Source organism: Streptomyces sp. NPDC003691 (assembly GCF_053981115.1).
The window spans coordinates 1-84,910 of sequence record NZ_JBSFNQ010000028.1 but is presented as its reverse complement, the minus strand read 5'-3'; the positions used below and the strand labels follow the sequence as shown (position 1 = coordinate 84,910).

At 71.6% G+C, this 84,910-nt stretch carries 64 protein-coding genes and 1 tRNA gene; 27 read left to right on the top strand and 38 right to left on the bottom strand.

The window, feature by feature from the left end:
* The 7 genes from ACWDR0_RS16245 to ACWDR0_RS16215 all read right to left on the bottom strand — a co-directional run.
* On the bottom strand, positions 1-1,949 hold a 1,949-nt coding region (locus ACWDR0_RS16245), incomplete at its 3' end, for an FG-GAP repeat domain-containing protein (RefSeq protein ID WP_456352326.1).
* A gap of 429 nt (positions 1,950-2,378) precedes the next feature.
* Complete coding sequence (locus tag ACWDR0_RS16240) at positions 2,379-2,798, bottom strand: PIN domain-containing protein (RefSeq protein WP_456352325.1); 420 nt, start codon at positions 2,796-2,798, stop codon at positions 2,379-2,381.
* Positions 2,798-3,040 (bottom strand): type II toxin-antitoxin system VapB family antitoxin, encoded by a 243-nt coding sequence (locus tag ACWDR0_RS16235; protein WP_456352324.1) that lies wholly within the window; start codon positions 3,038-3,040, stop codon positions 2,798-2,800. The genes ACWDR0_RS16240 and ACWDR0_RS16235 overlap by 1 nt, the downstream gene beginning before the upstream one ends.
* Positions 3,041-3,360: 320 nt before the next feature.
* Positions 3,361-3,768 carry a type II toxin-antitoxin system VapC family toxin gene (locus ACWDR0_RS16230; RefSeq protein ID WP_456352323.1) on the bottom strand — a complete coding sequence of 136 codons (408 nt, stop codon included), beginning with the start codon at positions 3,766-3,768 and terminating at the stop codon, positions 3,361-3,363.
* A gap of 372 nt (positions 3,769-4,140) precedes the next feature.
* Positions 4,141-5,253: a DUF262 domain-containing protein gene (locus tag ACWDR0_RS16225; protein ID WP_456352322.1), complete on the bottom strand. Its 1,113-nt coding sequence runs from the start codon at positions 5,251-5,253 to the stop codon at positions 4,141-4,143.
* Positions 5,246-5,845, bottom strand: coding sequence for a hypothetical protein (locus ACWDR0_RS16220; protein ID WP_456352321.1), 600 nt, complete (start codon positions 5,843-5,845; stop codon positions 5,246-5,248). Before ACWDR0_RS16220 ends, ACWDR0_RS16225 begins: the two co-directional genes overlap by 8 nt.
* Positions 5,846-6,146: 301 nt before the next feature.
* A complete protein-coding gene (locus ACWDR0_RS16215; RefSeq protein ID WP_456352320.1) occupies positions 6,147-6,713 on the bottom strand; it encodes a Uma2 family endonuclease in 567 nt (188 codons plus the stop codon).
* Positions 6,714-6,909: 196 nt separating this feature from the next.
* Between ACWDR0_RS16215 and ACWDR0_RS16210 the strand changes: the two genes are divergently transcribed.
* From ACWDR0_RS16210 to ACWDR0_RS16180, 7 genes are all read left to right on the top strand, one after another.
* Positions 6,910-8,934: a thioredoxin domain-containing protein gene (locus ACWDR0_RS16210; protein ID WP_456352319.1), complete on the top strand. Its 2,025-nt coding sequence runs from the start codon at positions 6,910-6,912 to the stop codon at positions 8,932-8,934.
* Positions 8,935-9,577: 643 nt separating this feature from the next.
* A complete protein-coding gene (locus ACWDR0_RS16205; RefSeq protein ID WP_456352318.1) occupies positions 9,578-10,882 on the top strand; it encodes a glycosyltransferase in 1,305 nt (434 codons plus the stop codon).
* Positions 10,883-11,058: 176 nt separating this feature from the next.
* Positions 11,059-12,804 (top strand): ArnT family glycosyltransferase, encoded by a 1,746-nt coding sequence (locus ACWDR0_RS16200; protein ID WP_456352331.1) that lies wholly within the window; start codon positions 11,059-11,061, stop codon positions 12,802-12,804.
* Entirely contained in the window at positions 12,801-14,006 is a 1,206-nt protein-coding gene (locus tag ACWDR0_RS16195; protein WP_456352317.1) for a glycosyltransferase, read from the top strand. The genes ACWDR0_RS16200 and ACWDR0_RS16195 overlap by 4 nt, the downstream gene beginning before the upstream one ends.
* 182 nt (positions 14,007-14,188) lie before the next feature.
* The gene (locus tag ACWDR0_RS16190) at positions 14,189-16,657 is read left to right on the top strand and encodes a galactose oxidase-like domain-containing protein (RefSeq protein ID WP_456352316.1); all 2,469 of its coding nucleotides are present in this window, start codon (positions 14,189-14,191) and stop codon (positions 16,655-16,657) included.
* Positions 16,658-16,893: 236 nt separating this feature from the next.
* Positions 16,894-18,255: a vWA domain-containing protein gene (locus tag ACWDR0_RS16185; RefSeq protein WP_456352315.1), complete on the top strand. Its 1,362-nt coding sequence runs from the start codon at positions 16,894-16,896 to the stop codon at positions 18,253-18,255.
* A gap of 69 nt (positions 18,256-18,324) precedes the next feature.
* Positions 18,325-19,674, top strand: coding sequence for an FHA domain-containing protein (locus ACWDR0_RS16180; protein ID WP_456352314.1), 1,350 nt, complete (start codon positions 18,325-18,327; stop codon positions 19,672-19,674).
* Positions 19,675-19,760: 86 nt separating this feature from the next.
* Here ACWDR0_RS16180 and ACWDR0_RS16175 read toward each other — a convergent pair whose 3' ends face one another.
* The gene (locus ACWDR0_RS16175; protein WP_456352313.1) at positions 19,761-20,768 is read right to left on the bottom strand and encodes a methyltransferase domain-containing protein; all 1,008 of its coding nucleotides are present in this window, start codon (positions 20,766-20,768) and stop codon (positions 19,761-19,763) included.
* A gap of 177 nt (positions 20,769-20,945) precedes the next feature.
* Between ACWDR0_RS16175 and ACWDR0_RS16170 the strand changes: the two genes are divergently transcribed.
* The gene (locus ACWDR0_RS16170) at positions 20,946-21,350 is read left to right on the top strand and encodes a globin (RefSeq protein ID WP_456352312.1); all 405 of its coding nucleotides are present in this window, start codon (positions 20,946-20,948) and stop codon (positions 21,348-21,350) included.
* A 290-nt stretch (positions 21,351-21,640) separates the two neighbouring features.
* On the opposite strand, the gene ACWDR0_RS16165 is transcribed toward ACWDR0_RS16170, so the two are convergent.
* From ACWDR0_RS16165 to ACWDR0_RS16130, 8 genes are all read right to left on the bottom strand, one after another.
* Positions 21,641-22,414, bottom strand: a complete 774-nt coding sequence (locus ACWDR0_RS16165) for an IclR family transcriptional regulator (protein WP_456352311.1) — start codon at positions 22,412-22,414, stop codon at positions 21,641-21,643.
* Positions 22,415-22,615: 201 nt separating this feature from the next.
* Positions 22,616-23,308, bottom strand: a complete 693-nt coding sequence (locus ACWDR0_RS16160; protein WP_456352310.1) for a hypothetical protein — start codon at positions 23,306-23,308, stop codon at positions 22,616-22,618.
* Positions 23,305-23,745: an acyl-CoA thioesterase gene (locus tag ACWDR0_RS16155; protein ID WP_456352309.1), complete on the bottom strand. Its 441-nt coding sequence runs from the start codon at positions 23,743-23,745 to the stop codon at positions 23,305-23,307. The genes ACWDR0_RS16160 and ACWDR0_RS16155 overlap by 4 nt, the downstream gene beginning before the upstream one ends.
* 149 nt (positions 23,746-23,894) lie before the next feature.
* On the bottom strand, positions 23,895-25,559 hold the full coding sequence (gene ettA, locus ACWDR0_RS16150; protein ID WP_456352308.1) for an energy-dependent translational throttle protein EttA: 1,665 nt from the start codon (positions 25,557-25,559) through the stop codon (positions 23,895-23,897).
* A 287-nt stretch (positions 25,560-25,846) separates the two neighbouring features.
* Positions 25,847-27,343 carry a Cys-Gln thioester bond-forming surface protein gene (locus tag ACWDR0_RS16145; RefSeq protein WP_456352307.1) on the bottom strand — a complete coding sequence of 499 codons (1,497 nt, stop codon included), beginning with the start codon at positions 27,341-27,343 and terminating at the stop codon, positions 25,847-25,849.
* Between the two features lie 515 nt (positions 27,344-27,858).
* Positions 27,859-28,461 (bottom strand): single-stranded DNA-binding protein, encoded by a 603-nt coding sequence (locus ACWDR0_RS16140; protein WP_456352306.1) that lies wholly within the window; start codon positions 28,459-28,461, stop codon positions 27,859-27,861.
* A gap of 178 nt (positions 28,462-28,639) precedes the next feature.
* Positions 28,640-30,481 carry a GTP-binding protein gene (locus tag ACWDR0_RS16135; RefSeq protein WP_456352305.1) on the bottom strand — a complete coding sequence of 614 codons (1,842 nt, stop codon included), beginning with the start codon at positions 30,479-30,481 and terminating at the stop codon, positions 28,640-28,642.
* A 4-nt stretch (positions 30,482-30,485) separates the two neighbouring features.
* Entirely contained in the window at positions 30,486-32,069 is a 1,584-nt protein-coding gene (locus ACWDR0_RS16130) for a dynamin family protein (protein WP_456352330.1), read from the bottom strand.
* Positions 32,070-32,382: 313 nt separating this feature from the next.
* Between ACWDR0_RS16130 and ACWDR0_RS16125 the strand changes: the two genes are divergently transcribed.
* From ACWDR0_RS16125 to ACWDR0_RS16100, 6 genes are all read left to right on the top strand, one after another.
* Positions 32,383-32,455, top strand: a tRNA-Arg gene (locus tag ACWDR0_RS16125).
* 390 nt (positions 32,456-32,845) lie between these two features.
* Positions 32,846-34,087 (top strand): helix-turn-helix domain-containing protein, encoded by a 1,242-nt coding sequence (locus ACWDR0_RS16120; RefSeq protein ID WP_456352304.1) that lies wholly within the window; start codon positions 32,846-32,848, stop codon positions 34,085-34,087.
* 136 nt (positions 34,088-34,223) lie between these two features.
* A complete protein-coding gene (locus ACWDR0_RS16115) occupies positions 34,224-34,562 on the top strand; it encodes a hypothetical protein (RefSeq protein WP_456352303.1) in 339 nt (112 codons plus the stop codon).
* Between the two features lie 519 nt (positions 34,563-35,081).
* A complete protein-coding gene (locus ACWDR0_RS16110; RefSeq protein WP_456352302.1) occupies positions 35,082-35,297 on the top strand; it encodes a hypothetical protein in 216 nt (71 codons plus the stop codon).
* On the top strand, positions 35,290-35,955 hold the full coding sequence (locus tag ACWDR0_RS16105) for a hypothetical protein (RefSeq protein ID WP_456352301.1): 666 nt from the start codon (positions 35,290-35,292) through the stop codon (positions 35,953-35,955). Before ACWDR0_RS16110 ends, ACWDR0_RS16105 begins: the two co-directional genes overlap by 8 nt.
* Before the next feature lie 352 nt (positions 35,956-36,307).
* Positions 36,308-37,495 (top strand): right-handed parallel beta-helix repeat-containing protein, encoded by a 1,188-nt coding sequence (locus ACWDR0_RS16100; protein ID WP_456352300.1) that lies wholly within the window; start codon positions 36,308-36,310, stop codon positions 37,493-37,495.
* Positions 37,496-37,555: 60 nt separating this feature from the next.
* Here ACWDR0_RS16100 and ACWDR0_RS16095 read toward each other — a convergent pair whose 3' ends face one another.
* On the bottom strand, positions 37,556-39,085 hold the full coding sequence (locus tag ACWDR0_RS16095; protein ID WP_456352299.1) for a right-handed parallel beta-helix repeat-containing protein: 1,530 nt from the start codon (positions 39,083-39,085) through the stop codon (positions 37,556-37,558).
* A 256-nt stretch (positions 39,086-39,341) separates the two neighbouring features.
* Here ACWDR0_RS16095 and ACWDR0_RS16090 point away from each other — a divergent pair, with 256 nt between their 5' ends.
* Positions 39,342-41,129 (top strand): DHA2 family efflux MFS transporter permease subunit, encoded by a 1,788-nt coding sequence (locus tag ACWDR0_RS16090; protein ID WP_456352298.1) that lies wholly within the window; start codon positions 39,342-39,344, stop codon positions 41,127-41,129.
* 4 nt (positions 41,130-41,133) lie between these two features.
* Here the strand turns inward: ACWDR0_RS16090 and ACWDR0_RS16085 are convergent, their stop codons facing one another.
* Positions 41,134-41,616: an SRPBCC family protein gene (locus ACWDR0_RS16085; protein WP_456352297.1), complete on the bottom strand. Its 483-nt coding sequence runs from the start codon at positions 41,614-41,616 to the stop codon at positions 41,134-41,136.
* Between the two features lie 185 nt (positions 41,617-41,801).
* Here ACWDR0_RS16085 and ACWDR0_RS16080 point away from each other — a divergent pair, with 185 nt between their 5' ends.
* Positions 41,802-42,308 (top strand): SgcJ/EcaC family oxidoreductase, encoded by a 507-nt coding sequence (locus tag ACWDR0_RS16080; RefSeq protein ID WP_456352296.1) that lies wholly within the window; start codon positions 41,802-41,804, stop codon positions 42,306-42,308.
* Here the strand turns inward: ACWDR0_RS16080 and ACWDR0_RS16075 are convergent.
* The 3 genes from ACWDR0_RS16075 to ACWDR0_RS16065 all read right to left on the bottom strand — a co-directional run bounded on the left by ACWDR0_RS16075 (position 42,271) and on the right by ACWDR0_RS16065 (position 45,636).
* The gene (locus ACWDR0_RS16075) at positions 42,271-43,671 is read right to left on the bottom strand and encodes an ATP-binding protein (protein WP_456352329.1); all 1,401 of its coding nucleotides are present in this window, start codon (positions 43,669-43,671) and stop codon (positions 42,271-42,273) included. The genes ACWDR0_RS16080 and ACWDR0_RS16075 overlap by 38 nt on opposite strands.
* 46 nt (positions 43,672-43,717) lie before the next feature.
* Positions 43,718-44,584: a response regulator transcription factor gene (locus ACWDR0_RS16070; protein ID WP_456352328.1), complete on the bottom strand. Its 867-nt coding sequence runs from the start codon at positions 44,582-44,584 to the stop codon at positions 43,718-43,720.
* Positions 44,585-44,730: 146 nt separating this feature from the next.
* Positions 44,731-45,636, bottom strand: a complete 906-nt coding sequence (locus ACWDR0_RS16065; protein WP_456352295.1) for an NADP-dependent oxidoreductase — start codon at positions 45,634-45,636, stop codon at positions 44,731-44,733.
* Between the two features lie 454 nt (positions 45,637-46,090).
* Between ACWDR0_RS16065 and ACWDR0_RS16060 the strand changes: the two genes are divergently transcribed.
* Positions 46,091-47,263, top strand: coding sequence for a hypothetical protein (locus ACWDR0_RS16060; RefSeq protein ID WP_456352294.1), 1,173 nt, complete (start codon positions 46,091-46,093; stop codon positions 47,261-47,263).
* A 141-nt stretch (positions 47,264-47,404) separates the two neighbouring features.
* Entirely contained in the window at positions 47,405-49,177 is a 1,773-nt protein-coding gene (locus ACWDR0_RS16055) for a tetratricopeptide repeat protein (RefSeq protein ID WP_456352293.1), read from the top strand.
* 39 nt (positions 49,178-49,216) lie between these two features.
* Here ACWDR0_RS16055 and ACWDR0_RS16050 read toward each other — a convergent pair whose 3' ends face one another.
* Positions 49,217-49,717, bottom strand: a complete 501-nt coding sequence (locus ACWDR0_RS16050; protein WP_456352292.1) for an SgcJ/EcaC family oxidoreductase — start codon at positions 49,715-49,717, stop codon at positions 49,217-49,219.
* 274 nt (positions 49,718-49,991) lie between these two features.
* Between ACWDR0_RS16050 and ACWDR0_RS16045 the strand changes: the two genes are divergently transcribed.
* Together ACWDR0_RS16045 and ACWDR0_RS16040 are read left to right on the top strand one after the other, a co-directional pair.
* A complete protein-coding gene (locus tag ACWDR0_RS16045; RefSeq protein ID WP_456352291.1) occupies positions 49,992-50,930 on the top strand; it encodes an ABC transporter ATP-binding protein in 939 nt (312 codons plus the stop codon).
* 8 nt (positions 50,931-50,938) lie between these two features.
* On the top strand, positions 50,939-53,482 hold the full coding sequence (locus ACWDR0_RS16040) for an ABC transporter permease (protein ID WP_456352290.1): 2,544 nt from the start codon (positions 50,939-50,941) through the stop codon (positions 53,480-53,482).
* 327 nt (positions 53,483-53,809) lie between these two features.
* Here ACWDR0_RS16040 and ACWDR0_RS16035 read toward each other — a convergent pair whose 3' ends face one another.
* Together ACWDR0_RS16035 and ACWDR0_RS16030 are read right to left on the bottom strand one after the other, a co-directional pair.
* Positions 53,810-54,472, bottom strand: coding sequence for a LuxR C-terminal-related transcriptional regulator (locus ACWDR0_RS16035; protein WP_456352289.1), 663 nt, complete (start codon positions 54,470-54,472; stop codon positions 53,810-53,812).
* A complete protein-coding gene (locus ACWDR0_RS16030; protein WP_456352288.1) occupies positions 54,460-55,635 on the bottom strand; it encodes a histidine kinase in 1,176 nt (391 codons plus the stop codon). Before ACWDR0_RS16030 ends, ACWDR0_RS16035 begins: the two co-directional genes overlap by 13 nt.
* Positions 55,636-55,873: 238 nt before the next feature.
* Between ACWDR0_RS16030 and ACWDR0_RS16025 the strand changes: the two genes are divergently transcribed.
* Entirely contained in the window at positions 55,874-56,059 is a 186-nt protein-coding gene (locus ACWDR0_RS16025) for a hypothetical protein (RefSeq protein WP_456352287.1), read from the top strand.
* Between the two features lie 194 nt (positions 56,060-56,253).
* Here ACWDR0_RS16025 and ACWDR0_RS16020 read toward each other — a convergent pair whose 3' ends face one another.
* The 6 genes from ACWDR0_RS16020 to ACWDR0_RS15995 all read right to left on the bottom strand — a co-directional run bounded on the left by ACWDR0_RS16020 (position 56,254) and on the right by ACWDR0_RS15995 (position 62,964).
* On the bottom strand, positions 56,254-56,766 hold the full coding sequence (locus ACWDR0_RS16020; protein ID WP_456352286.1) for a hypothetical protein: 513 nt from the start codon (positions 56,764-56,766) through the stop codon (positions 56,254-56,256).
* Positions 56,763-58,907, bottom strand: a complete 2,145-nt coding sequence (locus tag ACWDR0_RS16015; protein ID WP_456352327.1) for a SulP family inorganic anion transporter — start codon at positions 58,905-58,907, stop codon at positions 56,763-56,765. Before ACWDR0_RS16015 ends, ACWDR0_RS16020 begins: the two co-directional genes overlap by 4 nt.
* A 243-nt stretch (positions 58,908-59,150) precedes the next feature.
* Complete coding sequence (locus tag ACWDR0_RS16010; protein ID WP_456352285.1) at positions 59,151-59,753, bottom strand: carbonic anhydrase; 603 nt, start codon at positions 59,751-59,753, stop codon at positions 59,151-59,153.
* Positions 59,754-60,213: 460 nt separating this feature from the next.
* Positions 60,214-60,873: a response regulator transcription factor gene (locus ACWDR0_RS16005; RefSeq protein WP_456352284.1), complete on the bottom strand. Its 660-nt coding sequence runs from the start codon at positions 60,871-60,873 to the stop codon at positions 60,214-60,216.
* A complete protein-coding gene (locus tag ACWDR0_RS16000) occupies positions 60,776-62,272 on the bottom strand; it encodes an ATP-binding protein (RefSeq protein ID WP_456352283.1) in 1,497 nt (498 codons plus the stop codon). The genes ACWDR0_RS16005 and ACWDR0_RS16000 overlap by 98 nt, the downstream gene beginning before the upstream one ends.
* Positions 62,273-62,319: 47 nt before the next feature.
* On the bottom strand, positions 62,320-62,964 hold the full coding sequence (locus tag ACWDR0_RS15995; protein WP_456352282.1) for a hypothetical protein: 645 nt from the start codon (positions 62,962-62,964) through the stop codon (positions 62,320-62,322).
* Positions 62,965-63,577: 613 nt separating this feature from the next.
* On the opposite strand from ACWDR0_RS15995, the gene ACWDR0_RS15990 reads away from it, so the two are divergent.
* The gene (locus ACWDR0_RS15990; RefSeq protein ID WP_456352281.1) at positions 63,578-64,375 is read left to right on the top strand and encodes a class I SAM-dependent methyltransferase family protein; all 798 of its coding nucleotides are present in this window, start codon (positions 63,578-63,580) and stop codon (positions 64,373-64,375) included.
* Here the strand turns inward: ACWDR0_RS15990 and ACWDR0_RS15985 are convergent.
* A complete protein-coding gene (locus ACWDR0_RS15985) occupies positions 64,356-64,877 on the bottom strand; it encodes an anthrone oxygenase family protein (protein ID WP_456352280.1) in 522 nt (173 codons plus the stop codon). The two genes, ACWDR0_RS15990 and ACWDR0_RS15985, sit on opposite strands and share 20 nt — an antisense overlap.
* 283 nt (positions 64,878-65,160) lie before the next feature.
* Here ACWDR0_RS15985 and ACWDR0_RS15980 point away from each other — a divergent pair, with 283 nt between their 5' ends.
* On the top strand, positions 65,161-65,913 hold the full coding sequence (locus tag ACWDR0_RS15980; RefSeq protein WP_456352279.1) for a DNA-binding response regulator: 753 nt from the start codon (positions 65,161-65,163) through the stop codon (positions 65,911-65,913).
* Positions 65,914-66,024: 111 nt separating this feature from the next.
* Here ACWDR0_RS15980 and ACWDR0_RS15975 read toward each other — a convergent pair whose 3' ends face one another.
* Both ACWDR0_RS15975 and ACWDR0_RS15970 read right to left on the bottom strand, forming a co-directional pair.
* On the bottom strand, positions 66,025-66,939 hold the full coding sequence (locus ACWDR0_RS15975) for an ABC transporter permease (protein ID WP_456352278.1): 915 nt from the start codon (positions 66,937-66,939) through the stop codon (positions 66,025-66,027).
* A complete protein-coding gene (locus tag ACWDR0_RS15970) occupies positions 66,936-69,791 on the bottom strand; it encodes an alpha/beta fold hydrolase (protein ID WP_456352277.1) in 2,856 nt (951 codons plus the stop codon). Before ACWDR0_RS15970 ends, ACWDR0_RS15975 begins: the two co-directional genes overlap by 4 nt.
* Positions 69,792-70,230: 439 nt before the next feature.
* Between ACWDR0_RS15970 and ACWDR0_RS15965 the strand changes: the two genes are divergently transcribed.
* Together ACWDR0_RS15965 and ACWDR0_RS15960 are read left to right on the top strand one after the other, a co-directional pair.
* Positions 70,231-74,718, top strand: a complete 4,488-nt coding sequence (locus tag ACWDR0_RS15965; protein ID WP_456352276.1) for a cold-shock protein — start codon at positions 70,231-70,233, stop codon at positions 74,716-74,718.
* Between the two features lie 5 nt (positions 74,719-74,723).
* The gene (locus ACWDR0_RS15960; RefSeq protein WP_456352275.1) at positions 74,724-76,286 is read left to right on the top strand and encodes an ATP-binding protein; all 1,563 of its coding nucleotides are present in this window, start codon (positions 74,724-74,726) and stop codon (positions 76,284-76,286) included.
* Between the two features lie 69 nt (positions 76,287-76,355).
* On the opposite strand, the gene mmsA is transcribed toward ACWDR0_RS15960, so the two are convergent.
* The 5 genes from mmsA to iolC all read right to left on the bottom strand — a co-directional run bounded on the left by mmsA (position 76,356) and on the right by iolC (position 83,041).
* Positions 76,356-77,858, bottom strand: a complete 1,503-nt coding sequence (gene mmsA, locus ACWDR0_RS15955) for a CoA-acylating methylmalonate-semialdehyde dehydrogenase (RefSeq protein ID WP_456352274.1) — start codon at positions 77,856-77,858, stop codon at positions 76,356-76,358.
* A gap of 87 nt (positions 77,859-77,945) precedes the next feature.
* A complete protein-coding gene (gene iolD, locus ACWDR0_RS15950) occupies positions 77,946-79,862 on the bottom strand; it encodes a 3D-(3,5/4)-trihydroxycyclohexane-1,2-dione acylhydrolase (decyclizing) (RefSeq protein ID WP_456352273.1) in 1,917 nt (638 codons plus the stop codon).
* Complete coding sequence (gene iolB / locus ACWDR0_RS15945; RefSeq protein WP_456352272.1) at positions 79,859-80,839, bottom strand: 5-deoxy-glucuronate isomerase; 981 nt, start codon at positions 80,837-80,839, stop codon at positions 79,859-79,861. Before iolB ends, iolD begins: the two co-directional genes overlap by 4 nt.
* Positions 80,840-81,002: 163 nt before the next feature.
* The gene (locus tag ACWDR0_RS15940; RefSeq protein WP_456352271.1) at positions 81,003-81,887 is read right to left on the bottom strand and encodes a Cgl0159 family (beta/alpha)8-fold protein; all 885 of its coding nucleotides are present in this window, start codon (positions 81,885-81,887) and stop codon (positions 81,003-81,005) included.
* Entirely contained in the window at positions 81,884-83,041 is a 1,158-nt protein-coding gene (gene iolC, locus ACWDR0_RS15935) for a 5-dehydro-2-deoxygluconokinase (protein ID WP_456352270.1), read from the bottom strand. Before iolC ends, ACWDR0_RS15940 begins: the two co-directional genes overlap by 4 nt.
* Before the next feature lie 291 nt (positions 83,042-83,332).
* Between iolC and ACWDR0_RS15930 the strand changes: the two genes are divergently transcribed.
* Together ACWDR0_RS15930 and ACWDR0_RS15925 are read left to right on the top strand one after the other, a co-directional pair.
* A complete protein-coding gene (locus ACWDR0_RS15930; RefSeq protein WP_456352269.1) occupies positions 83,333-84,244 on the top strand; it encodes a sugar phosphate isomerase/epimerase family protein in 912 nt (303 codons plus the stop codon).
* 362 nt (positions 84,245-84,606) lie between these two features.
* Positions 84,607-84,804 carry a helix-turn-helix transcriptional regulator gene (locus ACWDR0_RS15925; RefSeq protein ID WP_456352268.1) on the top strand — a complete coding sequence of 66 codons (198 nt, stop codon included), beginning with the start codon at positions 84,607-84,609 and terminating at the stop codon, positions 84,802-84,804.
* Positions 84,805-84,910 lie beyond the last annotated feature (106 nt).

Below are 84,910 nucleotides of genomic sequence, written 5' to 3'. Positions count from 1 at the left end.
CCGGAGCCGATCTTCGTGCCGGAGGAGATGGTGCCCTTGCCGGTGCCGTAGTAGCGGTAGAGGTCGCCGTTGGCGGTACGGGCGATGAGGTCGGCCCGCTTGTCACGGTTGAGGTCACCGGCGCCGACGATCTTCAAGCCCTTCCAGCTCGTGCCGATCCGGCCGGCCCGGATCAGCTGCCCCGCCTTCGTACCGGTGAACAGGTACAGGTCACCGGTGGCGGTCTGCCGGGCCACCAGATCCGGCAGACCGTCGGCGTTGAAGTCACCGGAGTACGTGAGGCCGTCGAACGCCTTCCAGCCGCTGCCGATCCGCCAGCGCGGCGACGCGGCGGTGACCGGGGTGCCGCGCCGGGGCTGGTAGCGCCACAGCTCACCGGCCGCGTCGACGGCCAGGGTGTCGTTGGCGCGGTCCCCGTTGAGGTCGCCGAACGGAACCAGCGTCGAAGTCCTCGGCCAGGCACCGCCGTCGACCGGGTCGCGGAGCGTGCCGGAGGCGCTGCCCTCGTACACGACGAGCGAACCGTCGGCCCGGCGCGCGTACAGGTCGGGCATCCCGTCGTCGCCGACCATGTCCCGGCGCTTGGCCGCCGTGGTGGGCTTGGGGTTGCCGGTGGCGGCGGTCCACACCTGGTCGACCCCGGTCTCGTACAGTGTCCCGCCGATCTCCTGGGTCCACAGGCCCACACCGCGGCCGTCCGTCAGCGCGCCGACGCTGCCCTCGTCGCGGCTCTGGCCCCTGCCGACGAGTACGGGTTTGCCCCAGACGCCGTGGGAGCGGGTCACGGCCCAGAGTTCGTCCGCCCCCGAGAGCTTCACCGCTGAGCCCATCGCCACAAAGGTGCCGTCGCTCCCGACGCTCGGCGTCCAGAAGTCCACCGACCCGATGTCCCCCAGGGGCCGGGGCTGCGACCAGGTGCCGTTCACCGCGCGGGTCGCGGTCAGGGCCCGGGGGTAGTCGGGCCATACGACGGTGACCCGCCCGTCGGCTTCGAGCAGCAGGGGTGTGGCGTGCCACCCGTCGGAGCCGGAGGGCGCCTGCTCGGTGGCGCCCCATGACGCGCTTCCGGCAGGACGGTACTTGTACTTCTGTACGAGGCTGTCGCGCCAGCTGAGGAGGGTGGCACCGGTCGGGGACGTCTGGACGGACAGATCGGACGGGTACGACTCGCCGGTGTCGACCTCCAGCGGTGCGCTCCAGGTGTCCGTACCCGCGGCGCGGGTCGACAAGCGCAACGACCCCGGGTCATCGAGCTGGGCCTGCCAGGCGAGGGTCACCGCACCGTCGGCGGCGATGGCCGCCCGGAGCTGGTAGGTGGTGCCGGTGGCGACCCGGGCCGGTTGCGACCAGGTGCCGCCGAGGGCAGGGAGTTCCGCGGTGAAGACGCCTTCTTCCCCGTCGCTGGGCAGGCCGTACCAGGCGGCGGTGAAACCTCCGCCCGGCCGGGCCAGCAGTACGAGGTCCTGTCCGATGGCGACACCGGGTACGGAAACCGGCTGAGACCACTCCGCCGCACCGGGCGGGAGAGCCGCCAGCAGATGGTAGTCCCAGCCGTCGGCCAGCCGCCGCCATGTGACGACGACGGCCCCGTCCCGGCCGGTGGTGACCGACAGATCGCTCACCATCTCCTGGTCGCCCGCGATCCGCAGCGGCTTGCCCCAGGCCCCGGCACTCCCGCTCCGGACGGCGCTCCAGATCTCCTGGCCCTTGCCGAACTTGCCCTTGGTCCACACCGCGACGGCGGTCCCGTTCGGGGTGACCACCACCTTGTCGGCCGCGGAGGCATCGACTCCGGTGAGCGGCTGCGGCGTCCCCCAGGTCCGGTCGACCGCGACGGCGGGCGATGCCGTCACCACCCCGGCCACCAGCCCCGCACCGGCGGCCCCCAGGGTCAGCGCGAGCGCGGGCAGCAGAGCCGCGCCGATGACGGCAGTTTTGGATGTACGCAAGGTGATTCCCCCGGTTCCGAAGAGCACGGCACGCGCGGGGCGCCGACGGGTGGGCGCCCCGCCGTACCGACGCTGCTGTCCCCCCGGCCGCACCCCGGCATGCCGATCCAAATTCGAACACCCTAGCAAGCGGTTCCGCAGGTCAGCCGGTGTCTTCGCTGTGCCGGTCTCCTCGTTGTCACCGAAACGGGAAACACCTTGTCCTCTGCAAGCGTCACCACAGCCCCCGCACCCGCCGGGCTCTGCCCGGATGGCCACCTGTTCGGACGGGAACAAGTCATGTGCGGCCGCAACAAGTTCACCCTGACCAATGCGGCAGTCGCCGTTCTGACCGGATGACTTCGACGAGGGGGCACCGGAAAAGCAAAGAGCGAGGCAGACTCAGTAGACGCCCGGGATCCCAAGGTTTTATAGCGCTCTCGGCACCGTTCAGCGGTCGGCGGTGCCTGGTGGCACGACCCACTCGGTGGGTTGGCCGGTGAGGGAGGCGATCATGTCGAAGTCGCCGTCGTAGTGGAGGACGGTCAGCCGGTTCAGTTCCGCTGTCGCGGCGATGAGAAGGTCCGGAAGTGACAGCGCCCGATGGAAGCCCGCATTGAGAGCGTGGCGCTGCACCTCCAGCGCGCGGGTGAAGATGTCGTCACTGCTGGACAGGTAGTCGAAGGCATGGAGCCAGGTGCTGATCCGGGTTGCCTCGGCGGTGTCCCGGGCCGAGTGGATCATCTCGTACTCGGTGGGCTGGCAGACTGCGAGCAGATAGCGGTCGTGGAGAGGCTTCAGGACCTCTCTCACGCCGGGCTTCGTCCAGCGCGCCAGAGCCGATTTGTCGATCAGGAACCGGTCCTGCATCAGGCGGCCCGGCCGCCGTCCCGCTTGAGGGTTCCGTCGGCGTTGCGAGGACCGGTGCTCTCGATGATCTCGCTGAAGTCGAAGTCGCCGGTGTCCATGGCGTCGAAGCCTTCCTGCCGCAGGTGCCGTTTGACGGCATCCTCCATGGCGAGCCGTACGGCCTGGGCTTTGGTCTTGGTGCCGAAGATCCGCATGGCCTCGGCGACCATGGTCTCGTCGAGGTCGATCACTGTCCTTGCCATGCTGGCCTCCTCGGGTATCCAGGTACAGCAAACGATATCATCTTACCTTGCGGGACGATATCGTTTGCCGTGCCAGTGCCATCGCCAGGTCCGTCTTTCTCTGCACCGGGCCATGGCCATGGATTCCCCAAATGACCGCACCCTGCAGGTTCCGGCTGCTCGCCCGGTCGCGGTGCGTTCTGCTGCTCAACCGATCTACCGACCAGGCGAACAGAGCTGTCGAGGGGGACGTCGCCGAAGCCGGGCCATGTCGGCAGAGCGTGGTTCGATAGTTCGACGGCTGGCGCCATTGACCTCGCAGACCCGGTAGTCGATGGTGCTCACACCTCTCTGATGATCACGCGCTTCCCGCAGAGCTTCGACCAGTCGTCACGGTCGGAGGTCAGGGCGACCACGGGGGGCGGGACGCGGAGCGCGAGCGCGGCGACGAGAGCGTCGATGGCGTACTTGTGCCCATGCAGCCCGCCTGCGTCCTGAAGCAGCTCCACTGCGGTCAGGGAGTCCTCTTGGCCGACCGGTTCCACCCGCAGCCGCGAAAGCACCCACTTCAGGCGCGCCGGATCGGTCTTCCCGTGCACGGCTTCGACGATGGTCAGCACAGACGCGAGGACGGGAACTCCGGCCTGCCGGGATGCCTCGATGCGAGCGGCCATCTTGCGGTCGTTGCGCAGCAGTAGGGACAGAGCCTCGGAGTCGAGCACCAGCGAGCGGGCCAGCTGCTCCTTCACACGGCGCCCCGCTCGACATCCTTGGTGTTCACGTCTCGGAACAGCTCGCGACGAGCGGCTTGTTCTCCCGATCCGTGAGCGCGCCGTGTTCCTCCTCGTGGGACGTCACGATCTCGGCGAGTGTTCTCGACCTTGACGAGTTGCCCCGGCCTGAGGCCGACCCCCGCTGACCGCACCACCTGCGCTCATTGTCGGAGGCGGCGTCATTCGCAGGATCGCGCTTCGGTGCCGTACGGCGCGCAACAGCCCCTGGTCTACGCGGCATATGGGCTTCTGAATGCCGGTGAGACGAGGAGCTGGAGGCACCCGGCGAGGTTTGGCACGGGGTGTCGGTCCACACCTCGATTGCTTAAATGGACAGGCTTGGGGAGGTCAGCTTTTGAGAAACTTTGAAAGAATCAACGTCAGCTGCTGAGAGCGAGCTCGACGCGCGCCCAGGTCGGACGAGTTCCGGATTCCGGACGTGTACTCATCGATGATCTCCTCGACTTCCTCCGCCGTCATGCCGGCCGTGGCTGCGAGAGATGACATGAGTCCAGCCGTTTCACCGTTCTCGCCATTGCGCTTCCTGGCCGAGACTGCACGCTGGAACATATCCAGAAGATCCCGAATCTGAGCAGTCCGGGCAGGGGTGGCGTCGTTGAGATCCTGGCGTAGTCCCCAGGAAACATGCAGAAGCGTGAACATGTCGACGATGTTCGACCACCTGGTTCGACCAACCCACTTGATGGTATTTTCGAGAAGTGTCAGCAGGTCGAGAAATTCCGTCGAACGGTCCTGGTACTCCTCGAAATCTGCAGAGATTTTATCGTAGCGCTCATTGAGCTCGTTCTTTTTGTTGGACAGTCCGAAGATGCAGCTTCCGAAGACCTCGGCATAGAATTCCAGATCGCCTCCTCGCTGGCGTCGTTCGCCACTGAAAACTCCGGAATCCGAGCTCATCTGGTGAGCTGCGCAGTCTTTGAGGAAATCATTGAACGGGCCAGGCAGCAAAGCATTTCGGAGCTCTTGCTCCGTCAGTACCATATTGACCCTGTTGACGCGGGCGAAAACTGCTCGCACGAACTCGTCGGCGAGATTGGACAGGCGTCGAATCGGGAAGCGGTATTGAAAGAACTCTTGGCGTACATCGTCAGGCAGCTCTTTGAAGAACTTCCCCTCGAACTTTTCGCTTAGCTTCTCGTCCTCCAAGCCGTCCAGAGGGAACTTGTTGTTAAGGAACTCGAGAAGGGAAGTGAGGCGCTGCTGGCCATCAACAACAGAAGCGGACTGTTCCCCTTCCGGCGATGTTTCGTACGCAAGGTAGATCTCGGGGATCGGATATCCGAGGAGAATGGTCTCCATGAGTGAAACCTTGGCGCGCTCGGGCCAGACGGCCTGTCGCTGGTACTCGGGCTGGAGGATCAGTTCACCGGATTTGTCCAGCGACCGGAACTCTGCCACCGTCTTTGATTCGATCTCGAACTTAAGTCCATGGTCAGCCATGGTGCACACCCTCCTCGATGGCGCGGTCCCGCGCGATATTCACACTCTTTAGCTGATAGTTTCTGAGTGACCTGTGGTTGCGGTATAGTCGATAATTGACTTCACAGTTTCTGAAGGTGCTGCCGAGATCCTGGATGAAGAGATCCCTGGACCGTGACCATTGTTCTCCGAAAGACAATCGAGGCAGTACGATATCGAGGGCGATGCATTCTTCGAAAACTAGCTTGCGCAGGTAGTTTTTATTGCCGGAGAAGAGGTCCTCCTCGATTATCCCTCTAAGTTCGGACCACGCCTTGTCGAACAATTCTGGTGAAATTATTGCAATGTCCAGGTCTGAACCTTCATGAAACCTCCTGAAATTTTTCTTTGGGTTCATGGAATAGCCCAGGCGAGCACTTCCGACTAGCTGGACGGCCATGGGATCCACGCCCAGCTCGGTTGCAACCAGATGTCTCCATTTGATGTAGCTGAGCTCTTGAGGCCATACCGCGGGTGTTCCGTCGAACAGTCGGGCGGTCACAAAATAGTCAACTTCCTGCCCCAGCGAACTGAACTCTTTCCAGAATTCAGGTAGTCCTGAAGCATTACCCATCGTGCCCCCCTCAACGAGTGCCGAGCCGACTGCGTCTGTTGCTGCTGTAGCATCTGCGCTGCACTGGACCGGAAGTGGTGAAACCGGAGCCATCGCCTTGGTTGCGCGGCCGTGGTGCGATCTTCCATGCAATCGTAACTGTCGGCCGACATCGCGAATTCAAGTTCAGTTGCGAGTCGGGACGGCATCGGCAGGCGATGCATCTGGCCCGAAAGTGAGAAATGTTCCGATCCGTCCGTGGTGGAGCGCTGTCCGTTCGCTACCAGTCGGATGGTGAAAGGTAACAGAGCCGCTCCGTTCCCTACAGGACCCCAAGGTCGAGCGTGATGGAGAAAGGCGCGGTGGCTTTCACCGTGCCGGTAAACATCTCGCCGTCCCTGTACGCCTTGGTGGCGGGGTCGAGGACGTAGGTGTAGATGATCGGGACGCCGGTGGCGGCCTGCTCGACCCGCCAGTAGAAGGGGATGCCGGCCTTGGCGTACTGGTCCACCTTCACGACCCGGTCGGTGGTCTCCGAGCCGGGCGACACGACCTCGACGACCAGGAGTACGTGCTGGGGGCGGGTAGGCGCGAGGTCGATGGTTTCCGACCGGTAGACGATGACGTCCGGGCGGCGGTTGGTGAGCGGAACGTCCTGCAGGCGGACGTCGAAGTCCGTGTCGGCGTTCCAGTCCGGGCCCGCGGCGGCGTCCAGGGCGTTGGCGAGGATGCGGGCCAGTCGGTTGTGGCGCTTGGAGGCGCTCGGGCTCACGACGACCATCCCGTCCACGATCTCGATGCCGGCGCACTGCTCCTCGGACCAGGAGTCGTACTGCTCCGCGCTGATCTGCGAATGCATCCACGCGGGTGCCACCATCTCGGCGGTCATGGTGTACCTCCTTCGAGGAGCCTCGGCAGGTCCGGCGCTGCTGCGCCCAGCCTACTGTTCCGCGGTGCCGGGGTACCCGACTCGCAAGAGAAGGAGTCGCCCGCCAGGCGATGGCTCGCATGTGTCATTCGGCCAAGCGGGGCGGGCTCATCGGTGAATCACCGGTCGCGGCAGGCGCTGTGAGAGGCTGGGCCGTATGAACCGGTTGGCTGGTGCGACCTCGCCTTATCTGCTTCAGCATGCCGACAATCCGGTCGACTGGTGGCCGTGGGGATCGGAGGCTTTCACGGAAGCGGAACGGCGCGATGTGCCCGTTCTGCTGTCGGTCGGTTACTCCGCGTGCCACTGGTGCCATGTGATGGCCCACGAGTCCTTCGAGGACGAGGTCACCGCCGCATACCTCAACGAGCACTTCGTTCCGGTGAAGGTCGACCGGGAGGAGCGGCCCGATGTGGACGCCGTCTATATGGAGGCGGTGCAGGCCGCGACCGGGCAGGGCGGCTGGCCGATGACGGTGTTTCTCACCGCCGGCGGGGAGCCCTTCTACTTCGGTACCTACTTCCCGCCCGAGCCGCGGCACGGCATGGCGTCGTTCCGGCAGGTGCTGGAGGGCGTCACGGCCGCGTGGCGGGACCGGCGGGACGAGGTCGGGGAGGTCGCCGGGAAGATCACCCGGGATCTCGCGGCGCGGGCGCCCGCGCACGGCGGGGAAGGGGTGCCCGGCGAGGACGAGCTGGCCCGGGCGCTGCTCGGGCTGACCCGGGAGTACGACGAGCGGTACGGCGGCTTCGCCGGGGCGCCCAAGTTCCCGCCGTCCATGGTGCTGGAGTTTCTGCTGCGGCACTACGCCCGTACGGGGGCCCGCGGCGCCCTCGACATGGCCGCCGGGACCTGCGAGGCGATGGCCAGGGGCGGGCTCTACGACCAGTTGGGCGGCGGCTTCGCGCGCTACTCGGTCGACCGCGAGTGGGTCGTGCCCCACTTCGAGAAGATGCTCTACGACAATGCGCTGCTGTGCCGTGTCTACGCCCATCTCTGGCGGGCCAACGGCTCCCCGCTCGCCCGCCGGATCGCCCTGGAGACGGCCGACTTCCTCGTCCGTGAACTGCGGACCGCCGAGGGCGGCTTCGCCTCGGCACTGGACGCCGACAGCCATGACCCGGCCGGAGAGCACGCCGAGGGAGCGTTCTACGTCTGGACGCCCGGCCAGCTGACCGAGGCGCTCGGCGAGGCGGACGGCCGCCGGGCCGCCGCGGTCTACGGGGTCACGGAGGAAGGCACCTTCGAGCGGGGCGCCTCGGTACTGCAGCTCCCCGGTGACGGTGACGGCGATCCGGACCTGCGCGCCAGGCTGTTCGAGGCGCGCGAGCGGCGGCCCCGGCCCGAGCGGGACGACAAGGTCGTCGCCGCCTGGAACGGGCTCGCGATCGCCGCCCTCGCCGAGACCGGCGCCTTCTTCGACCGGCCCGACCTGGTGGAGCGTGCCACCGAGGCCGCCGATCTGCTGGTACGGGTGCATCTGGACGACGGCGCCCGGCTCGCCCGTACCTCGAAGGACGGTGTCGCGAGTACCAACGCGGGCGTTCTGGAGGACTACGCGGATGTCGCCGAGGGGTTCATCACCCTCGCGGGCGTCACCGGCGAGGGCGTCTGGCTCGACTTCGCGGGCGTCCTGCTCGATCTCGTGATCACCCTGTTCACCGGCGAGAACGGCACGCTCTACGACACCGCGCACGACGCGGAGCAGCTCATCCGGCGGCCCCAGGACCCCACGGACAACGCGACTCCCGCCGGATGGACCGCCGCCGCCGGAGCACTGCTGTCGTACGCCGCGCACACCGGCTCCGAGCCCCATCGCACCGCCGCCGAACAGGCCCTCGGCGTGGTGAAGGTGCTCGGCCCCCGGGTGCCGCGGTTCGCCGGATGGGGGCTGGCGGTGGCCGAGGCACTGCTCGACGGCCCCCGCGAGGTCGCGGTCGTCGGCCCGGAGGGCGATCCGGCGGCCCGCGCCCTGCACCGTACGGCGCTGATCGCCCCGGCCCCCGGCGCGGTCGTCGCCTCCGGGGCCCCGGACGGCGACGAGTTCCCGCTGCTGCGGGGGCGCCCGCTGGTGGACGGCGAGGCCGCGGCGTACGTCTGCCGGGGCTTCACCTGCCGTACCCCGACCACGGATCCGGCGGAGCTGGCCGCGGAGCTGGCGGGAGCGCCGGAGGGCGGCTGACCCGGGGGCGTCCGCCCCGCCCGTGCCCTGCCCGGAGTGTGCCTTCCGGCGTACCGGAGGGGGCTGAGGGTTCTCCTTCGGCCGGGACGGCGCGGTCCGGCTGGTGCACGCCGGCCTGTGCCCGTGGGCGTGAGGGACCCGTGCGTGAGGGATTCGTGGTGGTCGTGAAGGCGCCGCCGTGTCGTGGCCCTGTGACACGGCCGGGGCGGGCTTGTTGTGTCCCTGTCCACTTTTATTCGTACCGCCGGTAACGGCGGGGTGACGACTGATCCCATCCGTCACAACAGGCCCAGGAGACAACCCATTTCACCTGGGACGTCAAGACTCCCGACTCCTCCTGAATGGAAACGAGACAGAGTTTTGCTAAACCATGACAGATGGCCGTCTCTGGACCACCCTTGACCAGGGGTGGTTTCAACGTGGTCGAGAATGCGCCAAGTTCCGGCAGTTCGCCAGTGTGATCAAATCGGCACCGGACTTTCACATTCCACCACTAAGGTCCACCTCAGCTACAACTACGAGTAGCCGGGAGAGCACGCAGGGGAGCGCGTGACTCTGCCCGGGACCATTGGCGCGTTCGCCGGCAGGGGGGTCCTGTACGCCGCGCGCGCAGGGGGAATTCCAAGTTCCGAGGGGGGACTTCGTGCTGTTATCGGTATTCGTCGTGGCCATATCCCTGGCCCTGTTCGGCATGGCGGTCTTCACGCTCTGGTGGCAGATGCACGCCTGGCGTACCCCCGAGACCCTGGCCGGGACGCGCTTCGACCGCCCCGACGGGGACGTCGGACTCTCGTTCTCGCTGCTGCTCCCCGCCCGCCACGAACAGGCGGTGCTGGAGCACACCATCGACCGGCTCCTGGAGTCCAGCCACACCAACTACGAGATCATCGTGATCGTCGGACACGACGATCCGGAGACCGCGGCGGTCGCCGAACGCGCCGCGGAACGCGATCCGCTCCGGGTCCGGGTGGTCACCGACACCCATGAGAAGAAGAACAAGCCGAAGGCGCTGAACACCGCGCTGCCGCACTGCCGCGGCGATGTCGTCGGTGTCTTCGACGCGGAGGACCAGGTCCACCCCGAGCTGCTCGCCCATGTCGACCACGCCTTCCGGACCACCGGCGCCGATGTCGTCCAGGGCGGGGTGCAGCTGATCAACTTCCACTCCAGCTGGTACAGCCTCCGCAACTGCCTGGAGTACTTCTTCTGGTTCCGCAGCCGGCTCCACCTCCATGCGGAGAAGGGCTTCATACCGCTCGGCGGCAACACCGTCTTCGTCCGGACCGATGTACTGCGCGAAGCCGACGGCTGGGACCCGGAGTGCCTCGCCGAGGACTGCGACCTCGGGGTACGGCTCTCCTCCGTCGGCAAGAAGGTCGTCGTCGCGTACGACAGCGATATGGTCACCCGCGAGGAGACCCCCGACACCCTGCTGAGCCTGCTCAAGCAGCGCACCCGCTGGAACCAGGGCTTCCTCCAGGTCTACCGGAAGAAGGACTGGAAGCAGCTCCCGGGCCGGGGCCGCCGGATGCTCGCCCGCTACACCCTGATGACGCCGTTCCTCCAGGCGTTCTCCGGAGTGATCATTCCGCTGAACGTCGGGATCGCACTCTTCTTCGACGTTCCCGTCGGCGCGGCCATGGTGACCTTCCTCCCGGCGATCGCGGCCGTGGTGACGTTCATCTTCGAGGTCGTCGGACTGCACGACTTCGGCAAGCAGTACGGGCTGAAGGTGCGCTTCGTCCACTATCTGAAGCTCGTCGTCGGCGGCCCCTTCTACCAGGTCCTGCTCGCCGGCGCGGCGCTGCGCGCGGTCTGGCGGGAGCAGCGCGGACGCAACGAGTGGGAGCTGACCAGCCATATCGGCGCCCACCTCCAGAGCGACCGGACCACCGAACCGGCCACCGTCGCCGCCCGCGCAGAAGCCCGAGAGGACGCCCACCGGTGACCACGACCCTGCCCTCCCCGGACGAGACGGCCCCGGACGAGACGGCGCCCAAGTCCAAGGCCCCGCAGCCCAAGGCCCCGCAGTCCCCGGCCTCGCGGAAGCCCGCGCCGGACGGCTCGGCCCAGGAGGAGCCCGGTGCCGGTGCCGGGGACTCCGCGGTGCCCGCCCGCTCCTCCGTGACCACCGCCCGTACCGCGTTCGCGAGGGTCACCGCCAAGTCCGTGGCCACCCGGCGGCGGACCGAGCCCAGACCCGTCGTACGGTTCCGCTCGTCCCGCCCCGATCTGCTTCTCTGCTTCGGTCTGCTGGTGGTCATCGTCCTGGTCCAGGGCTGGAACATCACCGGCTTCCCCGCCCTCAGCGACGACGAGGGCACTTATCTCTCCCAGGCCTGGGCGGTCCAGCAGGGCGAGGGCCTCGCCCACTACACCTACTGGTACGACCATCCCCCGCTCGGCTGGCTCCAGATAGCGGGGCTCACCTATCTGCCCGCGCAGATCTGGCCCGAGTCGATGAACGTCGCGACCATGCGGCCCGTGATGCTGCTGATCAGCGCGATCAGCTCGGTCCTCGTCTATGTGCTGGCCCGCAGGCTCTTCCTGCCCCGCTGGGCGGCCGCCGTGGCGATGGCCGCCTTCGGCCTCTCGCCGCTCTCGGTCTACTTCCAGCGCGAGCTGTTCCTCGACAACATCGCCGTGATGTGGATGCTGCTGGCGTTCTGCCTGGCCGCCTCCCCGAGCCGCCATCTCTGGCACCAGTTCGCGGCCGGACTCGCGGGCGCGGTCGCCGTCCTCTCGAAAGAAACGATGCTGCTGGTCCTGCCCGCGCTGCTGATCACCCTCTGGACCCACAGCCACCGCGAGACCCGCAAGTTCGTGGTCACCGGCGCCATCACCTCCTGCGCGCTGATCGGCTTCTCCTATCCGCTCTACGCGCTGCTGAACAACGAGCTGTTCGCCAGCCCGCACCACGTCTCCCTCTTCGCCGGTATCGAGTACCAGCTCAGCCGGCCCGGCTCCGGTTTCATCCTGGACACCGGCTCCGGGTCCCACAAGACGTTCCAGGCATGGCTCTACTACGACCCGATCCTGCCGCTCGCCGGCGTCGCCGCGGCCGTCCTTTTACTCATGGTGTTCCGCTGGTCGGTCACCGCGCGGGCGCTCGCCGGGCCCGCCCTGGCCGTGGCGATCCTGACGCTGGTCGCGTTCCGGCCCGACGGCTATCTGCCCGCCATGTACGTGATCCAGGCGCTGCCGTTCCTGGCGCTGGTGCTCGCGGGCGCCGCGGCCAGCATCGTCCATATGGTGCTGCACCGCCGTACCACCGCACCCGGCGATGAGACCGCCGCGTCCGGCGATGGGACCGCCGCGGAGCAGGACGGACCGGCCGCCGGGCAGGACGCGTCGGCGGGCCGGTTCCGCAGGCGCTTCGGCCCGCGCCAGCTGCTGGTCGCGGTGCTCACCGGGCTGGCGGTCGGCACCGTCGTACCCTCCTGGGCCGAAGGCAACGAGCACGCCCTCACCCGGGACGACAACCGCCCCTACCGGGCCGCCGCCGACTGGTTCGAGAACGAGATCGACGACCGGGCGAACACCCGGGTCCTGGTCGACGACGCGCTCTGGCTGGACCTGGTCCACGACGGCTACACCCCCGGCACGGGCGCCATCTGGTTCTACAAGGCCGACCTCGACCCGGCCGTCACCAAGACGATGCCGCGCGGCTGGCGGGACGCCGACTACATCGTCTCGTCCCTGACGGTCCGCCGGGACGCGCCCACCCTGCCCACCACCGCCGCCGCCCTCGCCAACTCCACCCCGGTCGTGGTCTTCGGCACCGGCGACGACCGGATCGAGATCCGCCGCATCAACGGCGGCCGGGCGGCGTCCGGCGCGAGTCCGACCACAGCCGGAGGGGACCGATGAGCACCGCCGGAACCGGCGCCGGTGAACACACCGAACCGGAACTCCACGCCACCGGGGTCGCCGAACCCGGCGTCGTCACCGTGGTCGTCCCCACCTTCAACGAGTCGGCCAACGTCGGTGAACTGCTGCACCGGCTCACCGAGTCGGTGCCCGGCCGGCTGCCCTGCGAGGTCGTCTTCGTCGACGACTCCACCGACACCACGCCCGAGGTGATCCGCGGCGTGGCCCAGGACTGCCCCTTCCCGGTCACCGTCATCCACCGGGACACCCCCGAGGGCGGGCTCGGCGGCGCGGTCGTCGAGGGACTGCGGGCCGCCGGCTCCGAGTGGATCGTCGTCATGGACGCCGATCTCCAGCATCCGCCCGCCCTCGTCCCCGACCTGGTCGCCGCCGGTGAGGCGGCCGGCGCCGATCTGGTGGTCGCCAGCCGCTATCTGCGCGGCGGCAGCCGGGAGGGCCTGGCCGGCGGCTACCGGGTCGCCGTCTCCCGTACCGCGACCTGGCTCACCAAAGCGCTCTTCCCGCGCGCCCTGCGCGGTATCAGCGACCCGATGAGCGGTTTCTTCGCGATCCGCCGCAGCGCCGTGACGGAGGCGGTCGACCAGGGCGTACTGCGGCCGCTGGGCTACAAGATCCTGCTGGAGCTGGCGGTACGGCTCCGGCCCCGGGCCGTCGCCGAGGTCCCGTTCGTCTTCCGGGAGCGGTACGCGGGGGAGTCCAAGTCCACCCCCGCCGAGGGCCTGCGGTTCCTCCGGCATCTGATCGGGCTGCGCACCGCGTCGCCGCTGGCCAGGATGGCCGGCTTCGGACTGATCGGGCTGACCGGCTTCGTACCCAATCTGCTGGCGCTGTATCTGCTCACCCGCGCCGGGATGCACTATCTGCCCGCCGAGGTGATCGCCAACCAGTTCGGGGTGGCGTGGAACTTCCTGCTGATCGAAGTGCTGCTCTTCCGCGAACGCCGGGCCCACCGCCACTGGGCGGACCGCACGGCCCGGTTCGCGCTGCTCGCCAACGCCGACCTGCTGCTGCGGATACCGCTGATCGCCCTGCTGGTGGCGGGCGCGGGGATGCCCGTCCTGCCCGCGACCGCCCTGGCGCTGCTGCTCACCTTCGTTCTGCGGTTCGCCGCCACCGAGACCCTGGTCTATCTGCCCCGCAGAGCCCGGGCGTCCCGGCGCGGCACCGCCGGAAACGCCTGACCAAGCGCCTGACCAACGCCCGACCAAACGTCTGACCAACGTCTGACCAACCCCTCCCACAGACACGGCGACCGGTCCGACCCCCGGCCGCCGTTCCGTCCACGAGCCGCTTCGGGGACGCAGTCAGCGCGCGGGCACCGCGGTGCCCGCGCGGAGAACAGCAACAGGGAAGGAGGACCGCCATGCCGTCAGCGATACGCCGCCGCAGATCCATCGCGTTGCTGGCCGTCGCCGCGATGAGCTCAGCGCTCCTCGTCACCTCACCCACGCCCGCGACCGCCGGGCCCAATCTGATCCGCAATCCCGGCTTCGAGGTCCCCGGGGGACCGGGCGACGACGGAATGCCGGAGTGCTGGAAGAAGTCGGGCTGGGGGAACAACGACTTCACCTTCGAGACCGTGGCCGACGCCCGCAGCGGCTCCGCCGCGATGAAGGTGTCGCTGACCCGCAGAGTCGACGGCGACCGGAAGGCGCTGGTCACCGAGAGTTCGCTCTGTGCTCCGAGTGTCACTCCGGGGCGCCAGTACGACCTGTCGTTCTGGTACAAGAGCACCACGCCCGACACCGCCGTCACGCTCTTCCGCCACAACGCCACCACCGGCTGGCAGTACTGGACGGACGTCCTGACCCTGCCGGTCAACCCGGCCGCGTACTCCCGCGCCGAAGTGCGCACCCCCGAGGTCCCGCCGGGTACGGACCGGATCGCCTGGGGCGTCTCGGTGTACGGGGTGGGCTCGGTCACCACCGACGACTATGTGATGGAGGAGGTCGCGGTCCCGGTTCCGGAGCCGGACTGCACCGGCACCCCGGAGGAGTGCGTCAAGGGCCGCTGGGACGTCCTGCCCACCAAGAACCCGGTCCGTTCCATGCACTCGGTGGTGCTGAAGAACGGCAAGGTGCTGGTGATCGCGGGCTCCGGGAACGACCCGATGCTCTTCGCCGCCGGCACGTTCACCTCCGCCGTCTACAACCCGGCCGACGGGTCGTGGCGGCACGTCCCGACCCCCGCCGACCTCTTCTGCGCCGGTCATGTCCAGCTGGCCGACGGCAAGATCCTGGTGATGAGCGGGAACAAGGGCTATCCGACGGCCGACGGCCGGCTCGGCTACCAGGGGCTGAAGGACAGTTACATCTTCGACCCGGACACCGAGCGGTACACCCGCACCAACGATATGCACGACGGCCACTGGTATCCGTCGGCGACCATCCTCGGCAACGGTGACGTGATCACGTTCGGCGGGCTGAAGGAGGACTCCACCGGCAATGTGACGGCGGAGAAGTTCTCCGCCGCGCAGAACCGCTGGCTGCCGATCAGCCAGGTCAACCAGACCTGGTCGTACTGGGGTCTGTATCCGTCGATGATCCTGATGCAGGACGGCAGGCTCTTCTACTCGGGCAGCCATGTCTTCGGCAACGGGACCCCCGGCACCGGCGCGTCGATCTACGACTACGACCGGAACACCATCACCGACGTCCCTGGGCTCCAGAACAAGGACGAGCGCGACCAGTCGGCGAGCGTGCTGCTGCCGCCCGCGCAGGACCAGCGGGTGCTGACGATCGGCGGCGGCAACAACGAGCGCAATCCGGTCGCCAACCGGCTCACCGACATCATCGACCTCAAGGAGCCCAGCCCCCGCTACCGGCCGGGGCCGCTGATTCCGCAGGGCGAGGTCGACCAGGGGCAGGGCCGCCGCCCGCAGCGGGGGGCCGAGGGCAAGATGTACGTCTCCGCCGTACTGCTGCCGGACGGGAAGGTCTTCGAGACCGGGGGCGGGCTGCACGACCGGGCCGACCCGGTGTTCGAGGCGTCCATGTTCGACCCGGTGACCAATACGTACCAGGCGAACATGGCCCGGGACCCGATCCCGCGGGGCTACCACTCGTCGTCGTTCCTGCTGCCCGACGGGCGGGTGATGTCGGTCGGCGACAACCCGGGCAACAACTCCTGGAACCACAACGTGTCCGTGTACACGCCGCCGTACCTCTTCAAGGGCGCCCGGCCGGAGATCACCTCGGTCCCGGACGACCGCTGGAACTACGGCGACACCCAGCGGATCACGGTCAACCGGCCGATCGCCAAGGCGGAGCTGATCCGGCCCGCGGCGGTCACTCACTCCTCGGACCCGAACCAGCGGTTCGTCGACCTGCCGCTGACCGTCCACGGCGGCAACCAGATCGACCTCAATGTCACCAGCAACCCGAATCTGGCACCGCCCGGCTGGTACATGCTCTTCGGGGTCGACGCCAACGGGATCCCGTCGGTGGCCAAGTGGGTCCATCTCGGACCGGCACCGGGCCAGCCGGGCGCCGCCGCGGCCGCGAAGTCCACGGGCGGCCACGGTCACGGGGCACCGGCGCCGAACGTCCATGAATTCGCGGACGCGCTGGAGAAGCCGGCCAAGGCCCCGCTGAAGAAGCGGAGCCATGCGCCGGTGAGCCCCAAGATCTCGGGCTGCGAACCGGCTTACGGCACCCCCGGTGTCTGTGTCCCGGTGAAGTTCCCGAAGGCCGTCCCGGCGACGGCTGCGGCCCGCTGCGACTGGCTGGAGAACCGGGACTACAAGAAGCTCAAGGTCAACGGCCGGTCCGATCCGCACGGACTGGACCGGAACAAGGACGGTACGGCGTGCGGAAAGGGGGACCGCCGCTAGGGAGTTTCTTTCGGATCAGGCCGGATGAGCGAGCGGGGTCTGGTGCCGTGGATCGCAAGGCGGAGGATTGAGCCACTGCGGAGCATTGGTGATTGACGACAACGCAGCGAGGTGCGGTGCCAGGGCACGCGAGCCCGGCAAGATCCGAAAGAGATGACCTAGCGGACCGGAGCCGCCGTCATCAGCACCACCGTCCGATCCGTTCCGTGTTGGATTGCGCGCAAGGAGCCCGCCCGATGGCCAATTTCGCCAAGTCCCAGGTGCCCCGGTTCTCCGTCGACGTCTACCAGAACGAGTTTCTGCCCGAGGGCGGCCGTGAGGTCAGCGCGATCGTCACGGCCACTTCGACCGGCGGCGGCACCAGCGGCGGGGAGCCGCTCCCGGGCGCCTCGGCGTCGCCCTCCGGCATCCCCGACACCGCCGCCCCGGCCGCCGCCGTGGTGATCATGGTCGACTGCTCGGGGTCGATGGACTATCCGCCACAGAAGATGCGCAACGCCCGCGACGCGACCGCCGCCGCCGTCGACACCCTGCGGGACGGTACCGAGTTCGCCGTGATCGCCGGTACGCACACGGCCCGCCAGGTCTACCCCGAGCGCGGCGGTCTCGCGGTCGCCGACGTGTACACCAGGAACGCCGCGAAGGCCGCGCTGCGGAGACTGCACGCGGGCGGCGGCACGGCGATCGGCACCTGGCTGCGGCTCGCGGACGAGTTGTTCGCCGGGGCCCGGGCCCGAATACGCCACGGCATCCTGCTCACCGACGGCCGCAACGAGCACGAGTCCCCGGAGGACCTGCACGCCGCCCTGGAGGCGGTGGCGGGCCGGTTCACCTGTGACGCCCGGGGCGTGGGCACCGACTGGGAGGTGAAGGAGGTCACCGGGATCGCCTCGGCCCTCCTCGGTACGGCGGACATCGTCGCCGATCCGGCGCATCTCGCGGCCGACTTCACCGCCATGATGGAGAACGCGATGGGCAAGGAGGTCGCGGACGTCGCCCTGCGGCTGTGGACGCCCGTCGGGGTGGAGATCGCCTATGTCAAGCAGGTGGCCCCGACCGTGGAGGACCTCACCGCCCGGCGCACCGAGGCCGGTCCGCGGGCCGGTGACTATCCCACCGGCTCCTGGGGCGACGAGTCGCGCGACTATCACATCTGCGTACGGGTCCCGGAGGCCGGCATCGGCCAGGAGATGCTGGCGGCCCGGGTCTCGCTGATCGTCCCGGCGGCGGACGGCGGCGCTCCGGACGTGCTGGCGCAGGGGCTGGTCCGGGCCGTGTGGACGGACGATCTGGCCTCCTCCACCGCCATCAACCCGCAGGTCGCGCACTACACCGGGCAGGCCGAACTCGCCGAGGTCATCCAGGAGGGCCTGGATGCCCGCAAGTCGGGCGATATCGACGGTGCAACGGCGAAACTGGGACGGGCCGTCCAGTTGGCCGAGGCGTCCGGAAACGCGGACACTGCGAAACTCCTTTCGAAGGTGGTGGACGTGGTCGATGCGGCGACGGGTACTGTGCGACTGAAAGCAAAGGTCGCCGACGCCGACGAGATGACCCTCGAAACGCGCTCGACGAAGACGGTCCGCGTCAAGAAGTAGCCGCGTACCACCGCCACGACGGATGAAGCAGCGGCCCTCGGGCCGGACAGGAGAGGGGGAGGCGCCTCCATGCCGACCTGCCCGAACGGACACCAGTCGGGTTCCGACGACTGGTGCGAGGTCTGTGGCCACCGTATGGCCGGCCCCGGCGCTCCCATGGGGGCCGCGGTGCCCCCGCCGCCTCCGGGTTACGGCTTCCCGGGGCCCGGCGGCGATCCGAACGCCACCGCGCAGGCCGAGCTGTGCCCCCAGTGCCGTACGCCCCGGGAGGCCAACGCGCCCTTCTGCGAGGAGTGCCGCTACAACTTCCTGACCAACACCGCGACGTCGTACACCCCGGTGGCGACCGGCCCCCGGCCGGGGCTGAACCTCCCCGCGGGGTTCACCAACCAGCCCGGGCTGCCGCAGCCGGGCCCCGGCGCTCCCCCGCCGCCGCCCGGAGCCGGGATTCCCGGGTTCCCGGGTGGCCCCGGCGCCGCCCAGCAGGGCCCCGGCGGTCCGCAGGGCCCCGCCCCGGGCGGACCCGGCCATGACCCGTTCGACTACCAGAGCTCGCGGCCCTCGCAGCTCAACCGGCCCGCGGAGCCGCTGCACGAGGCAGCGGGCCACGGCCATCAGGCACCCCCGCCGCCCGGTTTCCCGCAGGCGCAGCAGCCGCCGTTCGGCGGCGGACCCGGCGGCCCCGACCCCCGCGGCTTCCAGGGGCCCGGCGGTGGTCCGGCCGGTCCGCCGTCCGCCTTCCAGCAGCCCGCGCCGCCGCAGCAGCCCGGTCCGGGTCCGGCGGCTCCCGTCGCACCCGTCGACGACTGGCCGCTCAGCCCGCCGTCCGCGCCCGCGCCGCAGGGTCCGCCGCCCGGCGTCTACCAGCCGCCCGCGCCGCCTCCGTACGGCGGACCGCAGGGCCCCGGCCACCAGGGTCCGCCCGGCGGGCAGATGCCCGGACCGCAGAGCCCCGGCGGACCCGGTCCGCACCAGCCGCTGCCGAACCCGCCCGGCGCGTTCGGCCAGGCCGATGCCTGGACCGCGGTCATCGGCCCGGACCGGGACTACTTCATGGCGATGATGCAGCGCAGCGGCCCGGACGCCGGCAGCCTCAACCTGCCCGCGTACTCCCCCGAGCAGCGCCTTCCGCTCACCGGCAGCCAGATCACCATCGGACGGCGCCGCCAGTCGACCGGCGAGGCACCCGACATCGACCTGTCGGTCCCGCCGGAGGACCCGGGCGTCTCCCACAAGCACGCGGTGCTGGTGAAGCAGTCCGACGGCTCCTGGGCGGTCGTCGACCAGAACTCCACCAACGGCACCACGCTCAACGGCGCCGAGGAGCCGATACAGCCCTATGTCCCCGTGCCGCTGCACGACGGCGACCGGGTCCATGTCGGCGCCTGGACGACGATCACCGTCCACCGCGGCGCCTGACCCGGTACGGGTGCGGGACGGCCGGACCGTCCCGCACCCCCGCCGGTGCCGCCGCGAAAGCCCCCGTGCATGCCCCCGCCGTGCCTTCAGCCGGGGTCGGCCTCGCCGAGGGGCCAGACGTACGGACCGCCGGGGTCGTCCAGCCAGGCCCACTGGCGGCGCTGCCCGACCGTGATCCCGAACCGGTCGCGGCGCGGCCGCCGTTCCCGCTGCCACAAGGACAGTGCCTCGTGCGGGTCCAGACTGCCCGCCGTCAGCGCCAGCAGAAAACGGAACAACTCGTTCTCGGCGGCGCGGCGGGGCAGGCTCCGGGGCCGGACCGCGGGAGCGCGGCCCGCACCCCGCAGCGGTACGAAGTAGGCCGGGGTCCGCAGAAAACGGCCCTCCGCGAACCGGCCCCGCGCATCGTCGCGGACCCGCAGCACGACCAGTCCGGTGGAGACCGGGGCGATGATCCGGGCGTCCGGGCGGCACTGGGCGAGCCAGTCGGGCGGGATCGCGGGCAGGGTGCAGGTGGCCAGGATCCGGTCGAAGGGCGCCCGCCCCGGTGCTCCGCGGGCCCCGTCGCCGGTCACCACCGACGGCCGGTAGCCGGCCGCCGCCAGATGGGCCCGGGCGGATTCGGTGATCTCCGGGTCGAGGTCGACGGTGGTGACCCGGGAGTCGCCCAGCCGGTGACAGAGCAGGGCCGCGTTCCAGCCGCTGCCCGCACCGATCTCCAGCACCCGGTCCCCGTACCGCACCTCCAGGGCCTCCAGCATCCGCGCCATCAGCGACGGCTGGCTGCTGGAGGAGAGCAGCGCGCCGTCGCGGACCCGGGTGGCCAGCGGTCCGTCCGTATAGGCCCCGCGCAGCCAGCGGTCCCGGCGTACGGGGTCGGGGTCCTCGCCCCACAGCCGTTCCCAGCCCCCGGGGCGGCCCGGCCGGGCGGGCACCGGGACGTAGTAGTACGGGACGAAGAGATGCCGGGGCACCTCCTCGAAGGCGAGCCGCCAGGCGGGGTCCCGCAGCCCGCCGTCGGCGACGATCGCGCCCACCAGGGCGCGGCGGGCTTCGTCGGCGGGCTCGGTGTACCGCTGCGGCAGGGTCCCCATGTCTCCACTGTGCTGCGCGGCCGCCCCGGAGGCGAGCAGCACCGCCGCGGGGCCCGCGACCGGTCACCGGCGGGCCGTCACCGGGCTGTCGAGGAAGGTTGTCACCGGGCCGTCACGGGGCCGTCACCGGGACCTAGGACCCCGGTCCTGGTCCCGGTCATCTGAGACGATGGACGGGTGAACGAGATTCCGCGGGGCACCCTTCAGGAACAGACCTTCTACGAGCAGGTCGGCGGCGAGCCGACCTTCCGTCGTCTTGTTCACCGCTTCTACGAGGGCGTCGCCGACGATCCGCTGCTGCGGCCGATGTACCCGGAGGAGGATCTCGGCCCCGCCGAGGAGCGGTTCACGCTCTTCCTGATGCAGTACTGGGGCGGCCCCCGCACCTACAGCGAGAACCGCGGCCATCCGCGGCTGCGGATGCGGCACGCGCCGTTCCGGGTCGACCGGGCGGCGCACGACGCCTGGCTGAAGCACATGCGGGACGCGGTGGATGAGCTGAAGCTGTCGCCGGAGCACGAGACGCAGCTCTGGAACTATATGACGTACGCCGCCGCTTCCATGATCAACACCGAGGGCTGACGGGCGGCTTCCGGCCCGGTCCTGCCCTTGCCCGCGGCTGCGGTACGCCCGCCTCCGGTGCCCGGGCTTCCTTGCGCACCCGGCTCCCGCCTGCACACCTCCGGTACGTACGGCTCCGGTGGGCCGCGTTCCGTCGCCGGGCGGCTGCGCCGGGTCACCGGGCGCGCGGGGCGGCGGAAGTCCGGTCGCCGCCGGAACGCTCCCGTCGACGGCACGGTCCTTCCGGCAGGTAACGGCCTCCTCCGGTGCCGCTCGGCCGACGGCCGGGGCCGCCGCCCGCGGGGCGGTGATCAGCCCGCGTACCCCAGTTGCCGGGAGAGCAGTCCGGCCACCGCCACGGTCCGTTCCGCGATCTCCGGCAGCAGCTCCGGCCGGAGCCGGTACGCGGGACCCGAGACGCTCAGCGCCCCCGCAACCGTGCCGTCGTGGCAGCGCACCGGGGCGGCGACCGCGTTGAGCCCGGTCTCCAGCTCCTCCACCGCGACCGCGTAACCCCGCTCGACGGTCTCGTCGAGGATCGGCGCGAGCCGGCCGGGCGAAGTGACGGTCCGCGGGGTGTACCCGGTGAGCCCGGCGGCGAACACCCGCTCCCGTACCCCCGCGGGGGCGTGGGCGAGCAGGACCTTGCCGCTGGAGGTGGCGTGCAGCGGGGTGCGGCGGCCTATCCAGTTGTACGTGGTGACGGACGCGGCTCCCCTGGCCTGGGCGACGTTGACGGCCGCGTCGTCGTCGAGGACCGCGACATTGACCGTGTCCCCGACCTCGTCGGCCAGCCGGCGGCAGAGCGGCGCGGCCTCCTGGGCGATGTCGAGCCGCCCGGCGGCCGCGGCGGCGAGCCGCAGCAGGCCGGTGCCGAGGCTGTACTTGCCGCGCTCCCGGGCCTGGCTGACCAGTCCGCGGTTCTCCAGGGCGCCCAGCAGCCGGAAGACGGTGGACTTGTGGACCCCGAGTTCACCGGCGATCTCGGTGACCCCGGCCTCACCGTGCCGGGCCAGGCTCTCCAGGACGCTCACGGCCCGGTCCACGGACTGCACCGCGGCCGCGCCCCGGTCCGTCGTCGTCATCCTTCGTCCCCCCGCGCCCGTTCCCGTGGCCCGTGCGCCGCAGCGCACCGGACCGCCCTGCCGACCTTCCCTACCCCGGTGTTCCGGGTTCAGCCCCTTCCCGGGCCCTCCGGCCGGACCGGCCCCGGCGGACCGGACTCCGGCCCGCTTCCGGCCGGGCCCGGCACCCTCCGCCGCCGGGTTCACCCTCCGCGGCCGGGTTCAGCCCCTTCTGGTCGGGGTGAGGCTCAGCGCGCCCGCCCCGGGGCCGCCCGCGCGGAGCGCGACGGAACCGAAGGGGGTACGGAGCCGGAGCCAGTTGCCCGGCGCGGCCAGCAGCGCCACGGGGGCGCCGGGGCGCAGGAAGCCCAGGGAGTGCGCGGCGTGCACGGCGCGCAGTGGCAGCCGTACGCCGGGGAGTTCGCGGGACCAGATCTCGCGGCCGATACGGTCGCGTTCCGCGCGGTTGCGCTGCTCGGGCGGGAGTTCGCCGTCCCGGCGGCGGAATTCGGCGACGGCGGCGGCGACGACGGCCCGCATCTCGGCGACCCCGGGAAGCCCGGGCACCTCGCTCCAGCCGCCGCGGGGCGGCAGCACCCCGGTCCACGGGGGGCCGGTGACCGGCGCGGGCAGGGTGAACCCGGCGCCGTCGAGGCCGTCGAGGAGTTCACCGGCGGAGACGGTGGCGTCGAGGGCGACCGGGGAGCCGAGCCGGGCGGTACGGATCGCCAGCACCTCGAAGGAGGGCGGGCGGCCGAAGACCGCGAGATGGGGCTGCGGGCGGCCGCCGGGGTCGCCCGCCTGGACCCGGACGGCCGCTGCCCGGTCGTAGTGGAGCAGCCGGGCCAGGAAGGCGGCGAGGTCCTCGGCTTCCCCGGCGTCGGCGAACCGGAGGCTCTGCACGGGCACACTCATGCGACCAGCGCGCCCTCGGCGGCCTCCTCCAGATACTGCTGGAGGTGGGAGCGTTCGTCGGCGGTGATCCGGCGCGGGCGCCCGGCTTCGAGGTTGTAGGGGACGACGACGGTCGAGGCCCGGACATAGACCTGCGAGGCGCCTTCGGCGTCCTTGACCTCGTAGGCGATGGTCAGCGACGCGGCGCCGATGCGGGTCACCCAGGACTCGACGACGACCGGCTCGTGCCGGTGGACCAGCGGCCGGACGTAGTCGATCTCATGGCGGGCCACCACCGATCCCCCGGAGAAGGAGGGAGAGCCGTCGGAGGGCCGGAGCCGGAACATGAAGTCGATCCGCGCCTCTTCCAGATAGCGGAGGAAGACGACGTTGTTGACGTGCCCGAAGGCGTCCATGTCGGACCAGCGGAGGGGACAGCGGTAGATGTGCCGGGCCATGGGTGACGGTTCCCGCTTTCTCTGTCTGCTCGTGCTCTCTGTCTCGTGGAGCCGCGGCCGTGCGACCTGGGAGGGTCGTACGGCCGCGGCTCCCGGAGCGTCGTCCGTTCCGCGGGCCGTCCGGCGTCCCGGACGGCCAGCGGGACGGGTCAGCCCCGGGTGAGCTTCTTGTACGTGGCGCGGTGCGGCCGGGCCGCGTCCGCGCCGAGGCGCTCGACCTTGTTCTTCTCGTACGACTCGAAGTTGCCCTCGAACCAGAACCACTTGGATTCGCCCTCGTAGGCGAGGATGTGGGTGGCCACCCGGTCCAGGAACCAGCGGTCGTGGGAGACGACCACGGCGCAGCCGGGGAACTCCAGCAGCGCGTTCTCCAGGGAGGACAGGGTCTCGACGTCGAGGTCGTTGGTCGGCTCGTCGAGGAGCAGCAGATTGCCGCCCTGCTTGAGGGTGAGCGCCAGGTTGAGGCGGTTGCGCTCACCGCCGGACAGGACGCCCGCGGGCTTCTGCTGGTCCGGGCCCTTGAAGCCGAAGGCGGAGACATAGGCGCGGGAGGGCATCTCGACCTGGCCCACGTTGATGTAGTCCAGCTCGTCCGAGACGACGGCCCAGAGGGTCTTCTTGGGGTCGATGTTCGAGCGGGACTGGTCGACGTAGCTGATCTTGACGGTGTCGCCGACCTTGATGGTGCCGGAGTCCGGCTCCTCGAAGCCCTGGAGCATCTTGAAGAGCGTGGTCTTGCCGGCGCCGTTCGGGCCGATGACACCGACGATGCCGTTCCGGGGCAGGGTGAAGCTGAGGTCGTCGATCAGCAGCTTCTCGCCGAAGCCCTTGGAGAGGTTGTTGACCTCGACGACGATGCTGCCCAGCCGCGGGCCCGGCGGGATCTGGATCTCCTCGAAGTCCAGCTTCCGCATCTTGTCGGCCTCGGCCGCCATCTCCTCGTAACGGGCGAGGCGGGCCTTGGACTTGGCCTGGCGGCCCTTGGCGTTGGAGCGGACCCACTCCAGCTCTTCCTTGAGCCGCTTGGCGCGCTTGGCGTCCTTCTGGCCCTCGACCTTGAGACGGGTCTGCTTGGTCTCCAGGTAGGTGGAGTAGTTGCCCTCGTAGCCGATGGCGCGGCCGCGGTCGAGCTCCAGGATCCAGCCCGCGACGTTGTCGAGGAAGTACCGGTCGTGGGTGATGGCGACGACGGTGCCCGCGTACTTGGCGAGGTGCTGCTCCAGCCACTGCACCGACTCGGCGTCGAGGTGGTTGGTGGGCTCGTCGAGGAGCAGCAGGTCGGGGGCCTCAAGCAGCAGCTTGCAGAGCGCGACGCGGCGCTTCTCACCACCGGAGAGGTTGGTGACCTGCCAGTCGCCGGGGGGGCAGCCCAGGGCGTCCATGGCCTGCTCCAGCTGGGCGTCGAGGTCCCAGGCGTTGGCGTGGTCCAGGTCCTCCTGGAGCTTGCCCATCTCGTCCATCAGCTCGTCGGTGTACTCGGTCGCCATCTGCTCGGCGATCTCGTTGAACCGGTTGAGCTTGCCCTTGATCTCCGAGACGCCGTCCTCGACGTTCTGCAGGACGGTCTTGGACTCGTCGAGCGGCGGCTCCTGGAGCAGGATGCCGACGGTGTATCCGGGCGACAGGAAGGCGTCGCCGTTGGACGGCTGCTCCAGACCGGCCATGATCTTCAGGACGGTGGACTTGCCGGCGCCGTTCGGGCCGACCACACCGATCTTGGCACCGGGCAGGAAGCTCAGCGTCACGTCATCGAGGATGACCTTGTCGCCGTGCGCCTTGCGCGTCTTGCGCATCGTGTAGATGTACTCAGCCAAGAGAAACCGTCCGGCAGATAAGTGAGTGGGCAGAGATACACCCCATCTTGCCGTACCGCGCTCCCGTGGCGAAAACCGGCGGCGTCTCCTCCGCTCCGGCCGCCCCGCCCCTGCCACGGCCGCATGGGCCCGGGTCCCTGCGGCCGCCACCCGGGCCGGGAACGCGGGACGGCCCCGGGCGCGGTGCGCCGGCGGGGCCGTCGGACCGGTCCGGCACCGTGTTCCCACGGGCCGGACCGGGGTGAGCGCGGAGGCACTCCGCGCTCAGGGGTGGTCGCTCCGGGTGATTACTCCCCGGCGGCAGCCTTCTTCTTGCGGAGGAAGAAGACCGCGCCGCCGCCCAGGGCGACCAGGGCGATCGCGACACCGGCGATCACCGGGGTGGCGCTGGAGCCGCCGGTGGCGGCCAGGTCACCGCCGGTCGCGGAGCCGGTGGTCCCGGCGGCGGTGGAGCCACCGGTCGTGCCCGCGGAGCCCCCGGTGCCGCCCGTGCTGCTGCCGCCCGCGGTGTTCGGGGTCGGCTCGGACGACGGCTTCGGCTCCGGCTTCCCGGCCGGCTTGCAGTCCAGGACGCCCTTGAAGTTCTCCTTGAACCCGTCGGGGCCGGTGATGGTGATGTCGTACGGCTGGTCCTCGTCGACCGGCACGGTCACGGTCTTGGAGCCGCCCGCCGGAACGGTGTGCTCGGCACCGGCCAGGGTGAAGGTGAACGGCGAGTCGCCCTTGTTGGTCGCGGTGACGTCGACGCCGTTCTTGTCGCAGTTCTCCTTGAAGGTGACGGCCGGGACCGGGCCGGTCCTGGCCCAGGTCGCGGTGGCTTCGGCGGTCACGTCGGAGTTGCTGGACCCGGCGAGGATCATGGTCTGGCTGGTGCCGATGAGCGGGGTGAAGGCGCGGCCGACCGGGACGGTGGTGGTGGCGCTCGCGGTCAGCTTCGCCGTGCCGTCGGGGGCGTCGGCGGGCACCTCGAAGAACAGCTTCGCCTGGTCGGCGGCGGTCTCGACGGGCTTCCCCGCCGCGTCCACGATCTTCACACCGGCGGTCGCGGCCTCGGGCGACAGCTTCAGCGTGGCCTTGGCGGCGTTGGTGGTGACGGTCACCGGACCGATCCGGGTACCGGGCTTCCCGGAGACGGCGAAGGGCTCGAACTTGAGGGATGCCTTGGGCTCCGGCAGGTTCCCTGCCTTCTCCGCTGCCTCAAAGAGGTAGTCGGCGAGCAGCTCCGCGTTGTCGTCGGAGGCGGTGACATTGGCCTTGTCGGAGTAACGCCAGATGGCGACCTGGGTACCCGCGGCGGCGGTCTTCTCGGTGAGCTGCTTGGCTCCGGCCGTCTTCGCCAGCGCCGTCAGATCGTCCACCTGCGGGAAAGAGTTCTGCAGAATCCAGCGGATCTTGCCCGCGTCCGGGTTCTTGTTGAGGACGCTCTGGTCCCAGGGGGTCTCCTGGTACTTGGTGCCGTCCTCGGTGGGGTTGTGCAGGTCGATGCAGTACGTCTTCAGCGTCCCGCCGCCACCGCCGGTCAGCTCGAAGAGCCCGGCCGGCATCTTGAACGGCTCCTTGTCGCCCGGCGTGTGCAGCAGGGCGCTGTCGTAGACCTTCAGCCCGGCGAGCGTGGCGACCGCCCCGCCCCCGGCCCGGGCGCCCTCGGTTGCGGCGGCGGCACCGGCACCGGTGAGCGCGCCGGTGGCCACCAGGCCCGTCACCACGGCAGCGGCGGCGGCCCGGCGGGCGGCGGACCGCCCGGGCCCGCCGGAGGCGGACGACGCAGAGAACAGTGCAAACACAGAAATCCCCTCCGGGCGAGGCTCGTTGCATGATGCGCACGATGCGTGTGGGGAGTGTGCCTCGCCAACAGACTCAAGTGCCCCGTGAGTACGTGGGGATCCTATGAACGCGGCGGCGGCCGCATCCCCCGTCGTGCCGTCCTACAACCATTCCGACTCGGAATCGTTATCACCGATGCCCTCATCAACTACCCGACCCTCTTCCCTTGTCGATAAATCCCCTAGCAGTAGATATCTCCAACAGCCGCTCCTGTTGGGCAAATTCGCAGGTCAGCGCGGGACGGGCGGCTTTTGCAACAACATTGGACAAACACGGGGAGGACACCCCGGGAAGGGCCTGTGAACCGTGCCCCCCACTCCCGGAGGCCGTGTGAAGACCCTTCCGGGGAGAGGGGTTGCAGAGAGACCGCAACCTTGGTCAACCCGCGGTCACCGGTTATCCGCAGGCGGTGACTGCACCCGGCCGGTGCCGGTCCGAAGCGGAATCGCCCTGCCGCCGGCTCCCGGTGGATCCGTCAGAGAACGGACGCCGGAACAGCCACCCCCGTGGTCGCCCGGGCCGCGCGCCGGAACGCCGACGTCCCCCGGTTCAGATCGTGTCCCACCGCGATCGCTTCGATATCGACGTAGGTCCGGCGGCTGGCGTCCCCCGGCCGCCCGGCGGCCCGCCTACCGTCCGCCTGCCGACCGTCTGTCTGCCGACCGGCCCCCGGCCCCTCCGGCAACTGCCCCTGGCCGGGCCCCTGCCCCGGGCCGCCGGGGTCCGCCCCCGGCTCCTGCCGCCCCCACGGCCCCTCGCTGCCGGAGCCGCCCGGCGGGCTTCCCCCGGCGGCCCGCTCGCCCGCCTCCGGCCGCAGGTCGACCTCCCGTACCCGCAGCCGCCCGTGGACCACCAGCGGATCCCCCACCGACACCGACCCCGACACATTGGCCGCGAGCCCCCGCCACGCGGAGACCGTGTAGAAGCTCGTCGGCCCGTCCGTCCAGACGCTCCGCCCCCGGTCCCAGCGCCGCGGCGTCACCGCCATCCTGAACCGCGCCACCGGACCGTTGACCGTCTCCCGGTAGTCCACGCCCGTGGCGGCGTTCCCCACCAGCGTCACCGTCGTCTCGCTCATCACAACCACTCCCCCTGCGGCTCCGGGCCTCCCCGGAACCCTTCGCACCGGACCGGTCCCCCGACCGGCCCGCCCGCCCCGGCCGCCGGGATCTCCGCACGACCGGGCCCGCCGCCCGTCAGCGGCGCCGGACCCCCATGCTGAACCCCGTCGCCCTATCCCCGCCGGGCCCTGTGGACTACCGCCCACTTGTGGAAAACCCCGTCACCCCCAGAACAACCCCACCGTCCCCCGCACCCCGGCCGCCCCTCCCACCACCGCCCGCCCGTGTCCCGCCGAGCGCGGTACGGGCACCTCCCGCGAACGCCGCGTACTGCTCCCGCACCTCGCGGTAGCGCATCAGCTCCCCCGCCACCGGGTCCAGCACCTTCGCCCGTCCGCACCCGGCCGCGGCCTCCCGCAGCCTGCGCCGCGCATCCTGCCCGTACCGCCGAGCCGGACCGCGTACCGCCGCCGTGCACGCCCACTCCACCAGCGGCCCGCCGATGATTCCGGCGAGCATCAACAGCGCCGGATAGACCATCCCCGGCTGCAACACCCCCACGATCTGCCCCACCAGCCACAGTCCGCCGAAGATCTGCACCAGCGTCATCGACGCCTGGGCGAGCACGGCCGCGGGCCACCAGGCCGGGCGCAGCGGCCGCTTGGCGGTCTCCGCCGCCTCCCGTTCGGCCAGTTCGTCGAGGGCTTCCGGCAGCCCCTCCGCGCCCCGTACCGCCGCCTCGCGCACCGCCTGCGACCAGGGCGCGGGCAGTCCGGCGGCCGCCTCGTCCGCCACCGTACGCACCGCGTGCTCCACCCGCTGGCGGGCCGTCAACTCCTCCTCGGCGGGAGAGCCGTCGGCGGGCCGGGCGGCGCCGGGCACCCGTTTCCGCTCGTACCAGCGCCACAGCCGCAGCCAGGGCGTACCGCAGGCGCGCCCCGCGTGCCGCCGCCATTCCCGTTCGGCGGCCTCGCCCGCCGCGTCCGCGCCGACGGCCTCCGCGAGCCGGTCCGCGAACTCCTCCCGGGCGCGTTCGTCGAGGCCGGTCCGGCCGGTCGCCACATACGCGCCCCGCAGTCCGTGCGCCGCGGCGTCGACGTCGGCGGAGAGCCTGCGGGCGGCCGCGGTCCGGTCCCGTACGAACGTACCGAGCAGTTCGCGCAGTTCACCGAGGCCGGTCCCGGTGAGCGCGGAGACGGGGAGGACCGTGGCGCCGGGTTCGCCGTGTTCGCCCAGGGCCATCCCGTCCTCGTCGAGCAGCCGCCGCAGATCGTCGAGGACCTGGTCGGCGGCGTCGCCGGGCAGCCGGTCGATCTGGTTGAGGACGACGAAGGTGACTTCGGCGTGCCCGGCGAGGGGCCGCAGATAGCGTTCGTGCAGTGCGGCGTCCGCGTACTTCTCCGGATCGACCACCCAGATGACGGCGTCGACCAGCGCCAGGACCCGGTCCACCTGGTCCCGGTGCTTGCGCAGCGCCGAATCGTGGTCGGGCAGGTCGACCAGGACCAGGCCGGAGAGTTCCTCGGCGCCGCCCGCCAGCGGCCGGCGGCGCAGCCGGGACGGAATCGCCAGCCGCTCCAGAAGCCCTTCCGCCCCCTCCGACCAGGCGCAGGCGATGGGCGCCGAGGTGGTGGGGCGGCGCAGCCCGGTCTCGGAGAGCGGTACCTGCGCGAGGGCGTTGAAGAGGGTGGACTTGCCGCTTCCGGTGGCGCCCGCGATGGCGACGACGGTGTGCCGGGCGGAGAGCCGCTGGCGGGCGGCGGCTTCGCCGAGTACCCGGCCGGCCTCGGTGAGGGCGCCGTCGTCGAGGCGGGTGCGGGAGAGTCCGACGAGCTCGCGAAGGGCGTCGAGCCGGTGGCGCAGCCCGCCGCCGTACTCCACGCCGGTGATCCCGCCGTCCGCGAGCTCCTCCGCTTCCTCCCCTCCGGCGCCCGTCTCATCCGCTTTTGCCCGGGCCCGCTTCTGCGGCCTGGCTTCCTCCTGGCCGGCCCGGCGGGCGATGAGCCCGTCGTCCCAGCGCCGGTCCTCGTTCTCCACGCCCTCATCTCACCTTCTGTAGTACGGACAGCGCGGCGATCAGCTCGGCCTGGGGCTCCGGGGAGACGTCGAGGGCTTCGAGCGGCGCGAGACGGCGGTCGCGTTCGCCGTCGAGTACGGAGCCGACGGCGGCGGCCAGCAGTTCGCCGCCCCGGTCGCGGAGCCGGAGCGCGGTCCTGGCCCCGATCCGCTCGGCGAGCCGCTCCCCGGCGGAGCGGGCCCGCCGTCCGCCGAGGAGGGCGGCGGCGACGAGTGCGGCGACGGTCTCGGGGTCGGGTGCGGGGGTACGTTCCGCCCCCCGCACCTCCTCGTCCGCCAGCTCCTCCAGCTCCCGCCGCCACCGCCGGACCGCGATGCCCAGCCGCTCGGCGGCCTCCGGGTCGGGCCGGGCGGCGGCGACCCCGGCCGCGGCGGGGTCGCGGCGCCACAGGTCCCGTACCCGCTCGTCGGCGGCGGCCACGGAGCACTGCACCAGCGCGGCCAGACTGCCGGTGAGGGCGTCGAGCAGCTCACCGGCGGTGCAGTCGCGGGGGAAGCCGCGCCACCGGGTCCGGGCGTCGCCCGCGAGTACGGCTCCGGCGGCGAGCTGCTTGTCCAGCCGTACGCGCTCCCGCTCGTACGCCTCCTCGACGGCCCCCATCAGCCGTACGGCGGCGGCGTACTGCCCCGCGACGGCGGAGGCCAGCTCGGGCATCCGCGCCCGCAGCGAGTCGATCACCCCGGTCGCGGTCCGGCCGAGCGCCTGCTGGCGGGCCGCCGGGTCCTCCACGCGGTGGGCGAGCCAGGCGTACAGCGGCGCGACCGCGGTCCCCGGCAGCAGCCCGCTGCCGCCGCCCGCGGACTCGGGCAGCTCGGGGATGGTGAAGCGGGGCACATCGCCCAGCCCGGCCTTGGTGAGCAGCGCCGCGTACTGCCGGGACACCTCGTCGATCACCTGGTGCGGCACCCGGTCGAGCACGGTGATCAGGGTGGCGTCGTACTCCTTGGCGGTACGGAGGAGATGCCAGGGCACGGCGTCGGCGTACCGCGACGCGGTGGTGACCATCACCCACACATCGGCGGCGCAGATCAGCTCGGCGGCCAGCAGCCGGTTCTCGACCACCAGGGAGTCGATATCGGGTGCGTCGAGGAGCGCGAGGCCGCGGGGCAGCGCGGACGCCTTCTCGACCCGCAGCTCGGCCTGCCCGGCCGCCGGGGCGCCCTCGTTCTCCTCCTGGTGGGGCAGCCAGACCCGGGTGAGCCGGGGCAGCACCCGGTTGCCGCTGAACCAGTGGTGATCGTCGGGATGGCAGACGAGTACGGGCATCCGGGTCGTCGGCCGCAGCACCCCCGCCTCACTGACCCGCCGCCCCACCAGCGAGTTCACCAGCGTCGACTTCCCGGCACCGGTGGATCCGCCGACCACGGCGAGCAGCGGTGCGCCGGGGTCCCGGAGCCGCGGCACGAGATAGTCGTCGAGCTGGGCGAGCAGTTCGCCCCGCGTCTGCCGGGCCCGCGGCGCCCCGGGCAGCGGCAGCGGCAGACGCACGGCGGCGACCCGGTCCCGAAGGGCGGTCAGAGCATTGATCAACTGAGGCCGTGCATCCAAGGTCACCACATGTGAAGAATGCCCAATTTTTCAGCCATTTTGAAGCGTATGGGCATGTCTGCGCGCCGGTCGGACAGAGCGGACAGAGGGGATGAGTGCGGCGCAGGTATAACGAGTGCACAACATGCTCGACCGGAGGCGGGAAAAGCGCTGCGGGAATCGCACCTGCCTGCGATTATCGGTTCGCTTCACCGAACCTCCACATCGAGCCACGCAGGCGAAGCAACGGGGTCAAGGCAACGGGAGCCCTATCCTTGTCCCCGGCACGGCCACGGACTCTCGCACTCCGTTTCTCCGCGGCCACCATCATCCGGCCCCCGTAGCTCAGTGGATAGAGCAGGCGCCTTCTAAGCGCTTGGCCGCAGGTTCGAGTCCTGCCGGGGGCGCTCTTCACTTCACGGCCCAGCCCTTCCCTCCCGGGAGGGCTTTTCTGCTGTTCAGCCCCGGTCGGCGAGCACGGCCAGGGGCAGTCCCCCGCCGGGGCGACGGAGATCGGTGGGACGGCCGGGGCACCCGGGAAGCCCGGTGACGAGCACCGGGGGCGGCGGTCGGGGGCTGGTCCTTCCGGCGGTGGCGCGGAGATCTTGGGGTGAGGGTGCGCGCTTCGGGGCGGGCGCGGGAGGCGGGCGCGAGCCATGAGCCGACCGCTGGATTGCGCCAAAGAGAAGGTAGTGGGTTAGTGGCCAAGGAGGGCCCATAGCCTGGAGGGCGGTCTCCACACCCAAGTGCAGACATCGCGGGTACCGTTCCCAGTGGACGCTAGAACGGAGGCCGGTATGGCGCGTTGGAGCGAATACACCACGGGTCAGCGCATCAAGATCCTTCGAGGCAAGAACATTCGGCAGACCGACCTTGCCGAGATGACGGGCCTCTCCCTTCCCACGATTCAGCAGGCCGAACAGGGCAAGCGCCTCACCCTGCAGACCCTGCTCCTCATCGCGGCAGCCCTGGAGACCGACACCTCGGTGATCCTGGGCCAGCAGGCTCCGCGGCGGGCGATGGAGCAGGACGACCGTGCCATGCTGCGGGCCCTCTCGCGCGCCGTGCACGACACCTCCGTCGGCCTGTACCCCGACACCATCACTGCGCCCGACCTGGACACCCTTGCAGCGAACGCCCAGCACTGCTGGGACCTTTACTGGACCGGCAAGTACGTGGCGGCCGGGGCCGTGGCCGGACGTCTCCTCCCGGAAGTGGGAGCGAGGCTGCGAGAACAGCCGGTGGGAGAGCAGGCAGGCGCGTGGCGCCTGCTGGCGGACGCGTACCGGCTTGCCGGGTACGTGGCCAACCTGATGGGAGCACGGGACCTGGCATACGCAGCCATTGGCCATGCCCAGCACGCCGCCGCTTCCGCGGATGACGCGTTGAGCAGCGCCTTGGTCATGTCGGGGCGTTCGTGGATCTATCTCCGGGACGCACGACTGGAAGAGTCCCTCGCGCTCGCAGAACAGGCCGCCACGGACATCGAGCCCCGTTTCTCCCGAGCCACGACGGGTGAACTCGTCGCGTACGGCTCCCACATCAACTTCGCGGCGGTCGTGGCGTCCCGACTGGGCAATGAGGAACTGGCGGCCGACTATCTCAGCCAGTCCCATGCAGCGGGCGCGCGAATGGGCCGCGAAGCCCGAGCGCACGGAACAGTCTTCGGACCGGTAACAGCCAGCACACAGGCAGTCGGCATCAAGGTTGCCCTCGGACAGACGGGAAAGGCCCTGGACCTGATTTCCGGTATCCGGCCACAGCACGAGGGCGCACTTTCCGGCGCCGCGCGCGGCCGGTACGGCTTGGACAAAGCCATGGCGCAGGCTGACGCCAGGATGTGGGACGCCGCGCTCGACACTCTTGAGCAGGTACTGCTTACTTCGCCGGTCTGGGCTCGCCACCAAGCACTCCCAACGGTCATCGTCGAGAAGGTCGGACGGGCTTCCACCACACGCCTGCGCAGGGTTTCCAAGCTGATCGGCGCAACAACCGGAGGTAGCGAGGTCCTGCCGGTCAAGGCCAAGTCCCCCAACTAGTCATATGTGACGTATGAGTTCGCGCCTTGTGTTGGCAGCAACCCGCCCCATACGTACGACTGCCCGAATGGGGCATCGGTGAAGTCGTACGGGCCCGTTCTTCACCAAACGGCTCGGCTGCGGGATCGTCGCATTCATGACCCGAACCCGACAGCAGCGGATCCGGCGGGCTGGTCTCGCGGATGCGGCGGCCGGCTTCGATCCGCCCTATGGCCGAATACGCCGTGTCGGTGTCGTCCTCCACTGCCGCGACCTGCGCAACACATCGACTCTGCGCAGGTACGCGGAGGCACGTGACTGGCAGGTCACGGCCGAAGCCTCCGGCTGGACCGATGTCGAGATGCTTCTGGAAGCGACGGATGCCCAAGGGGTCGTCACCGACCACCCTGAAAACCTGCCTGCCGCACCCCTACGCCACGGTTGTCCTTTCATCGTGGCGATAGAAGTGGAGAACGGCGCCACGGCCAACGTCTGATCATCAGCGCATTGTTGGCCGACGGAGACATATCGCCACCACCCTGGCCGATGAGCTGCCCTCCGGCCGGAGCGGGGCACCCATCACAAGTGCCCCGGCGGAAGGTTCCTAGGCCACCGCCGGGGCTCGACCAACCAGCTTGCTTGAGGAGCTGATCAGTCGTATGCGCGATGCTATCGCTGCCTTGTTCGCCCGTCTCGGTAACCGCCTGGCCGTCTTACTCGGGCCCGCCCCGCTCGGCCGGCACACCGCCGCTCACCTTGCCGCGGTCCGGCTCGCACCGCGTGACCCGGTGCAGGCGAGTCCCTGGACGGCCCCATGGACCGGGCCCACAAAAGAAGAAGCACAGGCCGTTCTGCTTGCCCGGGAGGAGTCGGAGCGGACCGTTCAACTCCGTGCCGATACCGCCTTCGCGCCGCCCGTCCGGCGCCGTCTGTACATCGCCCCGCACGGCATCCCCCTCGACCGGCCCGTTGCCGTACGGACCGCACGGCCCGGGACGGGGTGGGGGTGGCTGCGGTGAAGCTGGAGAGTCTCCTCGCGCCGCCGCCCGCTCCGTACACCGCGCTGTGCTGCGTCTGCGGACGCCCGACCGTCGCGCCGGTCGAGGCCGGGTACATCGAGCGGGCCAGCGGCCCCGGTTATGTGCAGTACGTCTGCCCCGAACATGCCACCGCCCTCACTCCGGGGCCCGTCCCGGACGAGCTGAACCACTCCGGCGGCACCCATGCCTGACGCGGACTCCCTGCCCTGCTTTCGCGGCCGCGTGGTCCCGTGGGTCACCCCGTGGTCCGGTGCCCCCGCCCTGCCGGAGCCGGTCTTCGTCAACCACGGAACCGGATGGGGAATCGCCTACGCCGACGAGACGGTTCACGACCGCACCGACGAGGGCGTGCTCCTCGCCCGCGGCCGGGGGCGGCGGGCCACCGATGCCGGGGGCCATCCGCTGTACGAGCAGCTCGACCCCCGCCGACAACGCCACGCCTCCGACCGCCTGTTGTGCCAGGTGTGCGGGCAACGGCCGCCGCCGTCCCGGGACGGCATGCTCTGGCTGCTCGCCGGTCCCCCCGGCGACCATCCGGAGGAAGCGCTGACGACCACCCCGCCCGTCTGTCCCGACCCCTGCGCGATCCTGGCGGTCCGGCAGTGCCCGGCTCTCACCCGCGGGTATACGGCGGTACGCGTGCGCTATCCGCGCGCCTGGGGGTGGCGGGGAGTCCTGTACGAGTTCACCCGGCAGGGTCGTGGCCCCGGCACCCTGCACCGGGTCGGGGACCGAGTCCATCTCCCCCATGGGGCCCCGCGCCTGCCGTGGCTGCTGGCCGACCTCGCTGTCACCAGGCTCATGGGCTGCACACTCACCGGCCTGGACAGCGTCGAGGGCGGACCGTAAAAGCCCGGAACGGTTCTGAACCATTTCCGGGGCAGGCGATGGCCATAGCGTTTCATCGGGTCACCGGGGATAAAGCCGTTACCTCGGCAATCCGGTCAACCTTCCCCCACCTCTGGTCATTCTTTGCCGCTTCATAGCCTTCGCCAGGCTTTCACTTGACCCTGTCGAGAAGGCGGGACGGCCCGTCCGTCCCGCCGTAATCCCCCAGGGCCCTTATTCGGGCCCGAGACCGGTCGAGCACTGCCATTGGCGAAGGAGTCCCCCCATGATCCGCCTTTCCAGCAAACTCGTCTCAAGGTCATTAGCAGTAGCCGGAGCGGCCGCCCTCTTCGGCTTATCGATGCCCGCGCCCATGGCTCAGGCCGCGCATCTCTCCTGCGGGCAGACCGTCACCACCAGCGTCGTCCTCCATGCCGATCTGCTGAACTGTCCCGGTGACGGGCTGATCATCGGCAGTGCGGGGATCACCGTCGATCTCAACGGGCACACCATCGACGGTGTGGGACTGGGGGTCGGGATCCGCAACAACGGGTTCGCCAACGCCGTCGTCACCAGCAGTGCGGCGACGCAGGGGCGGGTGCAGCAGTTCGATCACGGGGTGCAGCTCAACGCCGGGACGACCGGGAACATCGTCGAGAAGATCGCCGCGCAGAACAACGAATTCACCGGTATCGGGCTCAACGGGGCTCACACCAACAACAGGGTGCGCAATAACCTCGTCGACCGGCAGGCGCACCGGGGGATCGCGCTCACCGCCGCCTCGAACGGGAATGTGATCGCCGACAATACGATCAGCGGGAATCAGGGCGAAGGCGTCTACGTCCAGAACTCCGCCAGCAATCAGATCGAACGGAACCAGATCACCAGCAGCGGAGGTGTCGGGCTGGCGCTCGAAGGGGCACGGGTCAATACGCTGCTGAGCAATACCGTCGGCACCAGCAGCGATGCGGCGATCACCCTGCGGGTCGGGTCCAACGGCAATCTTGTTCAGAGCAACTCGTCCGGCCGCAGCGCCGACGCCGGGCTGATCGTCGCCGACTCGTCCGGGAACCGGATCCTGTCCAATACGCTCCAGGGCGCCGGGGACAGCGGGATCGTCCTCAACTCCGCGCACAGCAACACCGTCAACGGGAACGACGTCCGGGGGAACACCGGCGGTATCGAGCTGAGCTTCTCCGACAGCAATGTGATCCACTCCAACAACGCCAGCAACACCACCGGGGACGGGATCAGCCTGGGGAGTTCGCTGAGGAACGATCTCCAGCTCAACCAGGCCAACGGCAACGGGTCCCGCGGTATCTACGTCGTCGGGGACGCGGCGGCCGGGGCCGGGAACAAGCTGATCCGGAACACCGCGAGTACGAACAAGGGCAACGGCATCTCCGTCTCCAAGTCCGCCCACACCCTCCAGGCCAACACCACCCGCAACAACAACGGCTGGGGCGTCTTCGCCGACCCCGGCAATGTCGACGGCGGCGGGAACCTCGCCGGCGGGAACGGGCAGAGCGGGCAGTGCGCCGGGGTGATCTGCACACCTTGAGGTAAAAGCCGGTGGGCGCCCGGCAGCACGCAGGAGCTGCCGGGCGCCCCCGGGGCACGGTCAGACCAGGTTGTGGCCCGGCAGCGTCGTACCGCCCGACCAGTCGACCTGCGGCGGCACCTGCGACGGGACGATCGCGTTCGCCGCGGGCCAGGAGTTGCCCGAGAGGTCGTTGCCGACGACCGCCGTGCCGGTGACCGGGCCGTTGAGCGTGATGCCGAACTGGGCGGCTCCGGCGCCGCGCACCCGGTTGCCCGTCACCGTGCAGTCCTTCGCGCTGCCCGCGATCCGGATTCCGGCTACGGCCGCCTTGCGGACGATATTGCCGGAGATCACGACCTCGGAGGCCGGCTGGGCGCCGTCGCCCACATAGATGCCATGGTTCGTCTTGGTGTCCTGGATATTGTTTCCGGAGGCCAGCGCGCCCGCGCAGCCCGCGATGTTGATGCCGTTCGAGCCGGGCGAGACGATGGTGTTTCCGTTGACCGAGACACCGTCCGAGTCGACGGCGTAGATTCCGGTGCTCGTCGTCCCCAGGATATGGTTTCCGCCGACGTTCGCCCCGGGAGCGTCCGCGATATGGATGCCGTTACCGGTGGTGTTCTTCAGGGTGTTCCCGGAGACGACCACTCCGCGTATCCGGTTGATGGTGTTTCCGGTCAACCGGATCCCGGACACATGGCAGTCCGTGATGACATTTCCCTTGATGACGATCGAATGGGAGTCGGTCCGCTCCGGAGAGCTGACGGCGATCAGGATCGCCGTCTGCGGGGTGCCGGTGATGACATTGTCGGCGATGACCGCGTTGCGCCAGCAGAAGGCCCGGATGCCTTCCTGGACGGCGCCCTCGATACGGCAGCCGATGATCTGGATGTTCTCGTAGCCGCGGTCGTTCTCCGAGGTGTGGCCGCCGATGGCGCGGCCCGCCGGGCCCAGGCGGTCGGAGGGGCCGAAGTAGCACCCCTGGATGAGGATGTTCCGGCAGGTCGTCAGGTCGAACGCGGGGATCGACGAGCTGCCGGAACGGGCGATGTCGAGCTGGACGGCCTCCGAGAAGCCCCGGTCCTGGGCGGTCGAGTTGTCCTTGAAGCCCTCGAAGCGGGAGTTGAGGATCCGGCCGCCGTCGATCGCGTTGAACTCGATGCCGTGCGCGGACGAGATGTTCCGGATCACCGCGTCCCGGACCGTGATGTCGCGGGCGTGGATGAAGGCCATCACATTGGTGAGGCCGGTGACCGTGCCGACACCGGCATGGGCCGCGTTCCCGTCCCAGACACCGCCCTCGACGGTGATCCCGGAGTTCCCCGCGTAGGCCGGGAAGCTGTCACCGGGGAGGAAGTTCCGCAGAAGTCCGGTTCCCGTCGAATGCGAGCGGATGGTGGCACCGTAGGCGGATATCACGGTGTTCCCGAATACGACGAGGAAGTTGTCCACGGCATAGGTTCCGGCGGGTATGACCACCGTTCCGCCTCCGGCCTGGCGGGCGGCATCGAAAGCCGACTGCATGGCGGCGGTGTCGATCGTCGTCCCGTTTCCGGTGGCACCGTAGTCGCGGACGTTGAAAACTCCGGGCTGAGTCGCAATCTGCACAGCGGACACCTTTCCTTCGTTCGAATACGCAGGCCCGGCCGGGGCTTTGGATGCCAAGATCATAGAGCGGTGTCCGACATCACCCCGCGATTTCGGCGCACGGAAGCACGGGGATAACGGAGAAGTGTGACGGCGCGGAAAGGGGCAGGGCGGCGCACTCCCGGGAGCCGGTGGCGGCAGGCAGGGCGAGGCAGTCGGCACAGCAAGAGCGGATGGGCGTAGTCCGATTGTGTTTGCGCAGGTCAGAGCGGTGTTAATGGGGATGACAACGGTGACCGGTGCAGCCTTTGCCACAAGCGCCGGGATGCGCTTCACTACCGGGCGACACATACCGGTGGGGGGTGTCCGGTGGGGGTGTCCGGAGGGCCGTATGCGTCGTTCTTACGGCGGCGGATACCGGAACCGCCGGATCGCGCCGCGCCCGCACTACCTCGTCCGCTCTTCCGTTTCCCTGCCGAGGAGTTCACCGATGGCACCATCCCCGACCGACGCCGACGCGGGTCTCGCCCGGCGGAAGTGGCTCGCCCTGGCCGCGCCGGTGTTCGGCCTGATGATCGTGGGGCTGGACGCGACGATCCTCACCGTCGCCCTGCCGACCCTGGCGACCGAACTGGACGCGACCACCACCGAACTCCAGTGGTTCACCGACGGCTACACCCTCCCCTTCGCCGGACTGCTGCTGCTTCTGGGCGTCCTCGGCGACCGGATCGGGCGGCGGCGCGTCCTCGTCGGCGGGCTGCTGGTGTTCGGCGCCGGCTCGGCGATGGTGATGTGGGTCGACAGCTCCGAGGGCCTGATCCTGGCCCGGGTCGTGATGGGCGCCGGAGCCGCCGCGATCACGCCGCTGGCGCTGTCGATCGTGCCGCTGATGTTCCCCCCGAAGGAGCGGCCCCGGGCGGTGGCCGTCGCGACGGCCGGGTTCGCGCTCGGTCTGCCGCTGGGTCCGCTGGTCGGCGGCTGGCTGCTCAGCGAGTTCTGGTGGGGGTCGGTCTTCCTGATCAACATCCCCGTGGTGCTGGTCGCCGTCACGGGCATCCTGCTCTTCGTGCCGGAGACCCGGGACCCGGACGCCGGGCGGCTCGACCTGCCCGGCGCCGCGCTCTCCCTGGCGGGGGTGACGGCGTTCGTCTACGGCGTGATCGAGCTGCCGAACAAGGGCTGGTCCGACCCGGTCGTGCTGATGACCACGCTCGGCGGGGTCGCGCTGCTCGGGGCGCTCGCCCGCCATCTGCGGCGTACCGCGCATCCCCTGGTCGACCTGGGGTTCTTCCGCGACGCCCGGTTCACCTGGTCGAGCGTCGCGGCCTCGGCGGTGATGTTCATCCTCTTCGGTGTCCTCTTCGTCGTACCGCAGTTCCTCCAGCAGGTGCAGGGCCTGGACGCGATGGCGACCGGGCTGCATCTGCTGCCGATGATCGGAACGCTGGTCGTCGGCGCGGCGGCCGGCGGCCGGCTGTCCGGACGGATCGGTACGAAGGCGGTCGTCGCCGCCGGGATGGTCCTCTGGGCCGCCGGTCTCGGCCTGCTGGCCGGGGTCGGAAGCGATACGGACTTCGCGGTCACCGGCGTCTCGCTGGCGGTCATGGGTGCGGCGCTGGGCCTCACCATGCCCACCGCCCTGGAGGCGATCATGGGCTCGCTCCCGGCCCACCGGGTCGGCGCCGGGTCCGCCCTCGCCAACTCCCTGCGGCAGATCGGCGCTTCGGTCGGAGTCGCCGTGCTCGGCAGCACCCTCAACTCCGTCTACCGGGAGCGGGTGACGGACGCAGGGCCCGCCGGGCTGCCGGAGCGGGCCCGTACGGCCGTCGAGGACAGTCTCGCCGGGGCACTCCGGGTCGCCGGGGAACTGCCGGTGGAACAGCAGGGCGCCGCGCTCGCCGGGGCGGCCCGGGACGCCTTCGTCGCCGGGATGTCCGCGGTGGCCCTGATCTGCGCGGGGCTCGCCGTGGTGACCGCGGTGCTGGTGGTGGCGCTGCTGCCCGCACACGCCGTGCAGGAGAGGGAGGAAGTGGGAGCGGGGGAACCGGAGGCCGTACGGGCCTGATGCCCTACGCCGCCCGCTGCTGCTCCTCCTCCAGGAACTCCTTCAGCCGCTCCAGGGTGGTCTCCATGGACGCGCGGTTGTACTCGGCCCGGTCCTGGACGCCGGATACCTGCCGTCCGATCCACAGCATCAGCGGGCCGCGCTGGTCGGTCCAGGTCTCGGTGACCCTGGTACGCCGTCCGGAGTCGAGGGGTTCCAGGCGGTAGCTCCAGATGGACACTCGCAGCCCGAGCGCGCGGACCAGAAAGGAGAATCGTTCCCCCGGGTCGGCGGCGGTCACCCGGCACCGCGTCGACCAGGGCCGCCGCCCGGAGTCGTTGTGTCCGGTGAATCCGGTACCCGGGCGTATCGCGGCGGGCGCTTCGGCCAGGTCCGCGCCGGTGCATTCGGGGCTCCAACGGCCCATGTCCGCAACATTGGTGACGGTGGCGTACACCAGTTCGGGCGGTACGCCGATCTCAAGGGAAACGGACACCTGCTGGTTCATGGCCGGTCCTTCCTCACAGGGTGCGATGCGCGCGGCCCTCACCGTAAGGGCAGCGGGCGGAAGCCGGGGAGGGGATCTTGGCCGAGGCTTGGGCGGGCGCTGACCGCGCCCTGTGCGGGCGTTAGTACGGGCGCCGCGATGGTGGGGGTTCCGCATCACTCAACCCCCACTGAGCAGGAGATTCGATGAAGCGTACCCTCCGAGGCCGCGCGGCCGTCGCCACCGCGGCCGCCGTCGCCCTGACCGTCGCCGCCGGAGTCGGTGTGGCCCGGGCCGGGGACGACGACGAGCGGCGGGGCAAGCCCGGCAAGCGGGAGATCGCGGCACTGTTCGGGCAGTGGAACGCGGCGCTCCGGACGGGTGACGCGGAGACCGTCGCCGACCGGTACGCGGCCGACGGCGTCCTGCTGCCCACGGTGTCCGCGCAGATCCGGACCGACCGGGCGGCCATCGTCGACTACTTCGAGCACTTCCTGCTGAAGAAGCCGCGGGGCGAGAAGATACGGTCCGTCATCAATGTCCTCGACCAGAACTCCGCGATCGACGCGGGGCTCTACCGGTTCCATCTGACCGACCCCGCGACGGGCCAGGTCTCGCAGGTCGTCGCCCGCTACACGTACGCGTACGAGAAGCGCGGCGGGAAGTGGCTGATCGTCAACCACCACTCCTCGGTGCTCCCGGCCGGCGGCTGATCCGCAGCCCGATCCGGACCCGGAGGCCGCTGCCGGGGGCGTCGCCCAGGCCGACCGTACCGCCGTCGTCCGTCACCAGGCGGCGGACGACGGCGAGGCCGAGGCCCGTCCCCGAGCGGCCGGTCAGCCCCTGGCCGCGCCAGAACCGGTCGAAGGCGCGGAACTGTTCGGCGGCGGACATCCCCGGCCCCTGGTCCAGGACTTCGAGGACGGCTTCGTCGCCGTCCGGGGCGGCCGTCAGGCGGATGGTGATGGTGCCGCCGTCGGGCGACACCTCCAGGGCGTTGGAGAGGACGTTGTCGAGGACCTGGTCGAGATTGCCGGGTCCGGCGAGGACGTACAGCCGTTCGTCGACATCGCCGGTGAGCAGGATCCTGACCCGGCGTTCGTCGGCGGCGGGCCGCCAGACACTGAGCCGTTCCGCGACGAGTTCGCGCAGCGGCACCGGCTCGGGGGTGGAGACCTGGGCCTCCGCGCGGGCCAGCACCAGCAGTCCGCTGACCAGCCGGCTCATCCGGACCACCTCGGCGGTGGCCTGTTCCACGTCCTCGCGCACGAACTCGTCGTCGACGCCGTCCGCGATGTTGTCGAGGGAGAGCCGGAGCGCGGTCAGCGGCGTACGCAACTGGTGCGAGGCGTCCGCGACGAAGATGCGCTGGGCGGCGACCAGGGTGTCGAGGCGTTCGGCGCCCTGGTTGAGGGTGCGGGCCAGGGTCCGGGTCTCCCGCGGCCCGGTGATCGGCGAGCGCGCGGTCAGATCGCCGTCGCTGAACCGGCTGGCCATGTCGTTGAGCTGGCGCAGCGGTTTGGTGAGCAGCCGAGCCACGATCGCGCCCAGGCCCGCGGCGACGGCGATGACACCCACCGCGAGGACGGCACGGAAGCCCCACACCTTCCACAGCCGGTCGCTGAGGTCGTCCGTGGCATACCGGATCCGCAGCGCGCCGACGATCGCGCGGTCCGCGGTCTGGGCCCGCGCGGGCACGGTGATCACCAGCTCCGGTCCCCAGACGGGCTGGGCGCCCCAGTCGACGGTGGTCCGGCCGTCGGCGAGGGCGAGCAGGAACGCCGAGTCGTCGGGGCGGGCGGGCCGGCCCAGCGACGGTACGGCCGTGCCGTCGGCCCAGACCGCCTCGACGACTCCGGGCGTCTCGTCGGCATACGCCTCGGCGACCCGGTCCAGCGCCTGCCGGGCGGGGGCGTCCCCGCCGAGCAGCAGGGCCATCGTGGTGGCCTCCCGGCGTACCGAGTCCTCCGTGTCGTTGCGCAGCTGGGTGGTCAGGGTGAAGGCGACCGGCACGGTGAACGCGGCCAGCGCCACTCCGACGAGCAGGACATAGCTGACGATCAGCCGCCGCACCATGCCGTGCCGCCGCACCCGGGCCACACCGCCGGGGGGCGGCCCGTCGTCATGCGGGGGGAGCGTCATGCGCTGCATGGCCGTGGTGTTCGCGTACAGGACTGGCGGGTTCGCGTACGGGGCCGGTGTCTTCGGGTGCGGCTCCGTGGTGCTCGCCGACCGCTCCGTGGCGTTCGACCGCTCCGTGGTGCTCGCCGACCGCTCCACCGGGGGCCGGGGCAGGAGCGGGGCCGGGTACGGGGTCCCCCGAGTCCGTCACCACCAGCCGGAAGCCGACTCCGCGCACCGTCTCGATGACCACCGCGCCCGCCAGTTTGCGGCGCAGCGCGGCGACATGGACGTCGAGGGTCTTCGTCGGGCCGAACCAGTTGGCGTCCCAGACCGCCTCCATGATCTGCTCGCGCGACATCAGCGCGCCCGGCTCCTCGGTGAGGAAGGCCAGCAGGTCGTACTCCTTGGGCGTCAGCGCCACCTCGGCACCGTCCAGCCGGACCCGGGCGGCCTTGCGGTCGAGCAGCAGCCGGGGGCCGTAGCGGTCGGGGCCGTCGTACGGCTGCCGGGCGGGCCGGACGCGCCGCATGACCGCGCGGATCCTGGCGATGACCTCCCGTACGCCGAAGGGCTTGGAGACGTAGTCGTCCGCCCCGATCTCCAGGCCGACCACCCGGTCCGTCTCGTCGCTGCGGGCGCTGATCACGATGATCGGTACATCGCCGCGGCGGCGCAGCGCCCGGCAGACGTCCAGCCCGTCGGTATCGGGCAGGCCGAGGTCCAGCAGGACCAGGTCGTAGGGGTCGGTGACGGCCAGGGCCGCCGTCCCCGTGGTGGCCCAGTTCACGGCGAAGCCGTAGCGGAGCAGGCCGCGCCGCAGCGACTCCGCGACCGGCTCGTCGTCTTCCACCAGCAGTACCCGCAATGCATGCACGAGGGGCACACTAATGTGCGGGCGCCGTACCGCGGAGTGCCCCGCGGCCAGCGGTTTTCACCGTCCGGCCGACCGCGGGGGCGGGTTGCCCGGAAGCGTCCGGGAACGCGCCGGGAACGCCCGCCCCGGGCCGGTCGCTACGGTTTGAGGATGAGTTTTCCGGGGGCGTGGCCGTGTTCCGAGGCGTACTGCGCCCGGCCCGCTTCGGCCAGCGGGAAGACCTCGGCGACCGGGATCCGCAGCCGGCCCTCGGCGGCCAGGACGGCGTGCGCGGCCAGTTGGGCGGGGTCGCGGCGGGCGGTGCCGGAGAAGGTGACGCCGTATTCGGCGGCGGCCGGGTCGGCGATGGTGACGATCCGGTCGGTGGTGCCGCCGCGGAGTTCGATGGAGTCGGGCAGGGCGCCCTTGCCCGCGGTGTCGAGGACCGCGTCCACCCCGTCGGGAGCGGCCTCCCGCACCCGGTCGACCAGGCCCTCCCCGTAGGCGACGGGGGTGACGCCCAGGGCCCGCAGCGCGGAGTGGCGGGCGGGGGACGCCGTACCGATGACCTGGGCGCCACGGGCCAGGGCCAGCTGGACCGCGGCGGTGCCGACGCCGCCGGCCGCACCGTGGATCAGCAGGGTCTCCCCGGCGGCGAGGCCGAGGAGGTCCAGGGTGCGCTGCGCGGTCTCGGCGGCGGTGGTGAGGGCGGCGGCCTCCTCGAAGGACAGCTCCGGCGGTTTCGGTACGACGACGGAGGCGAGGGCGTACTCGGCGTAGGCGCCGCTGTCGGTGAAGCCGAAGACCTCGTCCCCGGGGGTGAGGCTGCGGACCCCTGGGCCGGCCGCGTCCACGACGCCCGCGGCTTCGAAGCCGGGGACGGACGGCAGCGGGGTCGTGAAGGCGTTCCGGAACGCGCCGCTGCGGATCTTGTAGTCGATGGGGTTGACCGCGGCCGCGACCACCCGGATCCGGACCTGCCCGGGACCGGGCTCGGGCAGCTCGCGTTCCGCGGGCTTCAGCACCTCGGGGCCGCCGAACTCCCCGAATTCGATCACCTGCATCACTCGCCCTCACCCTCTCCCGCCGCCCCCGGGGGCGGCGGGCCGTCGCCGGTCACCGGCAGGCCAGGCTAGGGCCGCGGCGGGGCCCGGGGGCCGGAGCGCGCCGGGGCCGGGCCCCGGGCACCCCGAAGGGAGGACGGCGGGGCCCGGCCGGGCGGGGCGCACTCCGGCGCGCGGGGCGGGGGTGAGGGCGAAACGCGGGCAGCGCGGCGGCGCGTACAGCGGATGCGGCGGCCGGCGGCGCAGGCGCGGCTCCCAGGTGCGGGCCGGACTGCGGCGCGGGGACATGAGCGGCACGGGGACATGAGCGGCACGGTGGGTGCCCACCGGATCCCCGGTACGGCGGCTCGCGCGGGGCGGGCCCGGGCCCGCCCCGGGCCCGCCGGGTCCGGAGCCCTCGGCCGCCTCGCCTACGCTGAAGGGGCGCACCACACGACCCGGAAGGCACGACGCTGTGACACGCCCCCTCGCCCGGCTCGGGACAGCCGGTCTCGTACTGCTGACGGCACTGGCTACGGGCTGTTCCTCGTCTCTCGTTACCGGCGGCCCCAAGCCCTCCGGTTCGCCGTCGTCCGGCTCCCCGGCCCCCCGGAGCACCGCACCGGCGGCGCCCCACCATCCGATGGTGCTGAGGTCGAAGGAGGCCCAGCGGGTCTTCCAGGCGTACGCGGACACCAAGGCGTCCGCCGACGCGGCGCTCGACGACGCGTCGATCCGGATGGTGGAGACGGGCCCCCTGCTCGACGAATCGCTCGCGCGGTACGCGATCGCCCGGAAGGCGGGGACCTCGCTGCCGCTCGCGGGCTACCGGAAGCCGACGTTTCTGATACCCGACGGCCGCGCCGGACAGACGTACCCCCGCTGGTTCGCCTCGTACAGCAAGCCGGAGGGCCGGGAGACGGACCGGACGTCCGAGGTCCACTACTTCGTCCAGGAACGGCCGGGCAGCCCCTGGCTGGCGACCGTCGGCGGACAGACCCTGACCGGACCCGACCCGCTGCCGCCGATGCCCCCGTCGGTCCGGTATCCCCGGTTCGCCGCCCCCACGCCGGAGCCCCGGTACCCGCAGGACGCGGTCCGGGCCGGGACGGCGCTGCTGCCGCCGCTGGACCGCGCCGCCGCGGGCGCCATCCGGATGTCGGGCTCGGCGGCGGACGACCGCCAGGTCTGCGGCACCCTCGCGACCGCCCTGGACCTCACCGTCCCCGGCGAACCGGCGGACGCCGTCGTCGCCGCCGACCGGCAGTTCACCGCGGGACCGTTCACCACCGGACTGCGGACGTACGCCGTGGGCCTCTCCGGCGACGGACTGCGCCGCGACTACACCTACCGGGCCGCCGCCAACACACTGCCGGTGTTCCGCCTCGAATCCGGCGGCGCCCTGGTGATGTGCACCCTCACCCGCGACCACCGGGTGTCGTCGGCCCCGGACGGCGGCCCCGTCGCCTTCTCCCCGGGCTCCGACACGGACGTCCTGCTGGACGGCGACCGGTCGTACCGCCGGGTCGACCAGCGCAGCAACGTCAACGCCCTGGTCGCGCTGCCCGCCGACCGCAGCGAGCCCGCCACCGTACTGTCGAGCGACGCCTACGACCCGCAGATACTCTCCGCGCGCGGAGTGCGGTAGCGCCTTCTCTCCACCGGACACCGGGCACCGGACACCGGCCACCGCAGCGCGCCGGGCCCGTCCTCCGCCGTGCGCGCACGATCCCGACTACCGTGGTTGCCCGCACGGCATCCGTACGAGGCAGCGCTCGGGAAGGTGCACATGGCTGATCGGGTCCGGGACGAGGCACCGTCCGACGACGACTACTACGACCTCGGCACGCACTCCCGGCGGATCACCACGTCCTCCCCGGCCGCCCGGCTCTGGTTCGACCGCGGACTGGTCTGGACGTACGCCTTCCACCACGAGGAGGCCGTCCGCTGCTTCGAGAAGGCCGCCGAGGCCGACCCCGACTGCGCCATGGCCTACTGGGGCATCGCGTACGCGCTCGGCCCCAACTACAACAAGCCGTGGGAGTTCTTCGACGCGCGGGACCTCGCCCGTACCGTCGAGCGGACCCATGCCGCGGTCGAGCGCGCGCAGGAGAAGGCCGCCGGTGGCACGGCCGTCGAGCGGGCGCTGATCGGGGCGCTGCGCGCCCGCTATCCGCAGGCCGTACCGGTCGAGGACTGTTCGGTCTGGAACGCGCCGTACGCGGACAGCATGCGCACCGTCTACGCGACGGACCCCGGCGACCTCGACGTCGCCGCCCTCTGTGCCGACGCGCTGATGAACCTCACACCCTGGCAGTTGTGGGACCAGCGGACCGGCGAGCCCGCCGCGGGCTCGCGGACGGTCGAGGCGAGGGAGGTGCTGGAGCGGGCGCTCGCCGCGCCCGGCGGACGGGACCACCCCGGGGTGGTGCACCTCTACATCCACCTGATGGAGATGTCCCCGTACCCGGAGCGCGCGCTGACCGTCGCCGACCGGCTGCGCGGGCTGGTGCCCGACAGCGGGCACCTCGCGCATATGCCCTCGCATCTGGAGGTGCTGTGCGGGGACTACCGGCGGGTCGTACGGGACAACGACGCCGCCATCGCCGTCGACGCGAAGGTCCTCGACCGGTCGGGGGCGATGAACTTCTACACCCTCTACCGGTGCCACAACATCCACTTCAAGATCTACGGAGCGATGTTCCTCGGGCAGTCCGAGGTGGCGCTGGAAGCCGTCGAGCAGTTGGAGGCGGCCGTTCCGGAGGAGCTGCTGCGGGTGCAGAGCCCCCCGATGGCCGACTGGCTGGAAGCCTTCACGGCGATGCGGGTCCATGTGCTGATCCGGTTCGGCCGCTGGCCGGACGCCCTCGCCCTGCCCCTCCCCGAAGACCGGGAGCTGTACAGCACCACCACGGCGATGGTGCACTACGCCCGCGGTGTGGCGCTGTCCGCGACGGGCCGGGTGGACGAGGCCGAGGCGGAGCGGGAGCTGTTCCGCGCGGCGGTGGGCCGGGTCCAGGAGACGCGGATGCTGTTCAACAACACCTGCGCCGACATCCTCGCCGTGGCCGCCGCCATGCTCGACGGCGAACTGGAGTACCGCCGGGGCGACTTCGACGCCGCGTTCGCCGCCCTCGGGCGGTCGGTCGAGCTGAGCGACAACCTGCCGTACGACGAGCCCTGGGGCTGGATGCAGCCGCCGCGGCACGCCCTGGGCGCACTGCTGCTGGAGCAGGGACGCGTCGCCGAGGCGGAGGCCGTCTACCGCGCGGACCTCGGGCTCGACGACACCCTCCCGCGGGCCTGCCGGCACCCCGGCAATGTCTGGGCCCTGCACGGCTTCCACGAATGCTTGGTACGGCTCGGGCGCACGGAGGAGGCTCGGATCATCGCGCAACAGCTGACGACGGCCGCCGCCCTGGCCGACGTACCGGTCGAGGCGTCCTGCTTCTGCCGGACGGGAGGAGCGGAGGGAGCGGGCGGAGCGGAGGGAGCAGAGGGAGCGGAGGGAACGGGAAGGGCCGCCCGGGAAGAGGGCGGCGACGGCGGCTGCTGCCGCTGAGCCCCCGCCCACCGTCCGGCCATTGGTGCGGCCCGCGGTTCAGGACAGGGCCGCCAGCGTCTCCGGGTCGATGACCTTGGTGTTCTGCGCGGCCGCGATCCGCCACTCCCCGTCGTCCTTGGCCAGGATGTAGAGCGGGGTGCCCGGTACCGCGTCGGGTCGCTCGGCAACCAGGGCCGACGGGTCCGCATGGCCCCGGAACACCTCGTCCAGCGCCTCCCCGTCCCGGGTGACCGGCCGCTGGCGGATCTTCACGGCGGCGATGTCGGGACGGATGAAGAGGATGTGCTCGGCCGCGTACGAGGCGGTGACCTGGTGGTCGGCGGTGGCGGGCAGCACCTGACGGGTGAAGTCGCCGATCGTGTCCGCCCCGGTGAGGCGTTTGCCGTGCGCGGTGGTCCAGAAGGCGTCCGGGCGGAACGGCTCCAGGAAGACGTCCGGGAGCGCGTTCTGCTGGGCGTACTCGACGCGGGCGACCAGCGCGACGATGGCGTCCACCTCGTCCTGGGGGACGGTGACTCCGGCGACCTGGGGCTTCATGATGTGCTCCTTCACGGGTGCGGCCGGCCTTGGTGACCGCCTCGGGATACAGCGTGCTACCTCAACATTGCTTGAGGTCAAGGGCCGGGTGACACCCCCCTTGCACTCCTCCGCACCCCCTGCCGTTTATGCAGGTCACAGCCGTTCCGGGAGTCTTCCGGGCGGTCCATGGTGGAGCCCGCTCCACCATGAAGACACCAGCAGGACCGCTCGTGACGGCCTGCCCTCCGCCGGTTGACTTGCTTCTGCAGACGGACACGAGAGGGCAGGACAGATGACATCGGCTTGGCATCCCGCGCAGGGCGCGCACCCGGCGGCGGAAACGGCCGCGTACCCGCCGGGTACGCACACCGGCACCGGCACCGGTTTCGTATCCGGCGCGGACTTCGGTGACGGCACGGGCTTCACCTCCGGTACGGACTTCGGTGGCGGCCCGGACACCGGATACGGCCCCGGCCACGCGGCCGCGCCCGCCGCGCCCGCCGCGCCCGCCGCGCTCAGCCTGGAGTCGGTCACCAAGACCTACGGCACCGGCCCCAACGCGGTCACCGCCCTCGACAACGTCTCCATCGCCATCCCCCGCGGCACCTTCACCGCCGTGATGGGCCCCTCCGGCTCCGGCAAGAGCACCTTCCTCCACTGCCTCGCCGGGCTCGACCGCCCCACCTCCGGCCGGGTGCTCCTCGGCGACACCGAGATCTCCGGGCTGAAGGAGGCCGCGCTCACCACGGTCCGCCGCGAGCGCATCGGCTACGTCTTCCAGGCGTACAACCTGATGGCGGCCCTCACGGTCCGGCAGAACGTCACCCTGGTCCCCCGCCTCGCGGGCACCCGGGTCGACGAGGCATGGCTGGACGAGGTGCTGCGGCGCGTCGGCATGGACCGTTACGCGGACCGCCGCCCCGCCCAGCTCTCCGGCGGCCAGCAGCAGCGGGTGGCGATCGCCCGCGCCCTGGTCACCCGCCCCGACGCGGTCCTCGCCGACGAGCCGACCGGCGCCCTCGACTCCCGTACCGGCAAGGAGGTGCTGAAGCTCTTCCGGCAAATCGTCGACGAGACGGGCCAGACGGTCCTGATGGTCACCCACGACCCCGTCGCCGCCTCCTACGCCGACTCGGTGGTCTTCCTCGCCGACGGCAGGCCCGCGGGCGCGCTCCACCGGCCGACCGCCGAAGCGGTCGCCGACCGGATGACCCACCTCGGGGACCGGTGAGAAGCGCCGTGTTCGGTATCGCCTGGAGCACCATCAAGCACCGCAAGGGCGGCTTCGTCGCCGCCTTCATCGCCCTCTTCTTCGGCTCGGCCGTCGTCACCGCCTGCGGCATCATGCTGGTGTCCGGCGTCTCGTCGGGCATCGAGCCGCAGCGTTACGCCGGGGCGGCCGTCGTGGTCGGCGGCGAGCAGTCCAAGGACGTCCCCGAGGACTTCGACCCGGTCTATCCGGAGCGGGCCGGAGTGCCCGAGAAGCTCGTGGAACGTATCGCCGCAGTACCGGGCGTACGGAGCGCGGTCGGGGAGCGCACGATCGCGCTGAGCGCCGCCGGGAAGGACGGCCGCCCGCTGGAACTCGACGCTCCGCTGTACGGCCACGGCTGGTCGTCCGCGGTCCTCGCGCCCTTCCGGCTGACCGCGGGCGAGGCTCCGGGCGGCGGCCGCGAGGCCGTCGTCGACACGGAGCTGGCCCGGGCCGCGGGACTGCGGATCGGGGACGGTATCCGGCTCGCCGTGGGCACGACCCCGGCGTCGTACGAGATCACCGGCATCGTCGACTCCGTCGGCCGGCAGGTGTCCGTCTTCTTCACCGACGAGCGGGCCCGGGAGCTCGCGCCGCGCCCGGACCGGCTGACCGCCGTCGGAGTGCTCGCCGCGCCCGGTACGGACGCGGGCGCGCTCGCGGACCGGATCGCGCAGGCCGTGCCCGGCACCGATGTGCACACCGGCCGCGACATCGGCGATGTCGAATTCCTCGACGTCGGCCAGTCCCGCGGCTTTCTGATCGGGCTCTCCGCGGCCTTCGGCGGTACGGCGCTGGCCGTCGTCGTCTTCGTGGTCTCCTCCACCCTGGGCCTGGGCGTCCAGCAGCGCCGCCGGGAGCTGGCGATGCTGCGGGCCATCGCGGCCACCCCGCGCCAGGTCCACAAGCTGATCGGCGCCGAGACCCTGCTGGTGTCGGTGGTGGGCTCGGTGCTCGGGGCCGCCCTGGGCTTCCTGGTGGCCGACTGGCTGCGGGCCGCGTTCGCCGCGATCGGCGTACTGCCCGGGGACTTCGCGATGGCGGTCAACCCGCTGCCCGCGGCCGCCTCCGTACTGCTGTGCGTCCTCGGCGGCCGGCTCGCGGGATATCTCGCCGCCCGGCGGATCGCCCGCATCAAGCCGGTGGAGGCGCTGGGCGAATCGCTGACCGAGCGGCCCGGCCTGGGCCGCAAGCGGCTGCTGTCAGGTCTGGTGCTGATCGGGCTGGGCCTGGTCATGGCCGTCGTACTGCCGCTGGTGATACCCGGACAGGCCGCGGTCGCCGGGGCGGGCGGTTCGCTGCTGGTGCTGATGATCGGCGGGGCGCTGATCGGGCCGGTGCTGGTGCAGGCCGTGGCCCGGCTGCTCGGCCCGCTGCTGTCGCGGTCCCGGGTCAGCGGCTATCTCGCCGCGGCAAACAGCGCCGCCAACTCCCGGCGGCTGAGCGGCGCCGTGGTGCCGCTGGCGCTCGGCGCGGCGATGGCGCTGCTCCAGATCTCCCTGCTGACCACCACCCAGGAGGAGGCGAAGCGGCAGGCCGCGGAGGGCGTCGTGGCGGACTTCGTCCTCACCGCGGACCGTACCGGCACCGGGCTGTCGCCCGAGCTGACGGAGACCGTCCGCGCCCTGCCCGGCGTGGCCGCCGCGACCCCGGTGGCCCGCTCCCAGGTGCTGCTGAACTTCCGGGAGGGCGAGATCGCCCGGTCCGAGCCCTTCGGCGCGCAGGGCGTCGACCCGGCCGGGCTCCGGGGGGCGCTGGACCTCGATGTCCGGGAGGGCGGTCTGACCGGCCTCTCCGGGGACACGGTCGCCCTGAGCCGGATGGCCGCGGGCACCGCCGGACTCGATGTCGGCGACACCGCCGACCTCCATCTCGGCGACGGCGTACGGAAGAAGCTGAAGGTGGTCGCGGTCTACGGGAACGGCCTCGGCTTCGGCGATGTCACCCTCCCCCACCGGATGCTGACCGGGCACACCACCAACGGGCTGAACAGCGCCCTGCTGGTCACCGCCGGAGAGCGGGCGGAGGATGCTGCGGCGGCTGACCAGGCCCTCGGCGAACTGGCCGGGCGGACCCCGGCGCTGACGGTGGAGACCGCGGACTCCTTCGCCGCCGCGCAGCAGGGCGGGGACTCAGGGCAGTCCTGGACGAGCCTCATCGCCAACGGCGTACTGCTGCTGTACGTCCTGATCGCGGTGGTCAACACGCTGGTCATGACCGTGACGGCCCGCGGCAGGGAGTTCGCGATGCTCCGGCTGATCGGCACCACGGTCCGGCAGACCCGGCGGATGATGTTCATGGAGTCCTGGGTGGTCGTCCTGACGGCGCTGGCGCTGGGCACCCTGATCGCCCTGCCCCCGATGGTCGGCAGCGCACTCGCCCTGACGGGCCGGCCGGTACCGCATGTGGAGCCGGTGGTCTGGGCGGCGGTGGCCGGATCCGTGGCCCTGCTGGGCTGGCTCTCCACCAGCCTCCCGACCCGGGCGGCGCTGCGGGCGGAGCCGGTGGGAGCGGCGGGCGTACGGGACTGAGCCGTACGGCGCGGGGCGGGCCCGGGCCGGGCCGGGGACCCGGTTCCGTACGGCGCCGGGCCCGGGGGCTCAAGGGCCCAGGGGCCCGAAGACCCGGGTAACCGGAACCGGACCCCGTAAAGCACGACAACCGACTCCGTCGCCCCGCCCATCCGTCTGCGGGCGGGGCGACGGTCCCGGGCCGGACGCACGTCCACCCCCGCCGGCCCGGGAGAACAAGAGGGGCGGGGCCGCATACCGCGGCCCCGCCCCTCTTCGTCGTACTCCCGTCCCCACCGCGGGCGCCGGTTCGCCGGATGTCCGCCGCCCCACCCCGGAGGGGCCCGGTCAGGACCGGGCGGCCGACGGGGAGTTCAGATACGCCAGCACCGCCAGCACCCGCCGGTGGCCGCTGTCGCTCTGCGGCGGCAGCCCCAGCTTCAGGAACACATTGCCGATGTGCTTGCTCACCGAACGCTCGGTGACGGTCAGCAGCGAGGCGATGGTCGTGTTGTCCCGGCCCTCCGCCATCAGCTGGAGCACCTCGCGCTCTCGCGGCGTCAGCGAGTCGAGGGGGTCGTCCCGGCGGCGGTTCATCAGCTCCGACACGACCTCCGGGTCGAGCGCCATCCCCCCGGCCGCGACCCGCTCCAGCGCGTCGAGGAACTCGTCGACCCGGCCGATCCGGTCCTTCAGCAGATAGCCGACGCCCGCCGCGCCGTCGCCGAGCAGCTCGGCGGCGTAGGTCTCCTCCACGTACTGCGACAGCACCAGCACCGGCAGACCGGGGATCTCGCGGCGCGCTTCGAGCGCGGCCCGCAGCCCCTCGTCACGGAAGCCCGGCGGCATCCGGACATCGAGAACGGCCACATCGGGGCGGTGGCCGACGAGTGCGGGCAGCACCTCCGGACCGGTCGACGCGACGGCGGCGATCTCGTGCCCCGCCGATGTCAGCAGCAGCACCAGCCCCTCCCGCAACAGCGCGTTGTCCTCGGCGATCACCACACGCACGGCAGCTCCACTTCGATCACGGTCGGGCCCCCGGCGGGGCTGGTCACTTCCACGGTGCCGTCCAGCGCGGCCACCCGGCGGCGGATCCCGGCCAGCCCGCTGCCGCCCGCCTCGTCGGCGCCGCCGCGGCCCTCGTCGCGTACGGAGACGGCCAGCCCGCGCGGCACCCGCGCGAGCCGGACAGCGGCCGTCGCCGAACCGCTGTGCTTGGCCGCGTTGGTCAGCGCCTCGGCGACGACGAAATATGCGGCGGCCTCGACGGCGGCGGGCGCCCGGGCCCCGGCGCCGTGCGCGTCCAGACCGTCGACGTCCACGGTCACCACGAGTCCGCTGCCGGAGGCGAGCGCGTGCACCGCGCCCACCAGCCCCCGGTCGGTCAGGATCGGCGGATGGATGCCGCGGACCACGTGCCGCAGCTCCGCCAGCGCCTCCTCGGCCTGGTCCTGGGCGTCGTCGAGGAGCTTGCGGGCCAGCTCCGGATTGCTGTCGTACGCCCGGCGGGCCATGCCGACCCGCATCGAGAGCGCGACCAGCCGGGCCTGCGCGCCGTCGTGCAGATCGCGTTCGATCCGGCGCAGCTCGGCGCCGTGCGCGGCGACGGCCCCGGCGCGGGTCTCGGTCAGCTGGACCACGCGCTGCGCGAGCCGGGCGTTGCGATGGGCCTCGGGAGACGGTTCGAGCAGGGCGCGGGACCAGCTGTCGTCGAGGTCCGCGAGGCGTTCGAGGAGCGGCAGGACCCGGGCCCGGCGGCCCAGGGTGCCGCTCCAGAAACCGTCGATCATCAGCCCGAAGTACCAGACGAAGATCAGTACGAAGATCAGGGCCCAGCCGAAGACGGCATGGACCAGCAGCCAGCGCAGATCGCGGTAGGTGGTCGGATCCTTGACGACGGTCCGCAGCCGGGTCCGGAGGGAGCCGGTGACCGGGAGGTACGCCTCCCCGACCGGCACCCCGGTCGACTTCTCGATCAGCTTCCGCTTGTAGCCCGCGACCCGGCGCTGGAAGAGCACCGTCTCGGGCAGCGCGCCCGCGCCCACCACCAGGGCGGTCGCCACCGCGGTGAAGAAGAGGAGGACGCCGTAGAAGATGGTGGCGTACGCCATCCCGAGGGTACGGCTCAGCCGAATCGTCGCCCGGAACGCCCGGCCCACCGTCTCCTCCACGCCGACCAGCGTAAACGACGCGGGGGACGGGGCCGCGGGCCCGGCGGGCCGGGGTGGTGCGGGCTCCACCACGGAGACGGGGGCGGGCCCGTTCGCGCGGGACGGGGGCGGGAGGGCATCGTGGTGCCCATGGCGTCCGGACACCATCCGTCCCGGCCGCCCCATAGACAGCACGTGCACCACGCACCACGCACCACGCACCACGCACCGACAGCCGAACGGAAGGCCCCTGATCCCGATGAAGCCCGCGCTCTGGTTCCTGCTCTCCGCCTCGCTGGCCGCCGGGTTCGTCAACGACTTCGTGCTGACGGGCACCGTACGGAACGTGGTGGACGTCGTCGCGGCGGTGGTCATGGTGCTGACGGGTCTCGTGCTCTATCTCACCCGGTCCACGAAGGGGCAGCGGGAGAAGCAGCGCCGGTAGGGCCTCGCTTGAAGACCCTGGTCGCGGCGGCGGACGGCAGAGAGCCCCTTCGCTGCACGGGGAACAGCGGAAGGGGCTCTCCAGCGGGCCCAGTGGGGGAAGCGCGTTACCGCTCAGGGCCCTGATGGGCCGCCCACGGACCCTGGGGATGGTGAGCGCCGTGGACGACGTACGGGGGCTTTCTCACCGGCCGCCTAAGGGGGGCCGCCGGCCGGTCCGGGCGTCCGCCGCGGGAGCGTCCCGCGGTGGTCGGCGTCCTCGGCGCGCTCGACGGCCGCCGTGGGGCCCGGCGCGGGTCCCGCCGGAGGGGTTCCGGCGGTCGCCGCGTCCTGGGGTGCCGTAAGGAACTGGTGCAGGGACTTCAGGAAGAGGAAGAGCGTGTCCTCGCCGGGGCCGTCGGAGGCGGCGGGCCCGGAGCCGGAGGTGCCGGAGGTGCCGGAGGTGCCGGGGGCACCCGGGGTGCCGGGGCACGGGTCGCCCGGCCGCGGTGTGCGGTAGTCGATCCGCCGCCGGTCCGCCCGCCCGGTGCCGTACTCCGCACGCAGCGGGTCGAGTCCGCAGGGGTCCATCCCGCAGCGGGCGGGACGGCTGCCGGTCCCCCGGCCCGTGCCGGGCTGCTGGTACCGGTGGTGGTGGGCTTCGCGGGACTCCTTGCGTTCGCGCAGATGGAGCGCGTCGGCCAGGGCCGCCTTCAGGGGCCGTTTCATCGCCGGGTCCCTTCGCCGTAGGCCCGGACGGCCCAGTCGTCCTCGGGGCCCCAGTAGCCGGGGCTCCCGTCGGCGGGCGGCCCGTAGGACTCCGGAGGCGCGTAGCCCTCGGGCGGGGGCGGCGGGTATCCGGGCTCGCCGTAGGGGCCCTCGGGGCCGTACTCGTAGGGACCCGGCGGGGGCTGGTGCGGCTGGTGGCCCTGGTGGGGGTGGTGCGCCGGGTGCGGCAGATGAACCTGGGACTGCGGGCCGTGGCCGGCGGAGCGCCCGTACGGATACGGGTGCTGGTGGCCGTACGGGTACGGCTGCTGGTGCTGCTGGGTGTGCTGGTGCTGGCGGGCGTACGGCGTCCCGTGGGCGACGGGACCGTGGGCGTACCCCTGGCCCATGGCGTGCTGGAAGGAGAAGCCCGGCTGCGGCGCGGGGGCGTACGGACGGTAGGTGTCCGGCTGGGGGTGGCGGGGCGGCTCGGGCGCGGGGCCGGAGCGCCGCCCGGGGTCGGGGCCGGGGCCGGTCGCTCCCGCTCCCTCTCCTGTACCCGTGCCCGTACCTGTGCCTGCGCCTGCGCCTGCGCCTGCGCCTGCGCCTGCGCTCATGCTCCAGCCCGCGCCCGCCGGGACCTTCTCGCGGACCGGTTCCTGTTCCTGTTCCCGGGTTCCGGTCTGCTCGTCGCCGGTTCCGGCGGCCGCGGTCTCCGGCACGTCCTTCGGGGCGCCGGCGCCCGGCAGCAGGAGTTCGACCTCGCCGCCACCGGACTTGCGCCGCTGGTCGGCCCACTCCTCCAACTGGGCCTGGCAGGCCATGTCCAGATGGGAGATGCCCCGTCCGTCGATGACGACCCGGCCGGTGCTCCCGCCGACCGACTCCAGCGCGTCGATCAGCTTGGGCAGCCGCAGGAAGGTGGCGTTGCCCTTCAGTTCCAGGGTGGCGGTGTCGCCCTCCTTCGCCGTACGGATGGTCATATGCGACATCCGCAGCGCGGTGAGGACCACCGCGACCGCCAGTCCGCCGAGCACGCCGTCGAGCAGGTCGGTCGCCACGATCGCGCCCGTGGTGACGAACATGACGAGGCCCTCGCCGCGGTCCTTCTTCCACATCTTCAGGAAGGACGGCGGGTTGAAGAGCTTCCAGCCCGCGTGGAGCAGTACGCCCGCGAGGACGGAAACGGGGATCAGTCCGAGCAGCCCCGGCAGCAGCAGGCCGAAGCCGAGCAGCCAGACGCCGTGCAGGATCCGGGAGACCTTGGTCCTGGCGCCCGCGTTCACATTGGCCGCGCTGCGGACGATGACCGCGGTGAGCGGCATCGCGCCCAGGGCTCCGGAGACCGTGTTCCCCACGCCCTGGGCGAACAGCTCCTTGTTGTAGTGGGTGCGCGGTCCGGTGTGCATCCGGTCGACGGCGGCGGCGCTGAACAGGCTCTCGGCCGAGGCGATGACCGTGAAGGTCACGACCATCATCAGCACCTTGGGATCGGCGAGTCCCGAGATATCGCCGAAGCCGGGGATGTTGACCGCGTCGAGCATATTGCCGAAGGCGACCTTCTTGACGTCGAAGCCGGGCATGGCGGCGACCACGCAGCCCAGCATCACCGCGACCAGCGGCGCGGGCACCTTGCCGAGCGGCTTGGGCACCTTGTACCAGAGGAAGCAGATCAGTACGGCCAGCACGCCCAGCAGCAGCGCGGCGCCCTTCTGCGCGTCGCCCAGGACCTCCCGGGCCAGCTCCGGCAGGCCCATCACGTTCTTCGGGGCCGTACCGTGCTGCTTGGAGTCCACCAGTGCGTACGTCTGGCTGAGGATCAGGGGCACCCCGATCCCGGCGAGCATGCCCTGCACCACGGAGAGGGAGATGGACTGGAAGACCCGGCCCATCTTCAGGAAGCCCAGGATCATCTGGAGGATGCCGCTGACCAGGACGACCGGTCCCAGCAGGCCCACCCCGTGCTCGGTGACGAACTCCAGGCAGAGCACGGCGAGTCCGGCGGCCGGTCCGCTGACCTGGAGGCTGCTGCCGGGCAGGAAGCCGACGACCAGTCCGCCGATGATGCCGGTGATGATGCCCAGGGCGACGGGGACGCCGGAGGCGGCGGCGACCCCGATGCACAGCGGCAGGGCGACCAGGAAGACGACCACCGAGGCCATCAGGTCGGCGCCGAGGGCGCCGGAACCGGCGGCCCCCGCCGGGGAACCCGCCGAGGGGCGGCCGCCGCTCCTTCGCGCGTGCCGTCCCGCTCCGGGACGTATTCGATCAGTGGACACAGGGTTCCTTTCGCCGTATCGGGGCCGGTACCGCGCCGGTGGGGGGATTCCGGCGGGGTCGCGCCCGGCGGTCCGATACGAGTGGAGGGTGGGGGTCCGGGTGGGCTCGTCCCGGGGTGCGGGGGGTCAGTTGCGGTGGAACACTCCCTGGGCCTCGTCGAGTTCGAGGACCTCGGCGGTGTCGACGCGGTAGTACCAGCCGTGCAGCGTCAGCCGGCCGGCGTCCAGCGCGGCCCGTACGGCGGGATAGCCGCGGAGGGTCTCCAGCTGGGCCGTTACATGGCGCTGTACGTAGCGGGCCAGGGTGGCGTCGTCCGGCGGGGTGCCGAGGATGGGGGCGAGGGCGGGCCGGGCGAAGGCCACCCACTGCGAGACGCTGGGGAGTTCGGTCAGGTCCTGGTCGTTGGCGAGGGCGCCGACGGCCCCGCAGTGGGAGTGGCCGCAGACCACGATGTCGTGGACCTTGAGGACCTCGACGGCGTACTCGATGGTGGCCGCCTCGGCGCACTCCCGCTTGGCCTCGTACGGCGGAATGATGTTGCCCGCGTTGCGCAGTTCGAAGACCTCGCCGGGGACGGCCCCCGTGATCAGGGCGGGGATGACCCGGGAGTCGGAGCAGCTGATGAAGAGCGTCCCGGGCGTCTGGCCGGCGGCGAACCTGCGGAAGGTCTCGCTCTCGGGGGCGACGCGGTGGCGGAAGTTCCGGGCGTTGGTGAGCAGGCGCTTCATGTCACGCTCCTTGTGGGGGGACCCGGCCGCCCACCGGTCCCGCCGGCAGCTGCGGGGGTGGGTACGGCATCTGCCTGGCACAGACCTTCCGGGGCGGCCGGGACGGCTGAGACATCCGGGGTGAATGTCTTGGCCGTGAAGCATGGGCCCACGCCATGAACCATCCGTGAGATCACCGTGAGAGAGTTCTCACCGCTCGCATGAGCCTCTGACAACGATGTCCGGAGGAGGTGCGGACACCTCCGAGGCATGGGAGACGGGGCCGGGGGTGCGGGGGCCGGGGCGCGCGCTCCGGGGGCGCTGTGCGGCTCGGGACGTACGGGGGCACAGGCTTACGAGGGCGACGGTATACGGGCGCGGGCGTACGGGGGCGCGGCGGCGCGCGGCGAGGTCCCGCGCACCCCCGTGCGCCCCTGCCCGGTGGGACACCCCTCCGGCCGGCCGGGTGCCGGGCCCGGTGTCAGGCGCGGAGCCGGTAGCCGACCCCGCGGATGGTCTCCACCCGGTCGGGGCCGAGTTTGCGCCGCAGATACCGGACGTACACATCGACGATGTTGGAACCGGGGTCGTAGTCGAAACCCCAGACCCGGCTCAGCAACTGCTCCCGCGTCAGCACCTGGTCGGGGTTGCGCAGAAAGACCTCGGCCAGCGCGAACTCCCGTGCCGACAGCTCCGCCACCCGGCCCTCCACATGCACCCGGCGGGTCCGGAGGTCCAGGACGAGGTCGCCGACGCGCAGCACGGACGCCTCGGGCCCGCCCTCGCCGCGCAGTCTCAGCTTCACCCTGGCCAGCAGTTCCTCGAAGGCGAAGGGTTTGGAGAGGTAGTCGTCCGCGCCGCCTTCGAGTCCGGCGACGACGTCGGAGACGCTGTCCCGGGCGGTCAGGATGACCACCGGCAGGGTGACGCGCAGTTCGCGGAGCTTGCGCAGGACGGTCAGGCCGTCGACCGCCGGCAGCCCGAGGTCGAGGATCATCAGATCGCAGTCCCCGGCCCGGGCGTGTTCGTAGGCGGAGAGCCCGTCAGCGACCACTGCGGTCACGAACCCGTTGCTCCGCAGCCCCTTTTCGACGAAGGAGGCGATTCCGGCCTCGTCCTCCGCTATCAGTATCCGTTGCATGATGTCCCTTCTGCCAGGAGAAATGCGCCGGGAGGTCCAGTACGAAGCGGGCCCCGCCGGTCTCGGCGTCCTCCACCCATGCCGTGCCTCCGTGCGCCTGGGCGATCTCGCGGACGATGGCGAGTCCCAGTCCGATTCCGGTACCGGCCTGGGCGGGTGAGGCGACCCGTCCGGCCTGGACGAACCTGCCGAAGATCCGCTCCCGGTCGACGGGGCCGACCCCGGGGCCGGTGTCGCGGACCCAGAGCAGTACCCGGCCGTCGCGGACCGCCGAGCCCATCTCGATGAGGTCGCCGTCGAGGGTGTGCCGGACGGCGTTGGCGGCGAGCTGGATCAGTCCCTGGGTGAGCCGCTGGCCGTCGACCAGGACGGTCGCCTCGGCGACCGCGGCGACCCGCCAGTGCCGGTTCCCCAGGGCCCGGGCCTTGGCGACCACATCGACGATCAGATCGGTCAGATTGGTCTCGCCGACCGTGAGGAAGTCCGGCCGCTCGGACCGGGCGAGGAGCAGCAGATCGTCCACGATCCGGCTCATCCGGTCGAGTTCGTCGACCACCAGCGCCCGGGTGACGTCCCATTCGACGGCCCAGTCGCCGGAGCCGCCGCCCATGAGTTCGAGGTGTCCCCGGACGACGGTGATGGGGGTGCGCAGTTCGTGTCCGACCTCGTCCAGGAAGCGGCGCTGGGTGGTGAAGGCCCGTTCCAGGCGGTCGAGCATATGGTTGAAGGTGTGGGCGAGCGCGGCGACGTCGTCGTCGCCGCGGACGTCGAGCCGCCGGGTCAGATCTGACTCGCCGATGCTCGCCGCGGTCTGGCGCACCAGGCGTACCGGTGCCAGGATCCGGCCGGCCACCAGCCAGCTCGCCAGCCCGGCGCAGACCAGCGCGCCGAAGCCGGTGGCCAGCAGCATCCTGGCCACCTGGCGTTCCTCGCGGAGCTGCCGGTCGCGGAACTCCAGCACCACCAGCCGGACGTCCCGGGGATCCCCGGCGACCTGCACCGGGACGACTCCGTAACGCACCTTCCCGACCGACGAGTCGAGCCAGCCGACAGCGGTCTCGCCGCGCCACTTCACCGACGACAGGACCGCGATCGCCGCCGGGTCGCGGTCGAGCCGGACCGGTGGCTCGGCGGCGCTGCGCAGGTCCGCCCGGCCGTCGACGATGCTGAAGAACGTCTCGTCGCGGTTGGGGATGTTCTCCCGGAGGAACTCCTTGAGCAGCGCGGCACCGTCGGTGTAGGGGCGGCCGTCGGGCTGGACCCGGGTCTGGGCGAAGGTCCGCAGCCGGTTCGCCTCCCACTCCAGCCGGGATTCGACCTGGTCGTCGAGCTGGGCCTGCCAGACCACGGTGATGCCGACGATGGGAGCGGCGAGGGCCGCGCCCACGAGCAGCATCATCCAGCCGACGATGCGGGAGCGGGCGCTGGCCGTCCGGCGCCGGGGCACTAGGCCTCTCCGCCGTCGTCGGTCGCGGCGGAGTCGGTCCGGTCGGTCCGGTCGGTCCGGTCCGGCCCGGCTCCCCCATCTCCGCCATCTCCCCCGGCTTTTCCGTCTCTCCCATCTCTTCCGTCACCATGGCCACTTCGGTCACTCTCACCCCGGCCGTCCCGGTCCTCCCGTTCGTCCTCGTCTTCTCCGTCACCCTCCTCGCCGTCGTCGCCCTCGCCCGCGGTCGGTGCCGGGCTGTCCGGGCCGTCGTCGCTGCGCGGCGGCGGCAGCGGCGGTACGGGCCTGCCGCCCGGATGCACGGTCGGCGACGGGGAGACCCGCTGCGGCGGTGACGCGTACGACGGCGCGAGATACGAGGGGGAACCGGCGGGAGGCGCCGCCGGGGCGGAGGGCGCCGGGCGCGGGCCGCGGGAAGGCTGCGGGCCGGGGTCGCGGCCCCCGCCGTTCCACGGGGGGCGCGAGGTGGCCGACGGCAGGGGCTCTCCGGTGCCGGGGGTGAAGCCGCCGGACCTCTCGACGATCACCACGGGTCCCAGGTCCAGGGGTTCGGGCTGGCTGGTCAGGACCCGGCCGGCCATCAGTCCGGCCCCCGCGAACGCCGCCACCGCGGTGATCACCAGATTCGCTCGCCTCAGTCTCATGCGGCGAGTCTGGGTCCCCGATCGAACGTATGAGTGAAAGAGGAGAGCATTCTCATCCGGGACCGGACGCCGGGGCTCCGGTCGCGACCTCGGTCCCGGCTTCGGCCCCGGCTCTGGCTCTGGCTCCGGTCTCGACTCCGGCTCAGGTCTCGACTCCGGTCGCGGCTCCGGTCGCAGCTCCGGTCGCAGCTCCGACTCCTGCCCACGGCTCGGCCACGAGGAGGCCGGTTCCCGCTCCCCCTCCTTCCGCCTCCCCCTTCGCCATAACCGCTGTACGACCACTCCCGGCGCCTCCATCAGATGTTCCGGCCATTTCACGCCCACTCTTGACCCCCTTTTCTCCTCTTCCTTCCGATACGCCGATCGGATGTGATCGCGGTCGAGGGGAGATACGGCGCGGAGCGGCCGAGGATTCAGCGGAGCGCCCGGGGATCCGCGGTGCCCCGGGTCCCGGCGGACGGCACGCGCCGGATCCGCCGTACGGACCGGGCGGGGCGGGTATCCCGGCGGGTCGCGGGCGCGGCCTACTCAGGCGGATGAATGAGCACTCATTCACCGGCCCGAGTAGCCGTACGGATGTCCACCGGACCCGTGCGGCCGGAGTCTTGGACCCATGACGAAGCGACTGAAGAACGTGCAATGGGCGGCCATGCGGCTGGTGCTGGGCAGCGCCGGACGGCTGAGCGAGGGCATCCGCATCGGCTACCGGCACGGTTTCGACAGCGGGTCGATGCTGGACCACGTCTATGTGAACCGGGCACGGGGCAGTCTCGGCATCGGCCGCGTCATCGACCGCTTCTATCTGAACGCCATCGGCTGGCGCGCCATCCGGGCCCGCCGGGAACTGCTGAAGGACGTCCTCCGCAAGGAGATCGCCGACCGGGGCGGTCGGGCGGTCGTGCTCGATGTGGCATCGGGGCCGGGGCGCTATCTCCAGGACCTGGTGGCGGAACACCCGCCCGGCGCGGTCCGGGTCGAATGCCGGGACCTCGACCCGGCCGGGCTGGCCCAGGGGGAGCGGCAGGCCCGCGAACGCGGGCTGACGGGCATCACGTTCGCCCGCGGCGACGCCCTGGACCCCGCGCCGCCCGCCGAAGGCACCGCGCCGGATGTGATCGTGGTCTCCGGGCTCTACGAACTGCTGCTGGACGACGCGGCGATCGCCGCTTCCGTGGCGCGGCTGCGGGGGCTGCTCGCCCCGGGCGGGGTGCTGGTCTTCACCACCCAGACCCGCCATCCCCAGCTGGAGTTCATCGCCAATGTCCTGCCGAACCGGGACGGCGCGCTGTGGGTGATGAAGTGCCGCCCCGTCGAACTGGCGGAGCGCTGGGCCCGGGACGCGGGCTTCACCGGGGTGACCAGCCGGCGCGAGGACGTGGGCCTGTTCACCGTCACCACAGCGCGGCGGTGACCAGCAGCGCGAAGGCCGCGACGGTGAACAGGGTCCGGACGAGGTGGAAGCGGTTCCAGGGGCCCTCGAAGGAGTGACGCACCTGCTGGTCGGAGCGGCCCGACCAGTCGGGTGTACGGCCGGGGCCCGCCGTGCCGCCGGGCGTCGCCGCGGTCCCTCGTTCGGTCGCGGCCAGCGCGTTGTTCAGCGGAATGTTCCCCGCGACGGTGACCAGGTGATTGAGCACCGAGCAGACCAGTCCGGCCACGATCAGCCAGGTCGCGGCGGCCCCGCGGCCCTCCTCGGGGAAGGCCAGCGCGAGCGCCGGGAAGACCACCACACCGGCGAACGTCAGCAGGAACAGGGGGCGCGGCACCACCTCGTTGATCCGGCGCATGGCGGCGAGGAACTGTTCGTCGGTCAGCCGGGCGAGTGCGGGCATGACGCCGGTCAGGAAGGTGAGCATGAAGCCCGCGTAGAGACCGGTGGAGATGATCGCGAGGGCGATGAGTGCGGTGGCCATCCGGCCATCATGACGTCCGGCCCCGCGGCGGGCAGCCGGTTTCTCCGGCCGGATGTTCGTTTCCCCGGCGGCCGGTTCGTTTCACCGGCAGTCGGTTCGTTCCTCCGGCGGCCTGTTGCTCCCATCCTTCCCGCCGTGACGGTCGAATCCACCCGAATGGCAAGGACTCGCCACACTTCCCATGAGATCTTGTCACGTAGAGCTGCCATGTGAGTACATGGAGTGTCTGTGGATCCGAGGGGACGGTTCCACGGTGGAAGAAATGGCGGGGGGATGATGGGCCATGGCGGTGGCAGTCGTTCCGGGCTCCGCGCCCGGGTGGGAGATGTCGCGGTCCGCTCCGCCCGGGGCGGGCGGTCTGCCCGTGCAGCGGGCGCAGCACCTGCTGTCCGCGGATCACACGGAGCAGTTGCAGCAGGTGCGCGGGGTCACCCGGGTCAGAGCCGCGCTGGCGAGCCTGGTCGGCTCGGCCCGGCACGAGCTGCTCAGCTTCGACGATCCGGCGGCGGCGCTCGGCCAGGGGATTCCCGAGTCGTTCCTGAGGAGCGGTGCGCCCGGATGCGCGCCCGCGGGGCGCTCGACCCGGGTACGGCGGATCGCTCCTCGGCACGGTCTGCGGCAGTTGCGGGAGCCATGGCGCTGTCTCGGTGAGGCGAGGATCACCGAGTCCGTCCCGTTCAAGATAATCGTCGCCGACCGCTCGGTGGCCGCCGTGCCGATCGACCTCGACCTCCACGACAACGGTGTCCTGCTGATCCGGGATCCGATTGTCGTCCAGGCCCTGGTCCGGACTCATCAGGCCTGGTGGGAGACGGGCGAGGATCCGGCCCGCCGGGTCCGGCCGCCCGGTCCGCCGCCTCATCTGCGGCCGGTGCTGGAGGCGATACTCGCCGGGCTGACGGACGATGCGGCGGCCGCCCGGCTCAATATGTCCGGGCGGACCTACAGCCGCAGGGTGGGTGAGCTGATGGCCGCCCTCGGCACGACGAGCCGGTTCCGAGCTGGTGTGGAGGCGGCCCGCCGCGGCTGGATCTGACGGCCGCGGGCCGGGCGGTCCCCTCCCCCGGCGCCCGGGGGTCGGTCCCCGGGCGCCCGAGGGGGCCGACCCTCGGCACCGGTTGTTCCGGAGCGAGGGGCGGCCCGGCCCTCAGGACACGATGTCCTTGCGGGCGAAGGCCCGGAAGGCGAGGGCGAACAGCACCAGGGCGTAGGAGACGGAGACGGCGGTGCCCTTGATCATGCCGCCCCATTCCAGCTGCGGCTGAAGGGCGTCGATCCAAGCGAACTGCCAGTGCGCGGGGAGGACTTCCCGCCAGTCGCCGAGTGCGGTGACCGCGTCCAGCACATTGCCGACGATGGTCAGTCCGACCGCTCCGCCGACCGCGCCCAGCGGGGCGTCGGTCTTGGTGGAGAGCCAGAACGCCAGTCCGGCGGTGACCAGTTGGGAGAGGCAGATGAAGAGTACGGCGAGCCCCAGCCGGGGCAGCGTCTCGGCGGCCGCGAGAGAGCCGCCGGTGGGCAGCTTCAGCGGCCCCCAGCCGTAGGCGGCGGTACCGACGGCCAGGGCGATCACCGGCAGCAGCACGATCGCCGCCGCGCTGAAGGAGAGCGCCACGACCAGCTTGGACCACAGCAGTCTCGCCCGGGGCACGGGCGCGGCCAGCAGATAGCGGAGGGAGGACCAGCCCGCCTCGGAGGCCACCGTGTCGCCGTGGAACAGCGCCACCGGGATCACCAGCAGAAAACCGGCGGAGACGAAGAGAGCGGTCGCCGCGAAGTTGGCGCTCGACGCGGTGGCGGTGTCCATCAGCGTGATCCGGCCGTTCTCGTCGCCGTCCGGGCTGCCGCCGATGGCGAAGGCGGCCACCAGGATCAGCGGCAGTGCGGCGAGGACGGCCGCCATCACCATGGTCCGCCGACGCTTCAGCTGCCGGATGGCTTCGACCCGCAGGGGCAGGGTGCCCCGGGGCCGGTAGCCGGGGGCCGCCGCGGTGGACGGGACGGGTGCCGCGGGCGCCGGGGACTCCGGGGACGGTGCGGGGGACGGGGCGAGGCCGCTCATGCGGAGCCTCCGATCAGAGTGAGGAAGGCGTCTTCGAGGCGGCGGTGGGGGCCGGCTCCGGTCAGCGGCACATCCAGCCGGACGAGTTCACCGATCAGCTCGGCCGGGGTGGCGCCGTCCAGCCGGACCAGCAGTCCTTCGTCGACCCGGCGGGCGGATCCGATGCCCGGCAGGGCGCCGATCTTCTCGACCACGGGCTCGGACACCGGGGCCTCGGTGGTGACGAGCAGGGTGTCGCTGCCGCCGGTGATCTCGGCGACCGGGCCCGCCTGCACCAGCCGCCCCCGGTCCATGACGACCAGATGGCTGCACGACTGCTCGACCTCGGAGAGGAGGTGACTGGAGACGATCACCGTACGGCCGCCGGCCGCGTACCGGATCATCACTTCCCGCATCTCGCGGATCTGCGGCGGGTCGAGACCGTTCGCCGGCTCGTCGAGGATCAGCAGATCGGGCAGGCCCAGCATGGCCTGGGCGATCGCGAGCCGCTGGCGCATGCCCTGGGAGTAGGTGCGCACCGCGCGGGCCAGGGCGTCACCGAGGCCCGCGATCTCCAGGGCCTCTTCCAGATGGGCGTCCCCGGCGGGGCGTCCGGTGGCCCGCCAGTACAGCTCCAGATTCTCCCGGCCCGACAGATGGGGGAGGAAGCCCGCGCCCTCGACAAAGGCGCCGACCCGGGAGAGGACGGGCGCGCCGGGGCGGATGGCATGGCCGAAGACCCTGATCTCGCCCTCGTCGGGGCGGATGAGGCCCATCAGCATCCGGAGGGTGGTGGTCTTGCCCGCGCCGTTGGGGCCGAGCAGTCCGAGTACCTGTCCCTTCTCGACCCGGAAGGAGAGTTCCCGTACGGCGTAGCGGTCGGCGGATCCGGCGTACCGCTTGGTGAGGCCGGTGATCTCCAGGGGGACTTCGGCGAGCCCGGGGTCGGGTGCCGGGGCGGTGGTGCGGCGGCGGGCGGTCAGCAGCAGGGCCGCCGCGATCACCACGGCCGCGGTGGGGAGGCCCCAGGTCCACCAGGGCAGTCCCGCCGCTTCGGTGCGCACTCCGGGCGCGGTCGGCACGGTCAGCATGCCCGTGGCGGTGCCTGCGGCCGCGGCGGTACCGGTGTCCGCAGCTGTGCCCTTGCCGGCCTTCGTGGTCGCGGCCGCGGCTTTCCCTGCCGCCGGGCCGCCGTCCGCTGCCGCGCCTGCGCCTGCGCCTGCGCCTGCGCCTGCGCCTGCGAGGGCGACGGTGTAGGTGGCGGGGGCGGCCGGGGAGGCGTGGCCGAGGTCGGTGGCGGAGAGCACCAGCCGCAGCCGGTGTCCCGTGTCGACCCGGTGGTCCACGGCGGGGAGGGTCAGTTCGATCTCCTTGCCGTCCCGGGCGTCCTCGACCCGGACAGGAGCGACGAGCTGGGCGGGGAGGACCTGGCTGCGGCCGTCGGGGCCGACGTCGTACACCTTGCCGAAGAGGACGGCCTCGCCGCTGGAAGAGGTGACCCGGAGCCGGACCACGGGCGAGCCGGTGATCCGGAGCGGCTCGTCCAGCGGGGCGGAGTCGAAGCGGGCGTGCTGGCCGGGGAAGTCGAACCCGAGTCCGACCCCGAGGGAGGACAGCCCGTTCAGTCCCCCGCTCAGTCCGGGGACGGCCGAGATGGCGGGCGGGGTGCCGCCCGCCGGGTTGCCGAAGGTCACCGGCCCGCCGGAGAGGGCGATCCGCCGGGGCCCGCCGTCGAGTCCCGGGTAGCTCTTCGCGGTGGCCCCGCGCAGCCGGGCGGCGCCGTCGGTGGAGTCGAGTCCCCCGGTCCTGCTGACCCGGAAAGCGGGCCCGGTGCCCGCGCCCTTGTCGTCCTTCAGATGGCGGTCGAACCAGGAGGTGACGCGCTGCTCGATCCGGTCCTTCTCCTGGTTGCCGCCGTCATGGCCGCCGGAGATCCAGTCGACGGCGACGGGCGCGCCGTTGGCGCGGATCCGCTGGGCCATGGCATCGGCCTGGCCGAGCGGGAAGAGGGAGTCCGCCTGCCCCTGGACGACCAGCGTCGGCACGGCGATCCGCTCGCCGACGGCCGACGGGCTGCGGGCCTCCAGCAGCCGCCGGGCCTCGGCATCCGGCTTCCCGGCGACCGCGACCCGCTCGTACATGGCGCACAGCTCGGGCTGGAACCGGCCGCAGCCCGCCGCGGCGGGACCCGCCTGTCCCGGCGGGCGCCCCGGGGCGTCGGCGTCCGGTACGGGCGTGCCGCCCGGTGCCGCCGCGGATCCGGTGGAGAAGAAGATCCCGGCCCAGAGCTTCTTGAAGACTCCGCCGGGGAAGAGTGCGTCCGCGAGGTTCCAGTAGGTGATCGCGGGCGCGATCGCGTCGACCCGCCGGTCGTGCCCCGCCGCCAGCAGGGCGATCGCCCCGCCGTAGGAGGCACCGGCGATACCGACCCGGGGGTCGCCCTTCCCGTCCTTGCGGACCTCGGGGCGGGCGGCCAGCCAGTCGAGCAGCCGGGAGACGTCCGCGACCTCGTGGGCGGGGTCGTTGAGCCCGATCTTTCCGGTCGACTTCCCGAAGCCGCGGGCGGACCAGGTGAGCACGGCGTAGCCGTCCCGGGCCAGCCGCTCCGCCTGCTCCCGGACATCGTCCTTGCTGCCGCCGAAGCCGTGGCCGAGCAGTACGGCGGGCCGGGGCCGGTCGCGGTCGCCCGCGGTGAACCAGGACGTGTCGAGGGAGGCGCCGGGCATCTGCCGCATCGCGTCCTCCCGGTGCACGGCCGGTCCCGGATCGTCGGCGGCGACCGCCCAGGTGCCCGCGCCCGCGAGGGCGACGAGTGCCGTGGCGCCCGCAAGCCACCGGCCGCGCGTGCGGGGCCGGGGAAGTCGGATCTTCATGTGAAGACCCTAAGCGGAGCGCCCGCGGCCGCCCGGGGACCCCCGGGGGGAATCGCGGGCACTCCCCCGGGGGTAGCCGGCGTCCGCTCCGTACGCCCGCCGCGGTACGCGCCCACCACCCCACGGGCGCCCGGGGTCCCGGTACGCGCCCCCGGCGTACTCCCGGGCCGCCCGGTCCGGGCCCCTGGTGCTCCCGGATCCGTACCGGCCCCGGCCGGCCCGCGCGGACCTGCCCCCGCACCGCACCCGCACCCATGCGGACCTGTGCGGACCTGTGCGGTCTCCCCCGCACCACGCCCCACAGCGGCGCTCCGCCGCCCCTGAGGAACCGGCGGGCGGGTCCGGATACCCCGTGAAGTACCGCAGGAACGTGGGGAGATGTGATTTTCCGGGTTCCTCCGGATGTGGCCTCGGCTATCGTGCAGAGGTGGACTTGGGAATGATCCAACAGTGGTACCCGGTGGGTACGGACGTGGTGGTCTATCTCGCCGGGGGGCGGTCCGCTCGGGGACGTCTGGAGGCCGTCGGCGCCGACAGCCTCGTGCTCGTCACCGACACCGGACCGACCCTTCTGGGCGCCGCCGCCATCGAACAGGTCGGGCTGCCCACGGGCCCCCCGGCCCCGGCCGCCGCCCCCGTCGCGGCGGCACCGCCCGCGCCGCCGCCACCGCCTCCCCCGCCGCCGCCTCCGGCACCCGTGGTGCTCTCGGCCGCCTGGGACGTCCTGGCGGGCGAGTTCGCGATGGACCCCGGCCAGGCGCAGCCCACCGCGCCGGTCTTCGCCCTCGACCCCTCGTTCGCCCTGGGGTACTCCGAGGCCAAGGAGATCGAAGGGCATCTCAACCGGGCGAAGAGCCGGCTCGACTACGCGTCGAAGATGAACGAGCCGTCCCGGGCCCCGGGGGCGATCCGCGATCTCGCCGCGGCCGCCGGGGTCTGCGACTATCCCCCGGCCTTCCATCTCGCCGCCCTGCTGCTCCTGGAGCGGGTCGACACCGATGCCGCCCGGCGCCAGGCCGAGGCCTGGATGGCGGAGGCCGCGCCCTGCGGCCACCGGTACGCCTGGGACCTGGCCGTACTGCGCCTCCGCAACGGGCGCCCCCGGGAGGCGGTCCCGGTTCTCGTCGAAGCGCTGCTGCTCGGTCCCGCCGACCACAGCGACGACGTACTCCTCCGGCTGCTCCTGGCCCTGGTGCTCCAGGAAGGCGACGCGGCCGCCGCCGCGACGGCGCTCGCCGGAGCCGCCGACGAGGGCCCCGAGCAGCGGCGGGCCGCCACCCGCGCCGGTCTCTATCTCCTCTCCCGGTTCTCCACCGAGCGCGCCGCACCGCTGGAGGCGTTACTGGCAGCCCCGGCCCCCACCGCCGACGAGCTGCGCCGGGTCCTCACCGCCCTCGATCCGGAAGCGGCGGACCGGCCGCGCGCGGCAGCACCGATACCCGGCCCCGCCCCCACCGGTCCCGCGCCCGCCGCACCCCAGCCGCGTACCGCACCGCAGCCCCACCCGGCCCAGCAGCCCCAGTCCTTCACCACACCGCAGTCCTTCACCGCCCCGGTCACCCCCCGGGTCCCGGAGCCCCGGCCCGTCCGCAAGCCGGTCCCCGAACCGGAGAAGGCCCCCGCCACCAAGGAGTTGCAGCTCCATGTGGCGGCCGCCCGCAACCAGCTCAACCAGGGCAACCTCGACGCCGCGCTGAAGATCGCGGAGAACGCCCTGGCGGACAGCGCCGGCCATCCCGAGCTGCTGGAGATCGCCGAGACCGTCCGGCGCGAGAAGGCGGCCCGCGCACCCGCCGCCCCCGCCTCCAAGCGCACCTCCCAGTCCCAGCAGGCCCGCGGCCACCGCACCGCGTACGCCCGCGCCCAGCACGCGGACACCAAGGAGAAGGACTGGCCCAAGGCCGAACAGCTCTACCGCCAGGCCCTCACCGAGGACCCGGCCAACGAGCGGGCCCGGCGCTCCCTCGCCTGGGGTCTGCACCGCTTCAAGCGCAGCGTCCAGGCGCTGGAGCTGCTGCGCGAGCCCGGCGTCGTCGTCCAGGACACCCTGCCCCACCAGAACATGATCATCACGATCCTGAGCGACACGGGGCAGTGGGCCGAGGCCGCCGGACTGCTGGAGGACCTGCTGAAGCGGGAGCACTCCAAGCAGACCCGGACCGGGCTGCTGAAGCGGCTGATCGTGCTCTACCGCCGGCTCCGGGACCCCGAGCGGGCCAAGGACGCGGCCCAGCGCCTGCTGAACCACGGCCCCCGCAACCCGGAGTTCCGCAGCCTCTGGGAAGAGGTCGAGAAGGCGGTGCGCTCCGGGATCTGGGACAAGATCGACCAACTGCTCGTCAAGAGCGACTGGAAGCCCGAGCAGTCCGGTTCGGTCAGCCCCATCCTCCTGCTCCACCTGGAGCACTGCGAGTACGCGGGGGTGAACCCCGCCCGGGTCCAGGAGGGCACCCTCAGCGAGCGGGACGTCCAGGAGCTGGAAGACCTCATCCGCAAGCTCGGGGCACAGCGGTCCGCGGACCGCGCCGCGTACAACCTCTCGGCCGCCCGTACCCTGCGCGACCTCAACCAGTCCGAGGACGAGCGCTTCCACAAGTCCCTGCGCGGCTTCGGGGCGGCCATGGGCGACCTCTGCACGGCCGAGCGCCGCCACGGCGACGTCACCCGGACCTACTACGCCGAGGCCGTATCGCTCGGCGGGTGGGACGATATGGGCGAGCTCAAGGTCAAGCAGTACGTCCTCTCCTATCTCGACCCCGATCTCCCGCAGCCCGCCTCCCGCCCCGCGTTCGACCAGTGCCTGCTCTGGGTGCTGGAGGACCAGAGCCTGCACCGGCCGCTCACCTTCGGGCTGCTGAGCCTGATGGCCAACAGCTCCGACCGGGTCCGCCGGGAGATCGTCTCCCGCACCTTCCGGGTGGACCGCACCAAGGACGTCCTCTTCTCCCAGCTCTGCGCCTATCTGGGCGAGACCAGGCCGTCGAGCGCGCACGACGTCTACGCCGAACTGTGGCAGGAGGCCCTGCACAAGCTCCGCCAGGAGCTGGACACCCAGCGCCAGTCGCTCCAGCTCCCGCTGAACCGGAGCGAGCCGCTCGGGGCGCTCGCCGAGGACCAGCAACTGCTGGAGCGGGCCCGGGACCTGGCGCCCACCACCCCGCTCGACATCGACCGGCTGAAGAAGGTGGCGATCACCCTCGCGGATATCCACGGCTATCTGGAACAGCCGTCGTATCTGGAGCAGGAGCGGCTGGAGTCCAAGATCCGTACGGCGGTACGGGAGCTCAAGGGCACCATCGAGAACTGGCCCACCCGGCTCAGCCTGGAGTATCTGGTCCCGCTGCTGACCAAACTGGACCGGGCCCTCGCCGCGCACTTCGAGGACGTCCAGCGGGCCGCGGAGCCCACCGACCTCGAAGTGACAAAGATCCTCTCCAGCTACGCCCCCAGCGCCGCCTCCACCATCCATGTCCAGCTCGGGGTGAAGAACCTGCCCCGGCGCAGCCCCGCCGTGGACGTGGTGCTGCGCGTCCTGGACAACACCGACGACTACGAGCCCGTCCCCGAACCGATCCCGGTCGCCCACAGCCTGCGCGACGAGCAGACCGAGACCTGCACGCTCCCCCTGGTGGTGACCGGGCGGGCGATCTCCGAGCAGATCCTGACGCTCCGCTACAGCCTGGAGTTCACGGTCCGCTCCGACCGGCGCATCGTCACCGAGGCGCGGACGCTCCCGCTGCGGCTGAACGACTCCCAGGACTGGAAGAAGATCGAAAACCCCTATGCCGAGGGCGCGCCGGTCGAGGACAAGGACATGTTCTACGGACGTGATCCGCTGCTCCAGATCCTGGTGGACTCCCTGGAGCAGACCGACGCCAAATGCGTGGTGATCTACGGACAGAAGCGGGTCGGCAAATCGTCGGTCCTGCACCATCTCAAGGAGCGGCTCCAGCCGCCGGTGCTGGCCGCCCGGCTCAGCGTGGGCGAGATCAAAATGGGCGAGCTGACCCATGCCAGCCTGCTCTACAAGATCGCCAACGAGTTCTTCCGGAGCCTGGACGACCTGGAGGAGAAGGGGCTGCCGAGTCTGGAGCTGCCCCGTCCGGTGCTGACGGAGTTCATCGGCAGCGGGGCGCCGGAGATCTACTTCGACGACTATATGCAGGACATGCAGCGCCGGATGCAGCGCAGCGAAACCTACCGGGGCTGGCGGCTGGTGCTGCTGCTGGACGAGTTCACCATCCTCTACGGCGCCATCCAGCGCGGCGATCTGCCGCGGGACTTCATGAAGCTGTGGAAGGCGATGCTGGAGAAGAAGCTGTTCAGCAGCGTCGTCGTCGGCAACGATCTGATGCAGCGCTTCCTGGAGGCCTTCCCCAACGAGTTCCAGGTCGCCCGGCAGGAACAGGTGACCTATCTGGACCAGGAGTCCGCCGAACTGCTGATCACCGAGCCGATCGCCCTGGAGCAGGGTGAGAGCCGGTACCGCGGCGACTCCGTCCAGCGCATCGTGGAACTGACCGCCCGCAATCCGTACTACGTGCAGTTGTTCTGCAACCGCCTGGTCCAGCACATGAACAGCGAACGCCAGCCGCTGATCGGCCCCGCCGATGTGGACAATGTCGCCGAGGCACTGGTCAGCGGGGACAAGCCGGTGGACCAGGGGCAGTTCGACAATCTCCTCACCCCCGGTGACGCGGATGTCAGCGAGCTGTCGGAGGACATCGTGCTCGCCGTGCTCAAGGGCAGCCTCTCCGGGCACCGCCGCGATCTCCATCTCGACGGCCGGAAGTCCCGTGAGCTGCCGGAGGGCCCCCGGGTCATCGAGGACCTGCTCCGCCGCAATGTCATCGTCCGCGAGTCCGAGGACCGCTACCGGATCAAGGTGGGGCTGTTCGCGGAGTGGCTCTGGCACAGGAAGGTGTGAGGGCCGTGACCGAGCTGATGCCGCGCGGCTCCGGCAATCCCTTCGCCACGGTCGGCCATCCCGTGCACGGAGCCGCGCACGTCGGCCGTGCCGAACCCGTCGACATCCTGCTGGAGCGGGTGCTGTCCCAGTCGACGGCCGGGGCGACCGCCATCATCGGGCCGCCGCGGATCGGCAAGTCCAGCCTGGCGTACCACGTCTTCATGCGCCCGGACGCCCGGGTGACCCATCCCCAGCTGCTGCCGGTCTGGATGAACGTACGGACCCAGGCGGGCATCCAGCAGGTCTTCCGCAGGCTCTGCGACGACGTCTGGGATCTGCTGACCGAACGGTCCGCCGATGTCGACGCGCGCACCGCGGACGCCTACCGGCGGGCGGTGGAGCCCGGTCTCATCTGGGGCCAGGCGCAGAGCGAGACCCAGGAGTTCCTCCGGCTGGTCCGGCGGCGCGGCTGGCGGGTAGTGCTGATCATGGACGAGTTCGACGCGGCCCGTGAGGTGTTCAAGTCCCAGCCCGGGACCTTCCAGTCGCTCCGGGAGCTGGCGTACAACCTGGACTGGAACATCGGTCTGGTCACCACCTCCCGGCGGGAGCTGCGCGATATCGTCGACATGGCGGACCCCGATGAGTCGACCTTCGCCGGAATCTTCCGCTCCCTCTTTCTGACCTGCTTCGACACCGAGGAACTGACGGCGCTCACCGCCCGGATGCCGGGCTTCCCGCAGGCCCCCGGCGACGACGGCGAGGACGGCGAGGACGGCGAAGGCGAGGATCCGGCGGCCGCCGTGGCCCGGCTCGGCGAGCTGACCGGCGGCCACCCCTATCTGGCGAGCGTGCTGCTGGACCGGGTCTGCGGCGCGGCCCGCGGCCGTCCGTTCCGGCTGCTGGACGAGCTGGAGGGGCTCGCGCCCTCCCGGCCCGCGGAGTTCCAGTACTACTACCGGGACCTCCAGGAGCTGCTGCGCGCCGACGGCCGGCTCCGGGCGCTGCTGGAAGTGGTCCTCGGCCCGCAGCTCGTGGTCACCCCCGACGATGCCCTGGTGCTGCTCCAGCAGGGCCTGGTCCGGGTGCAGAACGGCGCCTACCGGGCCTTCTCCGACGACTTCCAGCACTACCTGACCCTGATCGGCCGTCAGCTGGGCCACTGGGACAGCTGGATGGCCGTGGAGCGGCGGGTCCGCGATCTGGTCGAATCCGTCTTCGAGGAGAAGTACGGCGCCGACTGGCCGGACCGGCTGCGGGAGGTCCGCCCCAAGCTGGCCGCCATGCTCGACCAGTGCGAGGAGCTGCGCGCCCGGGAGCAGCGGTCCTTCGGCGCCCGGGGCTCCACCCGGCTGCTGGACTTCACCTATCCGCGCGATCTGTACGACCTGATGGCGTCCCACTGGGACCTCTTCGGCCCGCTGCTGAAGAAGGACAAGGCGTACTGGAACGAACGGTTCTCGCTGCTGGCGAAGGTCCGCAACCCCATGGTGCACAACCGGATGTCGGTGGTCACCCCGGTCGAGCAGCGCACCTTCCAGGTCTACTGCGAGGAGATCATGGAGCTGCTGGACGGCACCGGCTGACCGGTCGGGACGGCCCGGGGCCCCGCCGGTGATCCGGCGGGGCCCCGGGCCGTGCGGCTCCGGTGTCCGTCAGTGGTTACGGGGGAAGCCGAGGTCGACGCCCGCGTGCGGCTCCGAGGGGTCGGGCCAGCGGGTGGTGACGACCTTGCCGCGGGTGTAGAAGTGCACGCCGTCGTTGCCGTAGATGTGGTGGTCCCCGAAGAGGGAGTCCTTCCAGCCGCCGAAGGAGTGGTAGCCGACGGGGACCGGGATCGGGACGTTGACGCCGACCATGCCGGCCTCGACCTCCAGCTGGAAGCGGCGGGCCGCGCCGCCGTCCCGGGTGAAGACCGCGGTGCCGTTGCCGTACGGCGAGGCGTTGATCAGCGCCACGCCCTCCTCGTAGGTCGCCACCCGCAGGACGCAGAGCACCGGGCCGAAGATCTCGTCGCGGTAGGCGTCGGAGTCGGTGGAGACCCGGTCGAGGAGGGAGAGACCGATCCAGTGCCCGTTCTCGTAGCCCTCGACGGTGTAGCCGGTGCCGTCGAGGACGACATCGGCGCCCTGGGCCGCCGCGCCCGTCACATAGGAGGCCACCTTGTCGCGGTGGGCGCGGGTGATCAGGGGGCCCATCTCGGACGCGGGGTCCGTGCCGGGGCCGATGGTGATCTTCTCGGCGCGGTCGCGGATCTTCGCCACGAGTTCGTCGGCGACGGAGTCGAGGGCGACGACGGCGGAGATGGCCATGCAGCGCTCGCCCGCGGAGCCGTACGCCGCCGAGACCGCGGCATCGGCCGCCGCGTCGAGGTCGGCGTCGGGCAGTACGAGCATATGGTTCTTGGCGCCGCCGAGGGCCTGGACGCGCTTGCCGTTGGCGGAGGCGGTGGTGTGGATGTAGCGGGCGATGGGCGTGGAGCCGACGAAGGAGACGGCGGCCACGTCCGGGTGCTCCAGCAGGGCGTCCACCGCGACCTTGTCGCCGTGGACCACGTTCAGTACGCCGTCGGGCAGCCCGGCCTCCGAGGCCAGTTCGGCCAGCAGGTTCGCGGCCGAGGGGTCCTTCTCACTGGGCTTCAGAACGAAGGTGTTGCCGCAGGCCACGGCGAGCGGGAACATCCACATCGGCACCATGGCGGGGAAGTTGAACGGGGTGATGCCCGCGACGACGCCCAGCGGCTGGCGGATCGCGGCGACGTCGACCCGGCTGGAGACCTGGGTCGACAGCTCGCCCTTGAGCTGGGTGGTGATGCCGCAGGCCAGTTCGACGATCTCCAGACCGCGCGCCACCTCCCCGAGCGCGTCCGAGTGCACCTTGCCGTGTTCGGCGGTGATCAGGGCAGCGATATCGTCGCGGCGGGCGTCGAGCAGCGCCCGGTAGCGGAAGAGGACCGCGGTCCGCGCGGCCAGCGACGAGGTGCCCCAGCTCGCGAACGCCTCCTTCGCCGCGGCGACGGCGGCCCCTACCTCGTCCGCCGAGGCCAGCGCCACCCGGGTGGTCACGGCGCCGGTCGCGGGGTCCGTGACCTCGCCCCAGTTGCCGGACGCGCCTTCGACGGTCTTGCCACCGATCCAGTGGTTGACGGTCTTCACCATCGCGAGAGGCTCCTTCACAACCTGTGTACGTTCCGGCGCGGGGCCGGGCGGGTCACCGGGCGGACCGGCCGGCGGGCGCCGGCCGGATCACAGATGGCGGCGCCGGGCGGCGATCCGCCGTTCGTACTCTTCCCGGGCTCTGATCGCGGACGGCCGGGTCGCCGTCTCCGCCACAGGAACATCCCACCACGCCTGCGCCGGGGGCGCGCCCGACACAGTGTCTGCCGTTTCGGTCTCCACGTAGACACCTGTGGGCACCTCCGACCAGCGCGCCTCCGCCAGGGCTTCCCGCAGGTCACGCAGGGTCCGGGCGCGGATGACCCGGAGTCCGAGGGAAGCGGCGTTGGCCGCCAGGTCGACCGGGAGCGGGCCGCCCGTATACGTACCGTCGGGCGCCCGGTGCCGGTAGGCCGTACCGAACCGCTCCGCGCCGACGGATTCGGAGAGCCCGCCGATCGACGCATAGCCGTGGTTCTGGAGGATGATCACTTTGATCGGGACGTTCTCCTGGACGGCGGTGACGATCTCGGTGGGGTTCATCAGATACGTACCGTCGCCGACGAGCGCCCAGACGGGCCGCCCGGGGGCGGCGAGGGCGACCCCGATGGCCGCCGGGATCTCGTAGCCCATACAGGAGTACCCGTATTCGACGTGGTACTGGTCCGCGGAGCGCGCCCGCCAGAGCTTGTGCAGATCGCCGGGGAGCGAACCGGCCGCGTTGATGACGATGTCGTCCCCGGTGACCAGGTCGGAGAGGGCCCCGAGGACCTGGGACTGGGTGGGGCGCGCACCGGGATCGCCGGGGGCGTACGCGGCGTCGACCAGGCGCTCCCACTCCTCCTTGCGCTCCCGGTAGCCGTGTTCGTACTCCGCCGGGACGCGGTGGGTGCCGGGCGCGTCGCTTTCTTCTGCGGGTGCCCCGGTCAGGGCCTCCGTCAGCTCCTCCAGGGTCGCGCGGGCATCGGCGACGACCGGGAGCCCGGCCATCTTGTGGGCGTCGAAGGAGGTGATGTTGAGATTGACGAAGCGGACCGCGGGGTTCTGGAAAAGGGTGGCGGAGGCGGTGGTGAAGTCCGACCAGCGGGTGCCGACCCCGATCACCAGATCGGCGGTCCGGGCCAGTTCATCGGCCGTGGCGGTGCCGGTATGGCCGATGCCGCCGACATCGCAGGGATGGTCGTACGGCAGCGAGCCCTTGCCCGCCTGGGTCGAGGCGACCGGGATCCCGGTGGCGTCGGCGAAGGTACGCAGCGCCTCCTCCGCCTCGGAGTGGTGGACGCCGCCGCCCGCGACGAGCAGCGGCCGCCGGGCCGCCGCCACGGTATGCGCCGCCTCCGCGAGGGCCCGCCGGTCGGGGCGCGGCCGGGTCACCCGCCAGACGCGTTCGGCGAGGAACTCCGCGGGCCAGTCGTACGCCTCCGCCTGGACGTCCTGGGGCAGGGCCAGCGTCACGGCCCCGGTCTCGGCGGGGTCGGTGAGCACGCGCACGGCGGCCAGCGCGGCCGGAATCAGTGCCTCGGGGCGGGTGATCCGGTCGAAGTAGCGGGAGACGGGCCGCAGGGTGTCATTGACCGACACATCGCCCGCGTGGGCCGTTTCGAGCTGCTGGAGGACCGGATCGGCGGGCCGTCCGGCGAAGACGTCGCCGGGGAGCAGCAGCACCGGCAGCCGGTTGACCGTGGCGAGCGCGGCGCCGGTGACGAGGTTGGTGGCGCCCGGGCCGATGGACGTGGTCACGGCGTGTGCGGAGAGCCTCCGCGACTGGCGGGCGTAGCCCACCGCGGCATGCACCATGGCCTGTTCGTTGCGGCCCTGGTAGTAGGGCATCGGGGCGTCCGGTCCGGTGCCGGACTCGACCAGCGCCTGGCCGATCCCGGCGACATTGCCATGGCCGAAGATGCCCCAGGTGGCCGCGATCAGCCGGCGCCGGCGGCCGTCGCGTTCGGTGTACTGGCGGCTGAGAAAGGCAACGAGCGCCTGGGCGACGGTGAGCCGGGTGGTCATCGCTGACCCTCCTCCGGGGCGGAAGGGGACTCGGGGGCGGAAGGGAGCTCCGGGGCGGCCGGGGGTACCCGGCCCGGGCGCGGCGGGGCTTCGTAGAGCGGCAGCCGGGGGTCCACGGCCTGTTCCGGCCAGGTCCCCCGGATCCACTCGTGGTCGGGGTGGTCGCAGATCAGCCACTCCCGCTCCGGCCCCGGTCCGGCCATCACATTGAGGTAGTACATGGTCCGGCCGGGCGGGGCGATCGACGGACCGTGCCAGCCGTCCGGGATCAGTACGGCGTCCCCGCCGCGGACCTCGGCCAGCACATCCGTACCACCGGCCCTGGAGGGGGAGACGCGCTGGTAGCCCAGCCCGCCGCCGTCGATCTCGAAGTAGTAGATCTCCTCCAGCTCGGATTCGGCGCCCGGCCGGTGCTCGTCGTGCTTGTGCGGCGGATAGGACGACCAGTTCCCGCCGGGGGTCAGCACCTCGACCGCGATCAGCCGGTCGCAGTCGTACGCCCCGGCCGCGGCGAAGTTGTTGACCTGGCGGGAACAGCTGCCCGAGCCGCGCAGCTCGACCGGTACCTCCGGCGCGGGGCCGTAGCGAGCGGGGAGTCGTCGCTCGCACTTCGCTCCTGCCAAGGCGAAGCGGCCTCCCGCACCGGAGGCGATCTGTGCCCGGGAACCACGGGGGACGTAGGCGAAGTCGGTGACCCCGCTGAACACGCTTTCCCGTCCCAGCAGTTCGAAAAACTCTCCGTCGGCGGCGACCGTGCAGCTTCCCTCCAGCGGCAGCACGATCCACTCGGCGCCACCGGCCGCAAATGAGTGCGAACCGCCCGGCGGCAGTTCGAGCACCCGGAGGGCGGTGTACTCCCAGCCCGGCCGGCCCGGGTCGCCGGGGTCGATCCGCAGGGCGTACGGTCCGGCGGCCGCGCTGCCCGCCGGAACGTAACGCTCCGCGGGGCGGGCGCCGGTCTCGTCGCTGCTGCTCATCGGTGCGCGTACTCCCTGTCGGTGCCCGTTGTTGCCGCTGTGCCGTTGTGCCGTTGTTGCCGCTGTGCTGTTGTTGCCGCGGCGCCGCTGTTCCTGCTGGTCCCGTTGTTTTCCTGCTGCCGGGTGCGGCCGGGCCGTTGCCCCACCGTCCCGTAAGGCGACGTCAGAGCAGGCCGACCGCCGTGTCGACGGCCTTGGCGACGTCTCCGTCCACCGGGTAGAGCAGTGAGCGTCCCACCACCAGCCCCTGCACGGTGGGCAGTCGCAGCGCCGTCCGCCACTTCTCGTACGCGCCGTGCTGGTCGTCCCCGACCTCGCCCCCCAGGATGACCGCGGGCAGGGTCGAGGTTTCCAGCACGGCGGCCATATCGGCGGGATCGTCGGTCACCGGCACCTTCAGCCAGGTGTACGCCGACGTCCCGGCCAGCCCGGACGCGATGGCTATCGACCGGGTGACCGCCTCGGCGCTCAGATCGTTGCGCAGCCGGCCGTCCACCCGATGGCAGATAAACGGCTCCACAAAGACCGGAAGTCGATGCTCCGCCATCTCGTCGATGGCCCGGGCAGTGCTGTGCAGCGTGTCCAGGGATCCCGGGTCGTCGTAGTCGATGCGGAGCAGCAGCTTCCCGGCGTCGAAGCCGAGCCGGGCGAGATCACGGGCGCGGTGTCCGGTGAACCGGTCGTCGAGTTCGAAGGCGGCGCCCGCGAGACCGCCGCGGTTCATCGAGCCGATGACGATCCGGTCCTCCAAAGCCCCCAGGAGCAGCAGGTCGTCGAGGATGTCGGCGGTGGCGAGCACCCCGTCGACCCCGGGCCGGGAGAGCGCCAGACAGAGCCGCTCCAGCAGGTCGGCGCGGTTGGCCATGGCGAGTCTGCGGTCGCCGACGGCGAGTGCGCCCCGGGCGGGGTGGTCGGCCGCGATGATCATCAGCCGGCCGGTCTCGCCGAGCAGCCGGGGCCGGCGGCTGCGGCGGTCCGCGGCCTCGGCCACGGCCTCGGGGCGGCGGCTGCGGATGGCGGTCAGTCCGGCGATGGGGACCCGGCTCACGAGGCGGCTCCGGGCGCGGCGGGCGCCTGGGGGCCGGGCGCGGCGAGTCCGTGGGTGCCGGGCGCGGCGGGCGCCTGGGGGCCGGGTGCCGCTCCGGATCCCGTACCGGCCGTCGCGCCCGCGGCGGACCCGGAGACCGGCCGGCCGGCCGCCGTGACCGCGGCGGGTCCCGGGTCCCGCTCCGGCGGTACCGGGCCGCCCGCCAGGACCTGTTCCACCTCGTCCGCGTACGGCATCGCGCTGGAACAGGCCAGCCGGGCCGCCACGATCGCGCCCGCCGCGTTGGCGTACCGCATCACCCGCTCCAGCGGCAGACCGGCCAGCAGTCCGTGGCAGAGCGCGCCGCCGAAGGCATCCCCCGCGCCCAGGCCGTTGACGACCTCCACGGGTACCGGCGGGACCTCGGCCCGGCTGCCGTCGCGGTGGAGCGCGAGCACGCCCGCCGGCCCCTGTTTGACCACGGCGAGTTCCGGACCGGCGGCGAGCAGGGCCCGGGCGGCGGCCTCCGGGTCGCGCTCCCCGGTGGCGATCTCGCACTCGTCGACATTGCCGACGGCGACGGTGGCGAAGCGGAGCGCCTCCCGGTAGCGCGACCGGGCGGCCGCCGGGTCCGGCCAGAACATCGGCCGCCAGTCGAGGTCGAGGACGGTGGTGCCGGAGCGGTCCCGGTGGGCGAGCGCGGCCAGGGTGGCGGTGAGGCTGGGTTCGGCGCTCAGCCCGGTGCCGGTGACCCAGAAGACCCGGGCCGCGCGGATCCCGGCCAGGTCCAGTTCCTCCGTACGGATCTCCAGATCGGGAGCCTTGGGCCGCCGGTAGAAGTAGAGGGGGAAGTCGTCCGGCGGGAAGATCTCGCAGAAGGTGACCGGGGTGGGGTAGGCGTCGACGGGGGTGACCCACCGGTCGTCGACGCCGAACGCGCGCAGGGCGCGGTGGAGGTACTCGCCGAAGGGGTCGGCACCGGTACGGGTGATCACGGCGGTGCGGCGGCCGAGCCGGGCCGCGCCGACGGCCACATTGCTCGCGGAGCCGCCGAGGAACTTCCCGAAGGTGTCGACCTCCGCCAGGGGGACGCCGGTCCGCAGCGGGTACAGGTCCACGCCGATCCGGCCCATGGTGATCACGTCGTACGGCGGGGGGTCGTACAACTGAGGCATGCGCGTCCCTTCGGTGCTGCGGTCCTGCCGTACTGCCTGTAGCGCCTGTGGTGCCTGTACTGCCTGTACTGCCTGTACTGCGATCCTGCCGTCCCCCGGCGCCGCGGGCCCTCCGGCGCGCAGGCCCGCCGGGACCAAGGCTCCCCGGGCCCTCCGGCGCCGGGTCCGGAACCCCGCTGCCCGTGGTCCCGGAGCAGGTCTAGTAGGCGATGCGGAGCCCTGTCAATATTTTGTCCTGACATTCGGACGAAGGCTTGACACCCTTTCGGGGCGGCCGGAAAGCTCGACGCCATGACCAGCCCCGTCGCCCCCCCGAACCGCATCCGGATCGGCTCGGCCCCCGACTCCTGGGGCGTGTGGTTCCCCGACGACCCCCGGCAGGTCCCGTGGCGGCGTTTCCTCGACGAGGTCGCCGAGGCGGGGTACGAGTGGATCGAGCTGGGGCCGTACGGCTATCTGCCCACCGACCCGGCGGTGCTGGCGGCCGAGACCGGCCGCCGGGGGCTGAAGGTGTCGGCGGGCACCGTGTTCACCGGACTCCACCGCGGTCCGGCCGTCTGGGACGAGACCTGGGCGCACGTCTCGGACGTCGCCGCCCTCACCCGGGCCACGGGCGCCCGGCATCTGGTGGTCATCCCGGCTTTCTGGCGGGACGACCGGACCGGAGAGGTGCTGGAGGACAGCGTCCTGACGGCGGAGCAGTGGCGCGATCTGACCCGGCAGACGGAGCGGCTCGGCCGGGAGGTGCGGGAGCGGTACGGGCTGACGATCGTGGTCCACCCGCACGCCGACACCCATATCGACGGCGAGGAGAACGTCACCCGGTTCCTGGACGCCACCGATCCGGAGCTGGTCTCCCTCTGCCTCGACACCGGGCACTACGCCTACTGCGGCGGCGACAGCGTGAAGCTGATCGAGACGTACGGGGAGCGGCTCGGCTACCTCCACCTCAAGCAGGTCGACCCGGAGGTGCTGGCCGGGGTGGTGGCGGAGGGGGTGCCCTTCGGGCCCGCGGTGGCGCGGGGCGTGATGTGCGAGCCCCCCGGCGGGGTACCGGCACTGGAACCGGTCCTGGCCGCGGCGGGGGCACTCGGGGTGGAGCTGTTCGCCGTGGTCGAGCAGGACATGTATCCGTGCCCGCCGGACAAGCCCTTCCCGATCGCGGAGCGGACCCGGCGCTTCCTGCGCTCCTGCGGCGTCTGACAGGGCATCGGCCGCGGCGTCCGAGGGGCATCGGGCCGGGCGGAAGCCCGCCCCCGCGCCGCCCGCAGCCGCCCACCACCGCGCGACCACCACAACCACCACGGCCACCGGCCGCCCCGTGGGCGCCGCGGCGCCCACGGCGCACACTCCGGCGCCCCTGGGGGCGCATGCAAGTTCATGCAGATGATCGGATATATCTCCATTACGCGGGTCTTCCGTCACAGGTGATCAACACTGCGGCATTCCCCCTCCCCGGGAGGGGCCCCGCCGGGACAGGCTCGGTGATCGCCAAGCGCATCCGCCGCAGGTCCTTCGCGGTCCCCCCACCGCGACTGCGGCGCCCGCAAGGAGGTGTCTCACAGATGTCGGACAGAAGGCTCTGGTCGTACAAGGAGATCGCCGCTCACATCCAGGTGCAGCCGGACACCGTTCGCTCCTACCGCAAGCACGGACATCTGCCGCCGCCCGATCTGGTCGAGGCCGGGAAGCCGTACTGGTACGCGGACACCATCCGCTCCTGGGTGGCCAACCGCCCGGGCAACAACCGCGGCCGCCGCTGAAGCGACCGCACCGCCCGGGAGCCGGACCTGGCGTCCCGCACCCCCGAGAGGGGCATGCCGCGCACGCCGCGCTGTCCCTCGCCGAGGCGTTCCAGAAGGCCGTGGC

What these genes read in the sequence shown, in the direction of transcription:
- ACWDR0_RS16240 (WP_456352325.1), bottom strand. Translation starts at nt 2,798, where the DNA reads ATGCAGGACCGGTTCCTGATCGACAAATCGGCTCTGGCGCGCTGGACG.
- ACWDR0_RS16235 (WP_456352324.1), bottom strand. Translation starts at nt 3,040, where the DNA reads ATGGCAAGGACAGTGATCGACCTCGACGAGACCATGGTCGCCGAGGCC.
- ACWDR0_RS16225 (WP_456352322.1), bottom strand. Translation starts at nt 5,253, where the DNA reads ATGGCTGACCATGGACTTAAGTTCGAGATCGAATCAAAGACGGTGGCA.
- ACWDR0_RS16220 (WP_456352321.1), bottom strand. Translation starts at nt 5,845, where the DNA reads ATGGGTAATGCTTCAGGACTACCTGAATTCTGGAAAGAGTTCAGTTCG.
- ACWDR0_RS16215 (WP_456352320.1), bottom strand. Translation starts at nt 6,713, where the DNA reads ATGACCGCCGAGATGGTGGCACCCGCGTGGATGCATTCGCAGATCAGC.
- ACWDR0_RS16210 (WP_456352319.1), top strand. Translation starts at nt 6,910, where the DNA reads ATGAACCGGTTGGCTGGTGCGACCTCGCCTTATCTGCTTCAGCATGCC.
- ACWDR0_RS16195 (WP_456352317.1), top strand. Translation starts at nt 12,801, where the DNA reads ATGAGCACCGCCGGAACCGGCGCCGGTGAACACACCGAACCGGAACTC.
- ACWDR0_RS16190 (WP_456352316.1), top strand. Translation starts at nt 14,189, where the DNA reads ATGCCGTCAGCGATACGCCGCCGCAGATCCATCGCGTTGCTGGCCGTC.
- ACWDR0_RS16185 (WP_456352315.1), top strand. Translation starts at nt 16,894, where the DNA reads ATGGCCAATTTCGCCAAGTCCCAGGTGCCCCGGTTCTCCGTCGACGTC.
- ACWDR0_RS16180 (WP_456352314.1), top strand. Translation starts at nt 18,325, where the DNA reads ATGCCGACCTGCCCGAACGGACACCAGTCGGGTTCCGACGACTGGTGC.
- ACWDR0_RS16175 (WP_456352313.1), bottom strand. Translation starts at nt 20,768, where the DNA reads ATGGGGACCCTGCCGCAGCGGTACACCGAGCCCGCCGACGAAGCCCGC.
- ACWDR0_RS16165 (WP_456352311.1), bottom strand. Translation starts at nt 22,414, where the DNA reads ATGACGACGACGGACCGGGGCGCGGCCGCGGTGCAGTCCGTGGACCGG.
- ACWDR0_RS16160 (WP_456352310.1), bottom strand. Translation starts at nt 23,308, where the DNA reads ATGAGTGTGCCCGTGCAGAGCCTCCGGTTCGCCGACGCCGGGGAAGCC.
- ACWDR0_RS16155 (WP_456352309.1), bottom strand. Translation starts at nt 23,745, where the DNA reads ATGGCCCGGCACATCTACCGCTGTCCCCTCCGCTGGTCCGACATGGAC.
- ACWDR0_RS16140 (WP_456352306.1), bottom strand. Translation starts at nt 28,461, where the DNA reads ATGAGCGAGACGACGGTGACGCTGGTGGGGAACGCCGCCACGGGCGTG.
- ACWDR0_RS16120 (WP_456352304.1), top strand. Translation starts at nt 32,846, where the DNA reads ATGGCGCGTTGGAGCGAATACACCACGGGTCAGCGCATCAAGATCCTT.
- ACWDR0_RS16115 (WP_456352303.1), top strand. Translation starts at nt 34,224, where the DNA reads ATGACCCGAACCCGACAGCAGCGGATCCGGCGGGCTGGTCTCGCGGAT.
- ACWDR0_RS16105 (WP_456352301.1), top strand. Translation starts at nt 35,290, where the DNA reads ATGCCTGACGCGGACTCCCTGCCCTGCTTTCGCGGCCGCGTGGTCCCG.
- ACWDR0_RS16100 (WP_456352300.1), top strand. Translation starts at nt 36,308, where the DNA reads ATGGCTCAGGCCGCGCATCTCTCCTGCGGGCAGACCGTCACCACCAGC.
- ACWDR0_RS16090 (WP_456352298.1), top strand. Translation starts at nt 39,342, where the DNA reads ATGGGGATGACAACGGTGACCGGTGCAGCCTTTGCCACAAGCGCCGGG.
- ACWDR0_RS16085 (WP_456352297.1), bottom strand. Translation starts at nt 41,616, where the DNA reads ATGAACCAGCAGGTGTCCGTTTCCCTTGAGATCGGCGTACCGCCCGAA.
- ACWDR0_RS16080 (WP_456352296.1), top strand. Translation starts at nt 41,802, where the DNA reads ATGAAGCGTACCCTCCGAGGCCGCGCGGCCGTCGCCACCGCGGCCGCC.
- ACWDR0_RS16075 (WP_456352329.1), bottom strand. Translation starts at nt 43,671, where the DNA reads ATGGTGCGGCGGCTGATCGTCAGCTATGTCCTGCTCGTCGGAGTGGCG.
- ACWDR0_RS16065 (WP_456352295.1), bottom strand. Translation starts at nt 45,636, where the DNA reads ATGCAGGTGATCGAATTCGGGGAGTTCGGCGGCCCCGAGGTGCTGAAG.
- ACWDR0_RS16055 (WP_456352293.1), top strand. Translation starts at nt 47,405, where the DNA reads ATGGCTGATCGGGTCCGGGACGAGGCACCGTCCGACGACGACTACTAC.
- ACWDR0_RS16050 (WP_456352292.1), bottom strand. Translation starts at nt 49,717, where the DNA reads ATGAAGCCCCAGGTCGCCGGAGTCACCGTCCCCCAGGACGAGGTGGAC.
- ACWDR0_RS16045 (WP_456352291.1), top strand. Translation starts at nt 49,992, where the DNA reads ATGACATCGGCTTGGCATCCCGCGCAGGGCGCGCACCCGGCGGCGGAA.
- ACWDR0_RS16025 (WP_456352287.1), top strand. Translation starts at nt 55,874, where the DNA reads ATGAAGCCCGCGCTCTGGTTCCTGCTCTCCGCCTCGCTGGCCGCCGGG.
- ACWDR0_RS16020 (WP_456352286.1), bottom strand. Translation starts at nt 56,766, where the DNA reads ATGAAACGGCCCCTGAAGGCGGCCCTGGCCGACGCGCTCCATCTGCGC.
- ACWDR0_RS16015 (WP_456352327.1), bottom strand. Translation starts at nt 58,907, where the DNA reads ATGGCCTCGGTGGTCGTCTTCCTGGTCGCCCTGCCGCTGTGCATCGGG.
- ACWDR0_RS16010 (WP_456352285.1), bottom strand. Translation starts at nt 59,753, where the DNA reads ATGAAGCGCCTGCTCACCAACGCCCGGAACTTCCGCCACCGCGTCGCC.
- ACWDR0_RS16005 (WP_456352284.1), bottom strand. Translation starts at nt 60,873, where the DNA reads ATGCAACGGATACTGATAGCGGAGGACGAGGCCGGAATCGCCTCCTTC.
- ACWDR0_RS16000 (WP_456352283.1), bottom strand. Translation starts at nt 62,272, where the DNA reads ATGATGCTGCTCGTGGGCGCGGCCCTCGCCGCTCCCATCGTCGGCATC.
- ACWDR0_RS15995 (WP_456352282.1), bottom strand. Translation starts at nt 62,964, where the DNA reads ATGAGACTGAGGCGAGCGAATCTGGTGATCACCGCGGTGGCGGCGTTC.
- ACWDR0_RS15990 (WP_456352281.1), top strand. Translation starts at nt 63,578, where the DNA reads ATGACGAAGCGACTGAAGAACGTGCAATGGGCGGCCATGCGGCTGGTG.
- ACWDR0_RS15985 (WP_456352280.1), bottom strand. Translation starts at nt 64,877, where the DNA reads ATGGCCACCGCACTCATCGCCCTCGCGATCATCTCCACCGGTCTCTAC.
- ACWDR0_RS15980 (WP_456352279.1), top strand. Translation starts at nt 65,161, where the DNA reads ATGGCGGTGGCAGTCGTTCCGGGCTCCGCGCCCGGGTGGGAGATGTCG.
- ACWDR0_RS15975 (WP_456352278.1), bottom strand. Translation starts at nt 66,939, where the DNA reads ATGAGCGGCCTCGCCCCGTCCCCCGCACCGTCCCCGGAGTCCCCGGCG.
- ACWDR0_RS15970 (WP_456352277.1), bottom strand. Translation starts at nt 69,791, where the DNA reads ATGAAGATCCGACTTCCCCGGCCCCGCACGCGCGGCCGGTGGCTTGCG.
- ACWDR0_RS15965 (WP_456352276.1), top strand. Translation starts at nt 70,231, where the DNA reads ATGATCCAACAGTGGTACCCGGTGGGTACGGACGTGGTGGTCTATCTC.
- mmsA (WP_456352274.1), bottom strand. Translation starts at nt 77,858, where the DNA reads ATGGTGAAGACCGTCAACCACTGGATCGGTGGCAAGACCGTCGAAGGC.
- iolD (WP_456352273.1), bottom strand. Translation starts at nt 79,862, where the DNA reads ATGACCACCCGGCTCACCGTCGCCCAGGCGCTCGTTGCCTTTCTCAGC.
- iolB (WP_456352272.1), bottom strand. Translation starts at nt 80,839, where the DNA reads ATGAGCAGCAGCGACGAGACCGGCGCCCGCCCCGCGGAGCGTTACGTT.
- iolC (WP_456352270.1), bottom strand. Translation starts at nt 83,041, where the DNA reads ATGCCTCAGTTGTACGACCCCCCGCCGTACGACGTGATCACCATGGGC.
- ACWDR0_RS15930 (WP_456352269.1), top strand. Translation starts at nt 83,333, where the DNA reads ATGACCAGCCCCGTCGCCCCCCCGAACCGCATCCGGATCGGCTCGGCC.
- ACWDR0_RS15925 (WP_456352268.1), top strand. Translation starts at nt 84,607, where the DNA reads ATGTCGGACAGAAGGCTCTGGTCGTACAAGGAGATCGCCGCTCACATC.